A 112298-nucleotide genomic window follows, 5' to 3' on the forward strand; every position below is an offset into this window, starting at 1 on the left:
TGCTGCTCGGCGACGAGCTCGACAGCCCGCGCGGCCGGATCTACCTGATCAAGCAGATGCTGGAGAAGGACCAGGCGCCGACGGCCGACGTGGTCAAGCATATCGACCGCTGCCTGTCGTGCCTGTCCTGCATGACGACCTGCCCGTCGGGCGTGCACTACATGCATCTGGTCGATCAGGCGCGGGTGCGAATCGAGCAGCGCTACGAGCGCCCGCTGACCGACCGGTGGCTGCGCGCCGCGCTCGCCTATGTGCTGCCGCGGCCGCGCGAGTTTCGGCTGGCGATGACCCTGGCGCGGCTCGGCCGGCCGTTCAAGGCGTTGCTGCCGGCATCCTCCGCCTCGCGCGCACCTGCGCCCAGCCTGCTGCGGCGCGTCAGGGCGATGCTCGATCTGGCGCCCGCCGCCGCGCTGCCGCCGCCGGGGCCGGCTGATGGCAGCGTGTTTGCCGCGCAGGGCGCGCGGCGCGGCCGCGTCGCGCTGCTGCAGGGCTGCGCACAGGCGGCCCTGGCGCCGCGCATCAACCAGGCTGCGATCAACGTCCTGACCCGGCACGGCATCGAGGTCGTCTTGGTCAAGGACGAGCAATGCTGCGGTGCGCTGACCCATCACATGGGGCAGGATTCCGACGCGCTGGCGCGGGCGCGCGGCAATGTCGACGCCTGGACCGCGGAGGCGAAGCGTGGCGGTCTCGACGCCATCCTGGTGACGACCTCGGGCTGCGGCACCGTCATCAAGGACTACGGACACATGCTGCGCGAAGACCCGCGATATGCAGCGCCCGCGGCCGCCGTGTCGGCGATCGCGAAGGACATCACCGAGTATCTCGCCGGTCTCGATCTGGCCCCTGCAACTCAGCATGACGACGTCGTCGTGGCCTATCACTCGGCCTGCTCGCTGCAACATGGGCAGAAAATCACGAGCATTCCGAAAGAATTGCTTTCCAAGTCCGGATTCGTGGTGAAAGATATACCGGAGAGTCATTTGTGTTGCGGTTCGGCGGGGACCTACAACATTCTCCAGCCTGACATCGCGATGAAGCTGCGCGATCGCAAGGTCGCCAACATCGCGACCGTCAAGCCGAATGTGATCGCGGCAGGCAATATCGGCTGCATGATGCAGATTGCCAGCGGCACCTCCGTCCCCGTCGTGCACACCGTTGAGCTTCTCGACTGGGCGACGGGCGGTCCGCGGCCAGGAATGATTTGACGGATGGGCGCGCGCTGATGGCCGGCCCGTCCCGCCGGACGAGCTGATCGAACGGCGGCAACTGGAGGGTTTCTGATGGCGAAGGACAAGAAGGCGAAGAAGGACAAGAAAGAAAAGAAGAAGCTGATGGCGCAGGCCAAGGCCGCCAAGAAGGCGACGAAGACGTCCGCCAAGAAGGCGACGAAGACGTCCGCCAAGAAGGCTGCAAAGAAGTCGGCGAAAAAGGCCGCCAAGAAGGCTGCCAAGAAAACTGTCAAGGCGCCGGCCAAGAAGGCGAAGAAGACCGTGAAGGCGGCCAAGGCGCCGGCCAAGAAGGCTCCCGCCAAGAAGGCCAAGGCGTCGGCTGCGAAGGCTCCGGCTGCGCCGAAGAAGAAGGCCGCCAAGAAGCGGGCTCCCAAGATGGCTCCGCTGGTCGAGACCCCCGAAATGCACGAGACCGAATCGGCTGCTGAGACCAGCTGGGCGATGCCGAGCGCGGCGCCCGAGGAGCACGAGGACGGCGAGGGCACGGCGTCCAGCAACTGATCCTTCCGGACCGGATCATTCTCAGGGCCGGACGAATTCACATCGGGAGGCCGCGGCGGCTGCGCTGCGGCCTTTTCGTTTGCCAGCGTCCGTTGTCTGCGTTGGCTGCCCCTTGTTGTCGATGGACCTGTTTGTCCGAATGGTCGTCCCCGCAGATCTACGGCCGGGCGAATCCGACTCCGGTGCGCTGCGCCGTTTTGCTTGCGGCACCGCGTTTCCAGCGGGCCGGCACAATCGATTGTGCGTCCTAGCGTGCTTTCGGACACGGAGATTTGTTGTTCAAATGCAACACGCGCCGACTACCTGCCGTAGAAATGTCAAATCGCCCAAAAAGGCGGCAGATGCCGCGCTTTTTTGCTTCACGTGTGGCGGGACCCTGGCACAAATTGCGTCTGGATGACGCAGCCGGTCTTGTTTGCGCCCTGGGGGGCCAAGGTGGGGCAGGCTTTTTTCGAAATAGGGTGATGGGGATCGTCATGAAAAAGTGGGCTTTGCTGGCAACGGCGCTGGCAATGGTTTCGGGATCGGCTTCGGCGGCGGACATGGCGGTCAAGGCCTATAAGGCTCCGCCTCCGGTCGCGTTCGAGCCGTGGGACATCGCGTTCGGCGCGGCGATCATGAACGACTACGTGTTCCGCGGCGTCACCCAGTCGAACCACAAGGCGTCGGTCGCCGCCTATTTCGAGCCGCGCTACAACGTCAACAAGGACCTGCAGCTCTACGTCGGCGTCGCCGGCGAGAGCATCTCGTTCGCGAACCGCGCTGCTGCCGAGATCGACATCTACGGCGGTATCCGCCCGACCTTCGGCGCGTTCGCCTTCGACATCGGCGTCTGGGGCTATCTGTATCCGGGCGGCACCTGCTACTACGGCGGCGGCGCCGTGACGGATTTCGCGGGTCAGGCGCTGAGCGCCGAGTGTCAGGCCAACACGCTGACCAACCTGAACGTGATGAAGAAGGACGTCTCGTTCTTCGAAGTCTACGGCAAGATGAACTACACCGTGAACGACATGTGGACGTTCGGCGTCACCGAGTTCTACTCGCCGAACTTCCTGAACACCGGCGCCTGGGGCAACTACGCCTCGGTCACCGGCAAGTTCACCGCCCCGAGCACGACCTTCGGCTCCAGCGGCGTCGGCATGTACGTGTCGGGTGAGTTCGGCCGTCAGTGGTTCGGCACGTCGGACTCCTTCTACGGCGTTCCCGCCTTCCCGAACGGCATCAAGTATGCCGACTACAACACCTGGAACATCGGCGTCGGCTTCACCTACAAGGTGTTCACGCTGGACCTGCGCTACTCCGACACCGACATGTCGAAGGGTGATTGCAACGCCTTCACCAGCGACTTCACCGCCAGCGGCACCACCAACGTCACGCCGATCAACCCGGCTGGCCTGGGCTCGAAGTGGTGCGGTGCGACCGGCATCGCCAAGCTCTCGGTCGACCTGACGGCGATGAGCAATCTGAAGTAATCACCCGCCAAGGCGGATCGGACTGATCACGAAGGGCGGCAGAGCAATCTGCCGCCCTTCTGCTTTTTGGTGACGGGGGCCGGCTGTCGCTCGGACGTCTTGCCGCCTTTCCTGGTCGCCTTGCGTGGGCACCGCGGCGCGCGCGCCTCAGCTGCCTCCACCCGCGGTCGCGTCGGCCGCCTGTCCGGCTTGCCGCAGCGAGAACCGGTCGCCGTCGCGAATCAGCTCGACCTTGCGGTCGTGGAAATCGTGCAGGGTCGAGCGGTGGCCGATCGAGACGACGGTGGTCTGCGGCAGCCGCTCGGCGATGACCCGATAGAGCCGGGCTTCGCTCGGCTCGTCCAATGAGGCCGTGGCCTCGTCGAGGAACAGATATTGCGGCGCATGCAGCAGCGCGCGGGCGATGCCGAGCCGCTGCTGCTCGCCGAGCGACAGCATCCGGTTCCAGTGCTGGTCCTCGTCCAGCCGGTCCGCCAGTTGCGGCAGGCCGACGGCCACCAGCGCCTCCTTGACCTGCTCGGCACTGAACGCATCGGCGGCCGCGGGATAGACGATCGCCGCCTTGAGCGCACCGATCGGGAAGTACGGCCGCTGCGGCAGCATCATCAGCTTGGCATGCGCGGGCACGCTGATGGCGCCGCTGCCGAACGGCCAGATCCCGGCGATGGCGCGGAACAGCGTCGACTTGCCGGCGCCGGACGGCCCGGTCAGCAGCGTGCGCTCGCTGCTCTCGAGGCTGAAGTCGTCGGCCGCGATCAGCGGCAGACCGTTGGGCAGCTTCAGCAGCAACTGGGCGAGCTCGATGCTGTCGCCGGCATGGCTGGCGACATCGATCGTCTGCGGCTCGGCCGAGAGCTTGGCGGCGCTCTCGATGGACATGTCGAAGCCGTCGAGGCGGGCGACGGTCGAGCGCCAGTCGGCGAGCGTCCGATAGGTCGTCACGAAGAACGACAGCGCGCCCTGCACGGTCGAGAAGGCGGACGCCGTCTGCATGATGCCGCCCATCTGGATCGACTTCGCGAAGTAGGCAGGCGCAACCAGCACATAGGGAAAGATCACGGCCGCCTGCGAATAGCCCGCCGTGAAGGCCGTCAGCCGCTTGGTCCGGCTCATGATCTGGTACCAGTTCTGGACGACCCGGCCGAAGCGGGTGCCGAGCTGACCTTGCTCGGCGCCTTCCCCGCGCAGCAGCGCGATCTGCTCGGAGCTTTCGCGCACCCGCACCAGGTTGAAGCGGAAGTCGGCCTCGTAGCGCTGCTGCTCGAAGTTGAGATTGACGAGCGGCGATCCGATCCAATGCGTCAGGAGGGTCCCGAAGATCGCATAGATCAGCGCGATCCATACCAGGTAGCCGGGGATCGCGATGTTGGTGCCGAACAGCTGCAGCGGGGCATCGGTCGACAGCCCCCAGAGCACCACCATGAACGATGCGAGCGAGACGACCGAGCTGAGCAGGCCGATGGTGATGTTCAGCGTCTTGTCGACGAACAGCTGCACGTCGTCGGCGATGCGCTGGTCCGGGTTGTCGGCGATGTCGCCCTTGAGCTGCATGCGATAGTGCGTGGCGTTGTCCAGCCAGCGGCGCAGGTAGACGTCGGTCATCCACCGCCGCCAGCGGATCTGCAGCCATTGATTGAGATAGAGCTGGTAGACGGCCAGGATGATGAAGATGGTCGCCAGTACGGCGAACACGCCGATTTCCCAGATGAAGCTGTTCCAATCATACTGCTGCAGCGCGTTGAAGAACCTGTTCTGCCACTGGTTCACCAGCACCTGGATCGCAACCAGCGACAGTTCGATCGCAATGACGGCGGCGAGAAGGATGCGGCCGGCGACCTTGTCTTCGGAGCGGAAGTAGGGAATGGCGATCCGCCAGACGGTGGCAACGGTCGAGCGCAGATTGTTCACAGACGGGCTGCTCCTGAGAAAAGGTCTTAACAGGCTGACGAAAAACGAGAAAATCGCTGGTGTCGCCACCTGCCTAGACTAAAGTCGTAATCTGGCGGGTGGCCGCCGGCTTGTCGGTCGCGTGTGACAAACCGTAGCATGGGGCAGGGGAGAGGGACTGCGACCGCCGCCAGATTTCGCGAGAATTTGAGCAGAGTTGGGCGTTGCCGGTTTTGTGATCGCCTTTCCGACCTTTGCCAGGCTTGGGGGCTTGGCGAGCAGACCTGATCCGTCCCGCCGGACGGGGTCCAATGACAAGAACGTGGGGGAGAAGTCACGATGTGGAATCAAATCTACGACCCGTTGGGGAGCCCGGCGCTGTCGACGCTGGCCGCCGCCGTCCCGGTCGTGACGCTGCTGGTGCTGATCGCCAGTGGCAAGGTCAAGGCACACATCGCGGCGATCATCGCCGTGATCCTGACCAACCTGATCACGATCTTCGTGTTCACGATGCCCGCCAATATGTCGCTGCGCGCGACGTTTCTGGGCGTCATCACCGGGTTCTTTCCGATCGGCTGGATCGTCCTGAACGTCATCTTCCTCTACCAGGTCACGGTCTCCACCGGACGGTTCGAGCTTCTGAAGCGCGCCATCGGCGGCGTCACGGAAGACCGGCGCCTGCAACTGCTGCTGGTCGCCTTCTCGTTCGGCGCGTTCTTCGAGGGCGCATCCGGCTTCGGAACCCCGGTGGCGATCACCGGTGCCGTGCTGATCGGCCTCGGCTTCTCGCCGCTCGCGGCCTCCGGCCTGTCGCTGATCGCCAACACCGCACCCGTCGCCTATGGCGCGCTGGGCACCCCGATCCAGGGCCTCGCCTCGGTCACCGGCCTCGACCCCTACATCCTCGGCGCCATGGTCGGCCGGCAGTTGCCGATGTTCTCGCTGATCGTGCCGTTCTGGGTGATCTGGGCGTTCGCGGGCTGGAAGGGCATGAAGGACGTGTGGCCGGCGATCCTGGTCACCGCCGTCTCGTTCGCGGTGCCGCAATTCCTGATCTCGAACTACGTCAATCCGTGGATCGTCGACATCGGCGCCTCGCTGATCTCGATGGGCGCGCTGATCCTGTTCCTGAAGGTCTGGCAGCCGAGGCAGCTGTGGCTGTCGCCGGCGTTGCGCGGGCGTGACGAATCGGCCGCCACGATGACGGCGGCGAAGCCGCTGGACCGCACGCCGCTGACGCAAGCCGAGCTCTGGGGCGCGCTGCTGCCCTGGATCATCGTCTGTGTCGTCATGCTGATCTGGGGCAACGGCGCCTTCAAGGCCTGGGCGAACTCGATCTTCACCTGGAACTATCCGGTGCCCGAGCTCGACAAGCTGATCAACAAGATGCCGCCGGTCGCTGCGAAGCCGACGCCGGAAGGCGCGGTGTTCTCGTTCACCTACCTGACCTTCACCGGCACCGGCATGCTGATCGCCGCGATCATCTCCGGCTTCCTGATGGGTGTCGGACCGGGCAAGCTGATCGCGGAATATGGCCGCACCATCCGTCTCTGCGCGATCTCGCTGATCACGATCTCGGCGATGCTCGCGATCGGCACGCTGACCCGGCTGTCCGGCGTCGATGCCACGCTCGGCCTAGCCTTTGCTGCGACCGGCGTGCTCTATCCGTTCTTCGGCACCTTGCTCGGCTGGTTGGGCGTGGCGCTGACCGGATCGGATACGGCTTCGAACGTGCTGTTCGGAAACCTGCAGAAGATCACCTCCGAGCAGCTCGGCCTGTCCCCTGTCCTGATGGCGGCCGCCAACTCCTCCGGTGGTGTCATGGGCAAGATGATCGATGCGCAGTCGATCGTGGTCGCCTCGACCGCCACCAACTGGTACGGCCATGAGAGCTCGATCCTGCGCTACGTCTTCCTGCATTCGATCGTGCTGGCCTGTCTTGTCGGCCTGTTCGTCACCTTGCAGGCCTATGTCTATCCGTTCACGGCGATGGTGCTGAAGTAGCAACACCGTCTGCGACAAAAGCCCCGCGCCGCAGCTGCGGCGCGGGGCTTGCTATGTTTGGAACACATTTGTGCGGGAGCCGTGCTGGCGGGAGTCACGGCCATCGCCTGGAAGGCGAGCCCTGCGTGTGACTGGTGTGAAGGGGAACGATGCAAGTGTTGAAGCGTGGCTGCGCCGTGGCGACGGTGGCGTTGTCGATGTCGGGGCTGGCGCTCGCCGCCGCCTCGGCGGAGGAGTTTCCTTTCGGCATGGAGATGACGCTCGATGCGCTGCCGCAACCCGGCTCGAAGCGGGTGCCGGATCTCGACATCGGCGATAACGGTGACACCGTGCTGGAGCTGTGGTGCAAGGGCGGCAAGGGCCAGTTCTCAGTTGCCGGCAACACCATCGTGTTCATCGCCAGCAGGATCGAGGACCGCAACTGCCCGGCGGCGCGCGCCCAGGCCGACGACGAACTGATCGCGGCGCTGAGCGCGGCGACCAACTGGAAGCGTCAGGGCGACCTGATCATCTTCATCGGGCCGAAGACGCTGCGCTTCCGGCTCAATACGAACTGAGGCAGGGCGGTCGCCTGTGAAGATGAAAAGCTGCTGAGACCAGCAACCCTGCTGGTCAGTTACTCCGTCATGCCCGAGCTCGTCCCGCCTGCGCGGCCGCAGCCGCTTCGGCGCGGCGAAGGCCCGGGCATCCACGTCCGTCCCAGGATGCCGATCGGCGTGGATGGCCGGGACAAGCCCGGCCATGACGACCTGGAGAGAGACGTGAGCGCACAACGGGTTGCCATATGCGCCGTGCCAATTGAAGAAAGGGGGCGCGCACCGGTCGACTGCGCGCCCGCCGCTCTTTATTTCCAGACCGAGTTGTCCGCGTCCCAGCGCTTGGCCTTGAAGACCTTCGCCAGCTCGTCGATGGCGCCGCCATCGTCACGGGTGTCGCCCTCCTCGTCGCCGGATGACTCGTCCGACAGGATCAGCTTGGCGGCGGAGCTCTCGTCGATCGTCGTCGTGGTCGGGCTGCTGATCCACAGCATCAGCGCGTCCGCGCCGCCCGGCTTGTCCGCCGAGACGAGGCCGGTGACCTCGATGACGTCGGTGAGCTCCAGGGCCGGCATCAGCTGGCTCGGCCGCTTCAACGTCAGCTTCAGCTTGCCGCTGACCGGATTCCACGCCGCGCTCGTCGGCTTGGCGTTGTAGGTCCGGGCCAGGACGTCGGAGATCGCGTTTGCGAGCTTGTCCTTGTTGATCTTGTCGCCGTCGCGCCAGTCGGCGGCCGCGAAACGGATGGTGCGGTCCATTTCGACGGTGCCGGCGGTCCAGCCGGCCGTCACCACGCCGTTCATGGCCCGCGCCTTCGCGATCAACGCGCCGGCGCGGTCGGGGTCGACCGTCATGCTGATGGTCTGCTCGCCCGCGCGCAAGGCATCGCAGCTCACGATCAGGCTCGACAGCGAAACTTCGACGTTCTCGCCCTTCAGGCTCTTGAGGAAGTCGGTCATGGCGTCGAGCTTGAGCCGGACCGAGACCGCCTCGGGCGAGACGTCGGTGAAGTCCTTCGGCTGGGCGCTGATGCCGTCGTCGCTCGACTGGCTCTCCTGGAATTCCTTCTCGCTGACGTCGGAGTTGTCGGTCGACGCCACCTCGGTGACGCTCTTGCCGATCGTGATCTGGCCGCGGAACTCGAACGTGTCGCCGGTCGGCTTGCGATTCAGCTTCACCGTGACCGGCTCCTTGGCGCCGTTGCTCTGGGTCGCGCCGGTCAAGGTCTGGCCGTTGACCGTGAGGCTGACCACGAAGCGGTCCTTGCGATCCGAATTCTTTGCGACGGGATAGCAGACGTCGAGCGTGGCGGCGGTGACGGTCTTGCCCTGGCGCGTCTCCTTAAGGATCACGTCGGCATTGCCGTCCATCAGACCGTCGATCGCGGTGAAATACCGCGTCTCGTTGGCGGGGGCCTTGGTCCCGCTCTTGCTCTGGGCCCAACCGAGTTCCGGCGCGGCCGCTACAATCACGGCCAGCGCAAGCAAAATCGCGCGCATCTGAAAATCCTTGTGGGGGCAGAATCGGCCTTAAGCTGTAGCGCCGATTTGCGGTCGCTGCACCCCCGGTGCGGACACTCGGCCAAAAAGAAGGCCGCCCGGAGGCGGCCTTCCTGAATGTGAGATGTCGAAAGCAGGGCTCAGAAGCCCATGCCGCCCATGCCACCCATGCCGCCGCCGGCCGGCATCGCGGGAGCCGCATCCTTCGGCAGCTCGGCGACCATGGCCTCGGTGGTGACCAGGAGGCCGGCGACCGACGAGGCGTCCTGCAGCGCGGTGCGGACCACCTTGGCCGGGTCGATGATGCCCTTGGCAACCATATCGACATAGTCCTCGGTCTGCGCGTCGAAGCCGAAGGTCTCGGACTTCTCGTCCAGGATCTTGCCGACCACGATCGAGCCTTCGACGCCGGCGTTCTCGGAGATCTGGCGAATCGGAGCCTCGAGCGCCTTCAGCACGATGTTGATGCCGGCCTGGACGTCCGAGTTGGCGTTGGTGATGCGGCCGACCGCCTTCTTGGCGCGCAGCAGCGCCACGCCGCCGCCGGGGACGATGCCTTCCTGCACCGCAGCGCGGGTCGCGTTGAGGGCGTCCTCGACGCGGTCCTTCTTCTCCTTGACCTCGATCTCGGTCGCGCCGCCGACGCGGATCACCGCGACGCCGCCCGCGAGCTTGGCGAGACGCTCCTGCAGCTTCTCACGGTCGTAGTCCGAGGTGGTCTCCTCGATCTGCGCCTTGATCTGGCCGACGCGTGCCTCGATATCGGCCTTCTTGCCGGCACCGTTGACGATCGTGGTGTTCTCCTTGTCGATCACGACCTTCTTGGCGCGGCCGAGCATCTTCACCGTGACGTTCTCGAGCTTCATGCCGAGATCTTCCGAGATCAGCTGACCGCCGGTCAGGATCGCGATGTCCTCGAGCATGGCCTTGCGGCGGTCACCGAAGCCCGGCGCCTTGACGGCCGCGACCTTGAGGCCGCCGCGCAGGCGGTTGACGACCAGCGTGGCCAGCGCCTCGCCCTCGACGTCCTCGGCGATGATCAAGAGCGGACGGCCCGACTGCACCACGGCTTCGAGCACCGGCAGCATGGCCTGCAGGCCGGACAGCTTCTTCTCGTGCAGCAGCACGTAGACGTCGTCGAGCTCGGCGGTCATCTTCTCGGCATTGGTGACGAAGTAGGGCGAGAGATAGCCGCGGTCGAACTTCATGCCTTCGACGATGTCCACCTCGGTGTCGAGCGACTTGTTCTCCTCGACCGTGATGACGCCCTCGTTGCCGACCTTCTGCATCGCCTGGGCGATCATCTTGCCGATCGCGGCGTCGCCATTGGCGGAGATGGTGCCGACCTGGGCGACCTCGGAGGACGCAGCGACCGGCTTGGCGCGCTTCTCGATGTCCTTGATCACGGCGGCCACCGCGATGTCGATGCCGCGCTTGAGGTCCATCGGGTTCATGCCGGCGGCAACGGCCTTGGCGCCCTCGCGCACGATGGCCTGGGCCAGCACGGTCGCGGTGGTGGTGCCGTCACCGGCGGTGTCGTTGGTCTTGGAGGCGACCTCGCGCAGCATCTGCGCGCCCATGTTCTCGAACTTGTCCTCCAGCTCGATCTCCTTGGCGACGGTGACGCCGTCCTTGGTGATGCGCGGAGCGCCGAAGCTCTTCTCGATGACGACATTGCGGCCCTTCGGGCCGAGCGTCACCTTGACGGCGTTGGCGAGAATGTCGACGCCGCGCAGCATGCGGTCGCGTGCGTCGCCGGCGAATTTGACGTCCTTGGCTGCCATTTCAAAATTCTCCTGGAGTAGACCTCGACGGCGAGGGGCGTGATCGCCCGTCTGTCGCCGGAACGAGGTTGCAGAGCATTTTCGCCCGGGGCGGCTGATCGCCGCCCCCGACAGGTCGGGATCAGGCGACGACGCCCATGATGTCGGACTCCTTCATGATCAGGAGCTCCTCGCCGTCCAGCTTGACCTCGGTGCCGGACCACTTGCCGAACAGCACGCGGTCGCCGACCTTGACGTCGATCGGGATCAGCTTGCCGCTCTCGTCGCGGCCGCCGGGGCCGACGGCGACGACTTCGCCCTGCGAGGGCTTTTCCTTGGCGCTGTCGGGAATGATGATGCCGCCCTTGGTCTTCTCTTCGGCGTCGATGCGCTTAACCACGACGCGGTCGTGCAGGGGACGAAACTTCGATTTGGCCATGACGGATCCCTTTTGGGGTGCTTGGATAAGTGTTGCTGTCGGAGGAAATCTGAATGCGACCACATTTGACGCCCACTTGGCGCCAACTGGCTCGCAGCCTTAGCAATCGCGCCCTCCGAGTGCTAAAGACCGCTCGGGGAAATATGGCTTGCGGCTGTTCCTGTCAAGCAACGGCCAGCCGTTAAGCCGTTCTTGAGGCTGTTAGGGGGATGTTGTCCGGGGCCAGACATGTTAGTGGAGCGGCGTCGTCATCCGACGTCATTGCTCTGACGAGCGTTTTGCGCTTGGTTGCCGGACGGGGCAGCCACGATTCTGTTCCTAAGGGGATGCCATGACGAGTTCACGGTGCGCGCGGCCGGTTGCCAATCTCGCGATCGCGTCGGCGCTCACGATGCTTCTGGGGGCGTGCACGGGCTTCAGCCTGTCGCCGTCGCCCCCCATGCAGACCGAGGCGCCGGTCGAGCCCGAGGTTCCGGCGACGATCCGCCCCGAGGATCTCGTGGGCAAATGGGGCCTCGCCGCCTACAACAATCCGAATGACCGCGCGCGCACCGAGAAGATGGCTCTGGCGCAGTGCAAGCAGCCTTACGTCATCGGGGCAGGCACGTCCGGCGGTGTCGTGATGCATCTGGCCGACCAGGCGACTCCCCAGGAACTGCGCCTGAAGGGGTCGGCCAGCGGCAAGAACTACATCGGCCCGGCCGGACCGCCCGGCGGCGAGCAGGACCGCGAGGTCATCTCCTTCGACGGCCGTGTGCTGATCACCCGCTTCGTCGACAAGGATGCGGCGACCCGTTACCAGACGATGGTCTACGTCCGCTGCGGGCCGCGCGCCTGAGATCCGGGCGATCATCCCGCAAAGGTCGAGAGTCGAACGAAAAACGCCGGCGACTGCGCCGGCGTTCTGTACGATGACGTGGCCTGAAGCGGTCGCTGGGACTGGCCGCCGACCTCAGTTGAACATCGCGTCGATGTCGTCCTGCGAGGCGTGGCCGACCTCGCCCGCCGCCTTCGGGCCGTTCAGCAGCCTGGCGTCGCCCTCGCGGGTGTCGACGATCGGCGGCACATGCGCCTTGATGGCGTCGACGCCGCCCCAGATGTCCATCATCACCACGATGTGGTGCTCGATGAACTTCATGGTGGTCATGACCTTGTTGATGCGCTGGCCGGTCAGGTCCTGGAAGTTGCAGGCCTCGAAGATCGACACCACGCGCTCCTGGATCTCTTCGCTCAGGATCTTCTGCTGGTCGGCCGAGTCCACCTTGGACAGCGCACTGGCGGCCTGGTCGATCGCCTCCGCGGCTTCGAGGATCTGCTGCGTCGCCTGCTCGGTGCCGCCGACGACCGCGCCGAGCTCGCCGTTGACCTTGGCCATCTCCTCGCCGTTGAAGCTCTTGGCATGGAGGGTCGCGATCTCGCCCTTGGTGCGGTTGATCGCGTCGTGGATCAGGTCGAGCTCGACCTTGAGCTTTTCGCACTGCTCGATCTGGGCACGATACGTCTCGAGCAGCGCGCGCGCCTCGGCGACCTCGCGTGCGGCGGATTCTTCGATGGCGGCGTTGGCCGTGTTGCTACCTCCGCTGCGGATGGCGTTGGCCATCTGGGAGCGGATCGCGCGCAGCTCGTCCATGATTTCCTTGTGGTTGGGGCCGATCTCGCCGCCCACGAAGTCGGGCTCCGGCATATGGCCGACGATTGCTTCTTCGATACGGAAACGCTTGCGAACAGCCATGATAGTATCCCTGACCTCTTGTTCGGATCAGTTCTACGCAGAGCCTATTTAACATCGCGTTCACGCCAGGAACCGCGGTTGAGCAACGCTGGCGTGCATCGTGCGTCAACTATTAACCATGCCCCGCCGGCCTTCACGCAAAATAAACGCTAGCCACCAAAACCGCCGTCGTATGCAGCGATGGTGAATCCCGGCGCCTCCCGCGTTTACCAAAGCGATCGGGTTTTGCTCTTTATTGACGATACGCGGCGGCGTTGCCGCCTCGCGCGACGAACAGTCTCCAGACGAAACAGTACAGAGTACGTCGATGTTCAAATCATTCTCTACAGCGCTGCTGGCCGGCGCATGCGCATTCTATTCAGGTCTGGATCGGGCGGCGGCCCAGGGGTTTCAGCAGCCGACCGTGATCTACAGCGGGCCGCCGCAGCAATCCGCGCCGGTGCGCACCGCCTATGTCGAACGCTCGCGCATGGGTGGCGGCTTCATCGAATTCCTGTTCGGGGATCCGCAAGGCGGCCGCGGCGCGCCTCCGCCGGGACAGCCGATGTATCAGCAGCAGCCGTCCTATTACGAGCCGCAGCAGCTGGCGCCTGGCATGGTCCCGCAGCAGGGAGTGCCGGATGAGGAGGCCTATGAGCAGACGCTGCGGCCGCTCGATCCGAAATACGAGAAACAGATCGTTGACTATGACGGCAAAGAACGGCCGGGCACGATCGTCATCGATACGCCGAACAAGTTCCTCTATCTGGTCCAGGGCGAGGGCAGGGCGCTGCGCTATGGCATCGGCGTCGGCCGGCCCGGCTTCACCTGGTCGGGCGTGAAGACGATCTCGGCCAAGCGTGAATGGCCGGACTGGACGCCGCCGCCGGAAATGCTCGCGCGCCGGCCCGACCTGCCGCGGCACATGGAGGGCGGACCGCAGAACCCGCTCGGCGCACGCGCGATGTATCTCGGCTCGTCGCTGTATCGGATCCACGGGTCGAACGAGCCATGGACGATCGGCACCAACGTGTCGTCAGGCTGTATCCGGATGCGCAACGAGGACGTCATCGACCTCTATGGCCGCGTGAACGTCGGTGCCCGGGTGATCGTGCTCTGACGACCGCCACCGCACGACATCGGCCATTGAAAAAGGCCGCCCATCCGGGCGGCCTTTGCATTCTCGAATTGGCTGCGACCCGGGAGGATCACGCGTAGTCGCTGCCACCGTCGTCGTCGCCATAGCCGTCATCGGAATCGAAGTCGGCCGCGTCGCTGTCATTGCCGTTGTCGTCGTAGTTCGCCTGGTCGAACAGGCCGGCACGACCACTGTCGCCGCCCGAGCGGCCGATGTCGTCGAGACCGGCGTCACGCGCCAGCGACCCGCCGGACTGGTCGCCGCTCCACGGGCTGGCACCGCCGCCGCGCTCCTCGATGATCGTGGTGTCGCCGAACGCCTGATGCGACCCGCCGCCCATCATCGAGCGGATGCCGCCGAGCAGCAGTGAGCCGCCGACCATGCCGGCCGCGGCCGCCGCGGCCGTGCCGAGGAATGAGCCGCCTCCGCCGCCGAACATGCCGCCGCGCGGCTGGCCGAAGCCGCCCTGATCGTAGGGGCCGGGCTGACCGGGATAGCCGGGCTGGCCCTGGTAGCCCGGGGGCATCGCCTGGCCGCTGTTCCAGACCGGCCGGCTCGGCAACGGCGGCGGCACGTTAGGGACCGACCCGCGGCTGCCCGCGCCGAAGATGCTGTCGCGCATCGAATCGAGGAAGCCGCCGGACTGAGCCTGCTGCGGGGCCTGGGCGTGCTGCAGCTCCTCGATGCGGGCATTGGCGCGTTTCAAGGCTTCGTCCTGCACCAGCACCGTCTGCACCAGCGCGTAGACGGCATTGGGAGCCCGCTGCAGCGCCTGGGCGATGGCGGCGGCGGCCTCCGGATCACGCGGTGCACTCTCCAACTTGGCAAGCCGGTCGAACAGATCGTCGATGAGTTGGCGTTCTTGCGGTGTCATGTCGTTCTCCTGCCGCTTGCCTTGTTCCGGCGAAGCGCGGCCAAGATTTAGGGGGACTTTGTGGCCCGGCCAGCCGGGGCGCGGATTAAATTTCGGTATGCGACACAGCGTCTCTCGGGCTTGCGCGGCGTTTTGGACCTCCACGCTGCCCGCACCGCAGGAGGAACGCTGCCGAGCGGCTTTTTGTTCGTCGCAGGCCCGCAAGATCCGTTCAGGCCAGCGTCATCCGGCGGCGGTCGAGCAGCGCTGGAAAATGCTCGCCGGCGAGATAGGCGTGCTCGTGCTCGCGCTGGACGGTCAAAGGATCGAGCTCGATCAGGACGTCGTCGACGAAGCCGGGATGGCACATCACCAGCCCGTCCTCCGGCAGCTCGTCCAGGAAGCCGTCCATCAGCGTGCCGAAATCCGAGGTCTTGCTGAAGTCATAGGCGCCGGCGAAAGCGGGATTGAAGGCGATCGCGGCCCGCCTGGCATGACGGCGGAATTGCGCGCTCAGGACGTCCAGCAGCAGCGCCTTCGGTGCCGTCAGCCGCTGCATCAGCGGCACGTTCCGGCCGCCCTGACGCACCCAGGCCGCCGGCGCGGCTTCCTTGACGGCGGCGAGGAAGCCCTCGCGCACCTGCGGATAGAGCTGGGCATGCTGATGGCCGTCGACGAAATCCGGGGCGCGGCCGAACAGCTCGCCGAACGCCGCAAGCTGGACCAGCACCTCGGCGCGGATCAGCTCGGGATCGAGCCGGCGGGACATTCCGGCACGCAGCAGCTTGGGAAAGGGCAGGAACATGCCGCCCTCCGACGGGCGGAAGTGCATGGTGAGGGGCCGGAATGGCGCGGTCAGCGTGACGTGCAGGCCGATGGCGCAACGCGGGCGGTCGGACGCGACCCTGGTCAGCTCCGCCACCTCGTCGCGCCCGATCGCGGCGCCCACCGTCATCACCGAGGTGGCGTTCAGCCGGCCGCGCGCGATCAGGTCCCGGATGGCGCTGTTGACCCCGGGGCTGATGCCATAGTCGTCGGCGCACAGCCAGATGCGCCGGTGCGGCGTCGCGCTCATTCGGCGGCGTTCCTCTCGGCGCCGTCGCTCCGTGCATCGAGCGCTGCACGCTTCTCGCTGTGCTCGGCGACGAAGTAGATCGGACGCGCCTTCAGCTCGGACAGGATCTTGCCGATATACTCGCCCATGATGCCGATCATGATCAGTTGCACGCCGCCGATCGTCATCAGGCCGACCATCAGCGAGGGATAGCCCGGCACCGATTTGCCGCTGACGACGGTCTCCCAGAGGATGGAGAGCCCGAACAGGAAGGCCGCAGAGGCCAGCAGGATTCCGAGCAGGCTGGCGAAGCGCAGCGGGGCGACCGAGAACGAGGTCAGCCCTTCAATCGACAGGCCGAGCAGGCTCGTCAGGTTGAAGGTCGTCACGCCGTGGGCGCGCGCCGCGGGCTCATAGTCGACGCGGATCTGGCGGAAGCCGATCCAGCTCGCGAGGCCCTTGAAGAAGCGGTTGCGTTCAGGGAGCTGCCGCAGCGCGGCCACCGCGCGCGGCGACAGCAGGCGGAAGTCGCCGGCATCCTCCGGAATCTTCTGCCGCGCCCCCCAGTTGATGAGCGCGTAGAAGCCGTGAACTGCGACCCGGCGCAGGAACGGCTCGTTGTCGCGATGCGCCTTGGCGGTATAGACGACGTCGTAGCCGTCCTTGATCCAGTGCGTGACGAGTTGCTCGATCAGGGCCGGCGGATGCTGGCCGTCGCCGTCCATGAACATCACCGCGCCGCGCCGGGCATGATCGAGGCCGGCCATCAGCGCGGCCTCCTTGCCGAAATTGCGCGACAGCGACACGACCTGCACATCGAGCGCATCGGCCTGCAGCGTGCGGGCAATCGCGAGCGTGTTGTCGCGGCTGCCATCGTCGACATAGACGAGCTCACAGGCGAGACCGAAGCGCTGACGCAGGGTGCGTGCAAGATTATTCAGCCGCTCGTGCAGCGCCGTCAGTCCCGCGCCCTCGTTATAGACGGGGATAACGATCGACAGTCCCTGCGACGCGGCGTCGGCCGCGGTCGTGGTCAGGTCGGACACGTCAGTTCCCAGCATCGCTCAGAGTCCTCGTTCTCCTACCAACATATGGTAGTCGCGCTCACCTGTCGCTACGATGAACGGCGATTTATGATCGCAGGAAGGCCTCGAGGCGGGCAAACAGCGGATTCTCGCGGTCGAGTACGTAGTCCAGCGAGGCGACCGAGACGGTCTCGGCGCCATGCGCGCGCAGAAAGCTGCCGAGCGCGTAGATCTGCGCCGGCGGGCAGTGCAGGGTGAGCATGCCGGACGAGGTCGGGCCGCCGAACGGCGCCACCACGCCGAAGCGGTTGTGCGCCTCGCTCAGCATTGCTGCGTCGCACCCTTTGAAGCGGGTGCGGACCTCGCGGTATCTGCTGGCGCGGGCGCGGGCATGGATGTGGTCGAGAATGATCCGGGCGCTCTCGCGCGGACCCTCCGACCAGTCGGCGTCGCGCGAGGCGACGAGATTGGCCTGGCTGCGCAGGATCACGCCGTCGTCGAGCACCTTCAGCCCGTTGGCCACCAGCGTCGAGCCGGTGCTGGTGATGTCGACGATCAGCTCGGCGGTGCCGACCGCGGGCGCGCCCTCGGTGGCGCCGGCGCTCTCGACGATGCGGTAATCGACGATGCCGTGGGCCGCGAAGAAGCTGCGCGTCAGGTTGATGTACTTGGTGGCGACGCGCATGCGGCGATTGTGCTGGGCGCGAAAACCGGTGGTGACGTCGTCGAGATCGGCCATGGTGCGGACGTCGATCCAGGCCTGCGGCACCGCGACGACGACGTTGGCGCCGCCGAAGCCGAGCGTGTCGATCAGCAGCACGCGCTTGTCGGCATCGGTGATGCTCTCGCGCACGAGATCCTCGCCGGTGACGCCGAGATGCACGGTGCCGCGCGCCAGTTGCGAGGCGATCTCACTCGCAGAGAGATAGGCGATCTCGACATTGTCGAGACCTGCGATGGTGCCGCGATAGTCGCGCGCGCCGCCGGGCTTGGACAGGCTCAGCCCCGCCCGGCCGAAGAAGGCTTCGGCATTCTCCTGCAGACGTCCCTTGGAGGGAACGGCGAGGACGAGGGGGCCGCTCATGATGCTCTCCCGCGCGCGGCCTTGCCCGCGGCGCTGCTCTGGGCCAGCCGCTCGATCCAGATCGAGAAGCCGACGGCCGGAATCGACGAGGCGGCGCCGAGCTGGCTCAGCAGGCCGTCATAACGGCCGCCGGCGACCAGCGGCTCGTCGCCATTGCCTGGGTGGTGCAGCTCGAACTCGAAGCCGGTGTAGTAGTCGAGGCCGCGGCCGAACGAGGTGGCGAAGCGCACCTTGGCGATGTCGATGCCGCGCTGGGCCATGAAGCCGGCGCGGGCCTCCAGCGCGTCGATCGCGGCCGAAATGTCGAGCCTGGCATCGGCGGCGAGGGCGCGAAGCTGCTGAACGGCTTCGGTCGGGCTGCCGCTGATGGCGAGGAAGCGCTTGATACGGTCCAGCGCGTCGCGCGGCAGCGCGCCGCTCTTGAGGGTGGATTGCTCGAGGAATCGGTCGGCGATCTCCGCCACCGTGCGGCCGCCGAGGGCGGTTGCGCCGGCAATCGACATCAGGTCGGTGACCAGGGCGAGCGCCGCCTTGCGGTCGGAGCCGGCCAGAGCGGCGAGCACCCCCTCATATTCGTTGCGCGGCGCCACCGAGGCGCTCGCCAGCCGCTCGAGGTCCTGCGCCAGGGTGCGCTTGCGGTTGAAGTCCTTGATCAGCCGCCGCCGCCAGACCGGATAGAGATCGAGGGCGTCGATGAGGGCCGTGAACAGCGCGACGTCGCCGGTGCGGATGTCGACCTCGGCGACGCCGGCCGCCGCCGTTGCCTCGATCGCCAAGGCCAGCATCTCGGCATCGGCGGCGGGCCGGTCCTGGCGGCCGAACGATTCGATGCCGGCCTGCAGGAACTCGCTCGGGCGGCTCTCGCGGTAACGGAATACTGGACCGAGATAGCTGAAGCCGGCCGGCTGCCCGGCGCGGGCCGAGGCGAGGTAGTCCCGGGCGACGGGAATGGTCAGGTCGGGGCGCAGGCAGAGCTCTTCGCCGGCGGCGTCGCCGGTCAGGTAGAGGCTCTTGCGGATGTCCTCCCCGGACAGGTCCAGGAACGGCTCGGCCGGCTGCAGGATCGCCGGCTCGGCCCGCTGATAGCCGGCCTGGGCGAAGGATTGCAGCAGCGTGTCCGCCCACGCGGCGGGTCCGGTCGGAGCGGGTCCGGTCATGGCGATTCGAGTTCCAAAGTGGATTGGGCGCCCGCTGGGAGCGGCGGCTGCCCCTTAGCATGGCCGTTTGACGGTTTCGACTGCGAATGGCCCCGGCGCGCCACAATTGGCCGGAAGACCTTAACCGCGGGCTCCGGTCCAGTCCCCGAGGGTGGCCTGGATCACGGCGAGGGCGGCAACGCCGGCCGTATCCGCGCGCAGGATGCGCGGACCCAGCGCCAGCCTGAGCACGCGCGGCTGGCGCAGCAGCAGCGTCCGTTCATCCTCGGCAAAACCGCCCTCCGGTCCGATCAGCAGGTCGATGCCGGCCGCAGCCTTGGTTCCGCGCAGCGCCTGCAGCGGATCGGCCAGCTCGGCCGCCTCATCGCAGAACACCAGCAGCCGCTCAGGCTGCCGCTGCGCGAGGAAGCGCTCCAGCGGCACGGGGTCCCTGACCTTGGCGAGGCTGAGGATGCCGCATTGCTCGGCGGCCTCGATCACGTTGGCGCGCATGCGCTCGCCATTCACGCGCGACACCTGGGTGTGCCGGGTGATGACCGGCTCCAGGCGCGCGGCGCCCATCTCGACCGCCTTCTGCACCATGTAGTCCAGCCTCGCGTGCTTGAGCGGCGCGAAGACATAGGCGACGTCCGGCAGGTGATCCTGCGGCCGGCTCTGTTGCAGGATCGTCAGGGCGTCCGCGCGCTTGCGGCCCTCGATCACGGCCCGCCATTCGCCGTCGCGGCCGTTGAAGACCAGCACGTGATCGCCGGCGCCGAGGCGCAGGACGTTGCCGAGATAATTGCCCTGGTTGCGGTCGAGCGCGACCGAGCCGCCCTCCTGCAGGGGGGCGTCGACGAACAGGCGCGGGGCGGTGAAGTCGTATGCGGGCATGGAGCGAAGCGATGGCTATGACGGACGTTGCTTACCGGACCCCGCGCCGGCCGCAAAGCAGGCGGAGCCGTCACGGGGTGTTGTCTCAGGTACTGGCGATGGCGCCTTTCGGCCGTGCTGTCGACAGATTTTACCGCTTCGATCCCGCGGGTCGTCCCTTGGGACGGACATCCGACGATTCCGTGAGCCTCGATGCGGAGAACGGCCTTGATCTTGAGACATTCGACTTCGGCGCTTGCGATCTGGGCGCTTGCCGCGACCATCGCCGTGATGGTCGCTGCGCCGTCCCGGGCCGACGACAAGGCGGTCGCCGCGCCGCCGCAGCGGGCGGCGCCCGCGGTTCCGGGCGGCGCCGGCGTGGCTGGCTTTCGCCCGCCCGAAACCTGTCTGAAGGAGTTCACCCCGCTGCGGGACGAGACCGCGCGCCGGGCCAAGCTGCTCAAGGCGGCGACCGAGCGGCGCTTTGCGCCCGGCGAGGCCTGTCAGCTGGTGCATGACTACGAGCTCGCCCAGACCAAGATGATCGACTACGCCGTCGCGCATGCCTCGCTCTGCGGGATCCCGGCCAAGATTACCGATCAGTTGAAGGCGAATCACGAAAACACCCTGACCGTGATGCGCAAGGTGTGCACGGCGACGTGATCCTTCGCGGCGGGCAGGTCGCCGCCCGCCGCCGACTGGCTATTCCGTTCATCGGGCGTGCAGGGCGCAGACCGAACCCGATGCCCGGGCCTGACGTCCGTGGACGGGATTGCATGCCGGTCTGGAACCCGGCTGCGTCCCTCCGCCGCGGATGTGATCAAATCCGCGGTTGTGCTGGACGGACGAGAATCGTAAAAGCCCCGGATCGGATCGTGCTTTCATCCGGAAGTGTTGAGGATTCTTGGTCTTACCGGAGAACCAGCCTTGATCGTCCGCCAGTCTTTCATGCCGCTCGCCATTGCCGCCCTGGTGCTCTCCACAGGGCAGGTCGTCGCGCAGAGCTCGTTTCCCGCGCCGATGCCCGGCCAGGCCCAGACCAGCAACTCGCCGTTTCCGCCCATCAACGGCGCGGCGCCAATGCGGGCTGCGGCTCCGTCGAGCCCGTTTCCGAGCCCCGGCGGCTCCGCGTTCGGTGGCGGCGGCGGTGGCTTTGCGCCTCCGCCGATGGGGGCTGCGCCGCAGGGCGGTCCGCCCGAAAGCTGCATGAAGGAGTTTCTGCCGCTGCGCGAGGAAGCCGAGCGTCGCGGCAAGCTGATCAAGGCGGCGAGCGACCGCAAGGCCTCGCCCGACGAGGCCTGCAAGCTGATCGCGAATTTCGGCAAGGCCGAAGTCAAGATGATCAAATATGTCGAGGCGCATTCGGCGAGCTGCGGCATTCCCCAGCAGATCGCCGACCAGCTGAAGGCCGGTCACAAGAACACCGACGCGCTGGAAAAGAAGGTCTGTGCCGTGGCGGCGCAGATGCAGTCGGGGGCTGGAAGGCCCGCGGCTCCGAGCCTCAGCGACGTGCTGGGCTCGTCGGCCGCGCTGCCTGAAGCCAACGCGACGAAGAAGGGCGGTTCCGCCTTCGACACCATGACCGGCAACGTCCTCACCCGATGAGCACCACCGCCGTCCGCGTTGCTGACGCGACCGGCAACTGGGTCGACACGCTGGCGCCGGTGTGGAGCCGGCCTTACCTGCGGCTCGCCCGCTTCGATCGCCCGATCGGATCGTGGCTGCTGCTGATGCCGTGCTGGTGGTCGGCCGCCCTCGCGGCCGGGATCGGCGGGAATCTGTCCATGCTGCCGGCGTGGATCGCGCTCTATTTCGTCGGCGCGTTCGTCATGCGCGGCGCCGGCTGCACCTGGAACGACATCACCGACCGCGATCTCGACGCCAAGGTGGAGCGCACCCGTTCGCGCCCGATTCCCGCCGGCCAGGTCGGCGTGAAGCAGGCGCTCGCCTTCCTGGTGGTCCAGGCCCTGATCGGCTTGGCGGTGCTGCTGCAATTCAACCGCTTCGCGATCGCGACCGGCATCGCTTCGCTGCTGATCGTCGCGATCTATCCGTTCATGAAGCGCGTCACCTGGTGGCCGCAGGTCGTGCTGGGTCTCGCCTTCTCGTGGGGCGCGCTGATGGGTTTTGCGGTCGCGTTCGGCCGCATCGATGCAACCGCGCTGCTGCTCTACGCCGGGTCGATCGCGTGGGTGATCGCCTATGACACGATCTACGCGCATCAGGACGCCGAGGATGACGCGCTGATCGGCATCAAGTCGACCGCGCGCCTGTTTGCCGAGCGCACGCATCTGGCGCTGGTCATCTTCTACGGTCTGGCCGTCATGCTGATTGGCGCCGCGTTCGCGACGGCCCACGTGCATGTCGCGGCGTGGCTCGGGCTCGCGGGCTTTGCCGCCCATCTCGGCTGGCAGATCCGGCGTCTGGATATCGCCGATCCGGCGCTGTGCCTGCGCATCTTCAAATCGAACCGCGATGCCGGACTGCTGCTGTTCGCCGGACTGCTGGTCGACGCCGTGCTGCGTGCAAGCTGATCAGTTGCGCGCGATGATCTCGCGCTCGCCGCGATGGATCGAGGCGGGATTGAGCTGATAGCCGACACGGCGTCGCATCAGGAAGCGCGGGCGGCGCGAGCGGATCGCGTTGCGGCGGCGGCGGCGCGGCGTGGCCTCGCGGCGCGTGTCCTGCAACTGGGGCAGCGCGAACGTCTCGCTCCACATCGCCCACGCAGCAACGATCTCGGTCTGGTCGTCGCTGACGCAGAGCGGGATGGTCAGGGAAGGGTCGCGGTGGACGAGCACCAGCATCACCTGCGTGGCGTCGATGTCGCGCACGCCGATGCCGAGGAAGTCGCTGACGCGGAGGTTCAGGGCCATGCGCATGCCGCTGACGGCACGACGCAGGACCACGCGCTCCCGGTGCAGTTCGATCTGCCGGATCCCGCCATCGGCACGGGTATCGTGCGCGCTGTACGAGACGGGCAGGGAAAGAGGGTCGAGCCGCAGGACGCGGCCCGACCCAGCGGAATTGCTTCCGCCTGTTGCTGTTTGACGCCTCACGGCTTGGTCTCCCCGCCGGGATTATGCTCCCGGTCGATGCGTGCGACCTTGCCACGCAGATCGCCCGTATCGGCTTAACAAGCCTGGTTAATCAGATCTCACGCATGATCCTCTTACCGTCATGATTGACAAGCGCTTGCCCCGCATGATTGACGAGACCTTGCCGATTTGCCGACAATCCGATGTGCCGTCTGCCGTCCTGCTTGAAGTCGGCGTGAACAGGCCACATTTCGTTTGGATTGAGCCGTCTTCGCCCACCTGACATCGATCGGATCGTGTTCGTGACCTCTTCCCCAGCCTCATCGTCGACCTCCGCCCAATCAGATCTGCTCGACCAGTCCGCCCTGCGAACGCTCGCCGAGCGGCTGGTGGAAGCCGCGAGGAAGGCCGGCGCCGATGCCGCCGACGCCATCGCGGTGCGCGGCATCTCGCTAGGCGTCGAGGTCCGTGACGGCCGTGTCGAGGAATCCGAGCGCTCCGAGGGCGACGATGTCGGCCTGCGCGTGCTGGTCGGCAAGCGCCAGGCCGTGGTGTCGACCAACGATGTCAGCGGCGACGGTGTCGCGCGGCTGGCCGAGCGGGCGGTGGCGATGGCGCGGGTGGCGCCCGACGATCAATATGTCGGCCTCGCCGATCCCGCGCTGCTGGCGCGCGACATTCCCGAACTCGATCTGCTCGATCCGCAGATTCCCTCGACCGCAGAGCTGGAGCGCCGTGCCCAGGAGGCGGAGGCCGCCGCGCTCGGCGTGAAGGGCGTGACGAAGTCCGGTGGTGCGTCCGCCTCGACCGGCATCGGCGGCATGGTGCTGGTCACGAGCGACGGTTTTCACGGCGCCTATCTGCGCTCGAGCCAGAGCATCTCGACGACCGCCATTTCCGGTGAGGGCACCGGAATGGAGCGCGACTACGACTACACGGCGGCTCCGCACGGCGCCGACCTGCTGGCGCCCGCGGCCGTCGGGCGCAGCGCCGGCGAACGCGCGGTGGCGCGCGCCAATCCGCGCAAGGTTGCGACGTGCCAGGTGCCGGTGGTGTTCGATCCCCGCGTGTCCGGCTCGCTGGTCGGACATCTGGTCGGCGCCATCAATGGTGCCTCGATCGCGCGCAAGACCAGCTTCCTCAAGGACAAGCTCGGCGCGCAGCTGTTCGCCAAGGGCATCCGCATCATCGATGATCCGCTGCGCAAGCGGGGCTTGCGGTCGCAGCCGTTCGACGCCGAGGGCGTGAAGGTGAAGCAGACCGCGCTGGTCGACGATGGCGTGCTGACGACGTGGCTCCTCGATTCGGGCACCGCGCGCGAGCTCGGCATGGTGACGACCGGGCATGCCCATCGCGGCGTGTCGTCGGCGCCTTCGCCCGGTCCGTTCAATCTGCATCTCGAAGCCGGCGTCGTGACAGCCAAGGAGCTGATCTCGGACATCAAGCAGGGCTTCTACGTCACCGACCTGATCGGCTCGGGCGTCAACGGCGTCACCGGCGACTACAGCCGTGGCGCGTCCGGCTTCTGGATCGAGAATGGCGAGATCGGCTATGCCGTGAGCGAAGTGACGATCGCCGGGCATCTGTTCGAGATCTTCAAGTCGATGACGCCCGCCAGCGATCTGGAATTCCGCTATGGCGTCAATGCGCCGACGGTGCGCATCGAAGGGTTGACGCTTGGCGGACGGTGAGATCGGGAAACCGGACGACACGAGCCTGGCGGCGGACGCCGGGCTCCTCAAAGAGGCGGTGCGCGAAGCCGGCGAGCTCGCACGTTCGATGTTCGGAACGGAGCTGCGCAAATGGACCAAGGGGGCGTCGTCGCCCGTTTCCGAAGCCGACATGGCGGTCAATGCGCTGCTCGAACGCAGGCTGCGATCCGCAACGCCGGATTACGGCTGGCTGTCCGAGGAGAGCGCGGATGATCGGGCGAGACTTGGTCGATCGCGGGTCTGGATCGTCGATCCGATCGACGGCACGCGGTCCTATCTCGGCGGCCGCAACGACTGGTGCGTGAGCGTTGCGCTGGTCGAGCACGGTGCGCCGATACTCGCCGCCGTGCATGTCCCGGTCAGCGAGGAGTTCTTCTTCGCCGCGCGCGGTAGCGGCACCACGTTGAACGAACAGCCGGTTCGGGCTGCACCTGGACGCGAGCTCGATTTCTCGCGCGTGGCCGGCCCGAAACCGCTGGTTGAGCGGCTGGCTCCGGACGCGGCGCGGATTGAGCTGCATCCGCGAATCGGCTCGCTGGCGCTGCGCCTGTGCCGTGTCGCGCATGGCGGGCTCGATGCCGCTTTTGCAGGCGGACAAAGCCGCGATTGGGACCTTGCGGCGGCTCATTTGATCGTGCAGGAAGCGGGTGGTAAAATGACCGCATTGTCCGGCGAGGCGATCCTCTATAATCGTCCGGAAGTGGTGCACGGGGTGCTGGTGGCAGCGGGCCGCGACCGACATGCTGACATCGTCGCTCAGTATCGCAGGTTACCGCCGGACTGACGCCCCTGGATCGCACCCTCCATTTCGCCTGCAAGGCGCTGATTAGGAAACGATACCGATGACAGATAGCGCCTCGCAGCAGCTCCTTCACCTCGTGATCGGCGGCGAGCTCATCAACCTCGACAAGAACGAATTCAAGGATCTCGACAAGGTCGACATCGTCGGTGTCTATCCGAACTACGCGGCGGCCCACGCCGCCTGGCGAGCCAAGGCGCAGATGACGGTCGACAACGCCCATATGCGCTATTTCATCGTTCACCTGCACCGGCTGCTCGATCCCGGTCAGGACGCGAAGTAAGACGCAAAGCTCGTCACTTGAAACATCTGGTTCGCAATACGCTGCGCAGCGGCTGGTTCCAGCGCGCCGTCGGGTTCCTCGCCGCCGAGTACCTGCGTCTGGTGTGGCTGACCAACCGCTTCACCTATGAGCCGCCCGAGGTCTACGATATCGTCGAGCCGCAGATGCCGGCGATCTTCGCGTTCTGGCACGGCCAGCATCTGCTGACCCCCTTCATCAAGAACAAGCCGAGCTATCGCGCCAAGGTGCTGATCTCCCGCCATCGCGACGGCGAGTTCAACGCGATCGCGGCGGAGCGGCTCGGCATCGGAACCATCCGCGGCTCCGGCGATCACGGCTCTTCCTTCCACCGGAAAGGCGGAGTAGGAGCTTTCAAGGAGATGGTGCGGGCGCTCGAAGACAACTATAATGTTGCATCGACCGCCGATGTGCCGAAGCGCGCGCGGATTGCGGGTCTCGGCATCATCATGCTCGCGCGTGAAACAGGACGTCCGATCATGCCGTTCGCAATGGTCACGAGCCGCTTCATCCGCCTGAAGAACTGGGACAGCACCACCATCAATTTGCCATTCGGCCGCGGCGCATTGGTGGGAATCAAGGAAATCAACGTGCCGCGCGATGCCGACGCCGCGATGATGGAAGAGGCGCGTCTCGACCTCGAGGCGACGCTGAACCAATGCATGCGCCGCGCCTATGAGATCGTCGGCCGTCCCGAGGCCTGTCCCCCGCCGGTCGCGTCGGGAGCATCGAGTGCCTAGCCCGCTGCCGATGGCCCTGCGTGTCTACCGCGGGTTGTCCTCGGCGGCATCGCCGCTTGCGCCGGCCCTGATCAGGCAGCGGCTCAAGCATGGCAAGGAGGATCCGGAGCGGACCGACGAGCGTCGCGGCCTGAGCCACGACACCCGCCCGCTGGGTCCGCTGGTCTGGATTCACGGCGCCAGCGTCGGCGAGGTGCTCGCGGCGGCGGCACTGATCGAGCGGCTGCGTGAGCTCAACATCCGCATCCTCATCACGTCCGGCACCGTGACCTCGGCCGCGATCGTGGCCAAGCGTTTCCCACCCGACGTGATCCACCAATACGTGCCCTATGACACGCCGCGCTTCGTCGAGCGGTTTCTCGATCATTGGCGTCCCTCGCTCGGGCTGTTCATCGAGTCCGATCTCTGGCCCAACCTGATCCTGGCCGGTGCCTCGCGGCGGGTGCCGATGGTGGTGATCAACGGCCGCATGTCGCCGCGCTCGTTCCCGCGCTGGCGCCGCATGTCCGGCACCATCTCCGCTTTGCTGGGACGCTTTGATCTCTTCCTGACGCAGTCGCAGGCGGATGCCGACCGGTTCTCCGCGCTCGGCGCGCGCAACGTCATCACCACCGGCAATCTCAAGCTCGACGTGCCGGCGCCGCCCGCCGATCCGGCGAAGCTCGATCGGCTCACGGCGATGACGCGCGGCCGTCCAGTCGTCGTCGCCGCCTCCACGCATCCCGGCGAGGACGAGATCCTGATCGCGGCCCATAAGGCCTTGTCTGCGGCCTATCCGTCGCTGCTCACCGTGATCGTGCCGCGCCATCCGCATCGCGGCCCGGCGGTCGCGGAGCTCGTCGCAAGCGCCGGCCTGCAGGGCGCCTTGCGGTCGCGCGAGGACCAGCCGCTCGCCGGCACCGACATCTACGTCGCCGATACCATGGGTGAGCTCGGCCTGTTCTACCGGCTGGCGCCGGTCGTGTTCATGGGCGGGTCGCTGGTCGAGCATGGCGGCCAGAACCCGATCGAGGCGGTCAAGCTCGGCGCGGCGATCGTGCATGGCCCGCACGTGTTCAATTTCACCGACGTCTACGAGGCGCTGGACAAGGCCGGGGGAGCCCGGCTCGCCCACGATCAGGAGGCGCTGATCCGGCAGCTCCGGCAGCTGCTCGCCGATCCCGCAGCCGGCAACAGCCTGGTTGCGGCAGGCACGCGCGTCGTCGATCAGCTCGGTGGCGCGCTGGAGCGGACGCTGTCGGCGCTCGAGCCGTATCTGTTGCAGGTCAGGCTCGAGATGGGGGCCGCCGGCGATGCGTGAGCCGGCCTTCTGGCATCGGCCGCCCTCCTGGCAATCGCGTCTGCTGTCCCCGCTCTCGACACTCTACGGTGCCATTGCCGCACGCCGCATGGCGCAAGTCGGAGTCGATGCAGGCCTGCCGGTGATCTGCGTCGGCAATTTCCATGTCGGCGGCGCCGGCAAGACGCCGACCGTGCTGGCGCTGACCGACATGCTGCGTGACCTCGGCGAGCGGCCGGTGGTGCTGAGCCGTGGCTATGGCGGCCGGCTGCACGGTCCCGTGGCCGTCGATCCCGCTATCCATCAGGCGGCCGATGTCGGTGACGAGCCGCTGATGATGGCCGCGCGGGTGCCGGTCGTCGTCTCGCGCGACCGCGCCGACGGCATCGGCCTCGTCAAGGCGCAGGGCGCCTCGGTCATCCTGATGGACGATGGCTTCCAGAATCCGTCGATCACCAAGGATCTCGCGCTGATCGTGATCGACGGCGCGCGCGGCCTCGGCAATGCCGAGGTGTTTCCCGCCGGACCGTTGCGCGCGCCGCTGCCGCCGCAACTGGCGCGCACCGACGCGTTGGTCGTGATCGGCGGCGGCCGAGCCAGCGATCTGGTCGCTGCGCGTGTCTCGGCGGCCGGCAAGCCGGTGTTCTCGGCCGCGTTGCAGCCCGATGCAAAGGTCGTCGCGGCGTTGCAGGGCAGGCCGCTGCTGGCGTTTGCCGGGATCGGCGATCCCGCCCGCTTCTTCCGCACCCTTCGCGGCGCGGGTCTCGACGTCAGGCGCGAGCGGGCCCTTCCGGATCACCACCCATTCACGACAGGCGACGTCGCAGCCCTCGCCAACGAAGCGAGGCGTGATGGATTTGCCCTGGTGACCACGGAAAAAGATCTCGTGCGGTTCCGCGGCCATGAGGCCGCGCCCGATGTCATGGCATTCCCGGTCACTTTGCAGTTCGACGATCTCGCCGCGTTGCGCGCGCTGGTTGTGCAACGACTGGCAGCGAAGCGTAAAGGTCAGCCGTTGGCCTTCAATGCGCCCGGATAATGCCGCTGCAGCACGGCGGTCGGCACGGCGTAGGCTTCCTGCAGATCGACACTCCAATACTTCAGCTCGTCCAGCGGAATCCGCACATCGGTGACCGCGCAGCGCACATAGCTTCCCGGTGAGATCACCCGGAAATCGCCATCCAGATACTGCACCTGCGCCTCGCCCTGGCCCGAGGGACCAAACTTGTTGAGCACGTCCGCGATCTCCAATTCCTTGCCGTGAAGTCCCTCCGCGAGCGCCGCACGCACACGACAGGCCGATTTTCGATGATGTCCTAGCATAGATGGGGGACGCTGTCCCCCCGCGCAAACCCACTGATTTGTGATGCTTCTGCACGAAACTCCGTGCTAGCTAGGTTTCAATATCCGCCGCTTGTCCCGCCCGGCTGGTTTGATGCGCTCCCTCGTCGCCATCGTTGTCTCAATGCTTTGCGCCACGGCGTTTTCAGCCTTGGCTGAGCCGTTGCCGGCGCCCGTCGCGGTCGAGATTCCCTCGGGAAGCTATGTGCTGCGCGCCCAGCTCTACCGGCCGAAGGGGGCCGGCCCATTTCCGGTCGTCGTTGCCCTGCACGGCTGCGGTGGGCTTTCCGGCCGCTCCGAGCCCGTGCTGCCGCGTTATCGCGACTGGGCGGAGGAACTGGTCGGGGACGGCAAGGCCGTCCTGCTGCCGGACAGCTACGGCTCGCGCGGGCTGGGCCCGCAATGCCGCGTCAAGGAGCGTCGTATCAGCGGCCGGCGCGAGCGTGTCGCGGACATCGTGATCGCGCAGAAATGGCTGGCCAAGCAAGCCTGGGCGATGCCCGACCGGGTCAGTCTGGTCGGCTGGGCCAGCGGTGCGAGCGCGCTGTTATGGGCGGTACGCCCGCAATTGCCCCAGCATGTCTCGCCCGATTTCCGCTCGGCGGTGGCGTTCTACCCGGATTGCCGTGCCTCGTCCGGCCTCGGCTGGAGCACGCGCGTCCCGACATTGGTGCTGATCGGCGGGCTGGACGACGTCTATTCGCCGCCCGCATGCCGACAGATGATCGATGGTGCGCGCGGCCGCAGCGCGCTGACCCGCATCGTGATCTATCCCGGCGCCTATCACGATTTCGATCGTGTGAACCTGCCGCTGCATCAGGTTGCCGGCTCGGATGCCGGGGCGCCCGAGCGCGGCCATGTCGGCTCCGATCCCGAGGCGCGCGCCGATGCGCAGAAGCTCGTGGCCGAGTGGCTGGCGCGCTGAGAACCGATCAGAACAGGCTGCCTTGATCGGCGGGATCGGGCGTGCGCTTCGCTGCCGAAGGCTTGGCCTCGCGCGCAGGTTTCGGCGATGACGGCGCTGCCGGCGGAAGCGGGCGGTCCGCGCCCGCCGTGGCCGCGACCTTGCCGTCCGCAAATTCGATCGAGAGCGCGGCGCCGGGACCGATGCTCGCGGCATGGTGCAGCGGGTGGCCGGCCTCGTCACGCACCAGCGCAAAGCCACGCGCCAGCACGCTGCGATAGGACAGGGCGGTGAGGAGCTTTTCGTTCTGGCCGACGCGGGCCGACAGGCGCTGAAGCTGGGTCAGCAACGCGCGCCGGGCCCGCTCGGCCAGACGTTCGGTTCGGTCGCGCTCGCGACCGATGGCCTGGCGCTTGGCCTGCGCATAGGCCTGCCGAGAGGCCTTGAAGCGGGCATCGAGCGCCTCGAACCGCTCGCGCCGCCGGTGCAACTGGCCGCGCGACGACAGCGACAGCCGTTCGGACGACGCGATCAGGCGATGGCGCGATTGCGTGATCTGCGCGTGCAGCACGCGCAGAGTGAGCTTGGCGCTCGCCGCCGCGAACTGGCGGAAGTGCACATGCGTGTTGGTCTTCAGCGCGCGCGGCAGGCTGGCGGCCGCCGAATCCAGCCGCTGCCTCGGAATGGCGAGCAGATCTCCGGCGCCGGGCAGAGCGCGCGCGGCGGCGCGCAGCTCGTTGCGGCGGCTCTCCTGGCCACGCTGCCAGCAGACGCTGACACGGCGCGCGAGGCTTGCGACCTCCTGCATCAGCTCGCTGCGCACCGGCACCGCCATTTCCGCGGCTGCTGTCGGAGTCGGCGCACGTTTGTCCGCGGCGAAATCGATCAAGGTCACGTCGGTCTCGTGGCCGACCGCCGAGATCAGCGGGATCATGCTCTCGGCCGCGGCGCGGACCACGATCTCCTCGTTGAACGACCACAGGTCCTCCAGCGAGCCGCCACCGCGCGCGACGATCAGCACGTCGGGCCGCGGGATCGGACCGCCCTCGGGCAAGGCGTTGAAGCCGCGGATCGCGGCGGCGACCTGCTCGGCCGAGCCCTCGCCCTGTACCTTCACGGGCCAGACCAGCACGCGCCGGGGAAAGCGGTCCTCGAGCCGGTGCAGGATGTCGCGGATGACGGCGCCGGTCGGCGAGGTGACGACGCCGATCACCTCGGGAAGCCACGGCAGCAATTGCTTGCGCGCGGGATCGAACAGCCCCTCGGCCCCGAGCTTCCGCTTGCGCTCCTCCATCAGCGCCATCAGCGCGCCGATCCCGGCCGGCTCCAGCGCCTCGATGACGATCTGGTACTTCGATGAGTTGGGATAGGTGGTGAGCTTGCCGGTGGCGATCACCTCGAGCCCTTCCTGGGGCTTGAAGCGCATGCGGCCATGCACGCCCTTCCAGATCACCGCCTCGATCTTGGCGCTCTCGTCCTTGAGCGCGAAATAGCAATGCCCCGAGGAATGCGGCCCGCGAAAGCCGGTGATTTCGCCGCGCACCCGGACATGGCCGAACTGGTCCTCGACCGTGCGCTTCAGCGCCGAGGACAGCTCGGTGACGGTGAATTCGGGCGCGTTGGGCAAGGCTTCCGCAGGCGGCATCGCTGGCTGATTCGGTTCGGGGAGCAGCAGCCAAGGTAGGGGCTTTCCGCGTTCGCCGCCAATCAAGCCGTTGTCTTTTCGATAACTCTGTTATACAGAGTACTCTATAAATTGGGTGAGTGGAGGAGAGCATGCGACGCGGTGCGAAGGTCCTGTTTCGGGCCCTAGGAGGAGCGCTCTGCCTCGTCGGCGTGCTCGCTTTGGTTCTGGCCGCGATGATCGCGACGCCGCTTGCGCGCCCGCCCGAGCTCAAGTCGATCTCGGAGACGGCCGGACGGGTCGACCGCAGCACCATGCCAGGGCTGCAGCGCTTCAGTGCCCGCGATGGCACCGAGCTGGCCTATCGCCATTACCCGGCGAGAGGGGCGGCTGTCGGCAAGGTCGCGATCGTCGTCCACGGCTCCTCCGGCTCCAGCGTCGCCGTGCATGCCCTCGCCGATGCTTTGGCGGCGCGCGGCATCGATACCTTCGCGCCCGACATTCGCGGCCATGGCGGCTCCGGCACCCGCGGCGACATTGGCTATCTCGGACAGCTCGAAGACGATCTGGCCGACCTCGTCGCCGAGCTCAGGAGGTCGATCCCGACCGAGCCGATCGTCCTGCTCGGCCATTCCGCAGGCGGCGGCTTTGCGCTGCGCGCGGCGAGCGCCCCGATCCAGGACCTGTTCACGCGCACCGTGCTGCTGTCGCCCTATCTCGGCTACGATGCGCCGACCAACCGTGAGAATTCGGGCGGCTGGGCCGGTCCCGACATTCCGCGCATCCTGGCGCTCGGCGCGCTCAGGCGCATCGGTATGCCGTGTTGCGAGGCACTGCCCGTGCTGGCCTTTGCTGTCAGGCCGAACTCGGAGAAATTCCTGGCGCCGACCTACAGCTACCGGCTGTTCCGCAATTTCGCGACCCGCGGCTACAAGGCCGATCTCGCCGCGGCGAAGCACCCGGTGACCGTTATCGCCGGCGCCGATGACGAGCTGATGCTCGCCGACAAATATGCAGATGCGGTGCACGCCGTCGCGCGCGGCGTTGACGTGAAGCTGATCGCGGGCGTCAATCACATGGAGATCGTGTCGGCGCCGCAGGCGGTGAGCGCGATCGCCGAAGACGTGGCTAAGCGCTAGAGGTTCAAACCGCATGATCGACAGCCTGGAAGCCGCGCGGGCGCTCGGCGACATCGAGGATGTGATGAAGCGCGTGCGGCAGTCGCAGATCTATCGGCTGTCGAGCCTGCTGATGATCCTCTGGGGCGTTCTCGTCTTCGCCGGCAATCTCGTGACCTATCTCACACCTTATTACGCCGGCAAGGCCTGGCTGGCGGTCTATGTTCTCGGTCTTGCCGGATCGCTGACGTTGGGCGCGGCGGAGAAAGCGCGCTCCGGCGTGCGCAGCTTCGATGTCAGGGCGGTGCTCGCCTTCGTCATGTTCTTCGCCTTCGGTTTCTTCGTCGAGGCGATCGGCCATTTCGGACCGCGCGAGATGGGCGCGTTCTGGCCGGTCTATTTCATGCTGTTCTACGGCCTCGCCGGCTTGTGGTTCGGCGCGGCCTTCACGGTGTTCGGCCTGTGCGTCACCGCGTTGACCCTGGTCGGCTATCTCTTCATCGGCGCGGCTTTCCCGTTGTGGATGGCGTTCGTCAACGGCGGCGGCCTGGTTCTCGGCGGCCTGTGGATGCGGCGGAGCTGACGGCTTGGCGGAGCTCGACGAGATCATCCACCAGCCGCTGCGGCTGAAGATCATGGCGGCGCTGAATGCCCTGCCGGCCGGGGCCGGGCTGGAATTCGTCCGGCTGAAGAAGCTGACCGGCGCCACCGACGGTAATCTCGGCGCTCACATCGACACGCTGGCGCGCGCCGGCTACGTCGCCGTGGACAAGGCCTTCGTCGGCAAGAAGCCGCAGACCACGGTGACGGCGACCGCGGCCGGCCGTGCGGCCTTCGCCCGCTATGTCGCGAACCTGCAGGACATCATTGCCGGCGCAGCCGCGAAGCCGCCGGAGCCATGATTTGACTCCGTTGCGAGGGCCGGGCAATTGGGGCGTCCAAATTGGCCCATCCCTTTGCGACGGCATCGACAATGAACATTCTGCTCCTTGGTTCCGGCGGCCGCGAGCACGCGCTCGCTTGGAAGATCGCCGGCTCGCCGCTGCTCACCAAGCTGTGGTGCGCGCCGGGCAATGCCGGAATCGCCAAGGAGGCCGAATGTGTCGCGCTCGACGTCGCCGATCATGCGGCGGTGATCGCCTTCTGCCGGGCGAACAGGGTGGACCTGGCGGTGGTCGGCCCCGAGACGCCGCTCGCCGCCGGCATCGTCGATGATCTCGAAGCGGCCGGCATCAAGGCGTTCGGCCCGTCCAGGCTCGCCGCCAAGCTCGAGGGCTCCAAGGGATACACCAAGGATCTCTGCGCCGAATACGACATCCCGACCGGTGCCTATTCCCGCTTCGACAATGCCCCCGAGGCACTGGCCTATGTCCGCGAGCACGGCGCTCCGATCGTCGTCAAGGCGGACGGGCTAGCGGCCGGCAAGGGCGTCGTCGTCGCCAAGACGGTTGTCGAGGCCGAGGACGCCATCAAGATGATGTTCGAGGGCGGCTTTGGTGTCGCCGGCACCGAGGTCGTCATCGAGGAGTTTCTCGAAGGACGGGAGGTGTCGTTCTTCGCGTTGTGCGACGGTGAGACCGCGATACCGCTGGCCTCGGCCCAGGACCACAAGCGGGTGTTCGATCACGACCAGGGACCGAACACCGGCGGCATGGGAGCGTATTCGCCGACGCCGTTCGTGACGCAGGAGATTCATGACAAGATCATGAATCAGATCATTCAGCCGACCATTGCCGGGATGAACGCCCGGGGCACACCCTTCAAGGGCATTCTCTATGCCGGCCTGATGCTGACGGCCCAGGGGCCGAAGCTGTTCGAATACAATGTCCGCTTTGGCGATCCGGAATGTCAGGTGCTGATGCTGCGGATGATGTCGGATCTCGTGCCCGCCATGCTGGCCGCCTGCGACGGGCAGTTGAAGAATTTCGATCTGCGCTGGTTTCCCGACGCCGCCGTCACCGTGGTCATGGCCGCGAAGGGCTATCCCGGCGACTACGCCAAGGGCGGCGTCATCGAGGGGCTCGACGACGCCGCGAGGATCGAGGGCGTGGAGATATTCCACGCCGGCACGGTGGCGAAGGACGGCGCCATTCTCGCCAATGGCGGGCGCGTCCTCAATGTCTGCGCGTCGGGCAAGACCGTCACCGAGGCTCAGGCGCGGGCCTATCAGGCCGTCGACCGCATCAAATGGGCCGACGGCTTCTGCCGGCGCGACATTGCCTGGCAGGCGGTGGCGCAGGAAAGCGGTCAGGGCTGAGCATCGTGATCGCCGCAGTCGGCCCCGCAAGGCTATTTTTCCCGTGCGAATTGTGGCAGTTCCATAGACTCATGCCTTGATGGGATGAATCAGTTCCGCCGTGGAACGGAGGGGCCATGGAATGCGCGCGGTGCGGCAGGCAGAATCAGCCAGGGAGAGCCTCGTGCGACCGGTGCGGCGAGCCGCTCAGCCTCAGATGTGAGGCGTGCAACCAGACCAACAGTCCGTCGAATCGCTTCTGCGGCCAATGCGGCGCGCCGTTGCCCGGCCGGCTGGCTCCGCCCGACCAGGCGGCGCAGCGCGTCCTGAGGACCCTGAGCAGCAAGGGTGGAGAACGCAAGCGTCTCACCATCCTGTTCGCCGACATCCGCGATTCCACCCAGCTGATCGACAGCCTCGGCGATCCCGAGCTCGCGATGCAGCGGCTCGATCCGGTGCTCAACCTCATGAAGGAGGCGGTCCACCGCTATGACGGCGTCGTCAACAAGACGCAGGGTGACGGCGTCATGGCCCTGTTCGGAGCGCCGGTGCCGCATGAGGATCATGCGGTTCGCGGCTGCCTCGGCGCGCTGGCGATGCAGGACTCCATCGCGCGCCTCGCCGACCCGCATTTGCAGGTCCGGGTCGGGCTGCACACCGGCGAGGTGATCGTCCAGGTCGTCGAGAACAGCATGTACCAGACCTACGACGCGGCCGGCGCCAACGTCCATCTCGCCAATCGTCTGGAGCACATGGCCGAGGCCGGCACCATCCTGATCAGCAAGGAGACCTACACCGGCGCCAGGCAGTTCGTCGAAGCCGAGCCGCTCGGCACCCACGCGCTGCGCGGCATCGCCTCGCCGGTGTCGATCTACAAGCTGATCGGCCGCCTCAGTGCGCCGGCGAGCGACGTCTTCCGCAGCGGCCAGCGCCTGTTGCCGCTGATCGGGCGCAATGCCCAGCTTGCGGTGCTCGAGCGCGAGCTCGACGACGTCCTGGCGGCGCGCGGCGCTGTCGTCGGCATTGTGGGTGAGGCCGGCATCGGCAAGAGCCGGCTGTGCTTCGAGTTCGCCGAGCACTGTCGCCGCCAGGGCATTCGCGTCTACGAGGCGCGCGTGCTGGCACATGGCCGCGCCACCCCGTTCCAGCCGGTGCTCGAATTGCTGCGCGACTTCTTCGGCATCCGGCCGAAGGAGCCGGTGGAGGTGTCGCGCCAGCGCGTGGTCGACCGGCTCGAAGCCATTGCCATGCCCGACACGGCGCTGGTCCTGCTCCTGGACTTCATGAACCTCGCCGATCCGGCACGGCCGGCGCTCCGGCTCGATCCCGGCGTGTTCAAGACCCGTCTGCTGAACGTGTTCAAGACGCTGTTCCGTGCGGCGCCCGCCGACGGCGCCATGGTGATCATGATCGAGGACCTGCATTGGGTCGACGAGGCCAGCGAGGAATTCGTCGAGGCGCTCGCGGAGGCCACGATCGGCACCAAGACACTGCTGGTCGTGAACTACAGGCCGGGTTTCGCCGCCTCCTTCATGCAGCAGACCCCGTTTCACGAACTGCACATCGTCCCGCTTGCCTCCGAGGAGGCGAGCGAGCTGCTGCGCGGGGTGTTCGGTGACGATCCTTCGCTGGAGGTGCTGGCGCGCGACATCGTCGAGCGCGCGCAGGGCAATCCGTTCTTCCTCGAGGAGCTTGCCAGCGCCGTCTCCGAAAGCGGCGGCTTCGAGGGTGAGCGCGGCGCCTACCGTCTCAAGGGTGGCATCGGACCGATTCCACTGCCGCCGACCGTGCATGCGGTCGTGGCCGCGCGCATCGATCGTCTCGGCGAATCTGCCAAGAACGTGCTGGAAGCAGCGGCCGTGATCGGCCGATCGGTCGCGCTGGCGGTGCTCAAGCCGGTAACCGGCATCGATGACGCAGAGCTGTTCGATGCGCTCGCTCAGCTCAGGCAGGCCGATCTTCTCTACGATCTGCCGCCGTTCGATATGGGCGTGCTCGCCTTTCGCCATCCGCTGATCCAGGAGGTCGCCTATGCGATGCAGCTGCGGTCCCGGCTGAGCACGATCCACGCTGCCGTGGCCAAGGCGATCGAGGCGCTCGATTGGGGGACGCAGGACGAATTCGCCGCCCTGATCGCCTCGCACTATGAGTTCGCCGGCCAGACCATGCAGGCGGTCGAGCATCTGCAGCGCGCGGCGCGCTGGATCGGCCGCACCAACACGGCGGAGGCGCTGCGGCTGTGGAAGAAGATCCGCTCCCTGCTGCAGGCGCTGCCGCAATCGGAGCGCGTCGACCGCCTGCGTGCGCTGGCCAGCGGCCAGATCCTGAACTTCGGCTGGCGCGAAGGCATCTCGGCCGAAGAGGTCAAGCCTTTTGCTGAAGAAGCGTTGAGATTTGCCCGCTCCTCCGACAAGGCGCATGAGCCGTTGTTGATCGGCGCTTATGGCCGCGTGCTCGCTTCGACGGGAGCGGCCGATGACTACGTCGACCTGGCGCAGAACGCCATCAAGCTGACCTCGGGCGAGGGGGATGTTGGCCGCTACGCGACCGTCAACGCCATGCTGGCGCAGGCATACACACATTCGGGACGGATGAACGAGGCGCTCTCGGCGGCCAATACAGCCATCGCTGCAATGGCAAGCCAGGCCGGCTTCGACAGTCACGTCACGCTTGGTTTGAACCCGAACCAGATTCTCGGCTTTGACGTCAGCTATTGGGTGAGATGCATCAGGGCGCGCGCAATGGCTCATCTCGGCCAGATCGAGGATGCTCGCAGCGAGCTTCTCGAATTGGTGCAGCAGCCTTCATCCGAGGTCGCACCGGTGCTCCAGTTCGTCCCGCACTTCAACCTCGTGGAGCTGGCATGGATGGTCGAAGACCAGAGCCTTGCGCGCGAGCACGCAAGGCGAGTTTCCGATCTCGCTGAAACATCCGGCATTCCCTACATCCGCGTGCTCACCTTGCTCTGCGCAAGCCTCGAACAGGCTTTGACCGGTCGATTCGCCGACGCGACGAATGAGATGGTTGGCGCGATCGAAGCCGCTCGGGCCGCAAGGACGGGGCTCGAGCTCGAGGCGCGCATGGCCGCCATAAATGCCGATCTGCTTTACCGGAGTGACGACTTCGATGCCGCCATCGAGGCCAGCAAACAGGCGATCCTTGTAGCCAAGCGAAAGACGGATCGAGTGGCGGAGTGTTACGCGACGACCGTTCTGGGCCTTGCTCTTGCCGGAGCCGGCAGGAACGAGCAGGCTGCGGGACTTCTTGAGCAGATAGGACATCTCATGAATGTCTCCGGTGCGTTCTGTCTGCGTTCATTAGTTCAGAAACTGCAATTGCATCTTGAAGCAATGCAATGATGCATGCATTGTCGATTCGTTGAATTCCGGCTTTTTCAGATTTGGGGGTTACAATGGGGGTAATGATTAAAGACAGTACTACCCTTGATATTATCGTGCAGCTCAACAAACGGTTCGATGCAGATGCCTTGCCCGAAATGGTCGAGCTGCAACGGGAGTTCGGGGTCTTCTCGCTGAGGCATAGTCTACAGCAGTCCTTTGCTTTGCTCGGAATCGTGCCTGCCGACTGGTCCGAGCGGCGGCGCTGGTACAAGTTTCTCGAGTTTCTGAAGACGTATCCATCGGACATCGCCAGCGTGAACGGCCATGATCGTGTGATCCAGGCGTTCAAGGATGATCTGGAGTGCGAAAAGCCGCTGCCAGTCTCGATCGTCTGTCACTCTGCGGCAGAGGATCCCCGTGTCACCGTGTCGGAAGGACGTCCGATCGTTTTCTCCCTCGACAAGCACGTCATCATCTCGATCCCGACGACGCCCGGTCGTGAGGCACGCAAGCAGGCCGCTGAGACCGCACGGGCGAGGCGGGTCGAAAAACGCAAGAAGTGAGGCGACCACGAGGGTCGTCTTCGGAGACGAGGCTCTTTGCTCGATTCCCCTGTTCTGACGTCGATGTCTATCGCGCCGCGCCGTCTCGAGCGATCACCGACCCGGTTCGGTGCTGGTGTGCGTGCGAAGCTGAGCGCTGCCTTGCGCCGTTCAGCTTCGCTGTCCCCTTTGGCGGCAGATCGTCCTTGATGGTCCGGAGAAAAGAAGGCACCATGACACCGGTGCATTCTGCGCTATCGGGAGGAAGCCGTTATGGGAGCGATGATGAAGGACAGCACGACGCTCGACGTCGTGGTTCAGTTCAACAAGCGGTTCGAGGCTGACGCGGTGCCGGAGATGGCCGAGTTGCAGCGCGAGTTCGGGATCTTTTCTGCCGAGCATGGCCTGCAGCGCTCGTTCACCTTGCTTGGCATCGTGCCTGCCGACTGGAATGAGCGCCGTCGCTGGTACAAATTCCTGGATCATCTCAAGACCTATCCTTCGGACCGCGATGGCGTGAATGGTCACGATCGAGTCGTCGAGGCTTTCAAGGAGGATCTGGAATCGGGCGCGCCGTTGCCGATCTCGCTCGTCTGTCATTCGGCCGCCGATGATCCGCGCGTCACTGTCTCTCGTGGACGGCCTGTCGTCTTCGCGTCCGACGTGCACGTCATCGTGTCGATTCCGACGACGCCCGGCCGCGTCGTGCGACAGCAGATTGCAAAGACGGTGCGGGAGCGGCGCGCTCGAGAGCTCAGCATGCAGTGAGCGCCAGATCTGCCACACGCACGGCGAAGGACGTTCCGAGCCTCGGCTTGATCCAGGCGGACGTCGATGCCTATTACTCTGCCTGCGTTGCGCGTCACGGCGCAACGCCGCGCGGCGTTGACTGGTCGTGCGAGGCGACGCAGGGCCTGCGCTTCGTGCAACTGATGAAGCTGTGCGACGTGTCGGCGCCGTTCAGCCTCAATGACATCGGTTGCGGCTATGGCGCGCTGGTGCCGTTTCTTGAATCGCGTTTTGCGTCCTGTGAGATTGACTATCTCGGCATCGACCTGTCCCGCGCCATGATCAGCCGGGCGCGGCGCCGCTTTGCCGCCCCCTTGCGGCGCTTCGTCGTCGCGTCGGAGAGCCCGCGCATCGCCGACTATTCGGTCGCCTCGGGCATCATGAACGTCAACGTCGGCTATTCGCGCGACGCCTGGGAAGGCTACATCAAAGCCATGTTGCAGCGCATGTTCGCGACCAGCCGGCGCGGCTTTGCCGTCAATTTCATGCGAGCGGCCGCTGATGAGGAGCAGGACGGCGATCCCGCCAAGGCGCGCCTGTATCGCACTACGCCGGACGTTTGGGCCACCCACTGCGAGCAGGAGTTTGCGGCGGCCGTCGAGGTCATCGGCAACTACGGGATGAAGGAGTTCACGCTCCTGGTGCGCCGCCTGACTCATGCCGCCCCGTCGCAAGCAGGGCTCTCGCACTGATGTCGGCTGTTCCGTCGCTATCCTCGCAGACAGATCGCCGCAGCGCCGCCGTCGAGCGTGCTGTGGACGTGCTGATCTCCTCGCGAGGTCACGCCGATCCAACGCGGCTGGAACGCGCCTGTGCGCTGCTGCGCCAGCGCGCGCCGCTGCATTGGGTTGAACGCTCGGGCGTTCGTCCGTTCCGGGCGGTCACGCGCTATGCCGACATTGTCTCGATCGAGACACGGAGCAATGAGTTTGCCGCGGGCCCGCGCACCTATCTCGCCAGCGAGACCTCCGAGGCCGTGCTGCAGCGTGTCACCGGCAAGCCGCAACTCGTGCGCAGCCTGACCGAGATGGATCCGCCGGATCACGGCGTTTATCGCGGCATCATCCAAGGCGCCTTTGCGCCGCCGGTCTTGCGCGAGATGGAGACATGGCTGTCGCAATGGGCCGCCGAGATCATCGACCGGGTTTCCGCGCGCGGCGCCAGTTGCGACTTCGCAGGCGACGTGGCGCTGCCCTTCACCTTCCGGGTGATCGGCCGCATGCTGGGCACGCCGGAGGCCGACGATGCCCGGCTTGCGCGGCTCGCCCAGGCCTTCGTGGGCGCCGAGGATCCGCGGCGCCGTCTCGCCGAGGCGCCGGGCGATACGATGCGGATGGCCATGCTGGCGCTGCGCGATTATTTCGAAGCCGTCGTGGCCGACCGGCGCGCCCGACCGCGCGACGATCTCGCCAGCCTGATTGCGCATGCCGCGCCGCATGGCGCGGCAATGCCGCATTACGAGCTGATCTCCTACTTCATCCTGCTGGTCACGGCGGGCCACGATACGACGGCGCTCGCATTGGCGGGCGGCCTGGCGGCGCTGCTCGCGGCGCCCGAGCAGATGGTGCGGCTGCGGGCCGAGCCCGAGCTGCTCGATCCGGCGATCGAGGAAATGCTGCGCTGGACCTCGCCGGTGCGGCACTTCATGCGCACCGCGGTCTGCGACACCGAGGTCGGGGGGCAACGCATTCGCGAAGGCGATGCGCTGGCCTTGTTCTTCCATTCGGCCAATCGCGACGAGACCGTGTTCGAGGACGCCGGCGCGTTCCGGATCGATCGCAGTCCGAACCCGCACATCGCCTTCGGCCGTGGTCCGCACATCTGCATGGGACTGCAGCTGGCGCGGATGCAGATGCGGGCGCTATTTGCGGAGCTGCTGCGCCGGACCGAACGGATCGAACTCGCCGGGCGGGTGCGCCGGGTGCGGTCGCCCTTCATGAGCGGCGTCTCCAGCCTCCCGGTTCGCATGAGCTTTCGCGCGCTGCGCAAGGAGGCGGCTGCATAGGCCTCACCGCCGCGCCTTGAAGAACTCCTTCAGCATCTGCGCCGCCTGCTGCTCGCCCACCGCCGAATAGACCTCCGGGGCGTGATGGCAGGTCGGCGCCGTGAAGAAGCGCACACCCGACTCGACCGCACCGCCCTTCGGATCGGCGGCCCCGTAATACAGCCGTCGGATGCGCGCGAAGGAGATCGCGCCAGCGCACATCGTGCACGGCTCGAGCGTGACGTAGAGGTCGCACTCGACCAGCCGCTCGCTGCCGACGACCTGGGCCGCCTGCCGCAGTGCCAGGATCTCGGCATGGGCGGTCGGATCGCGGTCGGTCAAAGTGCGGTTGGCGGCGGTGGCGATGACCGCGTTGTCACGGACGACGACGCAGCCGATCGGCACCTCGCCGGAAATTGCGGCCGATTCGGCCGCTTTCAGCGCCAAATCCATGAAAGAAGGGCTGTTCATGGCTCGTCACGCCCGCCCAAGTCTGCTACTGGATCGCCCTTCAGCACAACCGGACCCCGATTTCCTGCGTGACATGCGCTGCTTCAGAAGCGCGCGGTTCACGCGTCGTCCTGCACCTCGAAGTGAGACCTTCATGCCCCGCACCACCGACAAAGACAACGATTCCCGCGGCCGCCGCGGCGGCGCCCCGCGGGGGCGGTCCGAGGGCGGCAAAGGACGCTCGGGCGCTGCGCGTGGGCCGGAAAAGAAGTTCGCCAAGCGCGGCTTCGGCGACAAGGAAGCGGGTGGCCGGGGCAAGCGCTCCTTCGACGAGGGCCGCGCCCCGCGCCGCCGCGACGACGGCGATGCGCCGCGCAAATCCTTTGGCGACAAGCCGCGCTTCAACCGCGATGAGCGGCCGCGCGGCGATCGGCCCTATGCCGCTCGCCCGGCGCGGTCGGGCGATGGCGAGAAGCGCGCCTTCAAGCCGCGTGGCGACCGGCCGAAATTCGATCGCGACGAGCGGGGCGGCGAGAAGCGTCCCTATACGCCCCGTGCCGGTCGCGACGAGGCTCGTCCGGCCGGGCGATCGTCCGAGCGCAAGTTCGGCGAGCGCAAGCCCTACGCTCCGCGGGAGCGCGATGGTGAGAAACGCCCCTATACGCCACGCGGCGAGGGCGCGCGTGATCGCGGCGACCGGCCGCGCACCGAGCGCAGCTTCGGCGACCGTCCGCCGCGGACCGGCGATCGCCCTGAGCGCAAGTTTGGCGGAGAGCGCAAGTTCTCTCGCGGCGCTGAAGGCGATCGGGGCGAGCGCAAGTTCGGTGCCGGCGCGCGCGGGCCGCGCAAGGAGTTTGGCGACCGTCCCTCGCGCGGCGAGAGCAAGCCGTGGCAGAAGCGCGGCGCGGATGGCGATCGCCCGGAACGCAGCCCGCGTCCGCCGCGCGAAGGCGGCCGCAGCTTCGATCGCCCGCGCACCCAGCGCAGCAGCGAGGATCGTCCGAAATTCGACAGGCCCAAATTCGACAAGCCGAAGTTCGATCGCCCGCGGGATCGGGGCGAGGAGCGCAGCTTCGACCGGCCGCGCCGTCCCGAGGGGCGCACCGACTGGCAGGAGCATCCGCGCAGCGAACGCCGTGGCCGCGACGGCTTCTCCGAGCGGCCGCGCCGCGACAATGAAGACGACAGCAAGGTCTTCGCCAAGCGTCCGGCGTTCGGCGGCCGCGGCGCCTATCGCGAGCGCAAGCCCGAGACCGACAAGCGCAGCGCCCGCATTGCCGCCGAGCCGGCCGTGCCGAAGAAGGCCGGCGAGCGCATCGCCAAGGTGCTGGCCCGCGCCGGCCTCGCCTCGCGCCGCGACGCCGAGGAGATGGTCACGCAGGGCCGCGTGACGGTGAACGGCCGCGTCATCAACTCCCCCGCGCTCGATGTCACCGAGAATGACGTGATCCAGGTCGACGGCGCGCCGCTGCCGGAGCGCGAGCGCACGCGGCTGTTCCTGTATCACAAGCCGCGCGGGCTGATGACGACGCACAGCGACCCCGAGGGGCGGCCGACGGTGTTCGACAATCTGCCTGAGAGCCTGCCACGGCTGATCTCGATCGGCCGACTCGACTTCAACACCGAAGGGCTCTTGCTGCTCACCAATGACGGCGGCCTCGCGCGCGTGCTGGAATTGCCGGACACCGGCTGGACGCGGCGCTATCGCGTCCGCGCCCATGGCGAGATCACGCAAGGACAGCTCGATCAGCTCGCCGCGGGCGTCGAGGTCGACGGCGTCAAATACGGCCCGATCGAAGCGACGCTCGAGCGCGACCAGGGCGCCAATGTCTGGCTCGTCGTCGCGATCCGCGAGGGCAAGAACCGCGAGGTGCGCAACGTGCTCGCGCATCTCGGCCTCGAGGTTAATCGCCTGATCCGCGTCTCCTACGGTCCGTTCCAGCTGCTGGAGCTGCCCGAGGGCGAGGTGCAGGAAGTCAAGACGCGGGTGCTGCGCGAACAGCTCGGCGAGAAGGTGATTGCGCAGTCGGGTGCCGATCTCGGTCCTGCGGGCAAGGGCAATCGCGAGCCGTTGCCGGACCCGAAGCCCAAGCCGAAGCGCGAGGTCGTCGCCGACCGCAAGGGCCGCCGCGTGCTCGTCCAGCGTACCGGCAGCGAGGAAGCGCGCGAGCGCCACGAGGCCGAGGCGCGTTTCCCCGGTCCGCCGCGGCGGCCGAAGCGCGGCTATCACGGCAAGCGCGATATCACGCCGCAGGATGACGAGTAGGGTGTTACGATGCGTGTCGTCGGCGGACGGCTGAAGGGCCGCAACATCGCTTCGCCTGCGTCGCGTGACATCCGGCCGACGCAGGACCGGCTGCGCGAGGCGCTGTTCAACATCCTCGTCCACGCCTACGAGGATCCGATCGAGGGCGCACGCGTGCTCGATTTGTTTGCCGGCACCGGCGCGCTCGGCATCGAGGCGACCTCGCGCGGCGCGGCGTTCACGCTGTTCGTCGACAACGGCGCCGAGGCAAGGGCGCTGCTGCGCAACAATGTCGAATCGCTCGGGCTCGGCGGCGTCACCAAGGTCTACCGCCGCGACGCCACCGATCTCGGACCGGCGCATCCGGTCGAGCCGTTCTCGCTGGTGTTCCTCGATCCGCCCTATGGCAAGGGCTTGGCCGAGAAGGCGCTGGCCTCGCTGCGCGACGGCGGCTGGCTCGTGCCATCGGCGCTGCTCGTGGTCGAGGAGTCCAAGGCTGCCGCGTTCAAGGCGCCCGAGGGGTTCGAAGAGCTCGAGCGCCGCGCTTACGACGACACGGAGTTCGTGTTCCTGCGCCGGTCCTGATCCTCGCTCGCTGTCGCCCCTGCGAACGCAGAGGCCCATAGCCACAGGATTGCGTTGGGAGGCTGGCTGCTCGTAACGTCGTTCATGTCCCTGACTGCTGCTGCGGCGTATGGGTCCCGGATCGGCGCCGCCGGACGGCGCTACGCGCCGCCGGTGGCTTGTCCGGGACGACACCGGATTTGTAGCTATCGTCGTGGCCTCAATCGTAGCCGCTATCTCCTCCCGAACAGCTTCTCGACATCCGCGAGCTTCAGCTCGACATAGGTCGGGCGGCCGTGATTGCACTGGCCCGAGTTCGGTGTGTCCTCCATCTCGCGGAGCAGCGCGTTCATCTCTTCCGGCTTGAGGCGGCGGCCGGCGCGGACCGAGCCGTGGCAGGCCATGGTGGCTGCGACGTGCATCAGGCGGCGCTCCAGCGGCAGCGCCTCGCCCCATTCCTCCATGTGCTCGGCGAGGTCGCGCAGCAAGCCTGCGGCATTGATCTTGCCGAGCAGCGATGGCGTCTCGCGCACGGCGACGGCGCCGGGGCCGAAGGATTCGATGGCGAGGCCGAACGAGGCCAGCTCATCGGTGCGCGCGAGCAGTGACTCGACGGTGGCTTCGTCGAGCTCGACGATGTCCGGGATCAGCAGGATCTGCCGCTGCACGCCATGCGCCGCCAGCGAGGCCTTGAGCCGCTCATAGACGATGCGCTCATGCGCGGCGTGCTGGTCGACGATGACGAGGCCGTCGCGGGTCTGTGCAACGATGTAGGTGTCATGGATCTGGGTGCGCGCGGCGCCGAGCGGACGGTCGAGCAGGTCGGGCGTGGCCGGCTGCTCGTGCAGCCGAACGTCGGCGCGCGGGCCGCCGACGTCGAACGCCGCTTGAGAGGTTTCCGCAAGCCCGAACGAGCCGAGATCTGGTGAGGGCGCCGCCGCAGGGAAGGAGCCGCCGAAATGCGGCATCACCGGCGCCGACGGCGAGCGCTGCCAGTCCCAGTTCATCGGACCGACGTTGGGCCGCGGCGGCGCGAACGCCGGGCGGAATGCGGCGATGGTCGCGCCGCCGTCATTGGCCGCGGTGCGGCGGCCTTCGCGGGCGAGACCTTCCTTCAGCGCGTGGATGATCAGCGCGCGCACCAGGCCGGCATTGCGGAAGCGCACCTCGGTCTTGGCCGGATGCACGTTGGCGTCGACCTCGCGCGGATCGAGCGTCACAAACAGCGCCACCAACGGATGCCGGTCACGCGGCAGATAGTCGGCATAGGCGGCGCGCACCGCGCCGAGGATCAGCTTGTCGCGCACCGGGCGGCCATTGACGAACAGATACTGGCCGAGCGCATTGGCGCGCGTCAGCGCCGGCGCCGCGGCGAAGCCTTCGACGACAACGTGATCGCGCTCGCTGCGCACCGCGATCGCATGGCTGCGGAAGTCGGCGCCGAGGATGTCGCCGAGCCGCGTCAATTGGCCCGGCGCGCCGGGCAGCGCGGCGGCCCAGGTCACCGGCGCGCGCTCCTCGCCGGCGAGGGTGAAGGCGATGTCGGGCCGCGCCATCGCCAGCCGCCGCACCACCTCGCGGATCGCCTCGGCCTCGGTGCGGTCGGTCTTGAGGAACTTCAGCCGCGCCGGCGTGGCGTGGAAGAGGTCGGCGACCTCGACGCGGGTGCCTTGGTTCAGCGCGGCCGGCACGATCGGGGACTTGTCGCCGCAATCGACTTGAAGCGCCCAGGCGTGCGGTTCGCTTTTGTGTCGCGTCGTGATCGACAGCCGCGCCACCGAGCCGATCGAGGGCAGCGCCTCGCCGCGAAAGCCGAGCGTGCGGATCTGCAGCAGATCCTCGTCGTCGAGCTTGGAGGTCGCGTGGCGCTCGACCGCGAGCGCGAGATCGGCCGCAGTCATGCCGCCACCGTCGTCGGTGATCGCGATCTTTCGCCGCCCGCCGCCGTCGGTGAAGATGTCGATGCGGCTGGCGCCGGCATCGATGGCGTTCTCGACCAGCTCCTTGACCACGCTCGCCGGCCGCTCGACCACCTCGCCGGCGGCGATGCGGTTGACGATCTGTTCGGGGAGCTGGCGGACGGGCATGGTGCGAACGAACTTGAAAGCTGGCTGGCTTGGATCTTGAAGGCGCGCGGCGCTGCGGCGGCCACGCTGCAAATGTGGGACGAGAATAGCTTTTTTCATGCGCTGCGGCAGAGAAAAGCAACCTTCTCCAACGGGATTGTGAGGCGGGCGGGGCCGGTATATCGTTTCGCAAAAATAGCGATCAGCCGGAGGAAGCCCATGTGCCATCTGTTCGCACACCAGCCTCAGCGCGACTATGCCTCGCAGACCCGCTCGTTGCGGATCGGCGGACATAGCACCTCGATCCGGCTCGAAATGGCGTTCTGGGACACGCTCGAGGAGATCGCCGCCAAGGAAGGCATGAGCCTCGGCAAGTTCGTGACGACGCTGTACGCCGAGGTGCTCGATCATCACGGCGAGGTGAAGAACTTTGCGTCGCTGCTGCGCTGCTCCTGTCTGATCTATCGGGCGAAGGCCACCGCCGCGCTGCCGGACTTTACCGCGGCCGCGATCATGGATGCGGCTGAATAGTCGCCACGAACGCGCTCTCTCGTCTCCCTCCCCCGCCTGCGGGGGAGGGCGGGGTGGGGGGGCGCCACACGGGTAGTCTTTGCTACGCGCCCTTCATGAGTAGTCTTTGCTGAGCGTTCCCCCACCCGCATCGCATCTTCGATGCGATGCGACCTCCCCCGCAAGCGGGGGAGGCGCTGACTGCATTCGCGGCGGGTGAGGTGCGCACCCATCACGCGTTGCTAATCAGATCTCCTTCTTCTGCATCGCGCCCGCGATGTAGTCGGCCTGGCGGATCGCCAGCGCCACGATGGTCAGCGTCGGATTGCACGCCGCCCCCGTGGTGAACTGGCTGCCGTCGGAGACGAACAGGTTCTTGATGTCGTGGGTCTGGCCGAATTTGTTGACGACGCCGTCCTTGGCCTTCTCGCTCATCCGGTTGGTGCCGAGATTGTGCGTCGAGGGATAGGGCGTGGTCGGGTAAGTCACGGTGGCGCCGACCGCTTCGTAGATCGCCGAGCCTTGCTTGTAGGCGTGGGCGCGCATCGCGACGTCGTTGGGGTGGTCGTCGAAATGCACCGAGGCCACGGGCATGCCGAACTTGTCCTTGGCGACCGGATCGAGCGAGATGCGGTTGGTCTCCTGCGGCATGTCCTCGCCGACCAGCCACATGCCGGCCATGCGCGGATAGGTCTCCATCGCCGCGGTGAAGCTGCGGCCCCAGGCGCCGGGGTTGAGGAACGCCGCCATGAACGGCAGGCCGAGCGACAGCGTCTCCATCTCATAGCCGCCGACGAAGCCGCGCTTCGGATTGAACGCCGCCTCGTCGCGCACGATGCCAGCCATCGTGGTGCCGCGATACATGTGCACCGGGTTTTCGAACGTCGCATAGACGCTGCCGGTCATGTGCCGCATGTAGTTGCGCCCGACCTGGCCGGAGGAGTTGGCGAGGCCATCCGGGAACATGTTCGAGGCGCTGTTGAGCAGGAGGCGCGGGCTCTCGATCGAATTGCCGGCGACCGCGACGATGCGGGCCTTCTGCAGCTGCATCTTGCCCTGGCTGTCGGCATAGACCACGCCGGTCACCTTGCCGGAGGCGTCATGCTCGATCTTGATCGCCATGCTGCCGGATCGCACTTCGAGATTGCCGGTGGCCTCGCCCTTCGGAATCTCCGTGTAGAGCGTCGACCATTTCGCACCGGACTTGCAGCCCTGGAAGCAGAAGCCGATCTGCTGGCACGAGCCGCGGCCGTCGCGCGGCTGCGAGTTGATCGCCATGTTGCCGGTGTGCACGGTCTTGTAGCCGAGCTTGCGGGCGCCGGCTTCGAGCACCTTGAAATTGTTGTTGCCGGGCAGGCCGGGAATGTCGTTGGTGCGGGTCACGCCCATCTTGAACTCGGCCTTGGCGTACCACGGCTCCATCTCGGCGAGCGTCACCGGCCAGTCCATGAGGCTCGAGCCGGGGACGCCGCCATAGGTGGTGCGGGCCTTGAACTCGTGCTCGTCGAAGCGCAGCGAGGCGCCGGCCCAGTGCACGGTCGAGCCGCCGACCGCCTTGACAATCCAGGCCGGCAAATTGGCGAAGTCCTTGGCGACACGCCAAGTGCCCGAGGTCGTGCGCATGTCGGTCCAGGCGAGCTGGGTGAAGCTCTCCCATTCGTCATTGATGAAGTCCGGAATCTCGTAGCGATTGCCGGCCTCCAGTATGACGACCTTGATGCCCTTCTGGGCGAGCTCGTTCCCGAGCGTGCCGCCGCCGGCCCCCGAGCCGATGATGACGACGACGCTCGAATCGTTCTGGTCGAATTTTGCCATGGTGGTGTCCTCCGTGTTCTCTTCGTTGTTCGCCGGCGTCAGGCTTTCGGCAGCCAGTCGATGTCGGAGAAGCCACGGTTGATGTAGCCGCCATGCTCGGCGGAGGAGCCCTCGTAGCCGAACTTTGGCCAGAGCTCTTTCTGATTGTAGAGCGACACCACGAGGTCGCCGCGCAGGGTCTTGAAGAACGTGGTCTGCTCGATGCCCTGGAGCAGCACGACGCGGTCGGCCTCCCACGGCACCTGCGCGTAAGGCACCTTGTGGCGGTCACGCGCGTCCTGGTCGAGCCGGGCAACGCCGTCATTGATCATCGCCTTCACGGCGGCATCCTCGGCGGCCTTGCCGTCCCACGGCTTGACCGCGGTGATGTAGTAGCGGTCGGCGAGGAAGTCGTGCGGGTAGATGTCGCGCGCGACCTTCACCAGCGTCTTCAGCGTCGCCGGCGTCAGCGCCTTGGCATCCTCGGCCCAGGCATCGGTGATCCCGAGGCCGGTCGCGGAAGCCACGGCCGCGGCCGGCACGGTCGAGGCCGCGCCCTTGAGAAAGACGCGGCGGTCGTATTTGTTGCGGCGATCGACTTCTCTCATGGGTATCCTCCGTGGGTTTTTTGCTTATGTATTTGCGTCGTTCTGCGGCTAGCCGAAGCGGCCGCCGCGCTGGATGACCTCGATCTTGTAGCCGTCGGGGTCGCTGACGAAGAAGAACCGCGCCAGCGTCGCCCCATTGTGCTTGAAATCGCGCAACGGGCCCGGCGCCAGCTTCTCGCGCTCGAAGCGGGCATGCTCGGCATCGAGATCGTCGACGACGACGGCGAGATGGCCGTAGCCGTCGCCGAGCGTGTACGGCTCCTTGCGGTCGTAGTTGACGGTGAGCTCGACCTCGAACGGCGAGGAGGGATGGCGCAGATAGATCAGCGCGAAGCCGTCGAAGCGGAGGTTGTCGGCGATCTCCAGCCCGAAGGCGCGCTTGTAGAAGTCGAGCGCTTTCGCTTCGTCGAAGACGCGGATCATGGAGTGTACGGGCTTGGCCATCTCAATTGTCCTTCAAATAGTTGATGATCGTGGCGCGCACGTCGGGCTTGGCCTGGCGATAGGCCATCACGGCGCCGGGGATCAGCTCTTGCGGATTGGTCAGCCAGGCGTCGAGCTTGGCCTCGTCCCAGGTGAAATCGGCCTTGGCGAAGCCGGCCGAATAGCGGAAACCTTCGATCGAGCCGGCGCGGCGGCCGACGATCTTCGACAGCGGCGGCCCCTGCCGCATCGGCTCAGCGCTGCTCAGCGTATGGCAGACGCCGCATTGCTGCTTGAACAGGGTGGCGCCGTCGACGGGCTTCGGTGCGGGCAGCGCCATCTGCGCCGACGCGATCGTGGTGCTCAGCACCGCGCCAATGAATGCCCCGCACAGAAGAAGCGCATCTTGCGCCGCACGCCGTCCCGCCATCGTTCCTCGCTCGCAATTTTTCCGGAGCGTAGGTCGCAGGGGGCGCGCCGTGGTAGTAGCCGGCTGTTTCAGCGGGAACAAAGCGTGCGCAGCAGTCGTGCGCGCCGCAGGAATGTCAGCGTTACGGACTAATCGTCGAAACGGCGCGCGCCGCGCCCCGCCTTGACGTCGCTGCGGAGCTTCTTGCCTTCGAGCCGGCGCTGCTTGGAGCCGAAGGTCGGCTTGGTCGGGCGCCGCACCTTCGGCCGCACCATCGCTTCGCGCAGCAGCGTGACCAGCCGCTCGATCGCATCGGCCTTGTTGCGCTCCTGGGTGCGGAAGCGCTCGGCCTGGATCACGATGACGCCATTCTTGGTCATGCGCTGGCCGGCCAGCCGCGCCAACCGTGCCGCGGCATCCTCCGGCAACGTGATGCGGCTGGTGTCGAAGCGCAGTTGCGCCGACGTCGACAGCTTGTTGACGTTCTGGCCGCCAGGGCCGGAGGCGCGGACGAACGAGATCTCGATGTCGTTCTCGTCGATGGCAAGGTCGCGGGAGATCCGCAGCATGGGACACCAGGGGGAATCGAGGCTTTCGCGTGCACCATAGCGGTTTTAGGGGCGGCGTGCGCGGGTTCGCGTCGACGGCACCGTTGACCCGGGACAGTCATCACAATCTCCGCTGTCATCCCGGCGAACGCCGGGATCCATACCCCAGGGAGCAGTTTGGGGCAGGCGGGTCATTGACATCTCGTCCCCATCATTTCGGCTGCGGCGTATGGGTCCCGGATCTGCGCGCGCCTTGCGCGCTTGTCCGGGACGACAGCGGTTGGTGTGGCGGACTTCACGGTTCAAACAGCGGGGACGATCAGCTAGGACACGGCTTCGCGCTCTCGCGGCATGCCTGCCCGAGCTTTGCATCGTCGTGGCCCTCGCTGAGAATGCAGAGGGCGCGGGGAATGCCGGGCGCTGGCCGCACCCATGGCCCGCCTGCGAAAAAAATGCAGGCGGCAGGTACCACAGGTTCAGCCGAGGCATCCCGGCATTCCCCGCGCGACGGTCTTCACGCTTATACGCGCTCTCCTCGGTGCACCGGCTTGTTGGCCACCGTCGCTCGCCGGATCATCGTCGCCGGCGAGCTTGGCATCAGCATCGGGATGCCAGGACCACGCGACTTCACGTCCGCGACAGATCGTTCGTCCGCGCCTTCTAAAAGACGCTGCGATCTCTCGCGGCCATCGCATCCCCGCCTCGCGTGTCGTGACGATCGCGATGCGCCCCTCTGCGGTGAGGCGGGATAAGGAGAGTTGATCATGAATTCGGAAAAATAGCAAGATAATTATTCGTATGTGACGTCGGTGTGTTGGCCCCGCTGTCGTCCCGGGCAAGCCGTCGGCGCCGCGAAGCGGCGTCGATGGCGCCGACCCGGGACCCATACGCCGCAGCAGATGTGAGGCGCGAGATGCCCAAAACCAGCCTGCCCCAAACACCTCCCTGGGGGTATGGGTCCCGGCTCAAGGCCGGGACGACACCATTATTGTCGATGCCGCGGTGGGAAGCCACGAGCAGCCGTCATGGCCGGGCTTGTGCAGCCTGCGCGGCTGAAGTCGCTTTGGAGTGGCGAAGGCTCGGCCATCCACCTGCGTCAATTGCCCCAAAACGTGGATGCCCGGGACAAGCCCGGGCATGACGTCGCCATTGATAGTTATTCTGCGTCGTTGAAGGCGAGCGCGCCTTCGCAAGCTCAGTTCGTCTTCGTCACCGGAGCCGTGACTGGGGCTTGCGCCGGTTCGGCGGCCGCCTGCGGCGTGCGGCCGACGACGGCGGTCAGCAGGCCCTGGCTCCAGAGCTGCTTGGCCGCCTTCTTGGCGTCATCGAGCGTCACCGCATTCACGATCTCGCTGCGCTTCTCGATGTAGTCGATCGGCATCTTGTCGAGCTGGTATTGCAGCATCGCCTGCGCCAGCTTGGAGGAGGTGTCGAGCGCGAGCATCTGCGAGCCGTTGATGTAGGACTTGGCCTCGTCGAGCTCCTGCTGGGTCGGGCCTTCCTCCGCCATGCGGCGGATCTCCTGCTCGACGGCCGCGATGGTCTCGCCGGCGCGGTCAAAGCGGGTGGCGGTGTTGCCGATGAACAGCGCCGAATGATCCATCCACAGCAGCGCGTCGTAGACGGAGTAGGCGAGGCCGCGCTTCTCGCGCACCTCCTTGTAGAGCCGCGACGACAGGCCGCCGCCGCCGAGGATGTGGTTGACCACATAGGCCGCCATGAAGTTCGGGTCGTGGCGGCGGATGCCGGGACCGCCGAAGGTAATCACCGTCTGCGGCACGTCGAGCGGCACCAGCGCGCGCTGCGGCGGCCTGGTGGCGACGACGTCGGGCACCGGCGTCAGCTGAGCCTTGGCCGGCAGGCTGCCAAACGTCTGGTCGAGCAGCTTGCCGAGCGTGGCCGGGTCGACGTCGCCGACGACCGCGACCTTCAGCGTGTCCTTGGCGAGCACGCGGCCGACATAGGTCCTGAGATCGTCGACGGTGATCGTCGGCACGCTGTCCAGCGTGCCGTTGGCCGGACGGCCGTAGGGGTGGTTGGGGAAGGCAAGCTCGAGGAACTTGCGGCCCGCCAGCGAGCTCGGATTGGTGGTCTCGCGGCGCAGGCCGGAGATCACCTGCGAGCGGATGCGCTCGACGTCGGCGCTGTCGAAATGCGGCGAGGTCAGCGCTGTCCGCAGCAGCTCGAACGCCTCGTCCTTGTTGTCGCGCAGCATGCGCAGCGAGCCGCGGAATTGATCGCGCGAGATCTGGAAGGAGAGCTCGATGGCGCGGCGGTCGAGCCGCTCGTGGAAGGTCTTGGAGTCGAGATCGCCGGAGCCTTCGTCGAGCAGGTCGGCCACGAGATTGCCGACGCCGGGCTTGCCGACGGGGTCCTGCGAGGCGCCGCCCTGGAACGCATATTCCATCGCGATGAGCGGCACGGTGGCGTCCTGCACGAACCAGGCTTCGATGCCGCCGGGCGACACCAGGTGCTGGATCTTGGTCGCCGCATGGGCGGCAGGAGCGATCGTGAGCGCGGCGGCGCCGACGGCGAGCGCGCAGGCGAAGCGGCGGGCGAAGGTCATTGTGTTCATCACGACCGCTTCTCCTCGCGCTTGGCCGCATTGTCCTTGATCAGATAGCCGGTGACCGAGCGCTTCTTCTGCAGCCAGGTCTGCGCGGCGGCGCGGACCTGCTCGGCGGTCACGGCCCGGATGCGGTCGGGCCAGCTCCTGATGTCCTCGATGCTGAGACCTGTGGTGAGGCCGCCGCCATACCAGCGCGCCATGGTCGCCTGGTTGTCATTGGCGTAGATCGCCTCGGCGATGAGTTGCGTCTTGACGCGTTCGAGGTCCTCGGCGCGCACCGGGTTCTGTGCGATCTCGGCGATGACGCTGTCGACGACAGCCTCGACCTGGGCGAAATCGACGCCCGGACGCGGCGCGACCGCGATCGAGAACTGGCTCGGATCGAGCGACGTGCCCTGATAGGACGCGCTGGCATTGACCGCGAGCGGCTTGTCGACGACGAGCGCACGGTAGAGATAGGAGTTGCTGCCGCTGCCCATCAGTTGCGCCAGCACGTCCAGTGCGGCCGACTGGCCGGGGGCAGCCGTGGTGGCCGAGGGCACCAGATAGAAGCGGCGCATCGACGGCTGCTCGACATGCGGGTCGGCCAGCGTGACCGTGCGCGGCGCCACCGGCTCGGGCTCCTGCGGCCGCAACCGGCGCGCGGGGATGTCGGGTTGCGCGGGAATCTTGGCGAAGGTCTGCTCCACGAGCGGGCGCACTTCCTTGGCGTCGGTGTCGCCGGCGATCACCAGGATCGCGTTGTTGGGCGCGTAGAAGCGGCGATAGAACGCCAGCGCATCCTCACGGCTGAGCTTCTCGATCTCCGGCCGCCAGCCGATGACAGGGCGGCCATAGGGGTGGTTGACGTACAGCGCCGCCATGATCTGCTCGTTGAGGCGCGCTTCCGGCGAGTTGGCGACGCGCATGTTGTACTCTTCGAGCACCACGTCGCGCTCGGGCAGCACGTTCTCGTCCTTCAGCACGAGGCCGGTCATGCGGTCGGCCTCGAACTCCATCATCTTCGGCAATTGATCGCGCGGCACGCGCTGGAAGTAGCCGGTGTAGTCGACCGAGGTGAAGGCGTTCTCATTGCCGCCGATCTTCAGGACCGTCTTGGAGAACTCGCCGGCGGGATGCTTCTCGGTGCCCTTGAACATCAGATGTTCGAGAAAGTGCGCCAGGCCCGACTTGCCGGGCGTCTCGTCGGCGGAGCCGACCTTGTACCAGATCATCTGCGTCACGACCGGGGTGCGGTGATCCTGGATGACGACGACCTGCAGGCCGTTGGCGAGGGTGAAGCTGGTGGGGGGCTCGGAGGCGAACGTCGTTTGCGCCGAAGCGCCGGCCGTGAACGCGATGAGGGAGACGAGCGCGGCGGCGACGGATTTGAACCGGTGCGAGGACATCATGATCCTTCTGGAGGCCCGCAGGGAGGGGCGATCGGGTTTGAGCGCAGCATGCTACATCGCGCCGGACGGCGCCCGACGTCACAAAACGGCGACATCGTGCCGCCGCGAGACATTAAATTTCGCTAACGCCAGCGAAGCCGGCATCTCCGGGCGAACGGGGCGGTGCCGCCGTCACCGTTCCTTGCCGGTCATGATGTCCATCTGCTTGCCGCCGATCGGCTCCTGCTTGCCGGTGCCGTAGGCATAGCTCGGCGACGGCGTCTGATAGCCGGGCGGCGGCTGGGTCAGGCTCTCACGCTGCGGCTCGCTGGTGAACGGCTTGGTCTCGCTGTCGCTGCCCTTGAACATACCGAACAGGCCGCCTTTGAAGCCCAACTGTGACGGGCTCATCATCGGGTTGTTGGCGACGCCGGGCTGAATCGGCTCAGTCGACTTGGCGGCGGCCGTCCGCCCCATCTTCATCTCGGCTGGGGTCAGCGGACGGGCCGCATTGACCGGATCCTTGTTTTCCTTCTTCCGCGCGGCGGCCGCGGCACGGCGTTGCTGTTCGTCGGGGTCCTTCGGCCAGTTCGGCGCGGTCGCCTGCGCCGCGGCGGCGGGCGGCGGCAGATCGAGCTTGGGCGGAACCACCAGCGGCGACCGCTCGCGGTATTCGATGGAGGGCGTCTCCATGTTGGTGCCGCCGAGGCCGCGCATCAGATTATCGATGATCTTCTCTTCGAAGGTCTTGTCGTCTTCCTCGTCGTCCTGGGCACGGGCGGCGCCGGCGGCCATGACGAGGCCGATGCCGAGCGCGACGGCGGACAGCCGCAGGGCGCGAATGGCCGCGTGGGTCACGATCCGGCCGCTGACTTCGGTCTTGCGCATGGCTTTTCCCGTCCTCGCTTGTGCAGTGCTCGGGCTCCGACGAACCGGCCGCGAATCCACCGATTTGGACGCTCGCCGCAGGCGGCTGGTCCGGTCACCGCGCCAGTCCCGAAAACGTGAAGAACCTCAGGCTCTTGGCTCCGGGACAGCACCGGCCGGTATCGACCCCGATCAGGGCGCTTTTGCGGCATGAGCCCCGAAGAAGGAGTCATACAGCAGGCCCGCCACCCCGGCAACGATGGCCACGTCCGCCATGTTGAAGATGTACCAGTTGTAGACCGTGCCGCCGATCTGGATGTGGAACAGCGCGAAATCGACCACCGCGCCATAGGCCAGCCGGTCGATGCCGTTGCCGATGGCGCCGCCGATGATCAGGCCGAGCGCCGCCGTCGCCAGCTTGCTTTCCGCACGCGCCATCCAGATGCCGAGGGCGACCACCGCGACGGCCTTCACCGCCATCAGCCCATATTGCGCCAGCGCGCTCTCGCTCTGCAGCCAGCCGAAGCTGATGCCGATGTTCCAGGCGAGGTAGAGGTCGAAGAACGGGGTGATCTTGACGGTGCCGCGGTTGGGCAGGTCGAACACGTACAGCAGCCACAGCTTGGAGGCCTGGTCGATGACCAGGGTGGCGAAGCCGGCGATGAGGCCGAGACGGAGGCGAGGGGTCATTGCAAGCCGGTGAGTTGACCACCAAGCCGGCCGCAAACACAGCTGTCGTCCCGGCGAACGCCGGGACCCATACCGCGGACGGCCGATTGGTGAAAAGGACTCGGAATCATCAGTCTTTGCTTACCAAGACGGCCGGTGGTTATGGGTCCCCGCGTACGCGGGGACGACAGCGGAGTATGACGCGCCAGCGCGCCTCACACGCCCACCCCCAGCGCCTTCCATTCGCGCAGCGCCTGCGCGTCGCGCGGGGAAACGTCGGGATAGTCCTTGTCGTCGCCGACGCTCTCCAGGATCTTCCAGGAGCGGGCGCACTTCTTGCCCACGGCCTTCTCGACGACCACCGCCACGCCCGGCACCGCATCGAGCCGGAATGCATCGGCCGGCGCGTCGCCCTCGCGGATCTCGTAGTTCGAGGTGATGCAGACCTCGGCCAGATCCGTATCGAACAAGGTGCCGAGCAGCGCGCGGTCGGCGACATAGATGATCGGCGAGGCCTCGAGCGAGGAGCCGATGGTCTTGGCGGCTCGCGCGAGCTCCAGCGCACCGGTGACGACGCGCCTGATATTGCGGATGGTCTCCCACTTCGCGGCGAGCGCGTCGTCGCGATAGCCGTCCATCGCATCCGGGAACAGGGTCAGATGCACCGACGGCTCGGCGTCGGGGCGATACATCCGCCATGCCTCGTCGGTGGTGAAGGACAGCACCGGCGCCAGCCATTTCAGGATGGCGTCGCAGATCAGGTCGATCGCCGTCAGCGCCGCCTTGCGCGCCACCGACGACGGCGGATCGCAATACAGCGTGTCCTTGCGGATGTCGAAATAGAACGCCGACAGCTCGGTGTTCATGAACGCTGCCAGGCTCGCGATCACGGTCTTGTAGTCGAACGCGGCATAGGCGCGGGTGATGGTCTCGGCCTGCTGCGAGAGCTGATGCAGCATCAGCCGCTCCAGCTCCGGCATATCCGCGAACGCGACCGCATCGCCGCGCTTGTAGTGGTGCAGGGTGCCGAGCATCCAGCGGATGCTGTTGCGCAGCTTGCGGTAGGTCTCGATGGTGTTCTTGAGGATCTCCGGGCCGATGCGCTGGTCGTCGGCATAGTCTGTCGCGCAGACCCAGAGGCGCAGGATGTCGGCGCCGGAGTCCTTGATCACCTTCTGCGGCTCGACGGTGTTGCCGAGCGACTTCGACATCTTGCGGCCGTTCTCGTCGAGCGTGAAGCCGTGCGTCAGCACCACGTCATACGGCGCGCGGCCGCGCGTGCCGCAGCTTTCCAGGAGCGACGAGTGGAACCAGCCGCGATGCTGGTCGGAGCCTTCGAGGTACATCACCGTGTCCCGGCCGCCATCGACTTTGCGCTTGATGCCGGCGAGGCCGGGGAAGTGCACGGGGTCTTCGAGCACGAAGGCGTGGGTCGAGCCGGAGTCGAACCAGACGTCGCAGATGTCGTCGACCTTCTTCCAGTCCTCATTGGCGCGTGAGCCGAGGAAGCGCTCGCGCGCGCCGTCGGCGTACCAGGCGTCGGCGCCCTCCTTGGCGAAGGCGTCCGTGATGCGGGTGTTGACGGTCTCGTCCTGCAGGATCTCGGCGGATCCGTCGCCGGTCTCGCGCACGAACACCGCGATCGGCACGCCCCAGGCGCGCTGGCGCGAGATCACCCAGTCCGGGCGGTTGGCGATCATGCCGTTGATGCGGTTCTGGCCGGCGGCCGGCACCCACTGCGTGACCGAGATCGCGCGCAGCGCGCGGGCGCGCAGCGTGTCGCCGGATTTCGCGTGGCCATGGTCCGCGATGTCCTTGTCCATCGCGATGAACCATTGCGGCGTGTTGCGGAAGATCACCGGCTTCTTGGAGCGCCAGGAATGCGGGTACTGATGCTTCAGCCGGCCGCGCGCGAGCAGCATGCCGGCATCGGTCAGCGCCTTGATGACGGCCTCGTTGGCGTCGCCCTTCTCGCCCTTGTCGTTGATGACGCGTTTTCCCGTGAAGCCCGGCGCATGGTCGGTCAGCGCGCCGTTCTCGTCGACGGTGTAGGGGATGGTGGTCGCAATGCCCCTGCCGTCGAGCTCGCGCCCATGCGCCATCCAGACGTCAAAATCCTCGCGGCCGTGGCCGGGCGCGGTGTGCACGAAGCCGGTGCCAGTGTCGTCGGTGACGTGGTCGCCGGGCAGCAGCGGCACCGTGAAGCCGTAGCCGCCGGCGAGGCCCTTCAGCGGATGGGCGCATTCGACGGCGTCGAGCGTGTCGCCGGGGACGCCGCGCAGCCTGTTGTAGCTCGTCACGCGCGCCTGCTTGAACACGCCGTCGGCCAGCGCATCGGCCAGGATCAGCTTGTCGCCGGTCTTGGCCCAGTTGTCAGCCGGCGCGTCGGTGACCTCGTAGAGGCCATAGGCGATCTTCGGCGAGAACGAGATGGCGCGGTTGCCGGGCAGGGTCCAGGGTGTGGTGGTCCAGATCACCACGGAAGCGCCGGCGAGCGCGCCATGCGCCGGCGAGGTCACCGGAAACTTCACCCACACCGTATCGGACTGATAGTCCTCGTACTCGACCTCGGCCTCGGCGAGCGCGGTCTTCTCGACCACGCTCCACATCACGGGCTTGGAGCCGCGATACAGCGTGCCGTTGGCGGCGAACTTCATCAGCTCGCGGGCGATCTGCGCCTCCGCCGGATAGGTCATGGTGGCGTAGGGATGGTCCCAGTCGCCGATCACGCCGAGACGCTTGAACTCCTCGCGCTGCACGTTGAGCCAGTGATCGGCGTAGGCGCGGCACTCCCGGCGGAATGCAACCATGGCGGCGGAGTCGCGGAAGTCGGGCTTGGTCTTGCCCTTCTTGCGGTAGTTCTCCTCCTCGATCTTCCACTCGATCGGCAGGCCGTGGCAGTCCCAGCCGGGCACGTAGTTGGAGTCGTGGCCGAGCATCTGCTGGCTCTTGGTCACGACGTCCTTGAGGATCTTGTTCAGCGCGTGCCCGATGTGGATGTTGCCGTTGGCATAGGGCGGGCCGTCGTGCAGGACGAATTTCGGCCTGTTCCTCGCGGTCTCGCGCAGCTTGCCGTAGAGGTCGATGTCACCCCAATATTTCAGGATCTCCGGCTCGCGCTGCGGCAGGCCGGCGCGCATCGGGAATTCCGTCTGCGGCAGATACAGGGTCTTGGAATAGTCCTTGGCGTCGGATTTTTGGGCGTCGGGCTTTTGCGGCTTTTCGGACATCGTGATCTGGCTGGCTGAGCTTTAAGAGGGCGCTGAGACGCGATTTCGATCGCGGGCGGCGGAACGAGCAGAGACATCCCGGTCTTGCGCCGAGCTCGAAGCTCAGGCGGAAGCCGGGCCGCTAATGCCGATGATGCGCCGTATCAACATGGGGCTCCCTCATAGCAGCCGCGCCGCGAAATCGCAAAGCGCAGTTCGCGGGGAGGCGGTCAGCCGATCTCGCCGAGCCGGGGGAAGAGGCCGGGGGCGGCCGCCAGCAGGGCGCGCGCCCGCGCGCTGTCGTCGTCCATCTGCCGGATCAGGGCCTCGATCGAGGTGAATTTGGCCTCCTCGCGGATGAAGCCGATGAAGGCGACGTCCAGGACCTCGCCGTAGAGGCCGTCCTTGAAATCGAACAGGAAGGTCTCGAGCAGCGGCGCGCCGTTGTCGAAGGTCGGCCGGCGGCCGAAATTGGCGACGCCGTCGATCAGCACCCGGTTCGCGCCGCGGCCGCGGCCGACCCGGACGGCATAGATGCCGTGGCGCAGCCCGCAATCGCGATCGAGCCGCATGTTGGCGGTGGGGTAGCCGAGGTCGCGGCCGCGCTTCTCGCCGTGGATGACCTCGGAGCTCACGAACCAGGGGCCGCCGAGCATCGCGGTCGCCTCGCTGACCTGACCCTCCGCCAGCGCTTCGCGGATCGCGGTGGAGGACACCGGCCGCTCGTCGATGTCGACATGGGCCTGGATGTCGACCTCGATGCCGAGCTTGGGCGCCTCGTTGGCGAGCAGGCTGGGCGAGCCGACGCGGCCCTTGCCGAAATGAAAGTCGTAGCCGACCGCGATCCCGGCGACTCCGAGCCGCCCGATCAGGTCATGGTGAATGAAGTCCTGCGCCGAGGTCTGGGCGCGGCCCTTGTCGAAGGTCATGACCACGGCGCCGGCAAGCCCGGTTCCGGCCAGCAGCCGCAGCTTGGCGGTCTCGTCGGTCAGGCGGAACTGCGGGGTGTTGGGGCTGAAGAAGCGCCGCGGATGCGGCTCGAAGGTCAGTGCCAGCGCCGGGCGCCCCTTCGCCTTGCCCATCTCGATGGCCGCCTCGATCACGGCCCGGTGACCGAGATGGACGCCGTCGAAATTGCCCATCGCCACCACCGCGCCCTTGAGGATGTCCGACGGCGGGGTGGAATCGCGGATGACCTTGAAATCGGGCATGTGACGGAAATATCTCGCGGATTTCGGTGGGCCGCCGGCGGGCGGGGATTGCCCTGACGGTGGGCGGCCGGCCCCGCGAAGTCAAGCCGAAGGGGTTCCTCCGCTCATGCAGCGCAGCAATAGCGACATGCAGCCGCAGCGCAGTTAACGCGCTGTTTAACGGCTGATGCTACTGCTCAGAGCGGATGGCGGGGTCGGTTACGACCCGTGCCGCAAGAGCGTTTTTGTAACAGTCTGCGCGTTGTGTTCGCGTCTGGGGGAGTCAAGATGGCGGTTGATTTGACGATGCCGGTGCTCGTCGTCGACGATTACAGCACCATGATCCGTATCATCAGGAATCTTCTCAAGCAGATCGGGTTCGAGGACATCGACGATGCCAGCGACGGCTCGATGGCCCTCAACAAGATGCGCGCCAAGAAATACGGCCTCGTGATCTCCGACTGGAACATGGAGCCGATGACCGGCTACGACCTGCTCCGCGAGGTCCGCGCCGATCCGAACCTGGCGACCACGCCGTTCATCATGATCACGGCGGAATCCAAGACCGAGAACGTGATCGCGGCCAAGAAGGCCGGCGTGAACAACTACATCGTCAAGCCGTTCAACGCCGCGACCCTGAAGACCAAGATCGACGCGGTATTCCCGGACATGGCGACGGCCTGACGCCCGCCTGATCCGCTCTCAAATGAAAGACGCCCGGCACCCGGCCGGGCGTTTTTCGTTTCAGGATCCGCTCACCACTTCAATTCGCGCATCAGGGCGCGCGGCGGGTGGCCGAACAGCTCCTTGACCGACGCCGGGTCGAGCTGCTCGACGCCGGCGAACTCCTCGGAATGGATGCCGCGGGTGACGAACAGGCAGTCGATGCCGAAGCCGTGCGCGCCGGCGAGATCGGTGCGGACGGAATCGCCGATCGCCAGCACCTCCTCGCGCGCGACCTTCCGGCCGGCGTGCTGCTCGGCGAGCATCATGGCGCGCTCGTAGATCGGCCGGTGCGGCTTGCCGTAGAAGATCACCTCGCCGCCGAGCTCGCGGTAGAGCTCCGCGATGGCGCCGGCGCAGTAGATCAGCCGGTCGCCGCGCTCGACCACGATGTCCGGATTGGCGCAGATCAGCGGCAGCTTGCGCTCGCGCGCGCGCAGCAGCATCGGCCGGTAGTCCTCGGCGGTCTCGGTCTCGTCGTCGTAGAGGCCGGTGCAGATGATGTAGGACGCTTCTTCGAGCGGCGACAGCGCCAGGTCGAGACCGCGATGAATGGAATTGTCGCGCTCGGGGCCGAGCCAGAACACCTTGCCGCCGGGATGATCGGCCACGTAGTGGCGGGTCAGGTCGCCGGAGGAGACGATGGCGCTGTAGACCTCGTCGGCGACGCCGAGCTTGCGCAACTGGCGCTGGACCGAATCGGCCGGCCGGGGCGCGTTGGTAATCAGGATCACCGTACCGCCCTGGCGGCGAAAGTGGTGTAGCGCGTCGCAGGCGTCGGGGAAGGACTCCAGCCCGTTATGGACCACGCCCCAGATGTCGCTCAGCAGCACCTGCTTGCGGCCGACCAGATCGCGCAGCCGCTCTTCGAAGCGGAGAACGGTCATGGCAGCCGGCTGATTTCAGAGGGTCCCGGCGGCACGGCGGGCGAGGGCGGCATTGCCGCTGCGCGTCGAAGCATTGGTGTGTGACGCGTCCAGAGAGGTGGTGCCGGCGGCATTGGGGTCCTGAATCTTGATATCCTGCCCGCCCGATGGGCCGGCGGCGGCCTCGCCGGTAGCAGATGCGCCCTCGGGTCGCAATGGGCGGGGCGGCGCGAACAGGAAGCCCTGGCCGAAGCGGACGTCGTAGTCGAGCAGGTCGACGACGCTGTTCTCGCCTTCGATCCGCTCGGCGATCAGGTCGATGCCGAAACGGCCCAGCAGATCGGAGAGATCGGTCGGGTGAATGTCGGAGGCCGAGCTCTGCTTGGGGTCGAGCAGCAGCGCGGCCGGGACCTTGATGAAGCGGACACCGCGATCGGCAAGCTCGCGCGGCTCGAACCGGAGGTCGGTGACATGGTCGATCGAGAAGCGGTAGCCGCGCTGGGCCAGGGCCGCGAGATGCTCGGCCCCGGTCGGGCCGAGGCTGCGCAAGGTCGACTGCTTGAATTCGAGCACGAAGGACGGCGCCAGGGCGCGATTCGCTTCGAGGAAATCGAGGCATTGTGAAAAGTTGGCGGGGCTGCTGAGGGTCGCCGCGGAGATGTTGCAGAAGATGCCGACGTCCTTGTTGCGAACCATCAGGCGGCGCAGCACCTGGACGCAGCGAAGCAGAACCATGTGGTCGATGCGCCCGACCAGGCCGGCGGCTTCCGCGATGCCGATGAAGTCCTCGGCCGCGACCACCTGGTCGCGCTCGTCGCGAAGCCTCGTCACCGCCTCGTAGAAGCGCACCTTGCGCTGCGGCAGCGTCACCAGCGGCTGCAGGTAGATGTCGAGGCGGTTGTCCTCGATCGCGCCTTTGACCGCGGCGAGGATCTGCGGCTGGCTGCGCGGCACGGCGGGGGCAACCGGCGCCGACGTCGTGATCTTGGAGGCTACTGGTACGGCAGTGACCGCCGGGGCCTGCGGTTTGGGCGGCAGGGGGGCGGCAGCCGATGCCGCGCTGAACGTGCCGGGAGTCTCGGGCATCCTCTGCTCGATGTCGCTCGGCGGCAGCGCGGTCATCTCGCGCGCGCCGCTGGAGGCAGCGGCCGCCGGGAGCGGATGATCGGCCTCGCGAACCATGCCGGCAGCAGCTCCCGGCGGTGTTGCCGGCGGGATCGCCGCGATCAGGTCTTCATGCTGGGCCACGGTGACGGCGAGCTGCTTCATCAGTCCGCCGAGCTCGTTGATCTCGCCGATCACGCCCTGCAGGCGATCGGCGCTGACCGAGCTCGAGGACACGATGCGTCCCTCGACCGCCGACAGGCGCCGGCCGAACTCGGCGACCTGGCGCGCGAGGTCGGCGGTGCCGCGCGACAGATCGGCGATCTGGCTGCCGATATCGGTGCGGTCGCGCAGCCGCATCGACACGGCATTGTAGAGAATCAGGAACGTCAGTGCGGCGAGCGCGACGATCGCGGATTCCGAGCCACTGATGCCGGCCACCGAATACAGGATCAGGCCGAGCGAAGCTGCGACCAGAACCATACAAATGGCAATGAAAATCGTGGAGATACGGATCATGCTGCGCGACGCTCCCAACCGAATGCAACCTTAGCACTTCTGTTGATTCGCGAGGATAGTCGGCGGGATTCAAATACCGGGAGAGGCCGATGATTTCCCGTCTGCGTGTCATTTACGCAAGCTCACCGGGGAAAGCGGAGTGTCATCGTAGTGTCGCCGACCCGTAGAACACCGGGGAAAGCACTCTGCGGATTCCAGACACATTGAGACATGCGCGCGATGCCCATGAGCTGATCAACGCGTGTTGCTGATCAACTCAACTGGGCCGGTGATTCTTCGATGTCCGTCGAACCGCGCCTGTCGCTGTCAGGGCAGGCTTACGCGCTGCGGTGACGCCGGCGCAGGGCGGCCACGCCGAGCAGCAGTGCCGCAACGGCGACACCGACGGGCACGTTAACCCGGCCGAGTGCGCCCGCAGCTCCGCTCCCGTGATTCGTGGAGGTCGATGACGGTGCCAGGGGGATGGTGTCGGGATCGATCTCGTCCGCGTCGGGTTCCCGGGCCACGGGCGCTGCGATCGCCACGCGCAGCCGGCTGGAGAGTGAAGGATAGTGCGGCGTCGGACTGCGCAACTTCACCGCCGCGATGATCGCGCAGATCACCGCCAGCGCGACCAGGATGCCGCCGACCACAGCGAATGCGGTGAACAGGCCGTAGGTCATTTCCACCCAGCGGAACAGCGCGGTCAATCCGACGATGCAGGCGGCGATCAGGAAGATGCCCGCGGTGGCGAACAGCCCGGCGGCGACGGCGTAGGACGTCACCGTGCCCGTCGCCTGCCGGGCGCGATCGCGCATGTAGGCCTGGGTGGCGCGCCTGACGCGGTTGAGTCTCTGCTCGAGCCCTAATCGCAGCAGCTCTCCTGGCGGTGCAAGCATGCGCGTCCTCCGATGATCCATCGCCGCGCGCGAACCGCCGGCTCGCGACATGAACGTGGAGGATTTGCGAAGGTTCCCTGCGCACGCGCGAGGCTATTGTCGGCCGGCATGCGACATGTGGAAAGCCGCAATGACCGTTCTTGGGGATCGTAGAAACAAAAATGGCGGCCACGCGGGCCGCCAATTCTGCTCCTGGCCGATCATGGCCGATTGGTCGCCGAATGGCTTACGCCACGGCCTTGATGACCTTGCCGACCTTCTCGATGATCTCGCCGACCTGATCCTCGCTGATGATCAGCGGCGGGGTCAGCGCCAGCGTGTCACCGGCGATGCGCAGCATCAGGTCGTTGTTGTGGAAGGCGGTCTCCATCGCGGAGTAGCCGCGCTTGCCAGCCGCGTCGGGTAGCGGCGCGAGGTCGATGCCGGCGGTGAGACCCACGGTGCGGATGTCGAGCACGTTGGGCAGGCCCTTCAGCGACATCACGGCGTCGGCGAATTTCGGCTCTATGGCGCGGGCGTGCTCGAACAGCTTGTCGTCGCGGTAGATGTCGAGCGTGGCGAGGCCGGCGGCGCAGGCGATCGGATGCGCCGAGTAGGTGTAGCCGTGGGTGAACTCCACCATGTGCTCGGGGCCGCTCATGAAGGCGTCGTGGATGGTGTCGCGCACCAGCACGCCGCCCATCGGTGCCGCGCCATTGGTGACGCCCTTGGCGAAGGTCAGAAGGTCAGGCGTCACGCCGTAGCGCTCGGCGGCGAAGGCGTAACCGAGGCGGCCGAAGCCGGTGATGACCTCGTCGAAGATCAGCAGGATGCCGTGCTTCTGGGTGATCTCGCGCAGCCGCTTGAGGTAGCCCTTCGGTGCCGGGATCACGCCGGTCGAGCCGGCCATCGGCTCGACGATGACGGCGGCGATGGTGTTGGCGCCGTGCAGGTTGACGAGGTTTTCCAGCTCATCGGCGAAGTGCGCGCCGTATTCCGGCTCGCCCTTGGTAAAGGCCTGCTTCTCGCGGTCATAGGTCGCGGGGATGTGGTCGACGCCGGTCAGCAAGGTGCCGAACAGCTTGCGGTTGTTGACGATGCCGCCGACCGAAGTGCCGCCGAAGCCAACGCCGTGATAGCCGCGGACGCGGCCGATCAGGCGGGTGCGGCTGCCCTGGCCGTTGATCTGGTGATAGGCGAGCGCCATCTTCAGCGCGGTGTCGGCCGCCTCCGAGCCGGAGTTGCAGAAGAACACGTGGTCGAGGCCGGCGGGCGCGAGATCGGCGATGCGGTTCGCCAGCTCGAACGCCTGGGGAATGCCGAATTGGAACGGCGGTGCGTAGTCGAGCGCCGCGGCCTGCTGGCCGATCGCCTCGGCGATCTGGCTGCGGCCGTGGCCGGCGTTGCAGCACCACATGCCGGCGGCGGCGTCGATGATCTTGCGGCCATCGACGGTGATGTAGTGCATGTCCTTGGCACCGGCGAGCAGGCGCGGGTTCTTCTTGAAGGCGCGGTTCGCGGTGAACGGCATCCAATGCGCGGCAAGATCATTCGGAACGGTGACGGCGGGGCGGGGGCTCTTGTCCAGCATGGGGACCTCTCGGACGTTCAAGGCAGGTTGTGCGACGGCGGCAGCATGATCCGGAAAGGTGGCGAACCGGTGCCAGGACAGCTTGCCGAAACGGATCGTGCTGATGGGCCTGAATGCGCGCGCCGACGTGGTCAGCCGATGATCCGGGCCGGCGCCAAGCTATCAGTTTCGCGAGCCGACGGAAACGTCAAAGGTCCAGCGTTCCCTGCTGCCCTGGTGAGCGGTTTCTGCACAGCGGCAGCAGATTGTGCCGGATATTGGAAGTCGCTGCGTCAATTCGCGCCAACCGGGCGCTGTGCCTCGGGCAGCCGCGTCTCATCACACGAGATCGCGCGCGGTGATCCAGAACACCTCGCCCTCGGAGTCCTCGGTGTCGAGCCAGAGCAGCGGCAGGTCGGGATAGGCCGCCTCGATCTGCGGACGGTCGCGCCCGACCTCGCACAACAATCCGCCCTCCGCAGTCAGATGGTCGCGGGCCTGGCTGAGAATGCGATGGATGATGTCGAGCCCGTCGGTGCCGCCGTCGAAGGCCAGCGCCGGCTCGGCGCGGCATTCCCGGGGCAGGCCGGCCATGCCCTCGGCGTCGACATAGGGCGGGTTGGTGATGATCAAATCGTAGCGGCGCTGGCTGAGCGGTGCGAACAGGTCACCGCGGTGCAGCGAGATGCGCTCGCCGAGGTCGTAGTCGGCGACGTTCTTCGCGGCGACCGCGAGCGCGTCCTTGGAGATGTCGACGGCGTCGATCACCGCATTGGGGAAGTGGCGGCTGGCCAGGATCGCCAGACAGCCAGAGCCGGTGCAGAGGTCCAGCACGCTGTCCACGGCCAGCGGATCATCGATCAGCGAGGTGCCATCGGCCTCGGCGCCGCCGAAATGCGTCTCCAGCAGCTCGCCGATGAACGAGCGCGGCACGATGACGCGCTCGTCGACGTAGAACGGCAGGCCGCGCATGTAGACCTTGTTGACCAGATAGGCCGCCGGCTTTCGCGTGGTGATTCGGGCCGTGATCAGGTCGAGGATCATCTTGCCTTCGGCCGCGGTGACCCGGGCCGTGACGAAGCTCTCGAACTGATCGGGGCGCAGATGCAGCGCCTCGCCGATCAGGAAGGCGGCCTCCGACACCGGATCGGTGGTGCCGTGCGCAAACACCAGATCGGCGTCCTGGAAGCAGCTCACCGCGTAGCGCAGATAGTCGAGCAGGCTGACCAGCTCGCCCGCATTGACCCTCGGCAGCTTCGGCGCCGCCGCCTTGCGCGGCGCTGCCGTCTTGACCTTCTTCGCCATCACGACTTCCAGCGCGCCGCGGCGGCATCGTCGTGGCTCTTGGCCTCGACCCAGCTGCCGCCATCATTGGTTTCCTCGCGCTTCCAGAACGGCGCGTTGGTCTTGAGATAATCCATCAGGAACTCAGCCGCCTCGAACGCCGCCTGACGGTGGCTGGAGGCGGTCACCACCAGCACGATGTTCTCGCCCGGCCGTATCCGGCCGAAGCGGTGGATCACGGTCAGGCCCTGCAGCGGCCAGCGCGCCATCGCCTGCTCGGTGTGCCGCATGATCTCGGCCTCCGCCATGCCCGGGTAATGCTCGAGCGTCAGCGCGGTGATCGGCGTGTCATGGTCGTTGCCGCGGCACAGGCCGGAGAAGCTGACGACGGCGCCGATGTCGGTGCGGCCATGGCTGAGGGCTGCGATCTCGGCCGCGGTGTCGAAATCCTCTTGCTGCACCCGGACGGTGATGATCGCGGTCATGGACGGATCTTCCGTTGCGTCAGCCGCCGGTCATCGGCGGGAAGAACGCGATCTCGCGGGCGCCGGCGATGGCCGTATCCGGCTGCACATGGGTCTGGTCGATCGCGGTGCGGATCACCTTCGGCTTCTCGAACGCATAGGCGTAGCCCTCGCCGCGTGTGGTGAGCCAGGCGATCAGCTCGCTGACCGTGCGCACGTCCGCCGGCGGCTCGATCGTCTCCTCGGCCTTGCCGACGCGCTCACGCACCCAGGCGAAATACTTCACCTTCATCGCGAGTCTGCCTCGATGAGGTGGTGGATGCCGGCGCGGAAATAGTCGTAGCCGGTGTAGATGGTGAAGACCGCCGACAAACCGAGCAGCCAGATTCCGATCCCGCTCACGATCGGACCCACGGACGTCGAGATCTGGGCGACCGCCGCATCGCCGGCCTCGCCCGCGAGCAGGAAGCCGATCGCCACCAGCTGCATCGTGGTCTTCCATTTGGCGACCTTGGTCACCGGCACCGAGACGCGCAGCGCGGCGAGATATTCGCGCAGGCCCGACACCAGGATCTCGCGGCACAGGATCACAATGGCCGCCCACAGCGACCAGTTCTGGATGGTGCTGTCGGCGGCCAGCATCAACAGGCAGGAGGCGACCAGAAGCTTGTCCGCGATCGGGTCGAGCATACGGCCGAATGCCGATTGCTGGTTCCAGATCCGTGCGAAATGACCGTCGAGATAGTCGGTGATCCCAGCCGCAATGAACACCGCGACGGCGACCCAGCGGAGCCACAAAGGATACATCCAGACCGACTGCGCGTAGATGCAGCCGACCACGACCGGTATCGCGGCGATGCGCGTATAGGTCAGGATGTTCGGCAGGGACGTCGACGTCTTGCTGGGCACGCGTGTGGTCGCAATATTCATCCGGTGTACCAATACTGCCGCCGTTCGGACGTCAACCTCCGAGCCGAGCCGCTTCGGCAGGATGACGCAGATATGACGCTGTTCGCAACGAAGTCTTGCGGAGATAGGAACTCTCCCGCCCCGATACAAAGAGCGGTAACGCTTCCTTAAGCAACCGCACGCGGTCGCGCCAGTGGGGAGATCGGCGTGCCGCGGTGGGCGCGCCGATCGGTCTTATTGCGGTGCAATGACAGCGGCGCGAATGCCGCCCGTGATCAGATCGCCTCGGCCCCGTGAACCGCGCACCAATGCGCCTGCCGTTCCGCGAACACGCGATCGCGCACATAGGCCAGCGCTTCGTCGTCGAAGGTCTCGATCACCTCCAGGCTGAACGACCCTTCGCCATGGGCGGCCCAGGCCGCCTGCAGCCCGCCGCGGCGATGGCCGCCCTGGCGCAGGGTGAACCACAGACGGTTCTGGATCTTGTCGAGGTCCGGCGCACAGCCGATCCAGCGCGCGCCGGTGGCGGCGCAGGTGACGGCAAAGATGCCGGCAGGGCTCTTGCGCTCCTTGTAGGCGGCGACCGCCGCCTTGCGCTGATCGGGGGTCATGAGGTGTCGCTCCAAAGTGAGGTTGGCTCAGCTCATGTAGAGCTTATTTTTGTCCGGGTAAATATATGGAAATCGAAATTTTTTCCTGACATGTGTATCATAAAGTTGACGGGGGCGGACCTCACCTGTAATAATATTCTTACAGGTGGAGAGCCGCGACGTATGCCCACTGAAGGCGATCAACTGCTGGACAGGCTGGCAGCGTTGGCCAATCCGCATCGGTTGCGGGTGGTGGCTGCTTTGCAGGCCCGGGGGCGCACCTATGTCAGCCAGTTGGCCCGCGAGCTCGGCATCAGCCGGCCATTGCTGCACCTTCATTTGCGCAAGCTCGAAGAGGCGGGGCTGGTCACCAGCCGGTTGGAGCTCTCCGCCGACGGCAAGGCGCTGAACTACTTCGAGGTTGCTCCCTTCGAGATCGCCCTGACGCCGTCCTCGATCGCCAAAGCAGCGGAGACGCTGTCCGTCGTTCCATCCTCCATCAAACCGGAAGGAGACCAACATGGCTGACAAAGCCGCCATCTTCCTGCTCGTCACGATCCTCGTCCTTGTCACCATCATCCTGGTGTTTGCGATGAAGTATTTTGCGGCGGTCCGGCAGGCCGGACGGCAGGTCGCGACGGAGGAGGGCTTCCGCGCGCTGACCGAGCGAGCCGTTCGAGCGCAGGAGACGAGTGCAGAGCTGCTCGCCGCCCTCAAGGGCAGTCTGGGGCAGATCGAGCTGCGGCTCACCCAGGTCGAGAAGGTGCTGAAGGAGGTCGAATGATGACCACTCAACATCAGGCCGAGGAGCTGTCGCTGTTGAAGCGGATGCGCGCAGTCTCGCTCGTCGAAGGCAGCACATTGCTGCTGCTGGTGCTGGTGGCGGTGCCGCTGAAGCACTTTGCCGGCTTCGCCGTCGCCACCAGGATCATGGGTCCTGTCCACGGCCTCGCTTTCATGGGCTACATCTGGATGCTCATCCAGCTCGCAGCCGGTGGCGGCTGGTCGAGAACGGAGATCGTCCGGATGACAATGGCCGCATTCGTGCCGTTCGGCGGCTTCGTCAATGCCCGCGTCCTGGCGCGACGCGAGATGCTGCTGGCGGCGCCATGATGGTCGAGTGGCTCAAGGCGCTGCACGTCGCCGCCGTACTGTGCTGGAGCGGCGGGTTGCTGGCCGCAGCGATCACCATCGCGGCGGCTGCGACCAAGGCAGAAGCGGCTGGTGCCGCCACCATGGTCGAGATCGTCAGCCGCTGGGACCGGCGTGTCACGACGCCGGCCATGCTCGTCGTGTGGGGCGCAGGCCTCGCACTCGCCATGCAGGGCCAATGGTTCGGCTCGCTTTGGCTGACGATCAAGCTCGGCATCGTGGTCGCGCTGTCCGCGCTGCACGGCGTGCTCGCGGGAACGCTGCGACGGCTATCGCGGTCAGAGACGCCGGCGTCGCGCTGGCCGTCTCACATGCCGCCACTGATCGTCGGCAGCACCGCTGCGATCGCCGTGCTCGTCGTCGTCAAGCCGTTCTGAGCGGCCGGCGCGAGCGCAGAAGGCGTCCTTCAACTGGCGTTGCTGTGAAAATACTCAAATATCTTGCGGGCGCTTTCGGCTGACACTCCCGGCACCTTGCCGAGGTCGGCGATCGAGGCGCGCTCGATCTCCTTCAGGGTGCCGAAATGGTGCAGCAGCGCGCGCTTGCGCGACGGGCCGATGCCGGGGATCTCCTGCAGGCCGGCCTCGCGGATGTCCTTCTTGCGCAGCTTGCGGTGCGAGCCGATGACGAAGCGATGGGCCTCGTCGCGCAGCCGCTGGATGAAATACAGCACGGGGTCGCGCGGCTCGAGCTTGATCGCCTCCCGCTCCGGGATGAACAAGGTCTCGCGGCCGGCGTCGCGATCGGGGCCCTTGGCGACCGACATCAGCGCGACATTGGTGACGCCGAGCTCGGTGAAGATCTCGCGGACGGCATTGAGCTGGCCGCGGCCGCCATCGATGATGACGAGATCCGGCCATTGCGGCACGTCGTCCTCCTTGGCCGCGCGGGCGACATCCTTCTCCGACGGTGACACCAGCCGCTTGAAGCGGCGCTGCAGCACCTCCTTCATCATCGCGTAGTCGTCGCCGGGCGTCAGCCCTTCCGACTTGATGTTGAACTTGCGGTACTGGTTCTTCATGAAGCCGTCGGGGCCGGCAACGATCATCGCGCCGACCGCGTTGGTGCCCTGGATGTGGCTGTTGTCGTAGACCTCGATGCGCTTCGGCACCTGCGGCAGGCCGAGCGTGGTCGTCATCGCCTCCAGCAGGCGGCTCTGGGTCGCGGTGTCCGCGAGCTTGCGGCCGAGCGCCTCGCGCGCATTGGTCAGCGCGTGTGTGACCAGGTCCTTCTTCTCGCCGCGCTTCGGACAGGACACCTCGACCTTGTGGCCGGCTTTGACGCACAGCGCCTCGGCGAGCAGCTCGGCCTCCTCGATCTCATGCGACAGCAGGATCAGCTTCGGCGGCGGCTTGTCGTCGTAGAACTGCGACAGGAACGCGGACAGCACCTCCTCTTGTGTGAACGTCTTCTCGGCGCGCGGGAAATAGGCGCGGTTGCCCCAGTTCTGGCCGGTGCGGAAGAAGAACACCTCGACGCAGGAATAGCCGCCCTCCTGGTGGATGGCGAACACGTCGGCTTCCTCGACCGTGCGCGGGTTGATGCCCTGCTGCGAGGAGATCGCCGACAGCGCCGCGAGGCGGTCGCGATAGACGGCGGCGGTCTCGAATTCGAGCTCGCTGGACGCCTTCTCCATTTCGGCCGCCAGCAGCGCCTTCACCGCCTGGCTGCGTCCGGACAGGAAGTCGGTCGCCTCGCGCACCAATTCGGTATAGCCGGGGAAATCGATCTCCTGGGTGCAGGGACCCGCGCAGCGGCGGATCTGGTGCAGCAGGCAGGGGCGGGTGCGGCTCTCGAAGAACGAATCGGTGCAGGAGCGGATCAGGAAGGCGCGCTGCAGCGCGGTGATGGTGCGGTTGACCGCGCCGGCCGAGGCGAACGGCCCGAAATAGCGCCCCGGCCGGGACTGCGCGCCGCGGTGCTTGAGGATCTGCGGCGCCCAATGGTCGCCGGTGATGAGAATGTAGGGAAACGACTTGTCGTCGCGCAGCTGCACGTTGAAGCGCGGCTTGAGCTGCTTGATCAGATTGGCTTCGAGCAGCAGCGCCTCGGTCTCCGTGGTGGTGGAGACGATCTCGACCGTCACGGTGGCCGCGATCATGCGCAGGATGCGCGCCGGCAGCGGCGCGTTGGCACGCGCATAGGACGACAGGCGCTTTTTGACGTTCTTGGCCTTGCCGACATAGAGCACGTCGTGGGCCGCGTTGAGCATGCGGTAGACGCCGGGCGAGGTCGGCGCCAGCCGCACCGCGTTCTCGATCGCCGCGTGGCCGATCGCGAGCGGGCCCTCGCCGACGGCCTCCAGGCTCTCCTCGGCCAGCTCCGGCAGCCGGCCGTCATCGTCCTCGTCTGCAGCCGAGGCGGCGGGGTCGAGATCGGGCGTGTCGATGGCCTCGGGCGGCAGGTCGGCCGTGGCGCCACGCCGGCTCGGGGGCGTCGGCGCCTTGGGTGGATCGGAGCTGTGGGTGGTCATGTCCGCAAATTAAGCGCTGCCGCGCCGTCTCGCCAGCTTGCGATCGCGCCATGCACAGGGCAGGGCGGTAACGCTCCGTTAAGCACGTTAATGGCCGGGTAACCCGGCTTAACAACGGCTTAACCTAAAACTCTCGATAAATGCTCACGAAAGAAGCGAGAGTTCCGTAACCACGCCGGCCCGCGCAGCACAGTCGCGCGGCGCATGCTCCGGCGGGTGACGGCGAGTGGCGTGGAGTGAGCGATGAACAGGTTCTTGGTCGGTGCTGCCGCCGCGGCGGGCTTGGGCGCGGCGGCTCTCGGATCGGTCTCGGCGCAGGCGGCGGACCTCGGCTACGGGCGCGGCGCGCCCTACACCGTCAACCAGCCCCTCAACGCCTACAGCTGGGCCGGCCCCTATCTCGGCGGCACGCTGGGCTATGAGTGGGGCACCGTCGGCAACAACCCGACCAAGCCGTCCGGTCTCACCGGCGGCCTGACCGCGGGCTACAATTGGCAGAACGGCCCGTGGGTGTTCGGCGCCGAGGGCGACATCAACCTGACCGGCGCCAACGACACCTTCGCGCCGTGGAAGTTCTCCAACCCGTGGTTCGGCACCTTGCGCGGCCGCGCCGGCTACGCCTTCAACAACATCCTGTTCTACGGCACCGGCGGCCTCGCCTTTGGCGGCCTGCGCGCCGAGACCTTCGGTCTTTCGGAATCGCACACCACGGTGGGCTGGACGCTCGGCGCCGGCACCGAGTTCGGCCTGGCGCAGAACTGGACCGCCAAGATCGAGTATCTCTACGTCGATCTCGACAGCAGCAATTTCGTGATCACGGGGGCGAAGAACGACTATCGGTTTGGAATTGTGCGCGCAGGCATCAACTTCCACTTCTGATGGCAACGAGGGAATAGGAAGAAGAAACGTCCAACGACAACCTCCCGGCCGCTCGCGCGGCCGGGATTTTTTTGTCGGAGCGCTCCGTGCAATCGTGCATCATCGCGCGCGGCCTGCACGTACGAGCCGGCAATGCTGTGCACGCACACAGGCGCTGCCGACAGCTTCCAAACCAACGAAGAGGTGGCGTCGAGGCGCGTCCGGTTGCAATCACGCCGGCGCGTGAACGACCGCCAGGCGGGCTCGTCCTAAGACGATAGCACCAGGTTCACCGCTTTCGGGCCCTTGCCCTTCTTGTCCGGCTCGACCTCGAAGCTGATCCGCTGTCCTTCGGTCAGGTCCTTCAGGCCCGCGCGCTCCACCGCCGTGATGTGCACGAACACGTCGCGTCCACCGTCGTCCGGCTTGATGAAGCCGTAGCCGCGTTCACCGTTGAAGAACTTGACCGTCCCAGTCATGGCCATCGGGAAACTCCTCCCCCGCAATGCTTCCTCCACTGCGCGCCCTGCGCAGCGTCCGACCGGACATCACTTTGATCGGAAAGCGTTGGCCACCTTAACGCCCAGCGCTCGCCGCGCCGGATCGCCGGATCTTGTTAGGCCTTGATCACCCCGCCGCAACCATTCGCGGAAGCGGAACGTAAAGCCAGTCTTACAATCGGACACAATAATACGGTTCCGCGCCGATTGACTACGGCTTTTCGACCAGTAGCCGTTTCAAGCTTTGGGGAATTCGATTCGGAAGCGCGCCGCGCCGCCCTGGCCGAGCGGCTTCTGCAGTTCCTGCAGGATGAGCTTCAGCTCGTCATGCAATGTCCAGGGCGGGTTGACGATCAGCAGTCCGGTCGAGGTCAGCGCCTCGCCTTCGATCTGCGGTGCAACACTGAACTCGACCCGCAGCACCTTGCCGGGCGGCTTGGCCGCGGCCGCGAGCGCCGCGATGCGATCGCTCAGCTCTTCGGTGGCGCGCCGGCTCTTGGCGGGGTACCACAGCACGTAGATACCAGTGGTCCATTTCGCGAAGGCCGCGGCAAAGCGGTCGGCGAGCCGCTCGAACTCATCCTTCGCCTCGAACGCCGGATCGATCAGCACCACGCCCCGGCGCTCGTTCGGCGGCACGAAGGCGGGCAGGGCGACCCAGCCGTCGAGATCGACGACGCGGGCCTGGGTGTCGCGGCGCAACTGATCGATCAGCTGCTTGCGGGGGATCGGCGCCAGCTCGCACAGGGTCATGCGGTCCTGCGGCCGCAGCAGCGCGCGCGCGATCAGCGGCGAGCCGGGATAGGCGACGAGCTCGGCCGTCGGATTGAACGATCGGACGATATCCAGATAGGGCTGGACCAGCGCATAGACCTGATCCGACAGCCGCGCCTGCAGCAGGCGGGCAATGCCGGTGAGGAACTCGCCGCTGCGGGTGGCCTCGTCGCCGGTGAGATCGTACAGGCCAGCGCCGGCATGGGTGTCGATCACCCGGAACGCAGCGGGCTTCTCCTGGAGGTAGACCAGGATGCGCGTCAGCACGATGTGCTTGATGACGTCGGCGAAGCCGCCGGCGTGAAAGGCGTGTCGGTAGTTCATGCCGTCCGGGTTACGCCGTTCCGTGTCAAAAGGGTACCCCGTCGATGCGCCGCATGCCCTTTCGGAGAGCCGCGGATCAGCGCCGCCGCAACAGGGCCGCAGGCCGACGCGCTGCGGTCGCCCGATTCGCCGTCGCTAGCCGCCGCGGACCGGCGGCATGTTGACCTCGTCGCGCCGGCAGGCCTGCCGGTCGATCTCGTCGCAATTGCGAAACTCGAGGTCCTTCGACAGGCAGATCCGGACCTCGCTCAGCCGGGTGCGATTGCAGGTGACGGCAATGCCCGATGTCGTGAGCTTGGGGTTGGCCTTGATGAAGGCTTCCTCAACCGCCGCCGGCGTCACTGTCTTGGCTTCCGCGAGATCGAGAAATTCCGGCGGGATCTTGATGGCGGCCCGCGCCTTGCGGATGGCTTCGAAATAGGCCTTCGCCGACATGCCGGCGCAGGTGCCGTGCTTGTCCCACTCGTTGTAGATCAGGCCTGGCGCCGGCATCAGGTCGAGCATCGAGGTCATGATGTTGCGCGGCAGGCGCGGCGCCGGCTGCTCGCAATATTCGGGGTAGCCGTTCTCGTATTGCGGCCACAGCCCGTGCACGACGAACGAGTAGGGCCGGCCGGTGCACTGTTGGGACCGGCTGCCGCGGCCGCCGCGCTCCTCCGCCTCGGCACAGTACGAGGGCGACCACGACAGCGAGAGAACGTAGAAGTCGAACGCGCCCGGCGCATTCTGGCGCCGGTCCTGCGCCGCGGCGGAGCCAGCCGCGAGCACACCGAGCAAGAGGGCAAAGCAGGCGATCGTTCTGGACAACAGGACGGCAGGTCGGCGCAGGCAATCGAACATGGCATACTCCCCGGACAATGCCAGGAGCCTACCAGTGCGCGGGAACATTTCAAGAACAAAAATGGCTGCCCCGAGGCAGCCATTGGTCAGCCGGCCGCTCGCGCGAGCGGGCGATGCGCCGGGAAAGGCGAATCAGGGCTTGGCGGCGCGGCAGGCCGGATTGAAGGCCCAGTTGCGATCGAGGCCGACGACGCAGAACTCGACGCCCTGGTCATAGCCGGCGAAGCCGCCATCCTCGATGATCGAGAAGTTGACGGTGCGCGCCTTGCCGTCGCTGATCATCACGCTGCCGGTGCAGAAGCGGCGCGGGATGTTGTCGGACTGCCAGGGCCGGAAGGCGATCTCGTGGACATTGGCGACGCCGGTGATCGTCAGCGAGGAATTCCAGAAGGTGCTCTCCTTGTCCTGGAATCGCGAGACGATGGTCGGAATGGCCGCCTCGCAAGGCGCGACCCGGCCGTCATATTTCGGACCGGACAGCCAGAAGTTCATCTCGAGCGGGTTGGCCGCCTGGACCGGCGCGGTCGCGACCGCGAGCAGCGCGCCGCATGCGGCACCGAACGTCTTGAAAGCTGAGCTGAAGTCGCGCATGGGCCGTCCGCAAGGCTGATCCGGGAGCGTGGACCGTGCCGCGGTGGCCACAGGAGGTCAAGTGCAACGCGGCAACACTCCACGATTAGTCCTGTTAACCCGGGGCCGGTGTTCTTTTCTTGACCGCACGGGACCTTTAGAATGGCAGGCCAGATCGAGGAGAATGCAATGCGGACGCTGATGGCCGGATTCGTGAAGACTGCAGGCCTCGTGGCCGCTGGGATGGTTCTGGTTGCCGCGTCCGCCCAGGCCGACGTGGTGCCGCCCTTCAAGGCCAACGACACCGGCGGCATCATCGCCTATCAGCTGGCCCAGACCACCGATGCGCGCCAGCTCGCGGTCGACCATTGCGCCTCCTACGGCAAGGTCGCGAAGTTCAGCGCCGTCGATGCGCGCTACGGCGGCTACGTCTCGTTCTCCTGCCGCTGGGTACCGTACGGCTCGGCGCAGCGGCCGCTGCGGACGCTCTACTGACCTTCCATCAACACCGTTCTCCTAATTGCCATCTTTTGGCGGCATTCGCTCTGGCATCGATCAACGAGCCGGAACGGGGGCACATGACCTGCACACGCATCGCAATCGGGCTGTTGGCCTGCTGCCTTCTGGGCGTGACCGCGAGCCATGAGGCTCGGGCCGTCGACCTGCCGGTGCGCAAGGCCGGCCTGTGGGAGCTGAAGATGATCAGATCCGGTGGTCAGCTGCCGGAGGCGACGATTCAGCACTGCACCGACGCGGCCACCGACAAGGAGATGAACAACTTCGCCTCTCCGATGGCGCAGCAGGTCTGCTCCAAGCAGGACATCCAGAAGACCGCGACCGGCTACGTCTCCGATTCGGTCTGCAATTTCGGCGGCATCAATACGACGTCGCATGCCGACATCACGGGCGATTTCAACTCGGCCTATACGGTGAAGACGATGTCGCGCGTCACGGGCGGCGCCGCCGGCACCGGGGTGAAGGACACCGCGATGACGATCGAGGCCAAGTGGCTCGGCGCCTGCAAGCCCGACCAGAAGCCCGGGGACATCGTGATGCCCGGCGGCATGAAGATGAACGTCAAGGACATGGCCAAGCTGAAGGCCCTGATCCCGGGCGTGAAGCAGTAGGCGGGCGCTCGTTGCGCGTGATGGGCGCAGCGACGTGGATCGTCGCTCATTCGCGGACGCAAAGCACGATCTTCCCGATGTGCCGGCCCGTCTCCATGCGGGCATGCGCAGCGGCCGCCTCGGACAGGCGATAGGTGCTGTCGATGTGCGGCCGAATGGCCGTTCCGAGAAGAGGCCAGATCCGCTGCCGCAGCTCGGTCGCGATCCGCCGCTTGAGATCGAGCGACGTCGACCGCAGGAACGCGCCGGTGATGCTGGCCCGGCGCGCCATCAGGCTGCGCAGCGGCACCGCCAGCTCCTTGCCCTGTCCAGCCGAGAGCTGGGCGATCCGTCCGCCCATCGCGAGCGCCGCAAGGTCCTGGGCGATGTAAGCGCCGGCGGAGGTGTCGAGGATGCAGTCGACCCCGCGCGTCCCCGTCGCCGCGCGGATCTGCTCGGCGAGATCGGGATCGGCATAGTCGAACACGGCGCTGCAGCCGAGCCTGAGTGCCAGGGCGCGCTTCTCCGCGGTGCCGGCGGTGGCCATGACGGGATGTCCCAGCGCGCGCAGCAGCTGGATCGCGATCGTGCCGACGCCGCTGCTGCCGCCGTGAATCAGGGTGGTCTCGCCGGGCGCCATGCGCATCAGCTCGAAGAAGTTGAACCAGGTCGTGAACAGCGCCTCGGGCAGGGCGGCGCCTTGGATCCAGTCGAGGCTGCTCGGCAGGTCCAGCGCAAGATGCTGATCGGTGGCGACGTATTGCGCGTATGAGCCGCCGTCGGTCAGCGCCATCACCGCTTGACCCAGCCGTTCCGGGGAAACGTCGGCGCCGCAGGCCACGATGCGCCCCGAGGCTTCCAATCCCGGTATGGGATTGGGCTCCCGCGACGGCCCGGCAGCGCGCTGGTTGCAGTCGTGACGGTTGATGCCGGCGGCGGCGACCTCGATCAGGACGTCGTCGGGGCCGAGCCGCGGGACCGGCCAGTCCTGTCGCTCCGACAGGACCTCCGGGCCGCCCGCGGCGGTGATGATGACGGCGCGCTGATCGTCCGGAATCATGTGTGGTCGCTCATGTGCTCACTTGCCGACCAGGCCGCACTTGCTGCGGTCGAGCGGACGAAACGCCTGATCGGGGGCGATCTTCGTCACCAGCTTGACGAAGTCCCAGGGGCCCTTCGATTCGGCGGGAGTCTTGACCTGGACGAGGTACAGGTCGTGCACCATGCGCTGGTCGTCGCGGATCTGACCGTGGTCCGCATAGGCGTCCGAGACCGGTGTGGATTTCATCTTCGCCATCACCGTTGCGCCGTCGTCGCTGTCCGCATCCTTCACCGCCTGCAGATAGTGCCGCACGGCCGAATAAACCCCGGCCTGGATCTGTGACGGCATCGCCTTGCGGCGCGCGTAGAACGCGTCGGAGAAGCGGCGCGCGGCGGGGGAGGCGTCCTCGAAGAAGCTGGTGACGATGAGATCGCCCTGCGTCGCCTTGAGGCCGATGGCTTCGATGTCGACGTTCTGGAACGACATCGGCACGATCTTCATCCCCTGGGCCGCAAGCCCGAATTCCTCGGCCTGCTTGATGGCGGTGGCATTGTCGCCGGCGACGTTGAGCGCCAGGATCTTGGCGCCGGAGGCCTGGGCCTGCAACAGGAACGAGCCGTAATCCGGCGTGCCGAGCTGCGCCTTGACGCTGCCGGCGACCGTGCCGCCGAGCTCGGCGATGCGGGCGCGCGCGGTCGCCTCGACCGAATGGCCGAACGCATAGTCGCCGGTGATGAAGAACCACGGCTCCTTGCTGGTCTGCATGATGCCCGAGACGACGGCGGTGGCGGTCGAATAGGCGTCGTGCGTCCATTGCACCGAGGTCGGCGCGCACGCCTCGTCGGTGAGCTGGTTGGCGCCGGCCCCCGAGACGAGGAAGATCCTGCCGTTGCTGCGCACCAGCTCCTGGACGCCGAGCGCCGCGCCGGAGCTGCCGCCGTCCGCGATCGCCTGCACGCCGTCCTGTTCGAACCAGCGCCGGGCGATCGCGACCGCGATATCCGGCTTGTTCTGGTGGTCCGCCTGAAGGATCTCGATCGGCCTGCCGTTGATGTTGCCGCCGAATTCCTCTGCGGCCATCCGTGCCGCTTCCACCGAGCCGGGCCCCATCGCGGTCGCAAAGATGCCGGTCATGTCGGTGAGCACGCCAATCCGGATGGCTTTCCCTTTGATGTCCGCCTGCGCGGATGAGCCTGCAAGCAGCAACAGCGCGGCGATGCCCGCTGTGAGACGTCGCGACATGATGATCCTCCCCGGATTCAACGACTTTGTTTGTTATGTCGTGTTTGGTTGGTGCGCCGCGCGGTTCCGCGAGGCGGAGACGTCAGGCCGCCGGTTCGGCGGCCACGGGATTGCGCAGTACGCCGATGCCCGAGATCTCGACCTCGACCGTATCGCCGGGCTTCATGAACAGTGGCGGGGTGCGCTTGAAGCCGACGCCTCCCGGCGTGCCGGTGACGATCACGTCGCCCGGCAGCAAGGTCATGATCTCCGAGCAATAGACGATCAGATCAGGCACGTCGGTGATGAGCAGGTCCGTGGTGGTCCGCTGCACGGTCTCGCCATTGAGGCGGGTCTGCAGCGTCAGCCTGGACGGGTCGGGAATTTCGTCGGCGGTGACGAGCCAGGGGCCGAACGCGCCGGACTGGTCGAAGGTCTTGCCCGACAGGAATTGCGACGTATGGCGCTGCCAGTCGCGGATGCTGCCTTCATTGTAGCAGGAATAGCCGGCGATGTGCGTGAGCGCGTCCTCGCGCCGGACATGCCGGCCGGCTGTCCCGATCACGAGCGCGAGCTCGCCCTCGTAGTCGAAATGATCGGAGACACCAGGGCGAACGATCGGTTGCAGATGTCCCACCTGGCTGGTCGGAAAGCGCGCGAACAGCGCCGGCTTCTCGGTGACGGTTCGCCCGGTCTCGGCGACGTGGTCGCGATAGTTCAGGCCGACGCAGATGATCTTGCCGGGATCGGGAATGACGGGCGCGAAGGCGATCGCGTCGAGCGGATAGTCGGCCGGTTCGGAGGCGAGCAGCGCGGCGGCGTCGCCGAGCGCATGGGCCTCAAGCAGCGCGCGCAGGCTCTTCGACGACAGCCGCCGGCCGAGGTCGACGACACCATCGCCTTTCACTACGCCGTAGCCCGCACGACCGTCGATGACAAAGGAAACCAGCTTCATACGTGAACCCTCTCAAAAGGAACGGAAACGCTCAGGTCGCGTTCGGCAGCGGTGCGAGGAAGGCGAGGCCTGACAACAGCACCGCGGGATCTTCGCCCGTGCGGACAGCGCCCAGGATGTAGCGGTCGGGGCGCATCAGCACGGCGTCGAAGCCGTGCTGATCGAGCCAGCCGTCGAGGCGGCCAGCTTCCTCGCCGCAGATGACGGCGACGTCAGCGGCCGTCAGGCGGGCATGATGCTGCTCGATCACTGCGGCACCGAGTCCTGACCGGCACAACAGCGCGAAGCGATAACCGATGCGGTCGTCGCTGCGGCCGAGATCGCGGCTGCGGAATTGCGGCGCCGGCTTTCCGGTCATGCTGCGATCGCCGCAGGCCAGGCCCGGGCCGAGCAGCGGCTTCTGCACGTCGAGCTTGAGCTGGCCGTCGCCCTGTGCCGTGCCGGTCGCGAGCGCCGACTCGACCGCCTTGGTGTTGATGAGTCCGCCCAGCCGGATCGCGAGCTCGATGAACTCGCGTACATGCGGCGCGCGCTCGCTTTGATAGGTGTCGAGAAGATCAGGCGTTGCCTTGCCGGCGATCACATGGGCCAGCTTCCACGCGAGGTTGGCTGCATCGCGAATGCCGGCACACATGCCTTGGCCAAGGAACGGCGGGGTCTGATGCGCGGAATCACCTGCGAGCAGCAACCGTCCGCTACGCCATTGCTGCGCCACCGCTGAGTGGAAGGTGTAGACAGCGGCGCGTTCGATCTCGGCCTCTGCGGGCCGGAGCCAGGGCGAGAGCAGCTCCCACACGCGCGCCGGCCGCGTGATCTCGGCGGCGTCTTCGTCAGGCTGAACCGTGATTTCCCAGCGTCGGCGGTTGCCGGTGCCGCGAATGTAGGTCGCGGGACGCTGCTTGTTGCAGTGCTGGACGCTGAAATCGCCGAGGTCGGGCCGTTCCTCGCTCAGCCGCACGTCGCAGACCAGCCAGCGCTCGTGGAAGCCGAGATCGTCCAGCGCCGAGCCGATGAAGCGCCGCACCAGCGAGCGTGCTCCGTCGCAGCCGACCACATAAGCGCAGGAGATATCGACCAGCTGGCCCGTGGCGAGATCCTCATAGCGAACGCGGGCGCCGTCCTGGTTCTGCTCCAGCGCGAACACATCGCAGCGCGTGCGCAGCTCGACATGAGGCCAGCGCTCCAGGCCATTGTTGAGCACGGCTTCGAGATCGGGCTGGTGAAAGCGGTAGCTCAGATTCCAGCCCATCGCTGTCGGCGCGCTGGGGCGCGGCCAGTCCAGCAGCAACCGTCCCTCCGCATCGACGAAGCGCATCCCGGGACTTAAAGTGATGTGGGGCAGGATGGCGTCGGCGAGACCGATGGTCTGGAACACGCGCATGCATTCGTCATCGAAATGCACTGCGCGCGGCAAGTGATAAGCCTTGGCTTCGCGCTCCAGGACCAGGGTGCGGATGCCGCACAGGCCGAGCAGGTTGGCGAGCGTCGAGCCGATGGGCCCGCGACCGACGATGACGACGTCGAAGCTTCCGGAGTGTGCGGCCATGTTGCTCATGGTCGCATCTGTTCCGCAACCGCCTCGCACCTTCAAGGCGCGGTCACGAACTGTCCGCCCAGCGGACGCTCAGGCCTGGACGGGGATCGCGGCTGCGGCGTCGCGCAATGGCGCCGCGTACTGGGCGACAGCCTCCTCCAGGGTCATGGCGGAGCGGATCCAGATGATCGACATGCAGCCGAACACGACGTCGCCCCGCACGATCGGCACCGCGATCGATGACGTCTTCGGATTGAACTCGCCCTCGTTGCGGATTGCATAGCCGCGCTGAGACGTTTCATTCATCATGCGCTGCAGCCGCTCGGGCGCCAGGAAGGGAAGGTCCTCGGCATTCTCGATGCGTCGCAGGTGGTTGATGATGAGGTCCCGCTCTGCGGGCGGGCAGGCCGCCAGATAGGCCCGGCCGGCCGAGGTCTGCAGCATCGGCAGGCGCTTGCCGATCATGCTGCGATCGATCGAGAGCGGGCTGCGCGCATGCGTGGTCTCCTGGATGACCATCGCGCCGTTCTCATAAGTCGACAGGTCGACGGGCCAGACCAGGGTGCGGCTGAGTTCGGCGAGATAGGGCGCGGCTGCCTGGCAGATGACGATGCCGGGATCATAGCCGTCGCCGAGGTTCAATGCGTGGCGCGTCACCCGGAAGCGGTCGTCGCTGGCGCTGCGCGCGATGTAGCCGAGCTCCTCGAGTGTTTCGAGCAACCGATAGACCGTGGGCCGCGGCAGATCGAGCTGGCGGGCCACGTCGCCGGCGCGAATGCCGCCGGACCGATTGACCGCGCGCAGCACATCGAGGCCCCGCTTGAAGGCGCGGACACCCTCCGCAGGACGGGCTTGCGGAGATCGCGTCCGTTGCTTGGACACTTGGAAAATCCTCCCTGTTCTTCGTTTCCGTCCGCCGATACCGTCTTGAGAACGCGAGCCGGATGCAGGGGCGGCAGTCTACTGCAGGACCGCGCGGAGCTGATACGAAATTCCGCCCGCGCCTTTCGGGAGACAACAAGATGGAAATAACGGCGCTCGGTTACATCGGCATCAAGTCGTCCCAGGCGGAGCAGTGGGGACGCATGGCGACCGAACTCCTCGGGATGCAGCGCGTGGATCGCGCGGCCACCGTGCAGGCCTATCGGATGGACGATCGCAAGCAGCGGCTGATCGTCGATGGCAGCGGCGATGGCGGGCTCGCCGTCATGGGCTGGGAGGTCGGCGACGCCGCCGCGCTCGCGCGCCTGGCGGGCCGTCTCGACGACAACGGCGTGAAGGTGGCCCGTGGTTCGCAGGCGCTGGCCGATGAGCGTCATGTCACCGAGCTGATCTGCTTTCAGGATCCCGCCGGCCACACGATCGAGGTGTTCTGGGGGGCGGCCGTCGCCTCGGATCCCTTCAGGCCAGGACGTCCGATCTCCGGTTTTCGCACCGGGCCGCTCGGCATGGGACACGTCGTGCTCAACGTCGAGGACGTCGAGCCGCTGCTGCGGTTCTATCGCGACCTGCTCGGCTTCCAAGTGTCCGACTTCGGCCTGACGCCTTACAAGCTGTATTTCTTCCACGTCAACGGCCGCCACCATAGTTTTGCGATGGTCGGCTCGGGCCGCCGCACGCTGCATCATTTCATGGTGGAGCTCGGCAGTCTCGACGACGTCGGCCAGGGCTACGACCTGGCGCAGCTCGACGATGGGCGCGTGGCCTATACGCTGGGCCGTCATACCAACGACCACATGACCTCGTTCTACGTCAACACGCCCTCCGGCTTCTTCATCGAATATGGCTGGGGCGGCCGGCTGATCGATCCCGCGACTTGGCAGCCGCACGAGACCTTCGACGGTCCGTCATTGTGGGGACACGAGCGCTTGTATTTGCCGGATGAGCAGCGCAAGCGCCTGCGCGACATGCGGCTGTCCGCGGCTGCACGCGGCGTCCGCGTGCCGGACCCGCGCGTTCCGCCGCTGAACTGCGCTTGGCTCGACGCGGTGATCGCGCAGGAATGAACCAAGCGGCGCGCTACACCGGGATCCGCACGCTCGCGCGCAGGCCGCCCATCGGGCTGTCACCCAGCGTGATATCGCCGCCATGGGAGCGGGCGATGTCGCGGGCGATGGCGAGGCCGAGGCCGGTGCCGCCCTCGTCCTGGTTGCGCGCGTCGTCGAGGCGCAGGAACGGCTTGAACACCTCCTCGCGCATGTCGGCCGGGATGCCCGGGCCGTCATCGTCGACGGTGATGGTGAGGTAGCGGTGGTCGCGATGGCCGGTGATGGCGATCGCGTCGGCATGGCGGGCGGCGTTGGAGACGAGATTGCCGAGGCAGCGCTTCAGCGCCTGCGGTTTCACGGTGACCACCGGCAGGCCGTGGAACGACACCGTGGCGGAATGGCCGTTGCGCTCGGCGTCGCTGCGCAGCTCCTCGAGCGCGTTGGAGATGTCGGTCGGCTGCGCGATCTCGCCATTGTCGCCGCGCGCGAAGGCGAGATAGTCCTCCAGCATGTGCGACATCTCGTCGACGTCCTTACGCATGGCGTCGATCTCCGGGCTGTCGCCGAGCAGCGCCAGCTCAAGCTTGAAGCGCGTCAGGATGGTGCGCAGATCGTGGCTGACGCCTGCCAACATCGCCGTGCGCTGCTCGAGGGTGCGCTCGATGCGCGCCTTCATCTCCAGGAAGGCGTGCGCCGCGCGCCGCACCTCGCGCGCGCCGCGCGGGCGGAAGTTCGGCACCTCGCGGCCCTTGCCGAAACTCTCGGCGGCATCCGCGAGCCGCAGGATCGGCTTGATCTGGTTGCGCAGGAACAGCACCGAGACGATCAGCAGGATCGACGACGTGCCGACCATCCAGAACAGGAAGATGTCGGTGTTCGACGCATAGGCCGCGCCACGCTGCGCGAACACGCGCATCACGGCGTCATCGAGCGCGATGCGGATCTCGACCAGGTTTGAGCGGCCGACGGTGTCGATCCAGAACGGGCGGCTGATCTGGCGGCCGATCTGGCTCGACAGCGACTGGTCGAGCAGGTTGAAGAACGGTTTTGGCCCCGGCGGCGGCATGTCGCCGGCCGGCAGGAAGTCGACCACGAGGTTGAGCCGCTGCTGCGCGATCCGGCGCAGCATGGTGCGGTCCTTGTCCTGCGGATAGCCCTTGTAGATGTCGATCAGCGCGGCGACGTCCTGCACCACGGCGGCGGACAGGCGTCGCGTCACCGTGTTCCAGTGCCGCTCCATGAACACGCCCGCGACCACCGTCTGCAGGATCACCATCGGCACGATCATGATCAGCAGCGCCCGCGCATACAGGCCGGTCGGCATCCAGCCCTTGAAGGCGTTGCCGACGATGCTGTTGGCGCGCGACACGCGGCGGGAGGCGGTGCGGATCAGGGTGAGGCCGGTGTCGAGCGTGGTCATGCGGATCTGCTCTCACGGGTGACGCTGCCGTCATTGCGAGGAGCGAAGCGACGAAGCAATCCAGGGTCATCGCGGGACTCTGGATTGCTTCGCTTCGCTCGCAATGACGGGGAGAGATTGGGGCGCCTCAACTCTTGCGGCGAGGAAGTGAGAGCCGCAGCCCTGGCGGATGGGATCGAAGTTCTTGCACCGGCGATGGTCTGCTCCCTCTCCCCGTTCTTACGGGGAGAGGGCTGGGGTGAGGGGCAGCCGCACGGGGAGTGTTTGTGGTGAGACCTGTACCCACTCACCCGGATTGCATCTGACGATGCAATCCGACCTCTCCCCGCAGGCGGGGAGAGGCTGAGACCGCGCTCGTGGCGAGAGTTCGAATCCAACCGGAGAGAATAAGCGTGCTCACTGGCGCAACGCGCAAGAAGAGCAACGTGGTCGGAGCCGCCGGTCATCAACCCGCTCTCAACCCGTCACCATCAGCCGGTAGCCGATGCCGCGCACGGCCTGCAGGAACAGCGGGTTGGCCGGATCGCTCTCCAGCTTGCGGCGCAGGCGGTTGATCTGGACGTCGACGGCGCGCTCGTTGACGGTGCCGTTGCCGGTCAGCGCGCCGCGCGGCACGGTCTCGCCGCGGGCATTGGCAAGGATGCGCAGCATCTCGCGCTCGCGGTCGGTGAGGTGGACGATCTCCTCGCCCTGCTTCAGCTCGCCGCGCGCCAGATGGTAGACGAACGGGCCGAACCCGATCTGCTCGACGACCTCTTCCGCCGGAGGCGGCGCGGCCCGCTTGAGGATGTTGCCGATGCGCAGCGCGAGCTCTCTCGGCTCGAACGGTTTTGCGACGTAGTCGTCGGCGCCGAGCTGCAGGCCCTCGATGCGGCTCTCCGGCTCGGCCCGCGCGGTCAGCATCACGATCGGCACCGAGGATTGCGTGCGGATGAAGCGGGCGAGGTCGAAGCCGCTTTCGCCGGGCATCATCACGTCGAGGATCAGCAGATCGAAATGCAGCCCCGTCAGCTTGGCGCGGGCGTCGCTCGCGCTCGCCGCCGTGGTGACGCGATAGCCTTCGCCGCGCAGGAAGCGAGACAGCAGATCGCGGATGCGGCGGTCGTCGTCGACGAGCAGGAGATGCGGTGCGTCGTCGGCCGGCGTCTGCTGATGATGCGGTGCGATGGCGGCGATCGTCACGGTCACTCCTTGGCAGCGGCGACAGGCGTCTTGAAGATGGCTTCCAGCACCTTGTCCGGATCGTCGCGATCGATCATCGCGCGCAGGAACTGCCGGACCTTCTCGGCGCCAGCAGGCCCGATCTGCTCCAGCGCGCGGTCGATGCGCCGCGTCTGCAGCCCGGCCAGCTTGGCGACCAGCGCCTCGCCCTTCGGCGTGGCGAAAAGAAGGCGCTGCCGGCGGTCGTTGTTGCCGGTCTTCTGCACGATGTAGCCTTCGTCCAGCAGCTGCTTGAGCACGCGTCCGAGCGACTGCTTGGTGATGCGGAGAACGTCGAGCAGATCGGCGACCTTCAGGCCGGGATAGCGTGTGACGAAATGCATCACGCGGTGATGCGCGCGGCCGAAGCCGAACGCCTCCAGCTCGTGGTCGGCATCGCCGACGAAGTCGCGATAGGCGAAGAACAGGAGCTCGATGATGTCCCAGCGCAGCGGCTCGCCGGCGGCGGCGGAGGGCTCAGCCGCGCGCAGCTCGGGGCTCAACGTCGGGGACGAGAAATTTATGTCAGCCATATTGACGTTTCTGCGGTTCAATGTTACAAAACAATCGTCCGCTACGAAATTTTAGATCGTTTCATCGGCGGGCGATGGTCTCCAGGCGTGTCTGAACGGGCCGTAGGCAACCCCGACGGGCATCCTTGGGCGACGTATCGAACAACCGTGTGATGTCGAGCGGCATTTCGGCAAACCATACTGGACTTCCGCCGGGCGCAAAAGCATGTCCTGTGGTGGCATGCTTGCCCGGGGACCGGCCCAAAGCCGGTCGCGGCAGGTCCGAAATTCAAGAAGCCGACTGGCCCGATCGGACGGGTCGGCCCCAGAACTCGCGAATGGCGATCAGAGCGGGGGAAGCAAGGACATGACTTTGACATTCGACATCAAGCCGACGACAAACCCGACCCCCGACCAGGAGCGCGCTGCCAAGCTCGCCAACCCGGGCTTCGGCCGGGTGTTCACCGACCACATGGCCGTGGTCCAGTACAGCCAGGACAAGGGGTGGCACAGCGCGCGGGTCGAATCCCGCGCCAACTTCCCGCTCGATCCGGCGGCGGCCGTCCTGCACTATGCGCAGGAGATCTTCGAGGGGCTCAAGGCCTACAAGCGCGACGACGGCGGCGTGAACCTGTTCCGCCCCGACGCCAATGCCAAGCGGTTCTGGAATTCGGCCGAGCGCATGGCGATGGCGCAGTTGCCGCCGGAGGTCTTCATCGAGGCGGTCGAGCGGCTGGTTCAAATCGACCGCGCCTGGATCCCGGGCGGCGAGGGCAGCCTCTATCTGCGTCCGTTCATGATCGCCAGCGAGGTGTTCCTCGGCGTGAAGCCGTCGGCGGAGTACATCTTCGCGGTGATCGCCTCGCCGGTCGGCTCCTATTTCAAGGGCGGCCCGGCACCGGTCTCGATCTGGGTCTCGGAGAACTACACCCGCGCCGCCGTCGGCGGCACCGGTGGCGTGAAGTGCGGCGGCAATTACGCGGCGAGCCTCAAGGCGCAGGCCGAGGCGATCCAGCATGGCTGCGACCAGGTGGTGTTCCTGGATGCGATCGAGCGCCGCTATGTCGAGGAGCTCGGCGGCATGAACGTGTTCTTCGTGTTCGACGACGGCTCGCTGTCGACGCCGCCGCTCGGCACCATCCTGCCGGGCATCACCCGCGACTCCCTGATCGCGCTGGCGCGCGATGCCGGCCGCGAGGTGCGCGAGGAGGCGTATGCGATCGACCAGTGGCGCGCGGATGCCAAGAGCGGCAGGCTGAAGGAGGCGTTCGCCTGCGGCACCGCCGCGGTGATCTCGCCGATCGGCAAGGTCTGCTCGGCGAGCGGCGACGTCCTGATCAACGGCGGCGACGCCGGCCCGGTCGCCATGGGCCTGCGCAAGCAGCTCGTCGACATCCAGTACGGCCGCAGCCCGGATCCGCACAACTGGATCAGGGACGTGAAGTAGGGCAGGGCGCGCTTGGGCTGCCAGATTTTGCGCACAGCCCAGCCACGATGACGGTCTGCTCCCCTCCCCCTTGCGGGGAGGGGGCGCACCGCATGGGCTGAGGGAGCTCAGCTCTCACTGTCATAGGCGCAGGTGCACGACGCCCCTGCGGGTTGCCGCACGCGGTCGCGGCTGCTACCAACCCGGCAACGCATTCCATCCCGTAGGGTGGGCAAAGGACCGCGCAAGCGGGCCGGGCCCACTGTCTGCGATGTCAGCCATGGTGGGCACGCTGCGCTTTGCCCACCCTACGTTCCGGTCCCAGATGTCCGACAAACCCAAGAAACCCCAGAAGCTGAAGGCGCGGCTGCCGCGCGGGCTCGAGGATCGCGGCCCGGCCGCGATCGCGGCGACGCGCGAGATGGTCGAGAAGATCCGCGCCGTCTATGAGCGCTACGGCTTCGAGCCGGTGGAGACGCCGGCATTCGAATACACCGACGCGCTCGGCAAGTTCCTGCCCGACCAGGACCGGCCGAACGAGGGCGTGTTCTCGTTCCAGGACGATGACGAGCAGTGGATCTCGCTGCGCTACGACCTCACCGCGCCGCTGGCGCGCTATGTGGCCGAGAATTTCGACGCGCTGCCCAAGCCGTATCGCAGCTATCGCGCCGGCTACGTCTTCCGCAACGAGAAGCCCGGTCCCGGCCGCTTCCGCCAGTTCATGCAGTTCGACGCCGACACCGTCGGCTCCGGCTCGCCGGCGGCCGACGCCGAGATGTGCATGATGGCGGCCGATACGATGGAGGCGCTGGGGATTCCGCGCGGCTCGTATGTCGTGAAGGTCAACAACCGCAAGGTGCTCGATGGCGTCATGGAGGCGATTGGGCTCGACGGTGATGAGAACGCCGGCCGTCGGCTCACTGTGCTGCGGGCTATCGACAAATTCGACCGGCTTGGTGAGGAGGGGGTTAGAGCTCTACTTGGAGCAGGCCGCAAGGATGAAAGCGGAGACTTCACAAAGGGCGCTGGTCTTCAGGACGACGCTATAACTCGTGTGTTGTCGTCAACCTGCCCTGAAACGGGTACAAATGAAGAAGTAATCACAAAGCTTATGCTCGTTTCTAGTGCGCGTATTGCCGATGAGGGCATAAGCGAATTGGCTAGTATTGCAGCGTTAGTTGCAGCATCCGGTTACGGTGATCGCGTTCGTGTCGATCCCACTGTCGTCCGCGGTCTCGAATACTACACCGGCCCTGTCTACGAAGTCGAACTCCTGCTCGAGACCAAGGACGAGAAGGGCCGCCCAGTGCGCGTCGGCTCAGTCGGCGGCGGCGGGCGCTACGACGGCCTGGTGTCGCGCTTCCGCGGCGAGCCGGTGCCGGCGACCGGTTTCTCCATCGGTGTTTCTCGTTTGCAGGCGGCGCTGACGATGCTGGGCAAGCTCGACACGCGCCCGGCGTTCGGGCCGGTGGTCGTCACCGTGTTCGACCGCGACCGCATCGCCGACTATCAGAAGATGGTGTCGACCTTGCGCAATCACGGCATCCGCGCCGAGCTCTATCTCGGCAATCCGAAGAACATGGGCAACCAGCTCAAATATGCCGACCGCCGCAACGCGCCCTGCGTCATCATCCAGGGCAGTGACGAGAAGGCGCGCGGCGAGGTGCAGATCAAGGATTTGATCGAGGGCGCCAAGGCCGCGGCCGCGATCGCCTCCAACCAGGAATGGCGCGAGAGCCGTCCGGCGCAGTTCTCAGCCAAGGAGGACGAACTCGTCGCCGGCGTGCGCGAAGTGCTCGCGCGCCACGACGTGAGCTGGGGGTAGCAAAACTCGTCATGCGCGGGCTTGACCCGCGCATCCATCTCCGCTGACGATGGCCGTTGATGTCAGGGATGGATTGCCGGGTCGAGCCCGGCAATGACGCGGCTGAGATAGCTAACAGGGAGCAACGAATGCCCGAGATCACCGTGAGCATGGCCGCCGGCCGCACCGACGAGCAGAAGGCCAACATGATGCGCGACATCACCAAGGCCCTGGTAACGCATCTCGGCGTCGACCCGGAAGCTGTGGTGATCCAGATCAACGAGGCGCCGCTGACGCACAAGATGAAGGGCGGCAAGACCTTCGTCGAGCGCCTGGCCGAGCAGAAGAAGTAGCTGGCGTCGTTCCGGCGAAGCCGCCATCACATCTGCGACGACAAACACTGCCGTCGTCCCGGCGAAAGCCTGGACCCATACCCCCGGGAGCGTTTCGAGGCACGCTGGTGATTGGCCTTTTGCCCGTCACGGCCGCCGCGCCGCAGGGGTCCCGGATCGGCGCTGCGCCGCGCTGTCGCGCGTAGCAGCTTGTCCGGGACGACATCTGAACTTGGAGCCATCATGGACGCACGTGAGATCATCAAACCGGGCATGCGCGCCGAGCGCCTGCTGGTGGTGCCGCCGGAGCGCACCGTGGGGCACTTTGTTCCTCATATGCCCATGGTCTATGCGACGCCGATGATGATCCTGGAGATGGAGATGACATCGGGCGACGCCATCAACCCGGTGCTGCCGCCGGGCTGGGTGACGGTCGGCACCGAGGTCAACGTCCGCCATCTCGCGGCGTCGCCGGTCGGCGCCACCATTCGCACGGTTGCCGAGGTGATCGAGGTCGAGCGCCGCGTCATCCGCTTCTCGGTCGAGGCGTATCATGGCGAGGTGAAGATCGGCGACGGCCGCCACGGTCGCGGCCTCATCAATGTCGCGCAGTTCAAGAAGCGGTTCGGCGTGACCTGAACCGCTTCGCGCTAGACCGACTGGCCCGTCTTCAACAGCGAGCAGCCGGTGATCCTGAGGCTGCCGTCGGGCTGGGTCTGCAGCGTGTAGAGCGCCTCCCACGCCTCGCCTTCGGCATCGACGATGTGGACGCGCTGCGCGACGCTGCCGTCCTCGACCTCGGCGGCGCCGAATTCGAAGCTGCGATGGCGATAGACCGGCGGGTAGCCGCTCTTGACCATGCTCATGAAGATCTCGACGCTCGGAAACAGCGCCTGGATTTCCGGCGCGGCCTGGGCATAGGCGGTCGCGCCGTCGTCGCGCGCCAGGGCCTGTTCCTGGGCGCGAATGACGCTCTGCGCCGCGCTGGCGTCCGCCGCGGCGGCGGGGTGGGCCAACAGTGACAGCAGCAGGACGAGCGGCATCAGAATGCGCATGTCATGTCCTCCATCGGCAGGTCGGGTCGATCCATCATGCGCCATGGACCGTGCGTGACAAGCCTGCCGTCGCGCGTCAATGTCGCGGGCCGGCGGCGATCGGCCGGCTGGATTGTGTCGCCATCGTCACGTCTTCGCGAGCCATGCGGCCCGCGCGGTGCCGGTCGCGATCGGATCGGCTTGATCTGGCCTGATCCGGCGCGAATCATGCATTCAGGCCGTGAACGAAGCAGGAGCCGCATGACCGATTTTTCCACGACTCGATCGCTCTTCACGATCCCTGACGGGGTCATCTATCTCGACGGCAATTCGCTCGGCGCGCTGCCGTCCGCCGTGCCCGCCCGCGTTGCCCGGATGATCGAGGCTGAGTGGGGACGGGAGCTGATCCGCGGCTGGAATAGCGCGGGATGGATGGTGCAGCCGCGCCGCGTCGGCGACCGTATCGCGCGGCTGATTGGGGCCGCGCCCGGCACGGTCGTGATGGGCGATACGCTCTCGATCAAGGTGTATCAGGCGCTGGCCGCGGCGCTGTCGCTCAATCCGGGCCGTCGCGTGATCCTGTCCGACAGCGGCAATTTTCCGTCCGATCTCTACATGGCGCAGGGCCTGGTCCGCATGCTCGGCGACCGCGCCACCTTGAAGGTGGTCGAGCCGGAGCAGGTCGAGGCTGCGATCGACGACAGCGTCGCGGTGCTGATGCTGACAGAGGTGGACTACCGCACCGGCCGCATGCACGACATGAAGGTGCTGACGGCAAAGGCGCACGCGGCCGGCGCGCTCGCGGTATGGGACCTCGCGCATTCCGCCGGCGCGGTGCCGGTCGATCTCGCCGGCGCGGAGGCCGACTTTGCGGTCGGCTGCACCTACAAATATCTCAATGGCGGTCCCGGCGCGCCGGCCTTCATCTATGTCGCGCCGCGTCATGCCGACATCGCGCCGCCGGCGCTGTCCGGCTGGATGGGCCACGAGGCGCCGTTCGCCTTCGATCTCGATTATCGCCCCGGCGGCGGCATCGAGCGGATGCGCATCGGCACGCCGCCGATCATCGCATTGGCCGCGCTGGATGCCGCGCTCGACGCCTGGGACGGCGTGTCGATGCAGGACGTGCGCAAAGCCTCCATCGCGCTGTCGGAATTGTTCATCGCCGAGGTCGAGAGGCGCTGTCCGTCGCTGACACTGGCCTCGCCGCGCGATGCGTCGCGCCGCGGCAGCCAGGTGTCGTTCCGCCATCCGGACGGCTATGCGATCATGCGGGCGCTGATCGCGCGCGGCGTGATCGGCGATTTCCGCGCGCCCGACGCGCTGCGCTTCGGCTTCACGCCGCTCTACATCGGCGAGAGCGAGGTGCGCGGCGCCGTCGACATTCTCGAAGAGGTGCTTGCCGACAAGCTGTGGGACAAGCCCGAGTATCGCCAGAAGGAGCTCGTGACGTGAGCAGCGCGCCCTACGATCCCGCCACCGAGGGGGCGCGGATGAACTTCAAGGGACGGATGTCCTATGGCGACTATCTGATGCTGGATCGCCTGCTCGATGCGCAGGCGCCGCTGTCGTCGGCGCACGACGAGCTCCTGTTCATCATCCAGCACCAGACCTCCGAATTGTGGATGAAGCTCGCGATCCACGAGATCAAGGCCGCCATGGCGGCGATCGCCCGGGACGACGTGCAGCCGGCGTTCAAGATGCTGACAAGAGTGTCGCGCATCTTCGAGCAGCTCAACGGCGCCTGGGACGTGCTGCGCACGATGACGCCGAGCGAGTACACGCTGTTCCGCGACAAGCTCGGCGAGTCCTCCGGCTTCCAGTCGTTCCAGTATCGCTCGATCGAATTCCTGCTCGGCAACCGCAATCTGGCGATGCTGCGCCCGCATGCGCATCATCCGGAGCTGACCGCCGAGCTGGAGGCGATCCTGGCGAAGCCCAGCCTGTATGACGAAGCACTGCGGCTCTTGGCACGGCGCGGCTTCTTCATCGGCGTCGACGGGCAGCGCACCGACTGGCGCGGCACCCGCGCCGAGAGCCCGGAGGTCGCGGCCGCCTGGACCAGCGTCTATCGCGATCCGCAGCGGCATTGGGAGCTGTATGAGCTCGCCGAGAAGCTGGTCGACTTCGAGGACTATTTCCGCCGGTGGCGCTTCAATCACGTCACCACGGTGGAGCGCATCATCGGCTTCAAGACCGGCACCGGCGGCACGTCAGGCGTCAACTATCTGCGCAAGATGCTGGAGATCGTGCTGTTCCCCGAACTCTGGAAGCTGCGCACCGGGCTATAGGGCCGCGCGCTCATTCGATCAGGAGATTATCATGCTGTATGCCGTCAAGGACTGGGACAACGCCTATGCCAACGGCCCGAACATCGCCGGTGGCGAGCGCTGGCCCGGCCTGTGGGTCGCGCCGGCCGAGGCGTATCGAACGGCGTTGGCCGGGCAGGGCCGCGCCAGGCTCGACATCGCCTTTGGCGCACATGAGCGCCAGCGCCTCGACCTGTTCCTGCCTGAGGGCACGCCAAAGGGGCTCGTCGTGTTCGTGCATGGCGGCTACTGGATGCGGCTCGACAAGAGCTTCTGGTCGCATCTCGCGCAAGGTCCAATCGCGCGCGGCTTTGCCGTGGCGATGCCGTCCTACCGGCTGTGTCCCGAGGTCGGCATCGCCGACATTTCGGGCGATGTCGCGCAGGCGGTCGCGAAGGCGATGGACGAGGTTGCCGGTCCCGTGGCGCTGACCGGCCATTCCGCCGGCGGCCATCTCGTCACCCGCATGATCTGCCGCGGCGCCCCGCTGTCGCCGGAGCGACAGGCGCGCATCACCAGCGTGGTCTCGCTCTCCGGCCTGCACGATCTGCGCCCGCTGCAGCGGACCGTGATGAACGACACGCTACATATCGACGAAGCCACGGCGCTGCGCGAGAGCCCGGCGCTGCTCGCGCCGATCGACGGCGTCAAGGTCACCGCCTGGGTCGGCGGCGCCGAGCGCAACGAATTCCGCCGTCAGGCGCAATTGCTCGCAAACATCTGGATCGGCTTGGGTGCTACGACCGCCTATGTCGAGGCGCCGGACCAGCATCATTTCGACGTGATCGACGATCTGGCTGATGCGGAGAGCGGGCTGGTGAAGGCGCTGGTGGAGATGTAGGCAGCTCCCGCGTGGGTTCGAGGTCGCGGCCACGCTTAATCGTCAAAGCAAATTACGGCTATCGACATAACTCATTTTGGAACGCCTCGGCGGCTGGCTACTCTTTTCGCGTGTTGAACGTCGACCTCGTCCACCTTGCTCCGTCGCGCGTGGACGTGGTCGCACCGTGATCGAGGGGCCTTGATGCCAGTCCGACGTCCGACTGCTACCGAGCTGCAACAGGCCGCGCGCGAGATCGGCCTCGATCTCGATGATGCCGATGCGGCGTCGTTCCTTGCGCTGATGCAGGGTCAGCTCGACGCTTACGATCTCGTCGACGAGAAGGCGGCGCCGCTGCCCGAGGTCAAATATCCAAGACCATCAGGAACGCGCCCGCTGCCGGAGGACAATCCGTTCGGCGCCTGGGCCGTCACCGCGCACATCCAGGGCGCCGCGGACGGCAAGCTCAAGGGCAGGCGCGTCGCCATCAAGGACAATGTCTGCGTCGCCGGCCTTCCCATGATGAATGGTGCGACCATCCTCGAGGGCTACGTCCCGGAGATCGATGCGACCATCGTCACGCGCCTGTTGGACGCGGGCGCGGACATTCTGGGCAAGGCCGTCTGCGAATACTACTGCGCCTCCGGCGGCAGTCACACCTCAGCCAATGGGGTCGTCGAGAATCCGGTCGTGCCCGGCCACAATGCCGGTGGATCGTCTTCAGGATCCACCGCCCTGGTCATGGCCGGCATCGTCGACATGGCCACTGGCGGCGACCAGGGCGGCTCGATCCGCATCCCCGCGTCCTATTGTGGTGCCGTCGGCCTGAAGCCGACGCACGGCCTCGTGCCCTATACGGGCATCTTCGCGGTCGAGTTGACGGTCGATCACGCCGGCCCGATCACCCGCACCGTTGCCGACAACGCATTGATGCTCGAGGTGATGGCAGGGCCGGACGGGCTCGATCCGCGGCAGCGCGGTGCCTCGTCACAGCCCTATACGCAGGCGCTGCGGCAAGGCGTGGCCGGCTTGCGCATCGGCGTGGTGCCCGAAGGGTTCGGCACGGCCGGCGCCGAGACCGAGGTGGACGACCGCGTGCGCGAGGCGGCCGGTCGTCTCGCAGCCAAGGGGGCCGACGTCCGTGAGGTCGCAGTGCCGCTGCATGCCGCCGGGGCTGCAATCTGGACGCCGATCTTTCTCGAAGGCGCCACCGATCTGATGATGCGCAGCAACGCCTATGGTACCAACATGAAGGGCGTGTTTCTGGAGAGCCTGCTCGATGCCCACGCGCGCTGGCGCGATCGGGCCGGAGAATTGTCCGAGACGCTGAAGCTCGGCATCCTGACCGGCCACTATATGTCGTCGCGCAATCGCGGCCGCTACTACGGCAAGGCACAGAACCTCAACCGCCTGCTCACGGGAGATTATGATCGCGCGCTCGAACAGGCCGATCTGCTTCTGATGCCGACCACGCCGATGGCAGCGACCCGGCTGCCGTCCGCCGGGGCGTCGCGGGAGGAGATCATCGGCCGCGCCTTCGAGATGGTCGGTAATACCGCGCCGACCTGCCTCACCGGGCATCCCGCGATCTCCGTTCCGGTTGGGAAGACGGCGGACGGCCGTCCGATCGGCGCGATGCTGGTCGCGCGTCACCTCGACGAGTCGACGTTGTACCGGGCGGCTTCCGCACTGGAGGCGTGCTACCAGTGAAGGATGACGTCGTCCCGACAGCAGGTGCTCGTCGGATGCGGCGCGGGATCTGAGGGGATCTACGGCCTGGCAATGGGTGGCAGCAGCCCGGGCAGATCGAACAGTCCCCGGACCCGGTGATCGGGCGCGAGCCCGAGCTCGTCCATCTGCATCCGCATCGCCTTGAACATCGTCAGCGGCGCAACGAGCGCGCAGCTTTCACAGGCTGCGGCCATCGCTTCGGGCGTGACCCTCTCGATCCATGCCACGGTCAGCCCGGCAGCCTTGGCACCGATCGCGTCCCACGGATTCGAGGACACGAACAGGACTTCGGCGGGCGCGGCTCCGAGCTCGGACTCGATCAGGGAGTAGGCCTCGGGACTCGGCTTGAACGTCGCTCTGCTGTCGACGCTGATGGTCTTGTCGAGAAACCGATCGAGACCGGTGTTGCGTACCAGCGCGTCCAGCATCGCAGGGGCACCATTCGAAAGGATCGCCAGCTTGCGGTCCTGGAGACGCTCAAGGGTGGACAGCGTGTCCGGGTAGGGATCGAGGTTGACATATTTGTCCATGATCACCTCGAGCAGCGCTTCTTCGTAGCCAAGGCCGAGGACCCGGAGCGTATAGACCAGGGATTGGCGCGTCACCGCCTCGAAATCCTCGTAGCGCCGCATCAGCGAGCGCAGCCAGGTGTATTCGAGCTGCTTCATCCGCCAGATCTGCGTGATCATGTCGCCACGGCCCGGGAAAGCCTGCTCGGTGACCGACGCCACCGATTGAATGTCGTAGAGGGTGCCGTAGGCGTCGAAGACGACGGTGCTGATCGCCACGGGGATGGTCCTTGTGTCGGAGCGGTTTTGTACGCGAAGTGCGGCAAGGGACCGCAATGCAGTCCCGTTGCGTCGCGTCAGGGACTTGACGCGAGTTCCGGCATCCCATGCCGCAACTCTGGTCTTTACGAAGTGTGTTCCGACCGACAAAGTGAATTATGACGATGTTGGTATCGTCTTTTTCGATAGCGGGGACTGTCGTGAACTTCGATATCGACTGCCTCAGATCGTTTCTCGTGATCGCGGACACGATGAGCTTCTCGCGGGCCGCAGAGTCCGTCGGGCGATCGCAGTCGACGATCAGCCAACAGATGTCCAAGCTGGAATTGCAGGTGGGCAAGCCATTGTTGACGCGGCGCAAGGGCCGCGTTCTGGAGCTGACCCCCGAGGGTGACCGCTTCGTCCAATACGCGCGGCGTATTCTCCAGCTCAATGACGAGGCCTATGCCTCGATGTGCGAGGATGTCCTCCTCGGTTTCGTTCGTCTGGGGGTTCCGCTCGACTTTTTTGGCCGCGACTTCACCACGTGGCTCGCGCGGTTCAAGACCAAGAATCCGATGGTGGGCATCGAGGTCGAAGCCAATCAGTCGGAAAGCCTGATGAGGCGGAGCGCCCGCGGCGAATTCGACCTCGCCTTCTTCAAGCAGGAGGCCGGGGCTCGAACCGGCACCTCGGTGCTGACAGAGCAATTGGTCTGGGTCTGCGGGCCGAACTACACGCCCGACGATGCGTCGATCCCTCTCGTCCTCTTCCCGGACGGCTGCACGTATCGGCGTTTCGCCATGTCGTCGCTGAAGCAGAACGACCGGCGTTGGCATCTCAGCTTCGTCAGTCCGAGCTTCGAGTGCCTCAAGGCGGCGACGCTCGAGGGGCTGGGAATCACCGTCCTTGCGCGCGCCCTGGTGCAGCCGCCGTTGCGCATCATCCGGCAGGATCTCGGTCTGCCGCGCTTGCCGACCGTCGAGCTCGCCTATGCGCGCGGCCGCAGCAACTCCCGCACGGTGGGGGAGCTGACCACGTTTCTCGCCGAGAGGCTGACGGGAGCGGGCGTGCAGCCATAGCTCGGATCTGTGCCGAACGGGCTTCGCTTGCGACCCGACGGCTGCGCCGCATAGGGCCAGGGCGCGCGAAGCACTTCTAGGGCCAATCGACGCCTCGACCGGATTGGTGCTGAGTCGAGGTGCAGCGGGTCGATCGCAGCGACAGCGACAAGATCAAGGAGACGCCGTCGCCGCCTCCCTTTCGCGCATGGCGAGCTTTCCTCGCAGAAATCGCTGCGCCGTCGTCGTGGACAGGACGATGCTTCGGCGCGCTTCGCCGCAATTCCCGTTGCCCGCCAAGGTTCGCATAATTCCTATAGCGCGTCGCTGAGCAGCCGTCGCGCCGCCTTCAATCCCTGCTCGTCGCGCTTGTAGAACGTCCAGCCCTTGGCGCGCTTGGCCTTGACGAGGCCGGCGGCCACCAGCACGCGCATGTGCTCGCTCAGTGTCGGCGCGGAGACGCCGAGCTTTTCGGCAATGAATAGCCCGCAGACCCCGTCCTTGACGAGGTCGCCATCGTTCTGTGGCGGAAAATGCCGCGTCGGATCGCGCAGCCACTCCAGGATCTGCAGCCGCTTGTCGTTGGCCAGTGCACGGAACACGCGGTCGGGCGCCATTTTGGTACTTTGCCAATTAGCTAATTTATGTCAAGACATGCCGATCGGAACGAGGTGCGGCATGTCAGACATATCGACAGCGGTAACCCGGCAGCAGATCGCGGCCACCTATGAGCTGATCCGGCCTTACGTCCGGCGCACGCCGATGATAACGGTCGATGGTGGCGATTTCGGCCTGCCGTCTTCCCCATTGCGACTGAAGCTCGAATTCATGCAGCATGGCGGCTCGTTCAAGGCGCGCGGGGCGTTCGCCAATCTCCTGACCCGCGATGTGCCGGGGGCCGGTGTGGTCGCGGCGTCCGGCGGCAACCATGGTGTCGCGGTGGCGCTGGCGGCGCAACGTCTTGGCCTGAGAGCAGCGATCTTCGTGCCGAGCATCGCCTCGCCGTCGAAGATCGACCTCATCAAGCGCTTCGGCGCGGAGATCCACGTCGGCGGGGATCGCTATGCCGATGCGCTGGCGGCGAGCGAACGACATGTCGCCGAGAGCGGCGCCTTGCCGATTCATGCGTTTGATCAGCCCGAGACCATGCTGGGGCAGGGCTCGGTGGGGCTGGAGGTGGAGCGCGACGCAGATGATATCGACACGCTGCTGGTGGCGGTCGGCGGCGGCGGGCTGATCGGCGGCATCGCCGCGTGGTACGAGGGACGCGTCAAGGTCGTGCCGGTGGAGTCGGACGGCGCGCCGACCCTGCGCGACGCGCTGGCGGCCGGACACCCCGTTGACGCGCCCGCCGGTGGCGTCGCTGCCGACAGTCTTGCGCCGCGCCAGATCGGCGCGCGCGTGTTTCCGATCGTGCAGCGGTTCGCGGCGGCGGAGGTGATCATCGTCAGCGACGACGACATAAGGGCGGCGCAGCGCGCGTTGTGGATGACGTTGCGCGTCGTAACTGAGCCGGGCGGCGCCGCGGCCTTCGCCGCGCTGCTATCCGGTGCCTACCGTGCGGGTCCGTCCGAGCGCGTCGCGGTTCTGGTCTGCGGCGCCAACACCACAGCGGTCAATTTCAAGAGTTGCTAGATGGATGGTCCGTGAATTCTGTGCCCCGTCATGGGATGTCGGAGACCGCTCCTGTGTAGGGTCGCGGTATTCGTCGCGGCCTCGGCAGAACGGAGAGAGCGGACTGCCGTTCAGCCGGTGTCTCGCATTAGATCAGCTCTCCGCGACCGCATCGCCCCAGGCATGGAAGATTTCCGTCGCGCCGCTGTTCGCGTCGCCCTGGCGCAGCACGACGCTGGGGCAGGCGAACTTCATCGGCATGGTCTGCACCGGCGCCGGCACGGTCTCGAACTTCGCCGTCAGCGCGTCCATCACCTCCGCCGGCAGCCGGGTGTCGGCGCCGACCACGTCGCCTTCGCTGGCATCGATGCGCGGCTGGTGGATCGCGGCATCGAGGTCCATGCCGTAGTCCATCACGAAGGACAGCATCTGCGCCACGGCGGGCAGGATGCGGCGGCCGCCGGAGGCGCCCAATGCGAGGCGGCGGCCGTCGGCGGCCTGCGCCACCACCGGCGTGTAGTTGGTGAGGCAGCGCTTGCCGGGGGCCAGCGAATTCGTTGTGCCGGGCGTCGGGTCGAACCACATGATGCCGTTGTTCATCATGATGCCGATCTGCGGCGCCTGGAATTTCGAGCCGAAGCCGGACAGCAGGGTCTGCGTCACCGCCGCCATGTTGCCGTCGCGATCGACCACCGAATAGTGCGTGGTGCAGGCCGGTGCCAGATATTCGGCGCCGATCGCGCGCTTGCCCGCCGCGTCGCCCATGTCGTTGAGCCGCTCGCGATAGGCGGCCTGCACCGCCTCGGCATAGGCGATGAAGGCGCCGGCATCCGGCGCCTTGCCCGAAGCCGTTACGCTCGCCTGCATCAGCCGCAGCGCGTGAGCCAGCGTCGGGCCGGCGGTGAGCTCCGGCGTCGCGAACACCGCGCCGCCGCGATAGGGAATGCGCAGCGGCTCTCGGACATGCGCCTCGAACGCGGCGAGGTCATCCACCGAAAGCGCGCCACCGGCGGCCTGGATGTCGCGGGTCAGCGAGCGGGCGATGTCGCCGCGGTAGAAGTCGCGCGCGCCGGCGCTGGCAAGATGGGCCAGCGTCGCCTTCAACTGCTCCTGCGGCAGCCGCGTCACCGCCTTGGCGCCCCATTGCGGATTCGGCGGCAGGCCATCCTTCAGATAGGCCGCGGCGCTGCCGGGATAGCGGCGCAGGTCGGCGGCGCAGCTCGAGATCATCACGGTGGTCCACCAGTCCACCAGCAGGCCCTCGGCGGCGAGCTTCACGCTCGGCGTGACCAGATCCGCCCATGGCAGCCGCGCGTAACGGCGATGCGCCGCCTCCATGCCGGCCACGACGCCGGGCACCGCGATCGCGCCGGGGCCGTGCAGATTGCGGTCGTCCTTGACGCGGGGCCATGGGAAGATGTCGGCCGCGACGCTGCCGTCATTGGCCAGCGGATAGTCGGCGACATCGAGGCTGTCGGGCGCGCGCATGCCGTAGTCGATCACTTCGACATGGTTGTCCCTGGCGCGGTACAGCACCATCGCGCCGCCGCCGCCGAGGCCGCTCATCCACGGCTCGAGCACGCCGAGCGCAAAGCCGGTCGCGACCACGGCATCGACGCAGTCGCCGCCCGCGGCCAGCACCTCGGCGCCGATCTCGGCGGCGCGCCGCGACTGTGCCGCGACGATGCCGCCCTTGCTGCTCACCGCCGGCTTGCGGATCTGCTGACGATTGGAAAACTGGTACGGCATGGCACTCCCCACGATCCCGCCTGATGGTCTGGCGAATTGACACCGGCCGGCGTCGGCGCGCAATCGGCGACAGCGGGACGCTCCCCAGCCCGGATCGAATGACGAGGCCTTGCGTTGAGGAGATGTTTACCAATGGGTACTATGGTCTTCGGCAGACCAGATCGATCTCGATCAGCGCGTCATAGGCCAAGCCGGTGACGCCGACGCAGGTGCGGGCCGGCAGCCGGTCCGGCGGGAAGAATGAACGGTAGGTTTCATTCATCGCCGCGTAATCCCGCTTGAACTCGGTCAGGTAAATCCGAGACATCACAATATGTTCGAGGCCGAGGTTGAGACCTTGGAGGATGTACTTCAAGTTCTGCATCACCGCCTTCGTCTGATCCACGATGCCCTCCGGCAGCACGCCCGGCGCCTCCGGCGAGTCCGGCATCTGGCCGGTCACGAACACGAAGCCGTCGGTCTCGACGGCGTGGCTGAAGGGGGCCACCGGCCTGGTCGCGCCGGAGATCATGTGGAACTGCATAGGGATGCTCCTTTGTTGTTGGGCTTCGTGGTAGCGACAGCAATGGTCGTCATTGCGAGGAGCGAAGCGACGAAGCAATCCAGGCAGCGCGTGACGCCCTGGATTGCTTCGCTCGCTCGCAATGACGGAGATCTGGGATGGAGTTGGGGCGCAATGAACGTCAGCGTTCATCCTCGAACAGCCGCTTGCTCAGGATCGCGTGGACGCCCCAATTGCCGTCGACGACCTGGGTCACGCCGAAATCCACCGCGGCGGACATCAGCGCGACCGCCTCGTCCTCGCTCAGGCCTTTGACGTGCATCAGGAAGCGCCGCATCTTGCGGAACGCGTCCTTCATCGCGAGGTCGAGCGAGGAGGTCGCGTAGACCTCGCTCTGGCCCTGCGCACCGAACTCAGCGAGATAGTTCGGATGGCTGAAGCCGGTCAGCACCCAGTCGGTCGCGGTTTCGATCAGCGGGTAGGAGAGATCGGCGAACGGCTGCCCCGCGAGCTGCGCCTTCTTGTGCAGGATCACCTGGAACGTGCCGGTCATCGAGCATTCGATCGCGGTGCCGCCGAGCTCGCCGTCGCCTTGCGTGGCGTGGGGATCGCCGACCGACAGCAGTGCGCCGGGCACCGCGACCGGCAGATACACCGTCGATCCCCTGCCGAGCCGCCAATTGTCGAGATTGCCGCCGAAATAGGAGGGCGGAATCGAATCGACGAAATCGGCCTCGCGCGGCGCCACCGCGATGACGCCGAAATGCGGCCGCAAGGGAATGCGGATGTTGTCGAGCACGCCGTGGCGGCGCTTGATGCTGTCGGGGGCGACCGGCACGCCGGGATAGTCGTAGGTCGTGTGCACGATCCCGCTGGGATCGGTCTGCGGCTCCCAGCGGTAGGAATACAGCGCGCGGGCATGCGGCTCGGGCGCATCGGCGAAGATCTCGTAGATCGTCACCGCCTCGCGCGGCGCCGGCGCGGCGATCAGCTCGTTGTAGTGATAGCCCCACCACGCCGCGACGCTGGAGCCGAACACGCGGCCTGCATGTTTCGGGTTGCGGCTTGGCCGCGGCACGATGTCGAGGATGCGCACCTCCAGCACGTCGCCGGGCTGCGCGTCCTTGATCGCCACCGGGCCGGTGCAGATGTGCACGCCAAAACCTTCGCCGGCGCCGCGGCCGAACACACTGGCGTCCATCGGGCCGGCGCCGCGGCGGTCGACGTTCTTCTTCGCCTTGGTCCAGCCGAACACGCTGAGCGCAGCCGCGTCGCCTGCGATCATCAGCTCGGGATCATCGGAGGCATGCTGGGTCAGCGTCTCCACCGTGATCGTGTCGCCGGATGCGATTTCGATCTGCGGCGGCAGCGAGCGGCTGAAATAGCCCCAATGCACACGCTCGGCCGAGACCGCCAGATGATGGTGATGCCGCTGCGCGTCCTGGTCGTTGGCCGGCGCGGGCAGGGCGACATCGCTCCTGGCCGACGCCGGCCTCTCGCAGGCGCGCTGCTGCGCCAGCGCGTCCTGCGGCCATCCGCGCTGGCCGCGCGGGGCCGCCGCCGTCACCGCCTGCTCGGCCTTCTGCTGCCGGAACTCGCGCGGCGACAGGCCGAAGCGGGCGCGGAAGCTGCGGCTGAAATGCGCTGAATCGGCGAAGCCGTAGCGATAGGCGATCTCCGAGATCGAATGGTTGGCTTCGGCCGGATTGGACAGGTCGGTCCAGGCCCGCTGCAGCCGGCGTTCTTTGACGTAGTGGCTGAAATTGTCGCCGGCGCTCTCGAACAGCTTTTGCAGATAGCGCTCGGAAATGCCTTCGGCCTGGGCCACCCGCGCCGGCGTCAGCTCGGCATCGTCGAGCCGCCGCTCGATGGTCTGGCAGAGCCGGTGCAGGATCGCGGCCTGCGTCGCGCTGCTGCCGGCCTCCGCCGCCGGCGCGGCTTGTTGATGGGCGAGTGTGAGCAGCAGATCGACCATGCTCTGCGCGACCGTGCTCCATTCGGCATCGCTCAGGGTGTCGAGCGCGCGTGCGGTGGCCTCGATGGTGCGGCAGACCACGTCGGCCAGGCCGCTCGGCGCGATCACCTGGGCTTGGGCCAATTTCAGCCTGCCGCTGATGCGGCCATGCAGGGCGTCCGCCGTCACCGACAGCACGATGGCGCGCAGACCGCGCTGGAACGCGATGCTCCAGTCGCCGGCGCGCGGCAACAGCATCAGATGTCCCGCGGGGACGATGCGATGGCCGTCGCTGCAGCGGAGCAGGGCGCCGTCCTCGATCGCGAGAAGGGCGATCGGCAGATCCGCATGGGCCTGCGGAACCGCAGTGATCGCCTGCGCGCCCGCCGACAGCCGCGAAAGAGCGATGCCCGGCGCTTGGCGATGCGAGGCGGTGGCATGACCATCATAAAATGGTGTCTTCGCTGCGGGCTGTAGCCCGACCGCATTCAGCACGTCGCGCCACGCCTCCGGACGCTCGCCCTCGGCATAGGATTCGCTGGTGAACGGACGAAAACTCATGGCACGCCCCGGGTCGGGGAATTCTAAGCAACCCCCGTGCCAGATGAGCTTCATGACCTGCCGTGTATCGGTGTTGTTCAGTTCGCTATTCCTCCACTCATTTGGATCGGTGCTCGTGCCACAGGCGCGATCGGTTCCCCTCCCCCTTGTGGGGAGGGGTTAGGGGAGGGGGCCCACAACGGCGGTCTCGCCCCGGGGCACCCCTCTCCCCAACCCTCCCCCACAAGGGGGGAGGGAGCGCACCATCCGCGGGGCGGGAGCTGGCTATACGTTTCGCAAAATCACTCACACCGGAACACATTCTTCCGGATCGTGCCATGCACGCCCCAATTGGCGTCGACCACCTGGGTGACGCCGAAGTCGGCGCCGACCGACATCAGCGAGATCGCCTCGTCCTCGCTGAGGTGATGCACCGTCATCAGGAAGCGGCGGAGCTTGCGGAAGGCGTCGCGCATGGCGCGGTCGAGACTGGAGTGGTTGGCGATCTCGGTCTGCGCATTGGCGCCGAGCTCGGCGAGATAGTTCGGATAGGTGAAGCCGTAGACCGACCATGCCTGGTCGGTCTCCAGCAGCGGATGCGTCAGGCCCTCGAGCTGCGTGCCGCCGAGGTCGCTCTTCTTGTGCAGGATGAACTCGAAGTCGCCGGTCAGCGAGGTCTCGATCGCGGTGCCGCCGAGTTCGCTGTCGCCCTGCGCGGCATGGGGATCGCCGACCGAGAAATAGGCGCCGGGTACGGCGACCGGATAGTACATCCGCGCGCCCTTGCCGATACGCCAGTCGTCGATGTTGCCGCCGGTGTAGCTCGGGGGGATCGATGAGACATAGTCGGCCTCCGATGGCGCGAGCCCCATCGTGCCGAAATGCAGCCGTGCCGGCACCTTCACATTGGGCAGGATGTTCTCGCGCTTCTTGATCGTGGCGTGGTCGACCGGCACGCCGGGATAGTCGATGGTCGGGTGCACGATGCCGTCGGGATCGGTCTGCGGCGTCCAGACGTAGTTGTAGACCGCCTTGGCGAACGGCTCGCCCGCGGTGTCCAGCTCGAAGATGGTGATGACCTCTCGCGGTTTCGGCTCCTCGATCAGGTCGTGATAGTGGAAGCCCCAATTGGCGGCGGCGTTGGAGCCGAAGCACTTGCCGGCATGGCAGCCGCATCGGCTCGGCCGCGGCCTTATGTCGAGGATGCGCACCTCGAGCACGTCGCCGGGCTCGGCGCCTTCGATCGCCACCGGTCCGGTCAGCAGATGCACGCCGATGCCTTCACCGGAGCCGCGGATGAACGGGCCCTCGGTCGGACCGGAGCCGCGCCGCGCCACGGCCTTGTGCTCTTTCGTCCACTTGAACACGCTTTCCGCGCCGGGATCGTCCTTGATCATGCGCTCATAGTCGTCATTGGCGTGATGCGTCAGCGTCTCGATCGTGGCGCGCTCGCCGGAGCGCAGGGTGAGCGCGGGTGTCACCACCTTGGAGAAATAGCCCCAATGGACGGTCTTGTTGGACACCGGCAGCAGATGGTGTTTCATGCGAGGGCCTCTTTGCTCAGAGATCGAGATTGTCGTGCGGTGAATTCGAGGGCGGGCCTCATGGTTCTCAAGGCGATGCCGGAGGCATCGTCCGGAGACGGCGCTGCGCGCCTCCTCACCATGAGGGTCGGAAGCGAGGCCACCTCACCCACGGACCTCATCCTGAGGAGGCCGCTGCAGGCGGGCGTCTCGAAGGATGGCCGCACGCAAGCGCTCGCTCCTAACGTGAAGGATGAACTCATGCCACCGCGTCCTTCGGCCGCTCGGCCTCCATCACCGAGAGGAAGCGCGCGGTCAGCGGATGGCGTGGGTTGGTCAGCACCTCGTGTGCGGGGCCTTCCTCGAGGATGACGCCGCCATTGAGGAAGGCGACGCGGTCGGCGACCTCGTCGGCGAAGCGGATCTGGTGCGTCGAGATGATCATCGTGAGGCCGTCGTCGATGGCGAGACGGCGGATCACCTCCAGCACCTCGTTGACCAGCTCCGGATCGAGCGCGGAGGTCGGCTCGTCCAGCAGCAGCACGCTCGGATTCGGCGCCAGCGCGCGGGCGATCGCGACGCGCTGCTGCTGGCCGCCGGAGAGATGCCGCGGCAGCGCATCGGCGCGATGCGACAGGCCGACACGGTCGAGCAGCTCAAGGGCGCGACGCTCCGCTTCGAAGCGGCCGAGCCCATGCACCCAGCGCAAGGGACCGGCGATATTCTCCTTGGCCGTGAGATGCGCGAACAGATTGAACTGCTGGAACACCATGCCGACGCCGACATTGGCGCGCTCGTTGGCGATGGCGCGCGGCGTCAGCTTGCGTCCCCGGTCGTCGAAACCGAGCTTGCGGCCGCCGACGCGGATGTTGCCGGCGTCCCAGTTCTCCAGATGATTGATGCAGCGGAGCAGGGTGCTCTTGCCGGAGCCGGACGGCCCGAGCAGCGCGATCACCTCGCCGATGCGTACGGTGAGATCGAGGCCGTCCAGCACCTTGTTGCCGTCATAGGCCTTGCGCAGATCCGTGACCTCGACGGCGACGTTGTTGCGGGCGATCGTTGCGGCACGCCGGGCCCGGTCTTCGATCGACAAGGCGAGCGGCGGCGTCTCCTTCAGCTCGGCGGGCTCGGGCGGCGCGGCCTCGATGGCCGGGGCTGTCTTCTCCGCGAGCTCCAGCTTCGTCGCGAAGTCGGCGCGGCGCCGAGGTAACAATAGCGCAAGGTAGTCCGCCAGCTTGCGCTGCTTCGCCGTGCGGTCGAGATCGAGCAGCCATTCGAGCGCAAGCTGGATGACGCTGATCGCGCCGGTCAGCACGAGATAGATGAGACCCGAGGCGAAGAAGATCGAGAAGAAGTCGAAGGTGGAGGACGCGAGCTGCGTCGAGCGCAGGGTCAGCTCCTGCACGGCGATGACGGAGGCGAGCGAGGAGTTCTTCAGCGCGCTCACCGCCTCGTTGCCGAACGCGGGAATCATGGTGCGGATCGCCTGCGGCGCGATGATCCGGCGCATCAGGACGCCGGGTGTCATGCCCAGCGCCTGGCCGGCCAGGAGCTGGCCGCGATCGACGCCGAGCACGCCGGAGCGCAGCATCTCGGCGATGAACGGCGCCTCGTTGCAGGCGAGCGCGAGGCCCGCCGCCAGCACCGCCGGCAACTTGATGCCGATATGCGGCAGCGCGTCGTAGGCGAACACCATCTGCAGGATCAGCGGCGTGCCGCGGAAGATCACGGTGTAGCCGCGCGCGATCGCGGCCAGCAGCCAGAACCGGCTGAGCTGCATCGCCGCGAGCACGAGGCCGAGAATGAGACCGCCGATCAGGCCGAGCGCGGTGACCTGCAGGGTCAGCTCGATGCCCTGCAGCAGATACGGCATGCTGAGATAATGCAGGAAGAGGGACATGAGGGGGCGGCCTGGCTACGTAGGGTGGGCAAAGGCGCAAAGCACCGTGCCCACCGCGGTGGTTCGAGAGAAGGAAGAAAGGAAGAAAGAAGGTGGGCACGCTGCGCTTTGCCCACCCTACGAAGTCTGCGTGCGTTGTTGCGCGGTATCGGAACTCAGATGGTCAGCAGTCGCGAAGCTCAGCGTTTGATCGAAATTCAGCAGCCGCTTGCTGCTTGAAGCTGTCGCTGTGAGGCAAGGTGTCACAGCTGCGGTGCTGCGCTCCCTCCCCCCTTGTGGGGGAGGGTTGGGGAGGGGGGTACCCAGGAAAGACTGTCCCGTGCCCGTGTCGACCCCCACCCCCGACCCCTCCCCGCAAGGGGGAGGGGAGCGCACCGTCTCCGCGGCAGCAGCTTCGCTTTCGAAGCCGCGCCTGTTAGTCCGCCGTCAGGATGTCCGGCTCCTTGAAATTGGCCGGGTCGAGCTGCCACTTCTTCAGGAGCTCCTGGTGGATGCCTTCCTTCTGCACCTCGATCAGGGCGGCGAGCACGGCATCGCGGAATTTCGGCTTGTCCTTGGGCACGGCGATGCCGACCGAATAGGGGATGGTGACGGCGATCGCCTTCTCGAGCTTGTCCGGATAGGCCTTCACCGCCTGGTCGACCGTGTTGACGTCGTTGACATAGGTATCGGCGCGGCCGGCGAGGATGGCCTGGATGCAGTTGGCGTTGTTGTCATAGAGCTGGATCGTCGGCTCGGGCTTGCCGGCTTCCTTGCATTTCGGCGCGAGATCCTGGATCAGCGGCACCTCGACATAGCCGGTGTTCTCGGCCGCGGCCGCGCCGCACATCGACATGTTGATGCCGTTGATGCCCTTCGGATTGCCCTTGGCGACCAGCACGCCGTCGAACACCTTGGAGTAGGTGATGAAGTCGGCGGCCTTGGCGCGCTCCTTGGTGGCGTAGATGTCGGAGATCACGATGTCGGCCTGGCCGCTCGCCAGCGTCGTCAGAAGCGCTGCGAAGGTCACCGGCTTGTAGGTCAGCTTGAAGCCGAGGCAGTCGCCGATGGCCTCGCCCAGATCGATGTCGAAGCCGACATATTTGCTCGGATCCTTCGGGTCGATCGACTCGTAGCCCGGCGTGTGCGGGTTGATGGCATTGACCAGCGTCTTGCCCTTCCAGTCCGGATATTTCTCCTTCAGCGCCGCGCAGCCCGTGGGCGTCGCCGCTTGAGCGTCGATCGGCGCGAGAAGTCCCGCCGCGATGATGGCGCCGAGCGCGGCAAGCCACGCGCGCCGCGCCCCAGTGAATAGCCTCGTCTGCATGTTGCCAGCTCCTTCGAACGATGATGTCGCGCTGGTCCGGCGGTGCATTGGTGCCGTCGCCCCGGTCCAAGCTCGGGGCGAAGCTTAGGTGCGCGCCCGCGCGGCTGACTTGTCCGTGGACGCACAAAATATTGGATCGTGCCGGTGCAAGAATTGAGCACGCATTGCCCAAAACCGCGCCGCTGCGACGGACCGTCGCGCGCGCGGCGAGTGAGCCAGCTCTGTCCTCGAAAATTCCGAAAGTCAAAAGTCCGCCGTGTCGGCGACGCGGCAGAGACGCGGGACGCTAGCGCCAAGATGGCGCTGCCGCCACGTCACCCGTCAGGATCGGCATCGTCTCGCCCATGCGTATGTGCATTGCGATAACCCGCGTCACGGGCTTGGCGGCGGCGGAGCCGCCAACTACGATGCCGCCGCACAACGTGCTCCTTTGTTTGTTGAGGTGTCTGCAATGCTGTTCCGTTTTACGGGACAACCATCACTCGGCCAATTCGCAGTGCGGACACTGATCGTCGTCGCCTACGCCACCATCTTCGCGCCCGTGATCATGATCGTGGTGACCAGCTTCTTCGCGCAGGAGATCGTGAGCTTTCCGCCACCGGCGCTATCGCTGAAATGGTATGCGAACGCGCTGAGCAAGCCGGAATTCCTGCGCGGCCTTATCACCAGCTTCCAGGTCGCGCTGCTCGCGACCGCGATCGGCGTGCCCTTGGGCACTGCGGCGGCGCTCGCCATCGTGCGCGGCGAGTTCCGCGGCCGCCAGGCGCTGAGCTCGTTCCTGCTGGCGCCGCTCGCCGTGCCCGGCGTGGTCGCCGGCTCCGGCCTCTACATGCTCTACGTGCTGGCGGAGGATCTGCTCGACCGCGACATCAAGGCGACCACCGAAGGCCTCGTCGCCGCGCATACCCTGCTCGCGATTCCCTGGACCGTGCGGCTCGTCGTGGCCAGCCTGCAGGGACTCGACCGTGCCGCCGAGGAGGCCGCCGCCAATCTCGGCGCCAGCCCGTTCAAGGTGTTCCGCCGCATCACCCTGCCGATGATGCGCTCCGGCATCGTGGCGGCTGCGATGTTCTCCTTCATCCAGAGTTTCGAGAATCTCGATCTGTCGATGCTGCTGGTCGGGCC

The 112298-nt window shown here is 66.6% G+C and carries 107 protein-coding genes (2 of these 107 only partly in view); 49 read left to right on the forward strand and 58 right to left on the reverse strand.

Annotated elements, in window-relative coordinates; translation table 11 throughout:
* From glcF to ACQR1H_RS05635, 3 genes are all read left to right on the forward strand, one after another.
* Positions 1-1208, forward strand: partial view of a glycolate oxidase subunit GlcF gene (gene glcF, locus ACQR1H_RS05625; RefSeq protein WP_316217139.1) — the 3' portion only. The gene continues 115 nt to the left of window position 1, outside the view; the window shows 1208 of its 1323 coding nt (coding positions 116-1323); its start codon lies off the left edge, out of view; it ends in the stop codon at positions 1206-1208.
* Positions 1209-1283: 75 nt separating this feature from the next.
* Positions 1284-1733, forward strand: coding sequence for a hypothetical protein (locus tag ACQR1H_RS05630; protein ID WP_434907263.1), 450 nt, complete (start codon positions 1284-1286; stop codon positions 1731-1733).
* 476 nt (positions 1734-2209) lie between these two features.
* A complete protein-coding gene (locus ACQR1H_RS05635; protein ID WP_316179491.1) occupies positions 2210-3205 on the forward strand; it encodes a TorF family putative porin in 996 nt (331 codons plus the stop codon).
* 147 nt (positions 3206-3352) lie between these two features.
* On the opposite strand, the gene ACQR1H_RS05640 is transcribed toward ACQR1H_RS05635, so the two are convergent.
* Positions 3353-5113 carry an ABC transporter ATP-binding protein/permease gene (locus ACQR1H_RS05640; RefSeq protein ID WP_316236836.1) on the reverse strand — a complete coding sequence of 587 codons (1761 nt, stop codon included), beginning with the start codon at positions 5111-5113 and terminating at the stop codon, positions 3353-3355.
* Between the two features lie 318 nt (positions 5114-5431).
* Here ACQR1H_RS05640 and ACQR1H_RS05645 point away from each other — a divergent pair, with 318 nt between their 5' ends.
* Both ACQR1H_RS05645 and ACQR1H_RS05650 read left to right on the forward strand, forming a co-directional pair.
* A complete protein-coding gene (locus tag ACQR1H_RS05645; protein WP_315801899.1) occupies positions 5432-7096 on the forward strand; it encodes an L-lactate permease in 1665 nt (554 codons plus the stop codon).
* A 149-nt stretch (positions 7097-7245) separates the two neighbouring features.
* A complete protein-coding gene (locus tag ACQR1H_RS05650) occupies positions 7246-7653 on the forward strand; it encodes an META domain-containing protein (RefSeq protein ID WP_316179487.1) in 408 nt (135 codons plus the stop codon).
* 287 nt (positions 7654-7940) lie between these two features.
* Here the strand turns inward: ACQR1H_RS05650 and ACQR1H_RS05655 are convergent, their stop codons facing one another.
* The 3 genes from ACQR1H_RS05655 to groES all read right to left on the reverse strand — a co-directional run bounded on the left by ACQR1H_RS05655 (position 7941) and on the right by groES (position 11333).
* Complete coding sequence (locus ACQR1H_RS05655) at positions 7941-9131, reverse strand: hypothetical protein (RefSeq protein WP_434839430.1); 1191 nt, start codon at positions 9129-9131, stop codon at positions 7941-7943.
* Between the two features lie 140 nt (positions 9132-9271).
* Entirely contained in the window at positions 9272-10915 is a 1644-nt protein-coding gene (gene groL / locus ACQR1H_RS05660; RefSeq protein ID WP_315801902.1) for a chaperonin GroEL, read from the reverse strand.
* Between the two features lie 121 nt (positions 10916-11036).
* Positions 11037-11333: a co-chaperone GroES gene (gene groES / locus ACQR1H_RS05665; protein WP_008961387.1), complete on the reverse strand. Its 297-nt coding sequence runs from the start codon at positions 11331-11333 to the stop codon at positions 11037-11039.
* 331 nt (positions 11334-11664) lie between these two features.
* On the opposite strand from groES, the gene ACQR1H_RS05670 reads away from it, so the two are divergent.
* A complete protein-coding gene (locus ACQR1H_RS05670) occupies positions 11665-12171 on the forward strand; it encodes a hypothetical protein (RefSeq protein ID WP_315801903.1) in 507 nt (168 codons plus the stop codon).
* 114 nt (positions 12172-12285) lie between these two features.
* Here the strand turns inward: ACQR1H_RS05670 and ACQR1H_RS05675 are convergent, their stop codons facing one another.
* A complete protein-coding gene (locus ACQR1H_RS05675) occupies positions 12286-13065 on the reverse strand; it encodes a protein phosphatase CheZ (RefSeq protein WP_315801904.1) in 780 nt (259 codons plus the stop codon).
* Between the two features lie 307 nt (positions 13066-13372).
* Here ACQR1H_RS05675 and ACQR1H_RS05680 point away from each other — a divergent pair, with 307 nt between their 5' ends.
* Positions 13373-14164: a L,D-transpeptidase family protein gene (locus ACQR1H_RS05680; RefSeq protein ID WP_434873273.1), complete on the forward strand. Its 792-nt coding sequence runs from the start codon at positions 13373-13375 to the stop codon at positions 14162-14164.
* Between the two features lie 88 nt (positions 14165-14252).
* Here ACQR1H_RS05680 and ACQR1H_RS05685 read toward each other — a convergent pair whose 3' ends face one another.
* The 6 genes from ACQR1H_RS05685 to ACQR1H_RS05710 all read right to left on the reverse strand — a co-directional run bounded on the left by ACQR1H_RS05685 (position 14253) and on the right by ACQR1H_RS05710 (position 20228).
* Positions 14253-15056, reverse strand: coding sequence for a DUF2076 domain-containing protein (locus tag ACQR1H_RS05685; protein WP_316179480.1), 804 nt, complete (start codon positions 15054-15056; stop codon positions 14253-14255).
* Positions 15057-15267: 211 nt separating this feature from the next.
* Entirely contained in the window at positions 15268-16110 is an 843-nt protein-coding gene (locus ACQR1H_RS05690; RefSeq protein WP_434873272.1) for a ChbG/HpnK family deacetylase, read from the reverse strand.
* On the reverse strand, positions 16107-17150 hold the full coding sequence (locus ACQR1H_RS05695) for a glycosyltransferase family 2 protein (RefSeq protein ID WP_315801908.1): 1044 nt from the start codon (positions 17148-17150) through the stop codon (positions 16107-16109). Before ACQR1H_RS05695 ends, ACQR1H_RS05690 begins: the two co-directional genes overlap by 4 nt.
* 70 nt (positions 17151-17220) lie before the next feature.
* Entirely contained in the window at positions 17221-18198 is a 978-nt protein-coding gene (gene hisG / locus ACQR1H_RS05700) for an ATP phosphoribosyltransferase (RefSeq protein ID WP_434907264.1), read from the reverse strand.
* Positions 18195-19355: an ATP phosphoribosyltransferase regulatory subunit gene (locus tag ACQR1H_RS05705; protein ID WP_434907265.1), complete on the reverse strand. Its 1161-nt coding sequence runs from the start codon at positions 19353-19355 to the stop codon at positions 18195-18197. Before ACQR1H_RS05705 ends, hisG begins: the two co-directional genes overlap by 4 nt.
* Before the next feature lie 120 nt (positions 19356-19475).
* Complete coding sequence (locus ACQR1H_RS05710; RefSeq protein ID WP_434885754.1) at positions 19476-20228, reverse strand: 16S rRNA (uracil(1498)-N(3))-methyltransferase; 753 nt, start codon at positions 20226-20228, stop codon at positions 19476-19478.
* A gap of 207 nt (positions 20229-20435) precedes the next feature.
* Between ACQR1H_RS05710 and ACQR1H_RS05715 the strand changes: the two genes are divergently transcribed.
* From ACQR1H_RS05715 to ubiA, 3 genes are all read left to right on the forward strand, one after another.
* Positions 20436-20870 carry a hypothetical protein gene (locus ACQR1H_RS05715; protein ID WP_315801912.1) on the forward strand — a complete coding sequence of 145 codons (435 nt, stop codon included), beginning with the start codon at positions 20436-20438 and terminating at the stop codon, positions 20868-20870.
* A 267-nt stretch (positions 20871-21137) separates the two neighbouring features.
* Entirely contained in the window at positions 21138-21812 is a 675-nt protein-coding gene (locus ACQR1H_RS05720) for a hypothetical protein (RefSeq protein WP_409997909.1), read from the forward strand.
* Positions 21809-22741 carry a 4-hydroxybenzoate octaprenyltransferase gene (ubiA, locus tag ACQR1H_RS05725; RefSeq protein ID WP_315801913.1) on the forward strand — a complete coding sequence of 311 codons (933 nt, stop codon included), beginning with the start codon at positions 21809-21811 and terminating at the stop codon, positions 22739-22741. Before ACQR1H_RS05720 ends, ubiA begins: the two co-directional genes overlap by 4 nt.
* On the opposite strand, the gene ACQR1H_RS05730 is transcribed toward ubiA, so the two are convergent.
* Positions 22742-23266, reverse strand: coding sequence for a DUF6101 family protein (locus ACQR1H_RS05730; protein ID WP_315801914.1), 525 nt, complete (start codon positions 23264-23266; stop codon positions 22742-22744).
* 281 nt (positions 23267-23547) lie between these two features.
* Between ACQR1H_RS05730 and ACQR1H_RS05735 the strand changes: the two genes are divergently transcribed.
* The 6 genes from ACQR1H_RS05735 to lpxK are packed head-to-tail and all read left to right on the forward strand — an operon-like array spanning position 23548 to position 29115.
* The gene (locus ACQR1H_RS05735; protein ID WP_434907266.1) at positions 23548-24936 is read left to right on the forward strand and encodes a TldD/PmbA family protein; all 1389 of its coding nucleotides are present in this window, start codon (positions 23548-23550) and stop codon (positions 24934-24936) included.
* Positions 24937-24994: 58 nt separating this feature from the next.
* Positions 24995-25741, forward strand: a complete 747-nt coding sequence (locus tag ACQR1H_RS05740) for a 3'(2'),5'-bisphosphate nucleotidase CysQ (RefSeq protein ID WP_315802166.1) — start codon at positions 24995-24997, stop codon at positions 25739-25741.
* A gap of 58 nt (positions 25742-25799) precedes the next feature.
* On the forward strand, positions 25800-26039 hold the full coding sequence (locus ACQR1H_RS05745) for a DUF4170 domain-containing protein (protein ID WP_009031572.1): 240 nt from the start codon (positions 25800-25802) through the stop codon (positions 26037-26039).
* A 17-nt stretch (positions 26040-26056) separates the two neighbouring features.
* Positions 26057-26797 (forward strand): lysophospholipid acyltransferase family protein, encoded by a 741-nt coding sequence (locus tag ACQR1H_RS05750; protein WP_315801916.1) that lies wholly within the window; start codon positions 26057-26059, stop codon positions 26795-26797.
* The gene (locus tag ACQR1H_RS05755; protein ID WP_315801917.1) at positions 26790-28097 is read left to right on the forward strand and encodes a 3-deoxy-D-manno-octulosonic acid transferase; all 1308 of its coding nucleotides are present in this window, start codon (positions 26790-26792) and stop codon (positions 28095-28097) included. Before ACQR1H_RS05750 ends, ACQR1H_RS05755 begins: the two co-directional genes overlap by 8 nt.
* Positions 28090-29115 carry a tetraacyldisaccharide 4'-kinase gene (gene lpxK / locus ACQR1H_RS05760; protein WP_434907267.1) on the forward strand — a complete coding sequence of 342 codons (1026 nt, stop codon included), beginning with the start codon at positions 28090-28092 and terminating at the stop codon, positions 29113-29115. Before ACQR1H_RS05755 ends, lpxK begins: the two co-directional genes overlap by 8 nt.
* Here the strand turns inward: lpxK and ACQR1H_RS05765 are convergent.
* Entirely contained in the window at positions 29085-29312 is a 228-nt protein-coding gene (locus tag ACQR1H_RS05765; RefSeq protein ID WP_315801919.1) for a DUF2093 domain-containing protein, read from the reverse strand. The two genes, lpxK and ACQR1H_RS05765, sit on opposite strands and share 31 nt — an antisense overlap.
* Before the next feature lie 199 nt (positions 29313-29511).
* Here ACQR1H_RS05765 and ACQR1H_RS05770 point away from each other — a divergent pair, with 199 nt between their 5' ends.
* A complete protein-coding gene (locus ACQR1H_RS05770; protein ID WP_315801920.1) occupies positions 29512-30342 on the forward strand; it encodes a dienelactone hydrolase family protein in 831 nt (276 codons plus the stop codon).
* Positions 30343-30349: 7 nt separating this feature from the next.
* On the opposite strand, the gene xseA is transcribed toward ACQR1H_RS05770, so the two are convergent.
* Positions 30350-31966 (reverse strand): exodeoxyribonuclease VII large subunit, encoded by a 1617-nt coding sequence (gene xseA, locus ACQR1H_RS05775; RefSeq protein WP_434907268.1) that lies wholly within the window; start codon positions 31964-31966, stop codon positions 30350-30352.
* A gap of 131 nt (positions 31967-32097) precedes the next feature.
* Between xseA and ACQR1H_RS05780 the strand changes: the two genes are divergently transcribed.
* The 9 genes from ACQR1H_RS05780 (at position 32098) to ACQR1H_RS05820 (ending at position 41976) form a co-directional block, all read left to right on the forward strand.
* Complete coding sequence (locus tag ACQR1H_RS05780; RefSeq protein ID WP_434907269.1) at positions 32098-33084, forward strand: alpha/beta hydrolase; 987 nt, start codon at positions 32098-32100, stop codon at positions 33082-33084.
* Positions 33085-33097: 13 nt separating this feature from the next.
* Positions 33098-33646: a hypothetical protein gene (locus ACQR1H_RS05785; RefSeq protein WP_434907270.1), complete on the forward strand. Its 549-nt coding sequence runs from the start codon at positions 33098-33100 to the stop codon at positions 33644-33646.
* A gap of 4 nt (positions 33647-33650) precedes the next feature.
* Positions 33651-33965 carry a transcriptional regulator gene (locus ACQR1H_RS05790; RefSeq protein ID WP_434907271.1) on the forward strand — a complete coding sequence of 105 codons (315 nt, stop codon included), beginning with the start codon at positions 33651-33653 and terminating at the stop codon, positions 33963-33965.
* A gap of 71 nt (positions 33966-34036) precedes the next feature.
* Positions 34037-35320 carry a phosphoribosylamine--glycine ligase gene (purD, locus tag ACQR1H_RS05795; RefSeq protein WP_434907272.1) on the forward strand — a complete coding sequence of 428 codons (1284 nt, stop codon included), beginning with the start codon at positions 34037-34039 and terminating at the stop codon, positions 35318-35320.
* Positions 35321-35436: 116 nt separating this feature from the next.
* A complete protein-coding gene (locus ACQR1H_RS05800) occupies positions 35437-38658 on the forward strand; it encodes an adenylate/guanylate cyclase domain-containing protein (protein WP_316236849.1) in 3222 nt (1073 codons plus the stop codon).
* A 95-nt stretch (positions 38659-38753) separates the two neighbouring features.
* Positions 38754-39203, forward strand: coding sequence for a hypothetical protein (locus ACQR1H_RS05805; RefSeq protein WP_315801927.1), 450 nt, complete (start codon positions 38754-38756; stop codon positions 39201-39203).
* A 336-nt stretch (positions 39204-39539) separates the two neighbouring features.
* Positions 39540-39950, forward strand: a complete 411-nt coding sequence (locus ACQR1H_RS05810; RefSeq protein ID WP_315801928.1) for a hypothetical protein — start codon at positions 39540-39542, stop codon at positions 39948-39950.
* The gene (locus ACQR1H_RS05815) at positions 39947-40663 is read left to right on the forward strand and encodes a class I SAM-dependent methyltransferase (RefSeq protein ID WP_316217123.1); all 717 of its coding nucleotides are present in this window, start codon (positions 39947-39949) and stop codon (positions 40661-40663) included. Before ACQR1H_RS05810 ends, ACQR1H_RS05815 begins: the two co-directional genes overlap by 4 nt.
* Entirely contained in the window at positions 40663-41976 is a 1314-nt protein-coding gene (locus ACQR1H_RS05820) for a cytochrome P450 (RefSeq protein ID WP_316236850.1), read from the forward strand. Before ACQR1H_RS05815 ends, ACQR1H_RS05820 begins: the two co-directional genes overlap by 1 nt.
* Before the next feature lie 3 nt (positions 41977-41979).
* Here ACQR1H_RS05820 and ACQR1H_RS05825 read toward each other — a convergent pair whose 3' ends face one another.
* Positions 41980-42426, reverse strand: coding sequence for a nucleoside deaminase (locus ACQR1H_RS05825; RefSeq protein WP_315801931.1), 447 nt, complete (start codon positions 42424-42426; stop codon positions 41980-41982).
* A 133-nt stretch (positions 42427-42559) separates the two neighbouring features.
* Here ACQR1H_RS05825 and ACQR1H_RS05830 point away from each other — a divergent pair, with 133 nt between their 5' ends.
* Together ACQR1H_RS05830 and rsmD are read left to right on the forward strand one after the other, a co-directional pair.
* The gene (locus ACQR1H_RS05830) at positions 42560-44671 is read left to right on the forward strand and encodes a pseudouridine synthase (RefSeq protein ID WP_434907273.1); all 2112 of its coding nucleotides are present in this window, start codon (positions 42560-42562) and stop codon (positions 44669-44671) included.
* Between the two features lie 9 nt (positions 44672-44680).
* Positions 44681-45235 (forward strand): 16S rRNA (guanine(966)-N(2))-methyltransferase RsmD, encoded by a 555-nt coding sequence (gene rsmD, locus ACQR1H_RS05835; RefSeq protein ID WP_316179448.1) that lies wholly within the window; start codon positions 44681-44683, stop codon positions 45233-45235.
* Between the two features lie 212 nt (positions 45236-45447).
* Here rsmD and mutL read toward each other — a convergent pair whose 3' ends face one another.
* Entirely contained in the window at positions 45448-47301 is a 1854-nt protein-coding gene (gene mutL / locus ACQR1H_RS05840) for a DNA mismatch repair endonuclease MutL (RefSeq protein WP_434907274.1), read from the reverse strand.
* Positions 47302-47499: 198 nt separating this feature from the next.
* On the opposite strand from mutL, the gene ACQR1H_RS05845 reads away from it, so the two are divergent.
* Positions 47500-47811 (forward strand): ribbon-helix-helix domain-containing protein, encoded by a 312-nt coding sequence (locus ACQR1H_RS05845; RefSeq protein ID WP_434894626.1) that lies wholly within the window; start codon positions 47500-47502, stop codon positions 47809-47811.
* Positions 47812-48036: 225 nt separating this feature from the next.
* On the opposite strand, the gene ACQR1H_RS05850 is transcribed toward ACQR1H_RS05845, so the two are convergent.
* The 11 genes from ACQR1H_RS05850 to ACQR1H_RS05900 all read right to left on the reverse strand — a co-directional run bounded on the left by ACQR1H_RS05850 (position 48037) and on the right by ACQR1H_RS05900 (position 61467).
* Complete coding sequence (locus ACQR1H_RS05850; RefSeq protein ID WP_434845673.1) at positions 48037-49605, reverse strand: GMC family oxidoreductase; 1569 nt, start codon at positions 49603-49605, stop codon at positions 48037-48039.
* Between the two features lie 38 nt (positions 49606-49643).
* Positions 49644-50192, reverse strand: a complete 549-nt coding sequence (locus tag ACQR1H_RS05855; RefSeq protein ID WP_316217118.1) for a gluconate 2-dehydrogenase subunit 3 family protein — start codon at positions 50190-50192, stop codon at positions 49644-49646.
* Positions 50193-50240: 48 nt separating this feature from the next.
* Entirely contained in the window at positions 50241-50636 is a 396-nt protein-coding gene (locus ACQR1H_RS05860) for a VOC family protein (protein WP_434863871.1), read from the reverse strand.
* Between the two features lies 1 nt (position 50637).
* The gene (locus ACQR1H_RS05865) at positions 50638-50955 is read right to left on the reverse strand and encodes a c-type cytochrome (protein WP_315802168.1); all 318 of its coding nucleotides are present in this window, start codon (positions 50953-50955) and stop codon (positions 50638-50640) included.
* Between the two features lie 218 nt (positions 50956-51173).
* Complete coding sequence (gene arfB / locus ACQR1H_RS05870; RefSeq protein WP_006610408.1) at positions 51174-51593, reverse strand: alternative ribosome rescue aminoacyl-tRNA hydrolase ArfB; 420 nt, start codon at positions 51591-51593, stop codon at positions 51174-51176.
* A gap of 1174 nt (positions 51594-52767) precedes the next feature.
* Positions 52768-54147, reverse strand: a complete 1380-nt coding sequence (locus ACQR1H_RS05875) for a M16 family metallopeptidase (RefSeq protein WP_434907275.1) — start codon at positions 54145-54147, stop codon at positions 52768-52770.
* Positions 54147-55532 carry a M16 family metallopeptidase gene (locus tag ACQR1H_RS05880; protein WP_434907276.1) on the reverse strand — a complete coding sequence of 462 codons (1386 nt, stop codon included), beginning with the start codon at positions 55530-55532 and terminating at the stop codon, positions 54147-54149. The genes ACQR1H_RS05875 and ACQR1H_RS05880 overlap by 1 nt, the downstream gene beginning before the upstream one ends.
* Positions 55533-55703: 171 nt before the next feature.
* Entirely contained in the window at positions 55704-56399 is a 696-nt protein-coding gene (locus ACQR1H_RS05885) for a hypothetical protein (protein ID WP_315801940.1), read from the reverse strand.
* Positions 56400-56570: 171 nt separating this feature from the next.
* Entirely contained in the window at positions 56571-57068 is a 498-nt protein-coding gene (lspA, locus tag ACQR1H_RS05890) for a signal peptidase II (protein ID WP_316217116.1), read from the reverse strand.
* 194 nt (positions 57069-57262) lie between these two features.
* Positions 57263-60277, reverse strand: coding sequence for an isoleucine--tRNA ligase (gene ileS, locus ACQR1H_RS05895; protein WP_434907277.1), 3015 nt, complete (start codon positions 60275-60277; stop codon positions 57263-57265).
* 209 nt (positions 60278-60486) lie between these two features.
* Positions 60487-61467, reverse strand: a complete 981-nt coding sequence (locus ACQR1H_RS05900; RefSeq protein ID WP_434907278.1) for a bifunctional riboflavin kinase/FAD synthetase — start codon at positions 61465-61467, stop codon at positions 60487-60489.
* Between the two features lie 267 nt (positions 61468-61734).
* On the opposite strand from ACQR1H_RS05900, the gene ACQR1H_RS05905 reads away from it, so the two are divergent.
* Positions 61735-62130: a response regulator gene (locus ACQR1H_RS05905; protein ID WP_006613531.1), complete on the forward strand. Its 396-nt coding sequence runs from the start codon at positions 61735-61737 to the stop codon at positions 62128-62130.
* A 71-nt stretch (positions 62131-62201) separates the two neighbouring features.
* Here ACQR1H_RS05905 and ACQR1H_RS05910 read toward each other — a convergent pair whose 3' ends face one another.
* The 9 genes from ACQR1H_RS05910 to ACQR1H_RS05950 all read right to left on the reverse strand — a co-directional run bounded on the left by ACQR1H_RS05910 (position 62202) and on the right by ACQR1H_RS05950 (position 70353).
* Positions 62202-63056: a TIGR01459 family HAD-type hydrolase gene (locus ACQR1H_RS05910; protein ID WP_315801944.1), complete on the reverse strand. Its 855-nt coding sequence runs from the start codon at positions 63054-63056 to the stop codon at positions 62202-62204.
* A 15-nt stretch (positions 63057-63071) separates the two neighbouring features.
* The gene (locus tag ACQR1H_RS05915; protein WP_315801945.1) at positions 63072-64658 is read right to left on the reverse strand and encodes an EAL domain-containing protein; all 1587 of its coding nucleotides are present in this window, start codon (positions 64656-64658) and stop codon (positions 63072-63074) included.
* Positions 64659-64975: 317 nt separating this feature from the next.
* Entirely contained in the window at positions 64976-65536 is a 561-nt protein-coding gene (locus ACQR1H_RS05920) for a phage holin family protein (RefSeq protein ID WP_315801946.1), read from the reverse strand.
* Positions 65537-65762: 226 nt separating this feature from the next.
* On the reverse strand, positions 65763-67106 hold the full coding sequence (locus ACQR1H_RS05925) for an aspartate aminotransferase family protein (RefSeq protein ID WP_315801947.1): 1344 nt from the start codon (positions 67104-67106) through the stop codon (positions 65763-65765).
* A gap of 318 nt (positions 67107-67424) precedes the next feature.
* The gene (prmB, locus tag ACQR1H_RS05930; protein ID WP_434907279.1) at positions 67425-68390 is read right to left on the reverse strand and encodes a 50S ribosomal protein L3 N(5)-glutamine methyltransferase; all 966 of its coding nucleotides are present in this window, start codon (positions 68388-68390) and stop codon (positions 67425-67427) included.
* Positions 68390-68854, reverse strand: coding sequence for a molybdenum cofactor biosynthesis protein MoaE (locus ACQR1H_RS05935; RefSeq protein ID WP_434907280.1), 465 nt, complete (start codon positions 68852-68854; stop codon positions 68390-68392). Before ACQR1H_RS05935 ends, prmB begins: the two co-directional genes overlap by 1 nt.
* Positions 68855-68873: 19 nt before the next feature.
* The gene (gene moaD / locus ACQR1H_RS05940) at positions 68874-69125 is read right to left on the reverse strand and encodes a molybdopterin converting factor subunit 1 (RefSeq protein ID WP_315801950.1); all 252 of its coding nucleotides are present in this window, start codon (positions 69123-69125) and stop codon (positions 68874-68876) included.
* Positions 69122-69763: a CDP-diacylglycerol--glycerol-3-phosphate 3-phosphatidyltransferase gene (gene pgsA / locus ACQR1H_RS05945; protein WP_434839406.1), complete on the reverse strand. Its 642-nt coding sequence runs from the start codon at positions 69761-69763 to the stop codon at positions 69122-69124. Before pgsA ends, moaD begins: the two co-directional genes overlap by 4 nt.
* Positions 69764-70017: 254 nt before the next feature.
* Positions 70018-70353 (reverse strand): GIY-YIG nuclease family protein, encoded by a 336-nt coding sequence (locus ACQR1H_RS05950; protein WP_315801951.1) that lies wholly within the window; start codon positions 70351-70353, stop codon positions 70018-70020.
* A 162-nt stretch (positions 70354-70515) separates the two neighbouring features.
* Between ACQR1H_RS05950 and ACQR1H_RS05955 the strand changes: the two genes are divergently transcribed.
* From ACQR1H_RS05955 to ACQR1H_RS05970, 4 genes are read left to right on the forward strand one after another with little or no spacing between them, the layout of a single operon-like run.
* Positions 70516-70860, forward strand: coding sequence for an ArsR/SmtB family transcription factor (locus ACQR1H_RS05955; RefSeq protein WP_315801952.1), 345 nt, complete (start codon positions 70516-70518; stop codon positions 70858-70860).
* The gene (locus ACQR1H_RS05960; protein WP_315801953.1) at positions 70853-71116 is read left to right on the forward strand and encodes a hypothetical protein; all 264 of its coding nucleotides are present in this window, start codon (positions 70853-70855) and stop codon (positions 71114-71116) included. The genes ACQR1H_RS05955 and ACQR1H_RS05960 overlap by 8 nt, the downstream gene beginning before the upstream one ends.
* Complete coding sequence (locus tag ACQR1H_RS05965; protein WP_316183207.1) at positions 71116-71445, forward strand: DUF3817 domain-containing protein; 330 nt, start codon at positions 71116-71118, stop codon at positions 71443-71445. The genes ACQR1H_RS05960 and ACQR1H_RS05965 overlap by 1 nt, the downstream gene beginning before the upstream one ends.
* Positions 71442-71861, forward strand: a complete 420-nt coding sequence (locus ACQR1H_RS05970; protein ID WP_315801955.1) for a CopD family protein — start codon at positions 71442-71444, stop codon at positions 71859-71861. The genes ACQR1H_RS05965 and ACQR1H_RS05970 overlap by 4 nt, the downstream gene beginning before the upstream one ends.
* Before the next feature lie 29 nt (positions 71862-71890).
* Here the strand turns inward: ACQR1H_RS05970 and uvrC are convergent, their stop codons facing one another.
* A complete protein-coding gene (uvrC, locus tag ACQR1H_RS05975) occupies positions 71891-73957 on the reverse strand; it encodes an excinuclease ABC subunit UvrC (RefSeq protein WP_434839403.1) in 2067 nt (688 codons plus the stop codon).
* 243 nt (positions 73958-74200) lie between these two features.
* Between uvrC and ACQR1H_RS05980 the strand changes: the two genes are divergently transcribed.
* Complete coding sequence (locus ACQR1H_RS05980; protein ID WP_315713602.1) at positions 74201-74836, forward strand: outer membrane protein; 636 nt, start codon at positions 74201-74203, stop codon at positions 74834-74836.
* Between the two features lie 248 nt (positions 74837-75084).
* Here ACQR1H_RS05980 and ACQR1H_RS05985 read toward each other — a convergent pair whose 3' ends face one another.
* From ACQR1H_RS05985 to ACQR1H_RS06000, 4 genes are all read right to left on the reverse strand, one after another.
* Positions 75085-75300 carry a cold-shock protein gene (locus ACQR1H_RS05985; protein ID WP_006612991.1) on the reverse strand — a complete coding sequence of 72 codons (216 nt, stop codon included), beginning with the start codon at positions 75298-75300 and terminating at the stop codon, positions 75085-75087.
* Positions 75301-75552: 252 nt separating this feature from the next.
* Positions 75553-76413, reverse strand: a complete 861-nt coding sequence (locus ACQR1H_RS05990; protein ID WP_316183203.1) for a 23S rRNA (adenine(2030)-N(6))-methyltransferase RlmJ — start codon at positions 76411-76413, stop codon at positions 75553-75555.
* Between the two features lie 135 nt (positions 76414-76548).
* Positions 76549-77253 (reverse strand): ribonuclease T2 family protein, encoded by a 705-nt coding sequence (locus ACQR1H_RS05995; RefSeq protein WP_434873255.1) that lies wholly within the window; start codon positions 77251-77253, stop codon positions 76549-76551.
* Positions 77254-77385: 132 nt separating this feature from the next.
* Positions 77386-77844, reverse strand: coding sequence for a hypothetical protein (locus ACQR1H_RS06000; RefSeq protein ID WP_316217108.1), 459 nt, complete (start codon positions 77842-77844; stop codon positions 77386-77388).
* Between the two features lie 168 nt (positions 77845-78012).
* On the opposite strand from ACQR1H_RS06000, the gene ACQR1H_RS06005 reads away from it, so the two are divergent.
* Both ACQR1H_RS06005 and ACQR1H_RS06010 read left to right on the forward strand, forming a co-directional pair.
* Complete coding sequence (locus tag ACQR1H_RS06005) at positions 78013-78318, forward strand: hypothetical protein (RefSeq protein ID WP_434889631.1); 306 nt, start codon at positions 78013-78015, stop codon at positions 78316-78318.
* A gap of 83 nt (positions 78319-78401) precedes the next feature.
* Positions 78402-78950, forward strand: coding sequence for a DUF3617 domain-containing protein (locus tag ACQR1H_RS06010; RefSeq protein WP_315801960.1), 549 nt, complete (start codon positions 78402-78404; stop codon positions 78948-78950).
* A gap of 46 nt (positions 78951-78996) precedes the next feature.
* Here ACQR1H_RS06010 and ACQR1H_RS06015 read toward each other — a convergent pair whose 3' ends face one another.
* The 5 genes from ACQR1H_RS06015 to ACQR1H_RS06035 form a co-directional block, all read right to left on the reverse strand.
* On the reverse strand, positions 78997-79989 hold the full coding sequence (locus tag ACQR1H_RS06015) for an NAD(P)H-quinone oxidoreductase (RefSeq protein ID WP_434907281.1): 993 nt from the start codon (positions 79987-79989) through the stop codon (positions 78997-78999).
* Positions 79990-80007: 18 nt separating this feature from the next.
* Positions 80008-81213: an ABC transporter substrate-binding protein gene (locus ACQR1H_RS06020; protein WP_315801962.1), complete on the reverse strand. Its 1206-nt coding sequence runs from the start codon at positions 81211-81213 to the stop codon at positions 80008-80010.
* Positions 81214-81295: 82 nt separating this feature from the next.
* Positions 81296-82147: a fumarylacetoacetate hydrolase family protein gene (locus tag ACQR1H_RS06025; RefSeq protein WP_434907282.1), complete on the reverse strand. Its 852-nt coding sequence runs from the start codon at positions 82145-82147 to the stop codon at positions 81296-81298.
* 31 nt (positions 82148-82178) lie between these two features.
* Positions 82179-83702 carry a bifunctional 3-(3-hydroxy-phenyl)propionate/3-hydroxycinnamic acid hydroxylase gene (locus tag ACQR1H_RS06030; RefSeq protein ID WP_434907283.1) on the reverse strand — a complete coding sequence of 508 codons (1524 nt, stop codon included), beginning with the start codon at positions 83700-83702 and terminating at the stop codon, positions 82179-82181.
* Between the two features lie 69 nt (positions 83703-83771).
* Positions 83772-84563: a DNA-binding transcriptional regulator gene (locus ACQR1H_RS06035; protein WP_434907284.1), complete on the reverse strand. Its 792-nt coding sequence runs from the start codon at positions 84561-84563 to the stop codon at positions 83772-83774.
* 140 nt (positions 84564-84703) lie between these two features.
* Here ACQR1H_RS06035 and ACQR1H_RS06040 point away from each other — a divergent pair, with 140 nt between their 5' ends.
* Complete coding sequence (locus tag ACQR1H_RS06040) at positions 84704-85687, forward strand: VOC family protein (RefSeq protein WP_434889502.1); 984 nt, start codon at positions 84704-84706, stop codon at positions 85685-85687.
* Positions 85688-85700: 13 nt separating this feature from the next.
* Here ACQR1H_RS06040 and ACQR1H_RS06045 read toward each other — a convergent pair whose 3' ends face one another.
* From ACQR1H_RS06045 to ACQR1H_RS06055, 3 genes are all read right to left on the reverse strand, one after another.
* Positions 85701-87089, reverse strand: a complete 1389-nt coding sequence (locus ACQR1H_RS06045; RefSeq protein ID WP_316183195.1) for an ATP-binding protein — start codon at positions 87087-87089, stop codon at positions 85701-85703.
* Positions 87090-87545: 456 nt separating this feature from the next.
* Complete coding sequence (locus ACQR1H_RS06050; protein ID WP_315801968.1) at positions 87546-88277, reverse strand: response regulator transcription factor; 732 nt, start codon at positions 88275-88277, stop codon at positions 87546-87548.
* A complete protein-coding gene (locus ACQR1H_RS06055; protein WP_315801969.1) occupies positions 88274-88822 on the reverse strand; it encodes a MarR family winged helix-turn-helix transcriptional regulator in 549 nt (182 codons plus the stop codon). The genes ACQR1H_RS06050 and ACQR1H_RS06055 overlap by 4 nt, the downstream gene beginning before the upstream one ends.
* A 346-nt stretch (positions 88823-89168) precedes the next feature.
* On the opposite strand from ACQR1H_RS06055, the gene ACQR1H_RS06060 reads away from it, so the two are divergent.
* The 4 genes from ACQR1H_RS06060 (at position 89169) to ACQR1H_RS06075 (ending at position 93002) form a co-directional block, all read left to right on the forward strand.
* Positions 89169-90248: a branched-chain amino acid aminotransferase gene (locus ACQR1H_RS06060; protein ID WP_434907285.1), complete on the forward strand. Its 1080-nt coding sequence runs from the start codon at positions 89169-89171 to the stop codon at positions 90246-90248.
* Positions 90249-90507: 259 nt separating this feature from the next.
* A complete protein-coding gene (gene hisS, locus ACQR1H_RS06065) occupies positions 90508-92052 on the forward strand; it encodes a histidine--tRNA ligase (RefSeq protein WP_434907286.1) in 1545 nt (514 codons plus the stop codon).
* A gap of 68 nt (positions 92053-92120) precedes the next feature.
* Positions 92121-92384 (forward strand): tautomerase family protein, encoded by a 264-nt coding sequence (locus ACQR1H_RS06070; RefSeq protein WP_434907381.1) that lies wholly within the window; start codon positions 92121-92123, stop codon positions 92382-92384.
* A 222-nt stretch (positions 92385-92606) separates the two neighbouring features.
* The gene (locus ACQR1H_RS06075) at positions 92607-93002 is read left to right on the forward strand and encodes a thioesterase family protein (RefSeq protein WP_315801972.1); all 396 of its coding nucleotides are present in this window, start codon (positions 92607-92609) and stop codon (positions 93000-93002) included.
* Between the two features lie 11 nt (positions 93003-93013).
* On the opposite strand, the gene ACQR1H_RS06080 is transcribed toward ACQR1H_RS06075, so the two are convergent.
* Positions 93014-93418, reverse strand: coding sequence for a DUF4864 domain-containing protein (locus ACQR1H_RS06080; protein WP_316183190.1), 405 nt, complete (start codon positions 93416-93418; stop codon positions 93014-93016).
* 240 nt (positions 93419-93658) lie between these two features.
* Here ACQR1H_RS06080 and kynU point away from each other — a divergent pair, with 240 nt between their 5' ends.
* The 4 genes from kynU to ACQR1H_RS06100 all read left to right on the forward strand — a co-directional run bounded on the left by kynU (position 93659) and on the right by ACQR1H_RS06100 (position 98236).
* Positions 93659-94852: a kynureninase gene (gene kynU / locus ACQR1H_RS06085; RefSeq protein ID WP_434873249.1), complete on the forward strand. Its 1194-nt coding sequence runs from the start codon at positions 93659-93661 to the stop codon at positions 94850-94852.
* Positions 94849-95688, forward strand: coding sequence for a tryptophan 2,3-dioxygenase (gene kynA, locus ACQR1H_RS06090; RefSeq protein WP_316183188.1), 840 nt, complete (start codon positions 94849-94851; stop codon positions 95686-95688). The genes kynU and kynA overlap by 4 nt, the downstream gene beginning before the upstream one ends.
* Before the next feature lie 31 nt (positions 95689-95719).
* Positions 95720-96547: an alpha/beta hydrolase gene (locus tag ACQR1H_RS06095; RefSeq protein WP_434907287.1), complete on the forward strand. Its 828-nt coding sequence runs from the start codon at positions 95720-95722 to the stop codon at positions 96545-96547.
* Positions 96548-96730: 183 nt separating this feature from the next.
* Entirely contained in the window at positions 96731-98236 is a 1506-nt protein-coding gene (locus tag ACQR1H_RS06100) for an amidase (protein WP_434907288.1), read from the forward strand.
* Between the two features lie 59 nt (positions 98237-98295).
* Here the strand turns inward: ACQR1H_RS06100 and ACQR1H_RS06105 are convergent, their stop codons facing one another.
* Positions 98296-99045 carry a haloacid dehalogenase type II gene (locus ACQR1H_RS06105; protein WP_434907289.1) on the reverse strand — a complete coding sequence of 250 codons (750 nt, stop codon included), beginning with the start codon at positions 99043-99045 and terminating at the stop codon, positions 98296-98298.
* A 158-nt stretch (positions 99046-99203) separates the two neighbouring features.
* Between ACQR1H_RS06105 and ACQR1H_RS06110 the strand changes: the two genes are divergently transcribed.
* Positions 99204-100106, forward strand: coding sequence for a LysR substrate-binding domain-containing protein (locus ACQR1H_RS06110; RefSeq protein ID WP_434907290.1), 903 nt, complete (start codon positions 99204-99206; stop codon positions 100104-100106).
* A 293-nt stretch (positions 100107-100399) separates the two neighbouring features.
* Here the strand turns inward: ACQR1H_RS06110 and ACQR1H_RS06115 are convergent, their stop codons facing one another.
* Positions 100400-100702, reverse strand: coding sequence for an ArsR/SmtB family transcription factor (locus tag ACQR1H_RS06115; RefSeq protein ID WP_315801980.1), 303 nt, complete (start codon positions 100700-100702; stop codon positions 100400-100402).
* Between the two features lie 61 nt (positions 100703-100763).
* Between ACQR1H_RS06115 and ACQR1H_RS06120 the strand changes: the two genes are divergently transcribed.
* Positions 100764-101720 carry a threonine/serine dehydratase gene (locus tag ACQR1H_RS06120; protein ID WP_315801981.1) on the forward strand — a complete coding sequence of 319 codons (957 nt, stop codon included), beginning with the start codon at positions 100764-100766 and terminating at the stop codon, positions 101718-101720.
* A gap of 132 nt (positions 101721-101852) precedes the next feature.
* Here the strand turns inward: ACQR1H_RS06120 and ACQR1H_RS06125 are convergent, their stop codons facing one another.
* The 6 genes from ACQR1H_RS06125 to ACQR1H_RS06150 all read right to left on the reverse strand — a co-directional run bounded on the left by ACQR1H_RS06125 (position 101853) and on the right by ACQR1H_RS06150 (position 111173).
* Complete coding sequence (locus tag ACQR1H_RS06125; RefSeq protein ID WP_434907291.1) at positions 101853-103448, reverse strand: gamma-glutamyltransferase family protein; 1596 nt, start codon at positions 103446-103448, stop codon at positions 101853-101855.
* A 139-nt stretch (positions 103449-103587) separates the two neighbouring features.
* Positions 103588-103971, reverse strand: coding sequence for a RidA family protein (locus ACQR1H_RS06130; protein WP_315801983.1), 384 nt, complete (start codon positions 103969-103971; stop codon positions 103588-103590).
* Positions 103972-104131: 160 nt separating this feature from the next.
* Positions 104132-106465 (reverse strand): acetamidase/formamidase family protein, encoded by a 2334-nt coding sequence (locus ACQR1H_RS06135; protein WP_316236871.1) that lies wholly within the window; start codon positions 106463-106465, stop codon positions 104132-104134.
* A 281-nt stretch (positions 106466-106746) separates the two neighbouring features.
* Positions 106747-107988 carry an acetamidase/formamidase family protein gene (locus tag ACQR1H_RS06140; protein ID WP_316183181.1) on the reverse strand — a complete coding sequence of 414 codons (1242 nt, stop codon included), beginning with the start codon at positions 107986-107988 and terminating at the stop codon, positions 106747-106749.
* 238 nt (positions 107989-108226) lie between these two features.
* Entirely contained in the window at positions 108227-109867 is a 1641-nt protein-coding gene (locus ACQR1H_RS06145) for an amino acid ABC transporter permease/ATP-binding protein (protein ID WP_434873245.1), read from the reverse strand.
* Between the two features lie 415 nt (positions 109868-110282).
* Positions 110283-111173: an ABC transporter substrate-binding protein gene (locus ACQR1H_RS06150; protein ID WP_316217092.1), complete on the reverse strand. Its 891-nt coding sequence runs from the start codon at positions 111171-111173 to the stop codon at positions 110283-110285.
* A 451-nt stretch (positions 111174-111624) separates the two neighbouring features.
* Here ACQR1H_RS06150 and ACQR1H_RS06155 point away from each other — a divergent pair, with 451 nt between their 5' ends.
* Positions 111625-112298, forward strand: the 5' portion of a protein-coding gene (locus ACQR1H_RS06155; RefSeq protein ID WP_434845699.1) for an ABC transporter permease. 151 nt of this gene lie beyond the right edge of the window; 674 of the gene's 825 nt are visible here — the first part of the coding sequence; it begins with the start codon at positions 111625-111627; the stop codon falls past the right edge of the window.

This window comes from Bradyrhizobium sp. HKCCYLRH2015, from assembly GCF_051168215.1.
Lineage (GTDB): Bacteria > Pseudomonadota > Alphaproteobacteria > Rhizobiales > Xanthobacteraceae > Bradyrhizobium.

Coding starts and splice junctions, on each gene's coding strand:
- ACQR1H_RS06125 (WP_434907291.1), bottom strand. CDS start 103,448: ATGCCGTACCAGTTTTCCAATCGTCAGCAGATCCGCAAGCCGGCGGTG.
- ACQR1H_RS06110 (WP_434907290.1), top strand. CDS start 99,204: ATGACGATGTTGGTATCGTCTTTTTCGATAGCGGGGACTGTCGTGAAC.
- ACQR1H_RS06005 (WP_434889631.1), top strand. CDS start 78,013: ATGCGGACGCTGATGGCCGGATTCGTGAAGACTGCAGGCCTCGTGGCC.
- ubiA (WP_315801913.1), top strand. CDS start 21,809: ATGAGCACCACCGCCGTCCGCGTTGCTGACGCGACCGGCAACTGGGTC.
- ACQR1H_RS05680 (WP_434873273.1), top strand. CDS start 13,373: ATGTTCAAATCATTCTCTACAGCGCTGCTGGCCGGCGCATGCGCATTC.
- ACQR1H_RS05995 (WP_434873255.1), bottom strand. CDS start 77,253: ATGTTCGATTGCCTGCGCCGACCTGCCGTCCTGTTGTCCAGAACGATC.
- ACQR1H_RS06000 (WP_316217108.1), bottom strand. CDS start 77,844: ATGCGCGACTTCAGCTCAGCTTTCAAGACGTTCGGTGCCGCATGCGGC.
- hisS (WP_434907286.1), top strand. CDS start 90,508: ATGGTGGGCACGCTGCGCTTTGCCCACCCTACGTTCCGGTCCCAGATG.
- lspA (WP_316217116.1), bottom strand. CDS start 57,068: ATGACCCCTCGCCTCCGTCTCGGCCTCATCGCCGGCTTCGCCACCCTG.
- ACQR1H_RS06135 (WP_316236871.1), bottom strand. CDS start 106,465: ATGAGTTTTCGTCCGTTCACCAGCGAATCCTATGCCGAGGGCGAGCGT.
- purD (WP_434907272.1), top strand. CDS start 34,037: ATGAACATTCTGCTCCTTGGTTCCGGCGGCCGCGAGCACGCGCTCGCT.
- ACQR1H_RS06150 (WP_316217092.1), bottom strand. CDS start 111,173: ATGCAGACGAGGCTATTCACTGGGGCGCGGCGCGCGTGGCTTGCCGCG.
- ACQR1H_RS06015 (WP_434907281.1), bottom strand. CDS start 79,989: ATGATTCCGGACGATCAGCGCGCCGTCATCATCACCGCCGCGGGCGGC.
- ACQR1H_RS05845 (WP_434894626.1), top strand. CDS start 47,500: ATGTGCCATCTGTTCGCACACCAGCCTCAGCGCGACTATGCCTCGCAG.
- ileS (WP_434907277.1), bottom strand. CDS start 60,277: ATGTCCGAAAAGCCGCAAAAGCCCGACGCCCAAAAATCCGACGCCAAG.
- ACQR1H_RS05915 (WP_315801945.1), bottom strand. CDS start 64,658: ATGATCCGTATCTCCACGATTTTCATTGCCATTTGTATGGTTCTGGTC.
- ACQR1H_RS05855 (WP_316217118.1), bottom strand. CDS start 50,192: ATGAGAGAAGTCGATCGCCGCAACAAATACGACCGCCGCGTCTTTCTC.
- ACQR1H_RS05630 (WP_434907263.1), top strand. CDS start 1,284: ATGGCGAAGGACAAGAAGGCGAAGAAGGACAAGAAAGAAAAGAAGAAG.
- ACQR1H_RS06070 (WP_434907381.1), top strand. CDS start 92,121: ATGGATTGCCGGGTCGAGCCCGGCAATGACGCGGCTGAGATAGCTAAC.
- ACQR1H_RS05710 (WP_434885754.1), bottom strand. CDS start 20,228: ATGCCCGCATACGACTTCACCGCCCCGCGCCTGTTCGTCGACGCCCCC.
- ACQR1H_RS06145 (WP_434873245.1), bottom strand. CDS start 109,867: ATGTCCCTCTTCCTGCATTATCTCAGCATGCCGTATCTGCTGCAGGGC.
- ACQR1H_RS05875 (WP_434907275.1), bottom strand. CDS start 54,147: ATGAACACAATGACCTTCGCCCGCCGCTTCGCCTGCGCGCTCGCCGTC.
- ACQR1H_RS05830 (WP_434907273.1), top strand. CDS start 42,560: ATGCCCCGCACCACCGACAAAGACAACGATTCCCGCGGCCGCCGCGGC.
- ACQR1H_RS05885 (WP_315801940.1), bottom strand. CDS start 56,399: ATGCGCAAGACCGAAGTCAGCGGCCGGATCGTGACCCACGCGGCCATT.
- groES (WP_008961387.1), bottom strand. CDS start 11,333: ATGGCCAAATCGAAGTTTCGTCCCCTGCACGACCGCGTCGTGGTTAAG.
- ACQR1H_RS05810 (WP_315801928.1), top strand. CDS start 39,540: ATGGCCGAGTTGCAGCGCGAGTTCGGGATCTTTTCTGCCGAGCATGGC.
- ACQR1H_RS05690 (WP_434873272.1), bottom strand. CDS start 16,110: ATGAGCGCGACGCCGCACCGGCGCATCTGGCTGTGCGCCGACGACTAT.
- ACQR1H_RS05670 (WP_315801903.1), top strand. CDS start 11,665: ATGACGAGTTCACGGTGCGCGCGGCCGGTTGCCAATCTCGCGATCGCG.
- lpxK (WP_434907267.1), top strand. CDS start 28,090: ATGCGTGAGCCGGCCTTCTGGCATCGGCCGCCCTCCTGGCAATCGCGT.
- ACQR1H_RS05820 (WP_316236850.1), top strand. CDS start 40,663: ATGTCGGCTGTTCCGTCGCTATCCTCGCAGACAGATCGCCGCAGCGCC.
- ACQR1H_RS05685 (WP_316179480.1), bottom strand. CDS start 15,056: ATGACACCGCAAGAACGCCAACTCATCGACGATCTGTTCGACCGGCTT.
- ACQR1H_RS05865 (WP_315802168.1), bottom strand. CDS start 50,955: ATGGCGCTGCCCGCACCGAAGCCCGTCGACGGCGCCACCCTGTTCAAG.
- ACQR1H_RS05985 (WP_006612991.1), bottom strand. CDS start 75,300: ATGGCCATGACTGGGACGGTCAAGTTCTTCAACGGTGAACGCGGCTAC.
- ACQR1H_RS06140 (WP_316183181.1), bottom strand. CDS start 107,988: ATGAAACACCATCTGCTGCCGGTGTCCAACAAGACCGTCCATTGGGGC.
- ACQR1H_RS06020 (WP_315801962.1), bottom strand. CDS start 81,213: ATGTCGCGACGTCTCACAGCGGGCATCGCCGCGCTGTTGCTGCTTGCA.
- prmB (WP_434907279.1), bottom strand. CDS start 68,390: ATGGCGAAGAAGGTCAAGACGGCAGCGCCGCGCAAGGCGGCGGCGCCG.
- ACQR1H_RS06025 (WP_434907282.1), bottom strand. CDS start 82,147: ATGAAGCTGGTTTCCTTTGTCATCGACGGTCGTGCGGGCTACGGCGTA.
- kynU (WP_434873249.1), top strand. CDS start 93,659: ATGACCGATTTTTCCACGACTCGATCGCTCTTCACGATCCCTGACGGG.
- ACQR1H_RS06040 (WP_434889502.1), top strand. CDS start 84,704: ATGGAAATAACGGCGCTCGGTTACATCGGCATCAAGTCGTCCCAGGCG.
- ACQR1H_RS06010 (WP_315801960.1), top strand. CDS start 78,402: ATGACCTGCACACGCATCGCAATCGGGCTGTTGGCCTGCTGCCTTCTG.
- ACQR1H_RS05800 (WP_316236849.1), top strand. CDS start 35,437: ATGGAATGCGCGCGGTGCGGCAGGCAGAATCAGCCAGGGAGAGCCTCG.
- ACQR1H_RS06115 (WP_315801980.1), bottom strand. CDS start 100,702: ATGGCGCCCGACCGCGTGTTCCGTGCACTGGCCAACGACAAGCGGCTG.
- ACQR1H_RS05785 (WP_434907270.1), top strand. CDS start 33,098: ATGATCGACAGCCTGGAAGCCGCGCGGGCGCTCGGCGACATCGAGGAT.
- ACQR1H_RS05705 (WP_434907265.1), bottom strand. CDS start 19,355: ATGACCGGACCCGCTCCGACCGGACCCGCCGCGTGGGCGGACACGCTG.
- ACQR1H_RS06100 (WP_434907288.1), top strand. CDS start 96,731: ATGCCAGTCCGACGTCCGACTGCTACCGAGCTGCAACAGGCCGCGCGC.
- ACQR1H_RS05860 (WP_434863871.1), bottom strand. CDS start 50,636: ATGGCCAAGCCCGTACACTCCATGATCCGCGTCTTCGACGAAGCGAAA.
- ACQR1H_RS05825 (WP_315801931.1), bottom strand. CDS start 42,426: ATGAACAGCCCTTCTTTCATGGATTTGGCGCTGAAAGCGGCCGAATCG.
- ACQR1H_RS05905 (WP_006613531.1), top strand. CDS start 61,735: ATGGCGGTTGATTTGACGATGCCGGTGCTCGTCGTCGACGATTACAGC.
- ACQR1H_RS06075 (WP_315801972.1), top strand. CDS start 92,607: ATGGACGCACGTGAGATCATCAAACCGGGCATGCGCGCCGAGCGCCTG.
- groL (WP_315801902.1), bottom strand. CDS start 10,915: ATGGCAGCCAAGGACGTCAAATTCGCCGGCGACGCACGCGACCGCATG.
- ACQR1H_RS05955 (WP_315801952.1), top strand. CDS start 70,516: ATGCCCACTGAAGGCGATCAACTGCTGGACAGGCTGGCAGCGTTGGCC.
- ACQR1H_RS05780 (WP_434907269.1), top strand. CDS start 32,098: ATGCGACGCGGTGCGAAGGTCCTGTTTCGGGCCCTAGGAGGAGCGCTC.
- ACQR1H_RS06120 (WP_315801981.1), top strand. CDS start 100,764: ATGTCAGACATATCGACAGCGGTAACCCGGCAGCAGATCGCGGCCACC.
- ACQR1H_RS05910 (WP_315801944.1), bottom strand. CDS start 63,056: ATGACCGTTCTCCGCTTCGAAGAGCGGCTGCGCGATCTGGTCGGCCGC.
- ACQR1H_RS05920 (WP_315801946.1), bottom strand. CDS start 65,536: ATGCTTGCACCGCCAGGAGAGCTGCTGCGATTAGGGCTCGAGCAGAGA.
- ACQR1H_RS05675 (WP_315801904.1), bottom strand. CDS start 13,065: ATGGCTGTTCGCAAGCGTTTCCGTATCGAAGAAGCAATCGTCGGCCAT.
- ACQR1H_RS05950 (WP_315801951.1), bottom strand. CDS start 70,353: ATGACCCCCGATCAGCGCAAGGCGGCGGTCGCCGCCTACAAGGAGCGC.
- pgsA (WP_434839406.1), bottom strand. CDS start 69,763: ATGAATATTGCGACCACACGCGTGCCCAGCAAGACGTCGACGTCCCTG.
- ACQR1H_RS05770 (WP_315801920.1), top strand. CDS start 29,512: ATGCGCTCCCTCGTCGCCATCGTTGTCTCAATGCTTTGCGCCACGGCG.
- ACQR1H_RS05880 (WP_434907276.1), bottom strand. CDS start 55,532: ATGATGTCCTCGCACCGGTTCAAATCCGTCGCCGCCGCGCTCGTCTCC.
- ACQR1H_RS06080 (WP_316183190.1), bottom strand. CDS start 93,418: ATGCGCATTCTGATGCCGCTCGTCCTGCTGCTGTCACTGTTGGCCCAC.
- xseA (WP_434907268.1), bottom strand. CDS start 31,966: ATGCCGCCTGCGGAAGCCTTGCCCAACGCGCCCGAATTCACCGTCACC.
- ACQR1H_RS05645 (WP_315801899.1), top strand. CDS start 5,432: ATGTGGAATCAAATCTACGACCCGTTGGGGAGCCCGGCGCTGTCGACG.
- ACQR1H_RS05745 (WP_009031572.1), top strand. CDS start 25,800: ATGACAGATAGCGCCTCGCAGCAGCTCCTTCACCTCGTGATCGGCGGC.
- ACQR1H_RS05650 (WP_316179487.1), top strand. CDS start 7,246: ATGCAAGTGTTGAAGCGTGGCTGCGCCGTGGCGACGGTGGCGTTGTCG.
- arfB (WP_006610408.1), bottom strand. CDS start 51,593: ATGCTGCGGATCTCCCGCGACCTTGCCATCGACGAGAACGACATCGAG.
- ACQR1H_RS06055 (WP_315801969.1), bottom strand. CDS start 88,822: ATGGCTGACATAAATTTCTCGTCCCCGACGTTGAGCCCCGAGCTGCGC.
- ACQR1H_RS05850 (WP_434845673.1), bottom strand. CDS start 49,605: ATGGCAAAATTCGACCAGAACGATTCGAGCGTCGTCGTCATCATCGGC.
- ACQR1H_RS05925 (WP_315801947.1), bottom strand. CDS start 67,106: ATGCTGGACAAGAGCCCCCGCCCCGCCGTCACCGTTCCGAATGATCTT.
- ACQR1H_RS05980 (WP_315713602.1), top strand. CDS start 74,201: ATGAACAGGTTCTTGGTCGGTGCTGCCGCCGCGGCGGGCTTGGGCGCG.
- hisG (WP_434907264.1), bottom strand. CDS start 18,198: ATGAGCGGCCCCCTCGTCCTCGCCGTTCCCTCCAAGGGACGTCTGCAG.
- ACQR1H_RS06030 (WP_434907283.1), bottom strand. CDS start 83,702: ATGAGCAACATGGCCGCACACTCCGGAAGCTTCGACGTCGTCATCGTC.
- ACQR1H_RS06130 (WP_315801983.1), bottom strand. CDS start 103,971: ATGCAGTTCCACATGATCTCCGGCGCGACCAGGCCGGTGGCCCCCTTC.
- ACQR1H_RS05695 (WP_315801908.1), bottom strand. CDS start 17,150: ATGCTGGGAACTGACGTGTCCGACCTGACCACGACCGCGGCCGACGCC.
- uvrC (WP_434839403.1), bottom strand. CDS start 73,957: ATGACCACCCACAGCTCCGATCCACCCAAGGCGCCGACGCCCCCGAGC.
- ACQR1H_RS05935 (WP_434907280.1), bottom strand. CDS start 68,854: ATGACCGCGATCATCACCGTCCGGGTGCAGCAAGAGGATTTCGACACC.
- ACQR1H_RS06060 (WP_434907285.1), top strand. CDS start 89,169: ATGACTTTGACATTCGACATCAAGCCGACGACAAACCCGACCCCCGAC.
- moaD (WP_315801950.1), bottom strand. CDS start 69,125: ATGAAGGTGAAGTATTTCGCCTGGGTGCGTGAGCGCGTCGGCAAGGCC.
- ACQR1H_RS05990 (WP_316183203.1), bottom strand. CDS start 76,413: ATGAACTACCGACACGCCTTTCACGCCGGCGGCTTCGCCGACGTCATC.
- ACQR1H_RS06095 (WP_434907287.1), top strand. CDS start 95,720: ATGCTGTATGCCGTCAAGGACTGGGACAACGCCTATGCCAACGGCCCG.
- ACQR1H_RS05655 (WP_434839430.1), bottom strand. CDS start 9,131: ATGCGCGCGATTTTGCTTGCGCTGGCCGTGATTGTAGCGGCCGCGCCG.
- ACQR1H_RS05965 (WP_316183207.1), top strand. CDS start 71,116: ATGACCACTCAACATCAGGCCGAGGAGCTGTCGCTGTTGAAGCGGATG.
- mutL (WP_434907274.1), bottom strand. CDS start 47,301: ATGCCCGTCCGCCAGCTCCCCGAACAGATCGTCAACCGCATCGCCGCC.
- rsmD (WP_316179448.1), top strand. CDS start 44,681: ATGCGTGTCGTCGGCGGACGGCTGAAGGGCCGCAACATCGCTTCGCCT.
- ACQR1H_RS05900 (WP_434907278.1), bottom strand. CDS start 61,467: ATGCCCGATTTCAAGGTCATCCGCGATTCCACCCCGCCGTCGGACATC.
- ACQR1H_RS05970 (WP_315801955.1), top strand. CDS start 71,442: ATGATGGTCGAGTGGCTCAAGGCGCTGCACGTCGCCGCCGTACTGTGC.
- ACQR1H_RS06045 (WP_316183195.1), bottom strand. CDS start 87,089: ATGACCACGCTCGACACCGGCCTCACCCTGATCCGCACCGCCTCCCGC.
- ACQR1H_RS05635 (WP_316179491.1), top strand. CDS start 2,210: ATGAAAAAGTGGGCTTTGCTGGCAACGGCGCTGGCAATGGTTTCGGGA.
- ACQR1H_RS05960 (WP_315801953.1), top strand. CDS start 70,853: ATGGCTGACAAAGCCGCCATCTTCCTGCTCGTCACGATCCTCGTCCTT.